A 114,116-nucleotide genomic window follows, 5' to 3' on the forward strand; every position below is an offset into this window, starting at 1 on the left:
AAAAATCAACTTCGTCGGCTCCGTGTCCGTGACGAGCGCAGGGACGACGTCCACTTCGGCTTCCTCGTCCTCGGCTGCTGCGTCATGCTCTTCCGAAGCCTCTATCCTCACATTTGATAGAGGCTCTTATTGAAGGCGACGGTCAGAAGCATGGACTTGGGGCTGACGTCTATCGCGGAGGACGCCATTCACTGGTCTATGGCGTACCGCCCCGGGGATGTAGATGCGGCAATGCAGGGGCTGCCCGAGCGGCTCAGCGCCATTCTCGGCTGGCAACTTCAGCGCAGCCCCGCGACGCGCTTCCAGACAGCCTCCGAGTTGGAGCGTGTCTTGCGCGTCCGACTGGCCGAACTGCCTCCTTTCGGCCCGAATGATGCGGTGAAAGAAGTAGAGCAAGCTCTCTCCGAGGCGGGCGAGAGGATGGAGGAGCTGAACTTTCTCGACGACGAGGGCGGCTTCGTCCCTGCCGATTGGCGTGCCCACCCCGACCAAGTCGAGACGCAGCCCGAAGCGCGCAACGAAGACGAGCTGACGACGGACCCCCGTCCTGGTGCTCGTCGCGCTGAGAAGGCGCCGCCGACCGCCTGACGTCGGCACCTATCTCCACTCACTGTTGCTGATTCACCACCGGCCCGACGCAAGTCGCTGCGCCGACCGGGAGACGTGTGTCTTTCGTGCCTCATTCCGGGGCGCGCATGGGGGACGTGTATGCAAAGGATGCGAGGTTGGATTGTCGCGTTGTTGCTGGTGCTGCCTGGAGTGACTTGGGCGGAAGAGATTGTTGACCCACCGCCGCCCGAAGAAGAGGAGGCCGTGAACCTGCTCCCACCCGAGGGGACGGCGCAGCCTTTGCCCCTTGAGGGCGTAGCGACCGAAGCCGCATCAGTGCCGGACGTCGTTTCGGTCGACCCCTCCACGCGCTGGGCCTCCCTGCTGCGAGTCGAGGCGTCGGCATGGTCTCTGCTGCCCCGTGCGGGAGTGGGGACTGACGAGGGTTTCGTGCAGGTCGAGCCCACCGTCGTCTTCGAGCGCGGCCCGGAGTTTGGCGTCAACCTCGGGGCTCCGGTGCGGTTGCGCCTATGGGGGCCCGATGGGAGCGGTGTCGTTCGGCGCGAGGACTGGGACACTCTCTCGGACTGGGGGCAACTGGTGCGCAGTCTTAAGCTGGGCTCGGACAACGCGCCGTTGGGCATCTGGTTCGGCAAGCTCGACAGCTACAGCCTGTTGTCGGGGCACTTGGTCCGGCGCTACTCCAACCGCACCAATCCCAACTACCACCCGGCAGGAGGCTTCCTCACGGGACGGATGGGGCCCGTCTACACAGAAGCATTCGCGTCGGACGTGCTGGGTGCGCGGTTGATGGGGGCGGAAGTCGAGTTGGACGTGGAGCACCTTCTCTTCGGCAAGCCTGAGCAAAGGCAGCGCTACACGCTGGCGCTCTCCGGGGTGCATGACTGGGGACGTGCTGGTGGAGGTGCGGCCTCGGTGACGCTGGCGCACCTGGACGCCACGGCGGTGGTGCTGGTTCGTCCTGGGTTTGAGGCGCACATCCTCGCGGGCTGGGGTGGAAGGCCCGGGGAGGGTGGCGCCTGGGGCGCTGTGGTGGGGGTGGGCGCGGACGCGGTGACTCCGACGCTGGACATGGTGTTGCGACTGGAGGTGCGGCGCCAGCAGGGCGGCTTCCGACAGGGCTTCTTCGGGCCGGACTACGAACTGGCGCGCTTTCAGGCGGCAGGGCCTGCTGGCGGTCCGCTCGCGGATGCCCCCTTCTCGGCGGGCTACTCCGTCTTTGGTGAGGCGGAAGTGGGCTGGGATGCCGTCAGCTACGGGGGCCTCTACAAGCACTTGAAGCTGTCGCTGGGGGCGGAAGCCTTCTCCTGGGGCCGCTTCGACGTGGATGGGCGCGTGGCGGTGCAGCTCTTCGAGCGCAGCTTGGAAGTGGCGCTGAAGGGGCTCGCCGTCGGAGCTGGGAAGCCGGGGGCTCGCTACCTGGGAGCGGCGGAAGTGCGCTGGCGTTTCCTGGGAGGGAAGTTCTACGCGCTCGGGACGGGCGGCACGCTGCTGTTCCCCACGACCGAAGGAACGTTGCGGCCTGGCGCCTTCGCATCGGTGGGCCTGGGGGTGGACAATGCGCGCTAACGCCCTGCTGCTTGCCGTGGTCCTTCTGGCCACGGGATGCGCCTCCGTGTCGCGCTCTCCCGGGCATGGCGGAACCCTTCGCTTCGCGCCGCGCGGGATGGTGGGGGTGTCCCTCGGAAAGAGCGCGAGTGGAGAGCCTCGCCGTGTCCTGGCCTCCGGTGAGTCGAACGATGTCTCGCGCTTGCGGCATCGTCGGGGCTCGCGCGATGGGGCGGCGCAAGAGGCCATGGGCAACGCTCGCGGCACTTCCGCACGTGAGGTCGCAGGGGCGGACGCCTGGGAGAAGCTTCTGACGGATGCCGGCCTGGAGGACCGGGACGAGCGGCCTATAGCGGGCAGCGCGCTCACGTCCGCACAGGCCGCGCGACTCTTGGAGGCGTTGCTGGGAAGGGACGTGACGCTGGGGCAGTTCCCGGCACGCGTCGCGGTGGGCTTCATGCTGCGCGAGGTACTGGGCGCGGGCGAGGTGTCGCGCGCCGAGCTGGTGCAGCGGGTGGAGCGCTTCAAGCATCTGGCAGTGCTCCGGCCTGACGGGTGCTTAGCCTGGGTGGGCAGTGGCAGGACGCAGCAGCGAGTGGCCCCGGTGGAGTGGCGGAATGGGGGCTTCCGTGCGCACGGCTTCGAGCTGGGACGCTTCTACAATGGGCGCACGGGCGTCTTCCGGTTGCTGGACGACGAGCTGCGGGAGGTCAACGGCTTCGCCATCGCGGACGTCCACGACGATGCCGACGTCATCAGCCGCACGCTGGATGGGGCCGAAGAGGCTTTCGTCGGGTTGGCGCTGGCGGTGGGGAAGTTCTTCTCGACCTCGCCAGCCGACAACCTCGCGGCACTTCGGGAGATGCCAGCCGCCGTGGTGGCGTTGCTGGAGTCGTCGCCCGAGTACCTGGAGCGCTTCCAGTACATGACGAGGGGCGAGCAGATTCAGGCCGTCTCCAAGCTGGTGACGAACCTCATCGCCACATGGGGCACAGCGTCAGCCGCGACGCGCACGCTGCAAGGTGCGACTCTCGCAACGGCGGAAGTGCCGGTGTTGTCGCTTTCCGCCCAGGGCGCGCTCGTCATGGGGCGCGTGGCTGTGCCGGTGGGGCGAGCTGCGGCGGTACTGAGTGGTGGGCCGGGAGCGGCCATTGTCCTTCAGCGAGCAGGGGAGGGTGGCAGTTCAGGTTCGACGCAGCCCACGGATCCCACTGGAGTGAAGTCCTACTCGTCGTTCAAGTCCTTCAAGCGGGCGATGGGGCCAGCAGGGCCCGGGAAGGAGTGGCATCACATCGTCGAGCAGACCGACGGCAACGTGGGGAGGTTCGGCCCGAAGGCGATCCACAACACGGAGAACCTGATTCCGGTTGAGGTGGCCATCCATCAGCAGATAAGCGCCCTCTACTCGTCCATTCGCGCCTACTCGCAGGGCAAGACCGTGCGTGCGTGGCTAAGCTCGCAGTCCCTCGCAAGTCAGCGGGCATTCGGGCTGAAGGTCCTCCGTGACCATGGGGTCATTCCGTGATGCAGGAATCTCTGAGCCGGGCTTCGATTCAGGAGCTGAAGTCGACGTACGAGGAGGCCGCGAGCTTGCACGGTCGGGCGTCGGCTTCGGGTAACCATCGAGCCGCGAACGCCCAGTACAAACGGATCGCTACTGCTTGGCGAGAGCTGAGGGGCAGGGGGGACGAAGGGCGGTCGACACTCATGGAGTTGATTCGGAGTGGCAATCCGGCAGTTCGCGCGTGGGCAGCATCTCACGTCCTGGAGTTTGCTCCCGAGTTGGCGGAAGCCGAGCTGGAGCGCCTCGCGAGCGGCCCCCCTGGCGTTACGAGGCTCGATGCAGAGGTGACGCTCTCCGAGTGGAGGGCTGGCAACTTGCGTTTTGACTGACGGTGAAGGGTACGGTTTCGGCGGGCGGGGCGTGCTTCACCTGAAGAAGCCGGTGGCGTTACCCGGCTCGCCGTAACACCAGCGTAACGCCACGGAGCGGCCAAAAACGAACGGGGTTGGACGGTAGCTACCGTCCAACCCCGCGTTTCTACTTGTCCCCGACGGGATTCGAACCCGTGTTACCGGCTTGAAAGGCCAGCGTCCTGGGCCTCTAGACGACGGGGACGTCGCCACCTACATGAGTCGCGGGGGGATCGAACCCCCGACCCTCGGCTTAAAAGGCCGGTGCTCTACCATCTGAGCTAGCGACTCGCACTATTCTTTTGTTCAAAAAAACTCGCGCGGCCCGCCTGGGCCCGAAGGCAGGCGCTTCCTACCCGAACTCCTTCGCGCTTTCCACTGGCGAGCGCATGTCTCCCATCCTGACGGCGCTTCCACCGCCTCCCGGTGAACGCCTGGGGCCCCGCCACACGCCGCCGTCAGTCATCGGTTGTATACAGCAGGCATGGCCCAGGACCTCCCCCCTGAAGAACACGAAGACACGGAGGCCGAGGACGGCGACGAGAAGGCTCCCTTCCGCCGCTACCTCACCCGCCCGGGCGCCGAGCGGATGCACCGGGAGCTCGTCCGGCTGCTCAACGAGGAGCGCCCCAAGGTGACCGCCGAGGTCTCCGCCGCCGCCGCCCAGGGGGACCGCTCCGAGAACGCCGAGTACATTTACGGAAAGAAGCGCCTGCGCGAAATCGACCGCCGCATCCGCTTCCTACAGAGGCGCCTGGACACCGCCACCATCGTCACGCCTTCTGAACAGAGCGACCGTGCACGCGTTTACTTCGGCGCCACGGTCACCCTGGAGGACGAGGACGGAGCACGCACGAAGTACCAGATTGTCGGGTCCGACGAAATCGACGCCGCCGGAGGTCGCATCAGCGTGGAGTCCCCCATCGGTCGCGCCCTTCTTCGCAAGAGCGTGGGTGACTCCGTCGAGGTGCACCGCCCCCGGGGCGAAATCGAGCTGACCGTCATCGACATCCGCTACGACTAGGAGGCCCCATGCCTCGGACGCTCCCCATCAACCCCCGCTTCCGCCGCATCTATCAGCACCTGAGCGGGGCGGACCTGGCCGCGCTCGACCCCGAGGAACTCTCCCTCGAGGACCTGGGCCTGGGCGACTCCCAGAAGACCCGCGTGGGCCTGCTGTTCGGGACCTACAGCCACCAGGGCCTCGAGCGCGTCCTGCGCACCTACGGCCTGTTCCAGCGCGCAGAGGAGCGGGTGGGGCCCATCGAACTGCGCATCCAGGGAGAGGATCCGTTCCGCCCCCGGGTCGTCTTGTGGAGCCGCCGCTTCTACGCCCCCGTCGCCGACCTGTCCCTGCGCATGGCCACCGGCGCCGAGGTCGGCCTCGGTGACGCGCTCGCCACCGCGCCCCTGCTCTATGTGGACGCGCTGCTGCTCCAGAATCCGGGCCGCTCGTTTGACTGGCACCGCCCGCCGCTGCCAGGGCAGAGCCACCCCGGGCTCGCGCTCTCCGCGCCCCTGTTGGAACTCTTGATGCTCATGGCCCGTCGCATCGGCGCGGAGGCCCTGGCCCTCACTCCCTCCACCTTCGCCGCCGCGAGCGTCTATGACCGGCGCTTCCTCTTCGTGGACGGCGCGGCCCAGGGGCGCTTCCTCGCGTTGCGCGGCGCTGGCGGCAAGCGCCCTCGCTGGCTGCTCGCGTGGGCCGTGGAGCTGGGCTGCATGCGCGACGCGGAAGGGCAGCCGCTCCCCTTCACCCCCATGCCCATGCTGTCGCCGCTCAGTCGCCGGCTGATCCGCTCGTTCGACGCCAAGGCCTGGGCCGAAGCGCGCGAGCAGACGGGGCGACAGGTGGTGACGCTCGACGAGGAGGCGCTCCAGCAGCGCTTCCCCTGGGAGCGCATGCCCCCGGGGCCGCCCCCCGAGCGGCTGGCGGAGCTGCTGGGGTACGACCCGCTCGCCCCCGTGCTCGCGCACTGAGCGCCAAGGCGTGGGGTTTCGAACAACCGGCGTCCCCGACGCCAACCTGGCTGCTTCCGTCGGAGCCGCTGTCTATATTGGAGTGGGCGTCAGGCTCAGTCACGTCGCACGGTCCCCAGCGGTCGCACCCGAACCAATCAGGTCGCGCGAACCCACGATGCGAAAGAACTTCATCCTCGATACCAACGTCCTCCTCCATGATCCGCGCAGCATCTACGGCTTCGAGGACAACAACGTCATCATCCCCATCTACGTCATCGAGGAGATTGATCAGTTCAAGAGAGATCTCTCCGAACTCGGGCGCAACGCCCGCATGGTGGCGCGCTACCTGGACACCTTCCGCGCGGAGGGCTCGCTGAAGGAAGGGGTGCCCATGCCGAGGGGCGGCCTCTTGCGCGTGTGCTTCACGGACCGCGACCTGCCGCTGTCCATGGCGGACAGCAACCTGATGGACAACCGCATCCTCGCGGTGGCCATCGACCTGATGGAGCAGGAGCCTGACACCCAGGCCGTTTTCATCACCAAGGACACCAACCTGCGCATCCGCGCGGACGCGTTGGGCCTCATCGCCGAGGACTACGACACCGAGCGGGTGGAGATCACCGAGCTGTACACGGGCTTCACCGAGCGGCTCGTCCCCAAGGAACTGGTGGACCAGATGTACAGGCCCGGCGCGGAGGTGGAGCTGCCGGACGTGGACACGCTCTTCCCCAATCAGCTGGTGCTGCTCAAGGACGAGACGAACCCGTCACACACCGCCATGGGGCGCCTGCACGGGCTCAAGAACCGGCTGGTGCCGCTGCTCCGTCAGAGCAAGGAAGGCACCTGGGGCATCCGTCCGCGCAACATGGAGCAGGCCTTCTGCCTGGACCTGCTGCTCAACGACGACATCAAGCTCGTCACCATCGTCGGCAAGGCGGGCACGGGCAAGACGCTGCTGGCCATCGCCGCGGGGCTCCAGAAGGTGACGGAGGAGAACCTCTACCAGAAGCTCCTGGTGAGCCGTCCCATCTTCCCCCTGGGGCGGGACATCGGCTATCTGCCCGGCAGCGTCGAGGAGAAGCTCAACCCCTGGATGCAGCCCATCTTCGACAACGTGGAGTTCCTGATGAACCTCAGCCGCGCGGACAAGAAGGCCGGCCGCGGCTATCACGAACTGCTGGACCTGGGGCTGATGGAAATCGAGCCGCTCACGTACATCCGTGGCCGGAGCATCCCCAACCAGTTCATCATCGTGGACGAAGCGCAGAACCTCACGCCTCACGAGGTGAAGACCATCATCACCCGCGTGGGTGACAACACGAAGATCATCCTCACGGGGGATCCGTTCCAGATCGACAACCCCTATGTGGATTCGACCAACAACGGCCTGGTGCACGTGGTCAATCGCTTCAAGAGCGAGAAGATCGCCGCGCACATCACCATGGCCAAGGGCGAGCGCAGTGCCCTGGCCGAGCTCGCCGCCAACCTGCTCTAGGCACCCGCGGGTGCCTGCGCGAAGAGACGTGTCATGACGAACGACGGCCCTGGAGACACCCCTCCGGAAGACGGAGAGAAGAAGCCCCTCATCGAGTACCCCGCGGTCTACACCTTCAAGGTGATGGGCCTGCAGGGGCCCGGCTTCGCCGAGCACGTGAGGGACTTGTTCCGGAAGATGATGGGCTCCGAAATCTCTCCGGACTCCATCCACGAGCAGCCCAGCAGCAAGGGCAAGTACCTGTCCCTCAGCGTGTCGGTGTACCTGCTGTCCGAGGAGCAGCGGCGCTCCATCTACGAACAGCTGAAAAAGGACCCGCGCGTCGTCTACTACCTGTGACGCCGGACGCGCGCGGCCTCCTCTGTCGGGTGGGGGGCCCGCGCCGTCTCTGGAAGTCCGGGCGGGGTTGGGTATATGAGGAGCCCATGAGCCCGGCAGATCCCTTTCCGCTGTACCACCCCGCGGACGCCCGGCGCGCGTTCAGCTCGGACGACGTGACTCGGCGGTTCGCCAAGGTGGCCCAACTGGAGCCGGGCGCCCGGGTGCTGGTGCTCGGGTGTGGCGCGGATGGCAGCGCGGCGCTGCTGCTCGCCCGGGAGATGGGCTGCACCGTGCTGGCCGCGGACATGGACGAGGCCCTGGTCTCCTCCGCCCGCGAGCGGGTGCGCCATCAAGGGCTGACGGACCGCATCGATGTGCGCGGCGTGGCCCTGGATTCGCTCGGACTGCCGGACGGCGCTTTCGACGCCATCCTCGTCCAGGGCCGGGTGCTGTACACCCTGCGCGGGACGCTGTCGTCCCTGCGGCCGCTCCTGGCGAGAAGAGGGCGGCTGGGAATGACCTTCCCCGCGAGGGTGGCGCGAGTCGTCCCCAAGGCCGCCGCCGAGCTCTGGGAGCGCCGTCTGGGCGCCCCCCTGTTGCTGCCGCGCGAGCTGCTCCAGTCGCTGGAGCTGGGCGGATTCGAGCCCGAGTCGGCGGAGACGCTGCACGACGTGGAACTCGACGACTACTACCGAGAGGTGGAGTCCAGCCTGAAGCCCATGTCGGGTTCCCAGGCGTCCGCGCTGCGCGAGGAACTGGCGCTGCACCGCGAGAGCAACGGCAAGGCCACGGTCAGCTACGCCTTCGTGGTGGGACGCCGCAAGGAGCCGGGCGAGAAGCCCCCGGCTTCACGCGACAGGGGCTAGTCGGCCAGGCGGGGGAGGGCGGCAATCTGGCCGCCCCCTTCCAGCCCAGCGGGCTAGTTCAGCGCGCCGTTGAAGTCGACGAGCTCGATGGACTCGGGCGCCACGGACAGCGACACCTGATCCCGATATCCGGCCGCGTCGCCGCCCACCTGGAAGGGCATGGGGCGCGCGAAGCGGATGGTGGCGTCGCGGACGTGGAAGTCGTGCAGGCCCTCGGGGAACCAGCGCCCGTTCCAGAGGCGGGGCAGGTTCGCCAGCACCTGCGTGGGAGTCACCTGGCCCAGCCGCAGTTGCATGAAGCCGCGCCGGCCACACGCGAAGGGGAACATGCGGAAGCCATAGCCGTAGAAGGGCATGGTGCCCGCGGCGGCCATCATCAGCCTGCCCCGGAAGAGCAGCTCGCCAGGGGCCACCGGCTCGCCCATGGGCTGGCCGTCCGCGCCCAGGCGGTACGCCTCGCCGGCCTGCCCGTTGACGACCTCGCACTCCACCCAGGTGGAGTTCGTCAGGTAGTGCGGCACCGTCTTGCAGGCCACCGCGGAGAAGTAGCCACCGCTGCCGGACAGCACGCTCTTGAGGAGACCCTTGCCCAGGTTCTCCTTCACCCAGATGTAGTCGTTGAGCACCTTGCCATCCACGCCCAGCCCCGCGAAGGGCGCGCGCTGCCCATCCACCATCAGGAGGTCCATTGGGCGGAAGCCCGGGACTTCACCGGTGCGGGCGCGCAGCACGTCGTTGAGGATTCCGTCGCCCCGGGTGCCGGAGGCGTTGACGTGGGCGGCGATACCGTTGCCCGTGCCCAGCTTGAGGATGCCGAAGCGGGGCGCCTGCTGACCGGCGAAGCGGCCTCGGGGGCCGACCAACTGGAGGACCTCGTTCACGAAGCCCATGAACGTGCCGTCGCCGCCGCCCGTGAAGACCAGGGGATAGCCGCGCTCCAGCACCGTCTGGGCGATGCGGCGGCCGTCCAACTGCGAGCGGGAGAGGAACAGGTCCTGCTCCGGCACCACGTGCGACAGCGACTTCACCACCCGGGCGTCCACCTTCCGGGCATTGGCGTTGAGGAGCACCGCGACCTTCGGTTCAGCGGATACGTCCGCCGACGGGGAGCGGCGGAGGTCCGGAGAGCGCAGGGGCTGAACCAACATGAGGATGGCTCCAGGGTAGGTGCGGGTGGGGGAACCCGACATCGACGCGTCGCCGCAATGTGCACTTTCATTGCCAACCGGTGACGCGAGGCGTCAGCAGGCGGGCAGGCATGTCATTCCAAGGGGTTGCAGCGTTGGTTGCTGTTCGAAAGGTCGCCCGGTTGCTACCTGGAGGTGACGGCGGTGTAGAGCGCGTTACGCACCCGTGCCGTGAAGGTGGCGATGACGTGACGCGGCAACCAGCCTCGTGCGCACTGCGCTACGCACCCGGGAGCACCACCTTGTGCCAGAGGGCCCGACGCCACCTCCGGTTTGACACAGGGGGGTGGGTGGTTACGTTGGGCGTACATCAGGAGCTTTCGCAGAAAACGCAGTTATTTCCGGAGGATACGAACCGTGGGCAAGATTATTGGGATCGACCTGGGCACCACGAACAGCGTGGTGGCGATCATGGAGGGTCGCGAGCCCAAGGTCATCGTCAACGAGGAAGGCAGCCGCATCACGCCCTCGGTCGTCGCGTTCACCAAGGACGGCGAGCGACTGGTTGGTCAGGTGGCGAAGCGCCAGGCCATCACCAATCCGGAGCGCACCATCTACTCCAGCAAGCGCTTCATGGGCCGGCGGCATGACGAGGTGACCGAGGAGGCGAAGCTCGTCCCTTACAAGGTTGCTCGAGGGCCGAACGGTGACGCGCGCATCGAGTTGGACGGCAAGCAGTACAGCGCGCCGGAGATCAGCGCGCAGATCCTGCTGAAGCTGAAGCGGGCGGCGGAGAACTACCTGGGTGAGAAAGTGACGGAGGCGGTCATCACCGTCCCCGCGTACTTCAACGACGCCCAGCGCCAGGCCACGAAGGACGCGGGTGAAATCGCGGGCCTCACGGTGCGGCGCATCGTGAACGAGCCGACCGCCGCGGCGCTCGCGTACGGCCTGGACAAGAAGAAGGACGAGAAGATCGCCGTCTACGACTTCGGCGGCGGCACGTTCGACATCTCCATCCTGGAGGTGGGTGAGAGCGTGGTCGACGTGCTCGCGACCAACGGCGACACGCACCTGGGCGGTGACAACATCGACCAGCGGATCATGGACTGGCTGATCTCCGAGTTCAAGAAGGACACGGGGCTGGACGTCAGCAAGGACAAGATGGTCCTCCAGCGCCTGAAGGAGGCGGCGGAGAAGGCGAAGATCGAGCTGTCGAGCGCGACGGAGACGGACATCAACCTGCCGTTCCTCACGGCGGATGCGACCGGTCCCAAGCACCTCAACCTGAAGCTCACGCGCGCCAAGTTCGAGGCGATGATCGATGACCTCATCGAGCGCTCGCTGGAGCCGTGCCGCAAGTGCCTGAAGGACTCGGGCGTGGACCTCAAGGACCTCAACGAGGTCGTGCTCGTGGGCGGTACCACGCGCATCCCGAAGGTGCAGGAAGCGGTGAAGCGGCTGTTCGGCAAGGAGCCGAACCGTTCGGTGAACCCGGACGAGGTCGTCGCCGTCGGCGCGGCGGTGCAGGCGGGTGTGCTCTCCGGCGAGGTGAAGGACATCCTCCTGCTGGACGTGACGCCGCTGAGCCTGGGCGTGGAGACGCTGGGTGGCGTGATGACCAAGCTCATCGAGCGCAACACCACCATCCCCACGCGCAAGTCGGAGACGTTCTCCACGGCCGCGGATGGCCAGTCGCAGGTGGAGATCCACGTGCTCCAGGGTGAGCGCGAGATGGCGAACGACAACCGGAGCCTGGGCCGCTTCCACCTGACGGGCCTGCCCCCGGCGCCGCGCGGCGTGCCGCAGATCGAGGTGACGTTCGACCTTGACGCCAACGGCATCCTCAACGTCAACGCCAAGGACAAGGCCACCGGCAAGGAGCAGAAGGTCACCATCACCCACTCGTCCGGTCTCGCGAAGGACGAGGTGGAGAAGATGGTCGCCGACGCCCGCTCGAACGAGGCGGCCGACAAGGAGCGCCGCGAACTGGTGGAGCTGAAGAACCAGGCGGAGGCCCAGTCCTACGCCGCGGAGAAGCTCGTCAAGGAGAACAAGGAGAAGCTCACTCCGGACGTGGCGAAGGCGCTCGAGGACAGCGTGGCGGAGCTCAACAAGGTGCGCGAGGGCCAGGACAAGGACGCCATCAAGTCCGCGCTCGAGAAGCTCCAGGCCGCCAGCTACAAGGCCGCGGAGGAGATGTACAAGGCCACTGGTGGGGCGCCGGGTGGCGAGCCGCCTCCGGGTGCTGCTCCCGGGGCTCAGCCGGGCGCGAAGAAGGACGACGTGGTGGACGCCGAGTTCCGCCAGTCGTGACGCCGGGGCCGTGAGGCCCGGGTGTTGAAGCAGAGGGCCGGTGCTCCCGCTACACGCGGGGGGCCGGCCCTTCTGCGTTGCGGGACTCGGGGCGGACCTTCCGAAAGGATGGATGGCCGTGTGCGTGGCGAGACTTGGGGCGGGTGCAAGGGGTTGAGGGGACTGGGGTGGGGGCTGGTGACGAAGGTGCAACAGGCTGGGGCTCCACGTCTTCTTGAGAGGTGCCTGGCATGTCCCGCGTCTCGTCCCCGCTGTCTCCCGCCTCGTCCTTGCCCATCGAAGGGGAGTCCGCGGCTGCTTCCCTCGACTCCGCTCCAGTCCGCGGCACGCTGTCTCCGACGAAGAGTCCGTCGGCCAGCACGCTGGAGGTCTTTCAGGGCCCGTCCGGAACGGTTGGAGCCTTCTCCGTGCCCGGGCCTCGCTGCGGGCCCAGGATGGGGGAGTCGAATGGCTTCGACTTCGCGGTGGGCGGCTCCTTTCCTCCTCGCCCCACGGGCAACGTGCGGGAGCAGATGAAGCAGGGGGCCTTCACGCTCGCCCAGTCGAAGGCCGCCACCGCGAGCCTGCTGATGAAGGGCGGCAGCGTCGTGGACGCCTATGCACGGGGGCACCTGCGGCTCCTGGAGCCCAGCCCTCCCATCCAGGGCGCGCCCACGTCCCTGACGGACTACACCAGCGCGCTTCCGGGAGTCCCTCCCGAGGCGGCCTGGGGCTACTTCGTGCGCAATCCCGGGCCGGTGTTCGAGTCCGCCGGCATCCGCATCCAGCCATCCACCATCGCGCTGACGGATGGGGCGAAGGTGTTCCTGGAAGAGAAGGGGCCTCCTCCTGTCTGGGCCCCGGTTTCGTTCCGGTTGGAGGCGGAGACGAACACCGTGCACATCACCACCCTGGACGGGCACCCTCTGCGGGGGACGAACCGCTTCGTCTTCGAGGACGACGGGGAGGGTGGAACGCGACTGCGCCAGTACTCGGCCTTCCAGGGCAGCTCACCCGCGACGGCGGTGGGCCTCATGCTGATGGACCCCATCGAACGGCAGCATGACATCTGGCGCGGCGTACATTCGCATCTGCATGACACGCTCGTCTCACGCTGACATAGAACCGAGGGTTGGAGGTGACGCGGATGGTGCTGAGGACGACGCCGCCGGGACATGATGTGATCCTCTACGACGGGCATTGCCGCATCTGCAGCGGCGCGGCCCGCGAGTTCCAGAAGCTGCTGGGAGGGCGGGGGACGCAGCTGCGCTCGTTCCGGGACGAGGGCGTGCTGGTGGGCTTCCCGGGCATCAGCGCGGAGCGGTGCGAGAACGCCATGCAGCTCGTCCAGGCGGATGGGCGGGTGCTGGAAGGCGCGGAGGCCATCGTCCGGGCGCTGGGCAGGCACCCCCTGGGCCGCCTGCTGTACGTCTACTACGTCCCTGGCCTCCGCCAGCTTGTCGACGTCTTCTACCGGGCCTTCGCCCGCTACCGGTTCAAGATTGCCGGGCGGACCTGTTCGGACGGCGGTTGCGAGGTCCACTTCAAATAGACAGAGGCCGGCGGGTAGCATGGGGCCAACCCCGCTGCCCCTGGATTGTTCGTGCAAGCTCATCCGCCGCCGTACCTCCAGGCCGCTCGCGCCTTTCGCCACTTCTTCAGCGAGCTGCGGGACGTCTACCTGGAGCGAGAAACGCTCTTCACGCAGCTCGAGCTGGCGCTGCTGAGCCGGGAGCACGTGCTTGTCGTAGGGCCACCCGGAACGGCCAAGAGCGCCATCGCCAGCGCGGTGCTGGGGCGCATCTTCGACGAGCACACCGGCCTGCCCTCGCTGTTCTCCAAGCAGCTCGCCGAGTCCACCGTGCAGACGGACCTGCTGGGTCCGGTGGACTTCAAGGTGCTGACGGAGACGGGGCGCACGGAGTACCTCACCGACGAGGGCATGCTGGGCTCGCAGCACGCGTTCCTGGATGAAATCTTCGACGGCCGGGACATGCTGTTGCGCTCCATCCTCAACGTGCTCTTCGAACGGGAACTCAAGCACGGTCGGCGGGTGACGGCGGGACGCACCGAGTGCGTCATCATGACGAGCAACCGGTATCTCTCCGAGGTGCTGGCGCGCTCGCCGGAGCTGTTGCTCGCCTTCGCTGACCGGCTGAGCTTCATCAGCTTCGTGCCCAAGTCCTTCGCCCGGAAGGAGAGCCGGGCCGCCATGCTGCAGCGCTTCGCGCAGGGCGCGCGCGCGGACCTGCGGGCTCCTCTTTCACTGCAGCAGATGGACCTGCTGCAGGACGCCGTCTCGCGGGTGAAGGTGCCCAGTGACGTGCTGGAGGGCGTGGAGTTGCTGGCGGATGCCCTGGAGCGGGCCCTGACGGCCCAGGTGTCCAAGCTGCCCGACTACGTGCCCACGAAGTACTTCTCCCAGCGCTCGGCGGTGAAGGCCCTGTGGGCACTCAAGGCGGCGGTGGTGCGGGACCAGATCTACCGGCGGCCGGAGCGACCGCTGGAGGCGTCCGTGGAGGACCTGGACGCGCTGCGCTGGTTCTTCCTGCTGGGCGGTCCCCCCTCGACGGAGACGGAGGCGCTGCTCAAGTCGGTGGTGGACCCCCGTGAGCGGGCGCAGCTCGAAATCGTCCGGTTGGAGCAGCGCACGTTCGACGAGGTCATCGCGAAGGTGCGGCAGGAGCTGGGCGGGGGCCTGGAACGCGAGGCCCAGGTGCTGGGCTCGGCGGAGGAGGCCTCGGCCGTGGATGCCCTCTCACGCAACTGGCAGCCTTCGATGGCGTCCACCTCCGCGCGGGGCCTTTTGACGAAGCTCGTCCCCGGTCCGCGTCATGCGCAGAACCGCGCTCCGTTGCTGGTGTCCGCCCGGGCGCTGGTGGCGGCGATGGACCAGCGGCTCGCGCGCGGCATGGCGGGGCAGGGAGAGGGACGGGGAGGGCTGGCCCTGCTGTCCTCATTCCAGGACGTGCTGGGGCTGTGCCGCGTCATCCCCGAGCTCAAGGTCGGCCTGTCCCCCCTGAGTGAGTCCACGGCCCGATTCCTCGAGGGGGCCCTGGAGATGATTGCCCTGACCGCGGAGAGCGCGGACTTCGAGGAGGGCCTCAAGCTGGAGGGGCTGGTGGGGCTGGCGGACAACCTGGAAGAGGAGCTGTCCAGGTCGGCGGACCTGGTGGGCATCCTGGCGGAAGGTGCTCCGGTGGCGGTGGAGCGGCTGCGCCAGTCGGAGGCCGCCGCGCGAAAGCGGGTGGTGGGGGCGTTGCGGCGCCGGGCGACCGTTGCCTTCCAGGGTGCATCCGCACGCGGACGCAAGGAGCCGCTGGAGACGCTGGCCGCGGACTCGCGCCGACTGTCGCAGCTGGAGCAGTCGCTGGTCGCGCTGGACCCGACGCAGCGAAGCTTCAAGGAGGAGCTGCTGCTGCCCCTGGGCCTCGCCTATGCGCGCGAGGTGCTGGCCTCCACGCCGTTCGAGCGCATCGAACAATACGGGCGCGCGGTGCAGGCCGTGGCGGAGAACCTGCGGCGCGAAGGACTGCCCGTCGACGTGGTGATGGGAGAGTGCCAGAGCATCCTCGACGGTCGGCTGCGCGAGCACGCTCGACTCCTCACGCGCGACGTGCCGAGCCCGCCTCCGCCGGCCGCCTCCGTCCTCAACGGCGACGCGTACGTCTTCTACCGGGGCGAGTTTTCCGCCAAGGCCCCGGATGGCGAGCTGGCGGCGTTGTTGGGCCTGGACGGACAGCTCGCATTCACCCGAGGGGGTTCGGCGTCGGCCTTCTTCTCGGAGAACGCCCGCGCGGCGGTGGCCCAGGCGGAGCTCACGTTCATCCAGACGCGCGTCAAGTACCTGCGCAGCTGGCTGACCCAGCTGCTCACCTCGCTGCCCTCGCCGGAGGCCCTGACGGAGCGGCCCGAGGTGGAGCGCACGGTGGACCGACTGGTTCGCAGCCGATTCCCCCTGCTGGCCTTGAAGGAAGGGGAGCTGGTGCGCCTCAAGGGGGTGCTGTCGCTGCTCGCGGCCATTCCAGGCGAAGTGGGCGAGAGCGCGCAGCGGCTGGAGGCGCAGCTCCGGGGCATCGACGAGGACTTCGGGCGGTACAGCCGTCAGGTGCTGGAGCGGCGGTCCGCCGCATGAGCACGCCCGAGTCGCATAGGGCGCGGAGGGACGGCTGAGCATGCTCTCCCGGCGGCTCACGGACCTGCGACGGCGCCTGGACATGTTCCGTCAGCCCGCGCCTCCGGTAGGCGGCATGCGCCGGTGGACGTTCGGGCGCAAGGTGACGGGGCCCGGCGACCTCGCCCTTCCCGTGCTCGCGGTGCTGGACCGGGAACTCGACAAGGTGGGCATCCACACCTCGGCGGACGCGCAGTTGCTGCGTGAGCTGGGGGCCCGTCGAGGGCTCGCGGGGGCGTTGTCCCAGGGGCTCCAGGCCCGGGCCGGGCAGGCACTTCAAGAGCTCGAGGCGTGTGTGGAGCGCGTGGAGCGCGCCTGGCGGGCGGGAGTGATGCCGCCGGGAACCCTCACGGTGCTCGACAGGGCCTTTGTCCAGCTCGCGAGGGCCGTGAAGGTGGCCGACCTCTTCGCCCGTCCGCCCACCGAGGACGTCGACGACGACGAGGGCTTCATCGCCTTCGAGCGTCCAGCCTCCCCGCGCAGGCAGCGCGCGCCCAGCAGCTCCCGGATGGCCGTGGCCGAGTACTTCGCGCTGCGCGCCCGGGAGAACGTCGTCGACGTCGTGCAGAAGCGCAGGGACCTGGACCTGGCCCACGAGATGTTGCTGCGCCTGGGAGCGGACCACGACCGGGAGCGCGGCCTGCCCCTGCGCCGCGAGGTGGCCGAGGCCCGGGAGCGCACTCGCGCGGTGCCGGCCGTGCGCTCCCTGGAGGAACTCCTGCGGCACGTGCGGCACGCGGCCCGGCATGACCCCCAGGCCGCCTACCGTTCGCTGCGTGGCCTCTACGAGCGGGCGGTGGAGGCGGGGGACCTGGAGCTGGCGGCGGCGGCTCGAGCGGCCCTGGAGCCCCTGTTGCCCTCACCCTCCCAGTTGACGGCCCTGGTGGAGCGCGCCGAGCGGGACGCGCTGGCCCACTGGTTCGGCGAGTCTCCCCCGGAGGAGAAGCCCGAGGTGGCCACTCCACGTCCGGACGAGCTGCTGGCGGACCTGGCCTTCTCGCTGCGACCCGAGCAGCTCGCCACCTTCGAGCTGGCGGCGGGGTGTGCCCGTTACTTCGACGTGGAGGACGCGCTCTCCGAGGAAATCGTCCTGGCGGAGACCCAGGTGGCGAGGCCCGTGCCCCGGCGCGTTCCCTATCCCACCCAGACGATGACCTTCGAGGTGACTGGCGGCCTGCACGAGGTGAACAACTTCGTCCTGACAGACCCGAGGATGTTGCTGAGGGACCTCGCGGCCAACCGGCAGCTCGTGCGGGCCTACCTGGAAGAAGCGCCACCTCCCCAGTCGAAGAAGGTGAAGCGCACCGCCGTGCGCGTCTATGTCTGTGACGCCTCCGGCTCCATGCATGGCGCCCGGGCCCGCTTCCGTGACGCCCTCATCATCGCGGAGCTGAACAACCTGCGCGTCAAGGCGCGCCGTGGGGAGACGTTCGACCCGCTCTACTTCAGCTTCTTCAACGACGTGCCCACCGAGCTGGCCCGCGTGGACACCGCCGCCGAGGCCACCCGGCAGATAGAGCGACTCTTCCGGGACTCGCCCGCCGAGGGGCAGACCGACATCTCGCTCGCGCTGATGTCGGCCTTCGACTCCATCCGCGCCGCGCAGGGCAGGGACCCGTACCTCGCCCGGGCCACCGTCGTCCTCGTCACCGATGGCGAGGACCGCGTGGACCTGGAACTCATCCGCCGGACCCGCGCGCCCATGGGCTCGCTCGACATCGCGCTGAGCTTCATCTCCCTGGGCGAGGAGAACCCGGACCTCCGCTCACTGGTTCGCGAGCAGCGCGCCTCCGGCATCCGCGCCTTCTACCACCACCTCTCCGACGAGGAGATTCAGTGGGCCCGTACCGAGTTCGATACGCCCTGGCGCACGCTGCTGCCTCGGGACGTGCCCGCCACGCCGGATTCGCTGGAGCAGCTCGCGCCTCACCTGGAGGCACTGGAGCGCGTCGCCGGTGGGCGGAGCACCTCGGCCACCGTCGCCGTGGAGGCCTCGTTCGAGGCCCTCTTCCCTGAATCACCGCCGCGCCCCGAGGGCGGACAGGTACCCGGCTCCGACGTCGTGGGCCGCGTGGTGGACATCCTCGGCGCGCTGGTGGAAGCCGCCTCGCTGGCTCCGGCGGACAAGCGCGCAACGGAGAGCGTGGTGCTCCTCCAGCACCTGTTGGCGGTGTATGGGCTGACCCCTGCGCGGTACCTCGCCGCCCTGTCCGTGGGTGGACCGTCGGTGACGGATGCGCTCGCGCGGGTGCGGCTGTTGTGCCGGCCCTTCGGGTAGTCTCCGGCCCACGCCATGTTCTTCGGCCTCTGGAAACGGAAGAAGGAGCCCGCCCGCCCGGCGGACCCGCTCGTCGCCTTCGACGAGCTGCTCGAGAACCTGGACCGGCAGGCCGCCGAGCTGCGCAAGTCCGCGGCCACGCTGCTCGCCCTGAAGGGGGACCTTGCTCGCGCCGTGGAGCGCTACTCCCGCCGCCTGGAGGACCTGGCCTCGCGCCATGCCACCGCCGCGTCGCGAGGGGACTCGAAGGCCGTGGGGGTGCTCGCGAGAGACTCCACCCAAGCCGAGGCCCTGCTGGCCACCACCCGGGAGTCGCTGAAGCGCGCGGACTCGGACGGCAAGCTGCTGCTGGAAGCCGCCGCGGAGCTGGGGGACCGGGTGGAGGAGCTGCGCCGCGAGCGGGAGAGCGCCTCCGCGCGCCTCACCCTGGGCGGCATCGTCACCGACGCGCTGAAGGAGCGTGTGGCCCGCTTCGAGCAAGCGTTGGTGGTGGATGCGGCGCGTGACGAGGTGGAGCGCGCGCACGCGCTGGCGGAGGTCTACCGGGAGGAGCGCCGGGAAAAGGCGGACTGAACCAGCCGTCTCAGGTGCGGCGCGCCGTCTGGTGCAGCTCCAGGACGATGTTGCCGCCCTTGAAGAGGCGCACCGCGCCGGACGTCTGGCTCACCACCAGCGCGATGCAGGCCGTGGAAGAGGTGATTCCCGCGGCGGCCGCGTGCCGGGCGCCCAGGCCGAGCGGAATCTTCACCATCTCGTCCTGCGCGGACAGGTAGCGTCCGGCGGCCAGCACCACGCCGTCCTCGCGGATGACGAAGGCTCCGTCCAGCACGGAGAAGTTCTTGATGGCCTCGCGAATCTTCGGGTCCAACACGTTCCGTTCGGCCTCGGAGAGGCCCTGGAACGGGTTGATGGTCATCTGCCGGCTCTTCTCCAGCACCGTCGTGTGGTCGCCGATGGTGATGATGGTGCCGATGGGATGACCCTCGAAGCCCTCCTGACCAATCTGGAGTGCCAACTGGATGAGCGCGTCCACCACCTGGGAGTTAAACTCCTCGCCCAATTTCACGCCTTCAATCGCGAGCCGATCATCCAGCGAACCACCAATCCGCATCTGCATCAGCGTGTCGGGAGCACGACCCACACGCCCCGTCATGCAGAGCACCAGGTCGCCTTCCTTGAACGCTCCCTGCGAGAGCGCGGAGACGAGGGCCACCTTCACCCGTTCGGTGCGCGAATAGTCGTAGGCGGGGATGACGAGCGCACGGACCTTCCGAAGCAGGTGCTCCTGTGCCAGCTTGTCCAGCGTCACCGCATACACGAGCTTCTTGCGAGCAGGCCGGCCCCGGAGTTCCTCGGGAGGGATGGGCGTGTCACAGATGTAGAGAAAATGATCCACATCGCTCTTGGCGGCCAGCGAGAGGGCCGAGCGCAGGAACTCCCGATCAAACTTCGTGTTCTCGCTCAACCGCCCTCCCGTTCACCCGCAGTCGTGACTGGGTCAGCTTGACACCGACGGCTCTCTGAATAAAGCTTTCGGGCCCGTTTTTTGGGGGACAGGGCCCAAAAACCCTCGCGCACTGGAGCGAAGGCTGTGAACCAGAAAGATCTCAAGCGTTACAAGAAGATGCTCGAGGACAGCAAGACGAGCCTGCTCGAGAGCGCCAAGAAGACCCTGGTGGAGGAGTCGAATTTCGACACGGACGACCTCCCCGATGAGATTGACCTGGCCTCTTCCGAGTACGCGCAGTCAATGGTGTTCCGACTGCGGGACCGAGAGAAGTTCTTGCTGCAGAAGATTGATCGGGCGCTGACCCGGATCGAAGACGGCACGTTCGGCGTCTGCGAGCGTTGTGAAGAGGACATCTCCCCCAAGCGGTTGGAGGCACGTCCGGTGACGACGCTCTGCATCCGCTGCAAGGAGGAGCAGGAGAAGAAAGAGAAGTCCTACGGCTGAGTGCCGTGGGAGCCCAGGGCCGCGCGGGAATCCCCCGTGCGGCCCGGGTGAGTCCGGGGAAGAACGGCGCCGCCTCAGGCGAGGGGCGCTTGGATCTCCACCCGGAGCAGCTGTCGGCCGATGAGGTAGTGGTCGCCGTTGTCCACGAAGGTGGGGCCGGCCAGCCGCATGAAGGTGCCGTTCGACGAGCCGACGTCACGCACGGTCAGCCGGTCCTGGCGGACCTGCAGCACCGCGTGACGCCCGGAGACGAAGCCGTCGGTGGGGAAGGTGAGGTCGCCCTGCTCGCGTCCCAGCAGGTTGTCGCCCTCGCGAAGCGGATACGCCGCGCCCCGGAGTCCCCCCTCCAGCAACTGGATGAGCCGCAGGCGGTAGCCGGGATCCGGCGAGCCCCAGATCTGCGTTCCTCCAGGCCCCTGCGTCGCGGTGGGGATGGGCTCCAGCACCAGCCGCTGACGTCCCAGGCGCACTTCACCGCCGGGTGACAGCTCGCGCTCCTGGCGCAGCCGCACGAAGACGCCGTTGGCGCCGCCCACGTCCTCTACCGCCAGGCGCGAGCCGGAGAAGAAGAAGCGCATCTGGACGGGCATGATGAAGGGGTCGTCCGGGAGCGAGAGTTCCCCCTGCTGGCCGCAGGTGAGGGTGTCTCGCTGCATGCGGACGACGGACTCGGGGCCGCCGTCGGCCCGCACCACGCGGATGGAGACCTGGGGGCGGGAGGACAGGCTGGCCACGGCCATGACCATCGTTCCGGAGCGCAGCGGCGAGCCGCACGCTCGGCAGACGGTGGCGTCCCGGGGGTTTTCGGTATCACAGCGGGGGCAGTATTCCATCGCTTCCATGAGGGCTCCGCGTTTCTACCAGGGGTGACGCGAGGTTGCTCGTCTTGCGAGCGGCTTGCTCAGTACCCGAGCGACGTGGTGAACTCCGTGACCCACCCTTCGGGGAAGTTGACTTGCACTGCCCCTCCTGCGGCGCTGACGCCCAAGAATCCTCCCGTTTCTGCCCGGCCTGCGGTGCGACCCTCGTGCGCACGCCGGATGCTGACGACTACGTCGGCCTGACCATTGCCCAGAAATATCGGGTCGAGGCCCTCATTGGCGAGGGCGGCATGGGGCGGGTGTTCCGAGCCCGGCAGATTTCGCTCGACAAGGTCGTGGTGCTCAAGGTGCTCCGGCACACGTTGCTGTCGGACGAGCGCACCGTGGCGCGCTTCCAGCGCGAGGCCAAGGCCGCCAGCCGACTGAACCACCGCAACTCCATCAGCGTGCTGGACTTCGGCCAGGCCGAGGACGGGGCGCTCTTCATCGCCATGGAGTACGTGGCGGGGCAGGACCTGCACCAGATTCTCAGCCGCGAGTGGCCCCTGGGCGAGGGGCGCGTGGTGCGCATCGTGAGCCAGGTGCTCGGCGCGCTGTCGGACGCGCACGGCGCGGGCGTCATCCACCGGGACCTCAAGCCCGAGAACATCATGGTGGAGCAGCGGCGCAACGAGCCGGACTTCGTCAAGGTGCTCGACTTCGGCATCGCGAAGATCACCGACTCCACCGACGACGGACCGGCGCTCACGCGCGCGGGCTTCGTCTGCGGCACGCCCGAGTACATGTCGCCGGAGCAGGCGCGCGGCGCGACGTTGGACCACCGCTCCGATTTGTACGCGGTGGGTGTCATCCTCTACCAGCTCATGACGGGCCTGCTGCCGTTCGAGTCGGACTCGGCGGTGGGGTTCGCCACCAAGCACCTCACCGAGGAGCCGCCGCCCCCGACGCGGCGCCGGCCCGACGCGCGCATCTCCCCGGCGATGGAGCGGCTCATCCTGCGCACGCTCTCGAAGAGCCCGGATGACCGGCCCGCCAACGCGGAGGCCTTCCGCGCGGAGTTGATGGCGGTGGAGAAGGAGCGTCGTCGCTCGGAGGCGCCTCCTCGGCGGCCCCAGCCCTCGGCGGTGCTCGCGCCTCTGCCGCGCAAGTCGACGGGACGCAACGACGACAGTCGCGATGCCACGGCTCCAGGGTGGGGCAGCGAGGTGACGGTGGAAGCCACCGTCCGCGCGCTTCCGGACGTGCTCTCGCCGCTTCCCTCCAATGCCGACGCGATGCCCGCGACGCGGGAGAAGACGGACTCCATCATTCCCACCCAGCCCGGGGTGGGGGGCGGAGGGCTGGGCTTCTTCTTCAAGTCGCTCACCGTGCTGCTGGTGGTCGGCGCGGGCCTCTTCTTCGCGTACTACTTCTATTACTTGAACGGCGGGGGGAAGCCGGGCGTTGTCTCCCCCTTCTCGCTGCCGCGCAACGCGCCCGTTCCCGGGAACGTGGGGAGCACGGCGGGGGACTCCGAGCAGCCGCTCTACGAGCAGCAGATCCCCGCGGCGAACCGCAACCTGGAGGAATCCAGCCGCCATGCGCAGGCGGGAGATCAGGCGCTGGAGCGCGGCGACCTGGGGCTCGCCAAGTCAAAGTACAAGGACGCCTTCCAGAGCAACCCGGACCCGGAGCTGGCCCTCAAGCTGGGCGAGTTGTACTGGCAGCAGGATCAGCTCGATGAGGCCAGGGGCTGGTGGTCGCGGCATCTGCGCGAGGTGTCGAACTCGAAGGCCCGGCCCCTCATCGAGCAGCGCCTGGGGGGCACCGTGGCCCGCCCGTCGAGTCCGTAGCGAGGCGTCACTCGACTCCCCCGAGACGCTCGCTCTGGCTGGGTGTCTCTCCCTCGAGTACGCGGTGCTCGGTACCCCGGGCCGCTCGCGCGGGAGGACAGGCAGCGTGTCGTCTCGGCGAACACGCGACGCGTGGCCCCCCAAACGGGTGCTCGCAATGGCCGCGCGTCGCCTCCGCGAGCAGGTGCTGCGCGGACCCAGAAGAGGTGCTCGCATGGGCCGCGCGTCGTCTCAGCGAACAGGTGACGCGCCCGCGCCCCGAGACGCTCACAACGACCGCTCGCCGTCTCAGCGAACACACGAGGCGCGGTGCCCCACGACGCTCGCAATGGCCGAGCATCGTCTCAACGAACACGTGACGCGCGGTGCCCCACGAAGCGCGCAATGGCCGAGCATCGTCTCAACGAACACGTGACGCGCGGGTGCCCCGAGACGCTCGTAACGACAGCTCGCTGTCTCAGCGATCACATGCTGCGCGGTGCTCCCGGAGGTGCACGCAATGGACGTGCGTCGTCTCAACGAACACGTGACGCGTGGACACCATCAGTGCTCGCAAGGGCCGTGCGTTGTCTCGACGAGCACATGAATCGCGGTGCCCCGAGGTGCTCGCAATGGCCGCGCGTCGTCTCAGCGAACACATGCTGCGCGGTGCTCCCGGAGGTGCACGCAATGGACGTGCGTCGTCTCAACGAACACGTGACGCGCGGACACCAGAGGTGCACGCAATGGCCGTGCGCCGTCTCAGCAAGCACATGAGGCGCGGTGCCCGGAGGTGCTCGCAATGGCCGTGCGTCGTCTCAGCGAGCACATGAGGCGCGGTGCCCAGAGGTGCTCGCAATGGCCGCGCGTCGTCTCAGCGAGCACATGAGGCGCGGTACCCGAGCCGCTCGCGCTAACCGAGCGTTTCGACCTGGAGCACGTGCTGTCCCAGCCGGACCCGGTCTCCGGGACGCAGGGGGCGCTCCTCGCCCGCGGGGATGCGCACGTAGGTGCCCAGGCCGCCGGACAAGTCCCGCAGGAGCGCTCCGGTCGGCGTGGGGGACAGCTCGCAGTGGCGACCCGCGAGGCCCTCGTCGCCCGGGAAGCTCAGGTCGCAGTGCGCCTGTCCCAGCGTGAGCAGTGGGGCGGCTGTCACCACCGCGCGGCCTCCCCGGCCACCGAAGATGACCTCCTCCACGCCGTACACGGCCTGCCCGAGCGGCACGGGAGCGCCGTAGACGATGGGGCGACCGGCCACCGGCGCGGGCGTCTCCAGTCGGCCCGTGAAGCGGAACAACCGCTGACCCGCGCTGAAGTGGGTGCGCGCGGTGATGGCCTCCGTGCCCGCCACCGTGACGAACACGCCGGAGGCGCTGGACTCGTCCCGCACGAAGAGCGCACCGTCCTTCACCAGGAAGGTGGCGTGCAGCGGCGACACGAAGCCGTCATCCGGGAAGAGGATGGCGCCTCGCTGGCGGCCCACCACACAGCCCGTGACGGGAAGCTTGTAGCGCTGACCCCGCGTCGAACCCGCGATGACCGCCAGTCCGAAGCGCGAGGCCGCAGGAGCGGGGCGGGGGGCCGCGACCGGGGGCGCCGTGGCACCTGTCCGGCCAGGGAGGGCGGAGTCGGGCACCGGGGGCGGCGGACGCGTGTTGGCGGGCCCTGCGGGCGCGGTGCCTCGAGGGGACAGGGAGGGAGGGGTCGCCGGAGGCGCGGTCGGAGCAGGGGGGCGGGTGGCGGCGGGCCGCTCCACCATCAACCCGGCAGCGGCCGTCGGAGGCGGCGTCCGGGCCGAGGGGCGCATTCCCGGAGGGATGGCGCTGGGCGGAGGCGGCGTGACGGGGGGGCTGGCGGGCTCCGCCGGCCGGGGGCCAGGGAAGGAGGCCACGGCCGCGGGCCGGCCCCCCTGGGGCGTCGCGGCGGGTGGGCGCGCCGTCGCCGCGGGCTTCGCGGCGGCAGGCCGAGCGGCCGGGGCATCCCCGAGGGCCTGGCCGCAGAGCACGCAAGAGGCCGAGCGCGGCGGATTGAACCCGTCACAGTTCGGGCAGACCACGGAGAGAGCCGACAACAAGAGCTGTGACATGGGCGAACCAGAATCTACGGGCGCGTAAAACGTCGGGTCAACGAAAGCGAACGCGATGGGTGGGACAAGCCCGGAAGAGAAATGTGACAGGTTCCGTGGGGCAACGTTGCCCCCCCTCCGGCACGAAGTTACGATTCCCCCTGCTTCGATGATCCGCCTGAACGACATCCTCCAACGGGTTTCCTCGTACCACCCGGACCCCGACCTGGACATCATCAAGAAGGCCTACGTCTACTCGGCCAAGGTGCATCAGGGCCAACTGAGGAAGTCAGGCGAGCCCTATCTCGTCCACCCGCTCGAGGTGGCCGGCATCCTCGCGGACCTCAAGCTGGACGAGGCGTCCATCGTCACCGGTCTGCTCCACGACACCATCGAGGACACGCTCGCCACCGCGGAGGAGCTCACGGAGCTGTTCGGCGCGGAGGTGGCCCAGCTGGTGGACGGCGTCACCAAGCTGTCCAAGTTCTCCGCGTCCGCCACGCTCTCCCAGGAGGAGAAGCAGGCGGAGAACTTCCGGAAGATGATCATCGCGATGGCGCAGGACATCCGCGTCATCCTCGTGAAGCTGGCGGACCGCACGCACAACATGCGGACGCTGGACCACATGAACGAGGAGAAGCAGGCGCGCATCGCCCAGGAGACGCTGGACATCTACGCGCCCCTGGCGAACCGGCTCGGTATCTCCTGGATCAAGACGGAGCTGGAGGACCTGAGCTTCCGCTACGTGAAGCCGCAGGAGTTCTTCGGCCTCCAGGAGAAGCTCAACAAGCGCAAGAAGGAGCGGGAGAAGTACATCGAGGACACCTGCGACCTCATCCGCTCCAAGCTCGCGGAGCGCGGACTGAAGGGCGAGGTCTCCGGCCGCTTCAAGCACGTCTACAGCATCTACAAGAAGATCAAGTCGCAGGGCATCGACTTCGATCAGATCCACGACATCATCGCCTTCCGCATCATCTCCCCCGCCGCGCCCGCCTGCTACGAGGCGCTGGGCCTGGTGCACGAGATGTGGAAGCCGGTGCCGGGTCGCTTCAAGGACTTCATCGCGATCCCGAAGCCCAACATGTACCAGTCGCTGCACACCACCGTGATTGGCCCGTTGAGCGAGCGCGTGGAGGTGCAGATTCGCACCGCGGAGATGCACAAGATCGCCGAGGAAGGCATCGCCGCGCACTGGAAGTACAAAGAGGGCAAGGCCGTCATCTCCAAGGATGACGAGAAGTTCGCCTGGCTGCGCCAGCTCATGGAGTGGCAGCAGGACCTGAAGGACCCGAAGGAGTTCCTCGAGACGGTGAAGGTGGACCTCTTCACCGACGAGGTCTTCGTCTTCACGCCCAAGGGCGACGTGCGCTCGCTGCCACGCGGCGCGACGCCGGTGGACTTCGCGTACGCCATCCACTCGGACGTGGGCAATCGGTGCGTGGGCGCGAAGGTGAACGGCAAGATTGTTCCCCTGCGCTACAAGCTGAAGAACGGCGACACGGTGGAGGTGCTCACCAGCCCGCAGCAGCACCCGTCCAAGGACTGGCTCACCTTCGTCAAGACGAGCCGCGCGCAGCAGCGCATCCGCGGCTTCATCAAGCAGCAGCAGCGCGAGAAGAGCCTGCAACTGGGGCGCGAGCTGACGGACCGCGAGTTCAAGCGCTTCCAGCTCAACTTCAACAAACTGCTCAAGTCCGGCGAGGTGAAGAAGGTCGCCGAGGAGCTGGGCTTCCGGATCGAAGACGACCTGCTGGTGGCCATCGGCTACGGCAAGGTGACGCCGCAGCAACTGGTGCAGCGCCTGGTCCCCGAGGAGAAGCGCAACGAAGCGGAGGCCACGCCCCGAGGCGACGGCTCCGGCAACGGCTCGCACGCGGGGGGCTCGTCCATGCTCCCCGGGCTGTCCCGCGTGACGGACCTGGCCAAGCGCCTGGTGGGCCGCAGCAACCGCAGCGGCGTGCAGATTGGCGGCGTGGACGATGTGCTCGTGCGCTTCGGACGGTGTTGCAACCCCGTCCCCGGCGACCCCATCGCCGGCTTCATCACCCGGGGACGGGGAGTCACGGTGCACACGGTGGGCTGCGAGAAGGCGCTGGCGACGGACCCCGAGCGGCGCGTGGACGTGAGCTGGGACGTGCGGGGTGACTTCAAGCGCCCCGTCACCCTGCGCGTGCTGACGGCGGACCGGACGGGTCTGTTGGCCGACATCTCCAACATCTTCTCGAAGAAGGGCGTCAACATCTCCCAGGCCAACTGTCGGGCCACGGGCGATGACCGGGCGGTGAACACCTTCGAGGTCATCATCTCGGACCTGAAGCAGCTCACGGACCTGATGCGCACCATCGAGCGCCTGAGCGGCGTCTACTCCGTGGAGCGAATCTAATCCGCCGCCTTTCGTGCTAGAGCGCCCGAGAAATCCGGCGGCCTGTCTCTCAGGGCCGCCCGAACCCTCGAGGTGCGCTCCATGGCTCGGAAGACTCTTCACTCGGACCAGGCTCCCAAGGCCATTGGCCCGTACTCGCAGGCGGTGCAGGTGGACGCCGGGAAGCTGACCTTCCTCTCCGGACAGATTCCCCTGGACCCCGTCACCATGGAGATGGTGCAGGGGGACGTCGTCGCCCAGGCGGAGCGGGTGATGCTCAACCTCCAGGCGGTGCTGGCGGCGGGCGGGCTGGACTTCAGCCACGTCGTGCGCTGCACCATCTTCCTCACGGACCTGGGTGACTTCGCCAAGGTGAACGAGGTGTACGGCCGCTACTTCACCGGCGCGCCGCCGGCCCGCGCCACCGTGCAGGTGGCCGCGCTGCCCCGCGGCTCCAAGGTGGAGATCGACGCCATCGCCGTCTCCTGAGCGTCCTTCCCCCGTCGTCCAAAGCAAGAGGCCGCCGGACCTTGTCGGTCCGACGGCCTCTGGTGCTTCAGGGCTCGAGAAGCAGCCCGGTGGAGCGGATTACTTCCCGTCCGCCGCGACGGCGCCGGCCTTCTTCAGCTCTTCATCGATGATGCGCTTGAAGCCGTCCAGCGGCTGGGCGCCCACGAGCGTCCGGCCGTTGATGAAGAACGTGGGGGTGCCGGTGGCGCCCAGGCGGGAGCCCTCGGCGGCGTCCGCGTCGATCTGCGCCGCGAACTTGTTCTCGTCCAGGGCGGCCTTGAACTTGGCGACGTTCAGGCCCAGCTCCTGCGCGTACTTGTCCAGGGACGCGCGGTCCAGCGCGCGCTGGTTGGCGAAGAGCTTGTCGTGCATCTCCCAGAACTTGCCCTGCTCGTGCGCGGCCAGCGCGGCGGCCGCGGCGGCCTTGGCGTTGCCGTGCATGGGCAGCGGCTGGTTCTTGAAGGCCACCTTCACCTTGCCCTGGTACTGCTCCTCGATCTGCTTGAGCGTCGGGACGACGCGGCTGCAGAAGGGGCACTCGAAGTCGGAGAAGGCGACGATGGTGACGGGCGCGTTCTTCGGGCCCTTCACCGGGGCGTTGCCCACGTCCACCTTCTGCACGGGCGGCTCGGCGGGGGCGCCCGCGGGAGGCGCGGCCGGAGCCTCGGCGACGTTCTGCGCGTTCAGCTTCGCGTAGAGCTCCTCGGCCTTGGTGCCGGAGGCCAGCAGCTTGTCGGCCTTGGCGATCTCCTCGTCGATGAGGCGCTTGAAGGAGTCGAAGGGCTGTGCGCCCACGAGTTCACGGCCGTTGACGAAGAACGTCGGCGTGCCACTGGCGCCCACGGCGGTGCCGGCGGCGCCGTCGGCCTCGACCTTCGCCTTGTACTTGCCGCTGTCCAGCGCGGCCTTGAACTTGGCGACGTTCAGGCCCAGCTCCTGCGCGTACTTCTCCAGGGAGGCGCGATCCAACGCCTTCTGGTTGGCGAAGAGCTTGTCGTGGAACTCCCAGAAGCGACCCTGCTCGTTGGCGGCCTCGGAGGCCTCGGCGGCCAGCTTCGCGTTGGCGTGGAAGGGCAGCGGCTGGTGACGGAACACCACGCGCACGTCCTTCGGGTAGTCCTTCTTGATCTGCGCGAGCGTGGGGCCCGCGCGGCTGCAGAAGGGGCACTCGAAGTCGGACCACTCGACGATGGTCACCTTGGCGGTGGCGGGACCGAAGGCGGCCGCGTCGGCCGGCACGTCGATCTTCCGCACCGCGGGCGCCTGCTGCTGCGGGGCCGCCTTCGGCGCGGCGCGCTCGGCGCCCTTCTCGATGATCTTCGCGTACACCTGGCTGGCGGGAACGCCACCCTTCACCAGGGCCTCGGCCTTGCCCAGCTCCTCGTCGATGAGGGCCTTGAAGTTGTCGATGGGCTGCGCGCCGGAGAGGAAGCGGCCGTTGATGAAGAAGGCCGGGGTGCCGCTCGCGCCGAGCTGGCTCGCCAGGGCCTGGTCCCGCTGGATGGCCTCGGCCAGCTTGGGGCTGGTCAGGTCGGCCTTCCACTTGTCCAGATCCAGACCAATCTCCTGCGCGAACTGCTGCAGGGACGCGTCATCGAGCTTCTTCTGGTTGGCGAAGAGCTTGCCGTGCATCTCCCAGTACTTGCCTTGCTCACCGGCCGCGAGGGCAGCCAGGGCCGCCGGCTTGGCGCGGGGGTGGAAGGACAGCGGGTTCTGACGCATCACCACGCGCAGCTTCTTGCCGTAGTCCTCTTCCAGCTTCTCCACCGTCACATTGGCGCGGCTGCAGAAGGGGCACTCGTAGTCCGAGAACTCCACAATCGTGACAAGGGCATCGGCGTTACCCCGGGTGGGGGAACCTTCGATGGGAACCTTGAACACGGTGGGGTCCACCGGACGACGCGCGGGGTTGGCCTGACCAGCTTGCGCAGCGGGCTTGGTGGTATCGGTCTTCGAGGACGGGCCGCTGTACACACGGCCGCCAACGAAACCAAGCACCAGGCCGACCAGCAGGGCCACGATGATATTGGGCTTCATGGGTGGGTTCTGCTCCTTCGCCATAGGTCCGACTCCGGCCCCGAGCGTGGATGTGCGAGAAAGATTGAGAGGGCCGGGGTACTTAACAGAGGGATTTCCAGACACGCAAGCCGAGTGGAGACGCACTCCGCTCGGCGAACAGGCCCCTCAGGGGCCCGGAAACTGGGCGGTTCTCGGAAAAATTCCGCATGCTCGGATCTGCGCGGTGCGAGAGAGTCCTTGAATGGACATCGCAGTGCGCGTGGACACCTCTGGGGCATATTGCCCCGTGCCCATCCTGGAGATCGCCAAGGTGATGAGGCGCCTGCCCGTCGGCGCCCTGGTGGAGCTCATCTCCACGGACCGGGGGCTGGAGGCGGATCTGCCCGCCTGGTGTGAAGCGACGGGCCACGAGCTCGTCCGTCTGGAGCGCAGAGGGACGAGCTACGTGGGCTGGGTGCGCAAGGCGGGCTGACGCCCGAGCGCACTCCCTCTCTAGAGCAGCTGGAGGACGCGGTCCTCGAGGCGCCGGCCGCGGCTGACGCCGAGGATGAGCACGCCGCTCTGGAGCAGGTGGGCCACCACGCGGCTGATGACTTCCTCGGGCTTCGCCTGTCCGCCGAAGCGCACGACGAGGATGCCCTCACCGTCCATGCGCGCGTCGGTGACGTCGGGCAGGGCGGTCAGCTCCGGGGGGATGACCATTCCGCTGGCGATCTGCACGCGGAACTCCGCGCCCTGTCCGGTGAGCTCGGACATGGTGCCCGCTTGCGCGAGACTGCCTTTGTCGAGGATGGCGGCCGCGTCGCACAGCTCCTCCAGCTCCTGGAGGTTGTGGCTGGAGACCACCACCGTCTGTCTGCCCTTCATGTCTTTGATGACCTGACGCACCTGCGCGGCGATGCGCGGGTCCAGGCCGGCGGTGGGCTCGTCCAGCAGCACCAGCGGCGGGCGCCCCATCAGCGCCTGCGCCATGGCCGTGCGCTTGGCCATGCCGTGGCTGAGCGCCTGCGTCTGGACCTTCCACGCGTCCATCAGCCCCACCTGCTCCAGCGCTTCACGGGCCTCGTTCTCCGGAGTCGCGAGCCCCGACAGCTTCGCCCAGTACGTCAGGAGCGCGCCCACTTCCCAGCCCGAGGGCAGCACCGCGTCCTGCGGCAGCGCCCCGACGCGGCCCTTGAGGGCCCCGGGCGTGGAGGGGTCCACGTCCATGATCTTGAGCGTGCCCTCGGAGGGGTAGAGGTACCCACACATCATGGAGAAGGTCGTGGTCTTGCCGGCGCCGTTGGGGCCGATGAGGCCATACACCGCGCCCCGGGGCACCGAGAAGCTGACGCCGTTGACGGCGACCTTCGGGCCGAAGCGCTTGGTGATGCCGAACAGTTCGATGGCCAGGTCGCTCACAGGTCCCTCGCGCGCAGGGCCCCGTAGGCGCCCAGAAGAAAGAGGGTCGCGAAGCCCGCGTAGGCCGCGCCGCTGATGCCGAACTCGGTGAACTTCGGGTGCAACAGGTCCCCCGCGTAGTTGGAGGGCGACAGGTAGCGCAGGAAGCGCAGCGTGCCCGTCTCTCCCGAGGCCCGGCCCACCGTGTCCATCAGCCAGAAGACGAACAGGAGGATGAAGTTGAAGACCAGGCTCACCCCGGGCGTGCGGAAGAGGCTGGAGCACAGCGTGGTGAGGGCCACGTACGCCAGCGAGAAGACGATGGCGGCGAACCAGAACTTGAGCAGGTTGATGATCAACGCCGCGGAGCCGAAGTCGGGGTTGGCGATGCGCGCGTAGATGAAGATGGCCAGGTCGATGACGAGCACCAGCCCCACCAGCAGCGCCGCCTGCGTCAGGAACTTGCCCAGCAGCACCGACGAGCGCCGCGCGCGCACCGTCAGGTAGCGCATGGAGCGGGGGGCCACCTCGCCGCTGATCTGATCGAACCCCATCAGCGCCACGTAGGCCGGCAGGAAGAAGAGGGTGACCTTGAAGACGAGCAGCACCTCGATGGGGACCTGCGCGAGCGCCTCCATCATCGAGGTGTCGTTGCTGGTGAGGAAGCCCAGCACGCCCTTGCGCGTCTCCTCCATCAGCCTCGTGGCCGACTCGGCGTCGGCACCGGCGCCCGCCAGCCGCTCGTTCATCGCGGTGCGCAGGTCACTGGTCAGCTTGCCAATCACCAGCAGCACCAGCGCGGAGAACATGCTGTAGAGCCCGAGCAACACCACCGCGCGACCACTGCGCACGGCCCGTTGAAGCTCGGCGCCCCAGATGACCAGGGTTTCTTTCAGTCCGTCCAAAGTGTGGGTGACCCTATCGGACTTGCACACTCCACCGCCAAGTTTCTGACAGGAGCGGCAATCAGGCGGGCAGGGAAGCGTCCGTGGACAGCGAGCCTCCAGCCGCTAGGATTCGCGTGCTGCTCCTGCCCCCTCTCAGCCGCCCCCCTCGCGCCGCACATGACGATTCGCCGCCGCCTCCTGTCCGCCGCCGCGCTGCTTCCCCTCGCTCTGCTCCTGGGGGCCCAAGAACCCGTCCAGGGGGGCGCCTCCGTCGAGGCCCCGGCCGCCAGTGACTCTGGAACGGGGGCGAATGGCGCGAGTCAGGCCGCTGCCTCGACACCCACGGCGGGTCCTTCTGGGCCGGCGAGCGGGTCCGGCGCCGGTGTGGCCATCTCGGGCGCGGGGAATTCGGGAAGCGACCCGGGCGCGCATGCCGGAGGAGGGGGCACCATCGCGTCCCCGTCTCCCGCTGGCGGAGAGGACGGCGGAACGAGCGCCGAGGCCGAGGCGGTGGCGGCCGCCGCGGTGCAGGGTGGGGCCGATGCGGGGTTGACCACGCTGGTGACGGTGCCGGGGCTGCTGCCGCCCGCGCCGGTGCCCTCGCGACTGACGGCGCCTCCCATGGCGAAGCTCCAGACGATGCCTCGCGCCGCGGACCTGATGGCTCGCGCGAAGCTGCAGGGCGAGCGACTGGTGGTGAAGGAGAAGGACGGGCACACGCGCGCGCTCACCGTGGACCCGGTGCTCCAGGCGTCGCTGACGAAGATCCTCCGTGACTACGAGGTGCCATATGGCGCCGCCGTGGTGCTGGAGCCCTCGACGGGGCGGGTGCTGGCGCTCGCGGAACATTCGCAGGCGCAGCCGGAGCTGCGAGGGCTGCCCTACCGCGCGGTGTTCCCCGCCGCGAGCATCTTCAAGATCGTCACCGGCAGCGCGCTGCTGGAGGCCGGCGTCACGCCCACCATGGAGGAGTGCTTCCACGGCGGGAAGCGGCGGCTCACCGAGAAGCACCTGGAGGACAGCGAGCGCGACGGGGCCTGCTACTCGCTGGCGCTCGCGATGGGCAAGAGCGCCAACGTCATCTTCGCCAAGCTGACGCAGAAGCACCTCACTGCGGATGTGCTGCGGCGCATGGCCGCGCGCTTCCGCTTCAACCGTGAGATTGACTTCGTGGTGCCCACGGACGTGTCGCTCGCCGCCGTGCCGGAGGACGGCTTCGCCCTGGCCAACACGGGCGCCGGCTTCGGCGACGTCTACCTCTCGCCCCTGCATGGCGCGCTGCTGGCCTCGGTGGCCGCGAATGACGGACGCTGGGTGGACCCCGTGCTGGTGGAGCCGGAGCAGGGCTCGCTGCTGCCTCCCGAGGGCGAGCGCGTGCTGACTCCCGAGGCGGCCCGCGCGCTGACGGACATGCTCGAGGAGACCGTCACGCACGGCACCGCGCGCGGCATCTTCCGCGAGCGCAACTTCCGCGTGGACAACGCCGTGGGAAAGACGGGCACGCTCGCGGACCGCAATCCGTTCCGGGACTACTCGTGGTTCGTCGGCTTCGCGCCTCGCGACAACCCGCGCGTCGCCGTGGCCGCGCTCATCGTCAATGACCCGAAATGGCGCATCCGTGGCACCTGGCTGGGGCGCGAGGCGCTGCGGCTCGGCCTGGAGCGCGTGCCCGCCCCTGTGGAGCTGACCGCGCCCGCGTCCGCCGCGGGCAAGCACTGAGCGGGTGGTCGACGCGCCACGCGGTGCGCTTCACCAGCGGGGCCGCCGCCGTGGATGCACGTGCGTGCGGCCCGTTTCCTTGACGGAGCAGGCACTGTGCGGGAGGACGACTCGCCGCGCGGTGCGCTTCACCAGCGCAGTGACGACGCCTCCGTGGATGTACTGGCGTGCGGCCCGCCTCCTTGATGGAGCAGGCACCGCGAGGGAGGACGACTCGCCGCGCGGTGCGCTTCACCCGCGTTTGGACGACGCCTCCGTGGATGCACTTGCGTGCGGCCCGCTTCCTTGAGGGAGGCAGTCACCGCTGGGGTGGACGACGCGCCGTGCGGTGAGCTTCACCAGCGCGGGGACGACGTCTCCGTGGATGCACTTGCGTGCGGCCCGCTTCATTGACGGGGCAGGCACCGCGCGGGAGGACGACTCGCCGCGCGGTCAGCGCGCGGTGAGCTTCACCAGTCCCATGTCCACGAAGCCGTGGAAGAACTTCAGCGCTTCGAGTTCTTGCAGCGGAGACACGTGGACGATGGCGGCGATGTCCCGGCGGCCGTCGACGCGTGAGAGCAGGTAGCGCTCGGGCGCGGTGAGCTGGAGCGTCTTCAGATGCGCGGGCGACACCTGGAGCGCTGGCACCTTCGTGGCGTCCATCAGCTCCCGGCGCAGCTCCGCCAGCAGCTTCTCCTGCGCCGCCTTCACCAACGCCGCCGAGCGGGGCGTCGGGGACATCTCGTGCGCCCGTCGCGCCAGCGCCTCGCCGTCACGCACGTTGCCCGCGTCGAGGAAGAGCTGCGCCGCCTGGAGCACCTCGTCCGATGACGACTCCGAGCCGATGACGCCCGTGTCCTCCGGCTTCTCCTCCTCCACCACCGCGGACGTGACGGGCACGGGGGCCTCGTCCGAGACCTTCACCGCGTCCAGCCGGTAGAGCGCGTACAGCCGCTGATAGAGGAAGAAGTCCGTGGCGTGCAGCGCCCTGGCCAGCCCGTCGATGCTCAGGCCGTCCTGGATGAGCTGGACGATGCGCTCGTCCATGCTGCCGGGCTTGCGCTCGGGCAGCTTGCGTTCATCCACCGACAGCCGCACCGCGCCGGAGGGGAACACCGCGCGGATGGCCTCCCACGCCGTCTCCCGGAACTCGCCCTCGCGGTGGATGTCCATCAGGTCCACCTCGATGTCGAGGCCGGCGATCTCCGGGGCCGTGTCCGACGCCTCGAAGGTGAACTCGCCCTCCCGCCAGTGGAAGGCATCCAACATCATCTCCCGGAACTTGTGGCTCAGCGTCGAGCGCGCCGTCGCTTCCGGCACCACCCCGGTCATCACCAGCACCTTGCCCAGGAAGACGCGCGTCTGGGCCTGGGTGCTGAACGCCTTCTCGAGCTGGGCCTCCGTCAGATGCCCCATGGTGATGAGGAATTGACCGAAGTACTCCCGATGCTGATTGGAGCTGGCGCAAATCACCTGGCCATCACGGAGGACCCATTGCTTGCGGACCTCCCCTCGCTCCACCTTCAGCGAGCCAGTGGCTCGACGGTTCCCGAGGTAGACGACGAGGTCCTTGAGGGGCATCGTCGGTAAGTCACCAGTCAGACCGCGCATCGACCGTCCATCCTGCCCGCCATGAGAGTCGAGATCTACTCGAAACCCAAATGCTCCCTCTGCGACAAGGCAGCCGACGTCGTGGACGCCGTCCGCGCTCGCATCCCCTTCGAGCTGAGGCTCATCTCCATCCTGGAGGACCCGGCGCTCTTCGAGCGCTGGCGCTACGACATCCCCGTGATCGTCATCAACGACGTGCCCGCCTTCAAACACCACGTCACCGAGGCCGAGCTGGAGGCCCGGTTGCGTGAGGTCCAAGGTGGCATGTCCATTGCTAAAACCGATGCCCAGGATGGGTAGCCGAGCGCCCTTCCCTTGGAAATCCGGGGGGATGAAGAGAGCAGGGAAGGGCTGGGGACTGTAATTCCGGGCACGTGCCGGGGGAGTGGTGGAGAAAATTCTGGTGGGGAGGCGGACGTGGTGGGCGTGAGACGCAAGCGGGTGGGGAAGGCGGCGCAGCCGCCCACCGTGCTGCTCATCGAGCCGCGGGCGGACGACCTGGAGCGGACCCGGATGCTCCTCGGGGAGGCCGGCTTCCGGGTGGTGCCAGTGACTCGCTTCGACGCGGCGGTGCCGCTGTTCGAGGTCATCCGCCCGGACGCGGTGCTGCTGGCGGTGCAGGCGCCGGACTATGGCGCCGTGCAGGTGGCGAGGAGGCTGCGGCAGATCAGCCGGGGCACCGTGCCGTTGCTCTACATGGTGGACCCCCACGACGTGGGGGCCTACCAGCACTGTCTGGAGAAGGGGCAGTGCGTGGACGTCGTGCCGCGGTCGGGCAGCGGGTCGGAGCTGGCGGTGAAGCTGCACGCGCAGCTGCGACTGAAGGCGGCCGTCCTGCGGGCGGCGTCAGGTGAGGAAGAAGACACGGCGCTGGCGCTGCATGACCCGGTGACGGGGCTTTACAACAAACCGTTCCTGCTCTCGCTCCTGGGCCTGGAGGTGCGCCGGTGCGAGCGGTATGGCGGGAGCTTCTCCGTGATCTCCGCGGAGGTCGGGGGCTGGAGTGCGATGCGCAAGGAGTACGGGCGCGGCATGGCGGAGCGTCTCTTGGTGTACAGCGCGGTGGTGCTGGGACAGACGGTGCGGGAAGCGGACGCGGTGGCCCGGGTGGGTGAGAGCCAGTTCGCGCTGATGTTGCCGGGGACTCCGGCGGAGGCGGTGCCGGTGATGCTGTCGCGGGTGGCCGCGCGCTTCGAGTCGGCGCGTTTCCAGGTGGACGGTCGAGTGGTGCGCACCACGTTGGAACTGGGGGCGGTGAGCTTCCCGGACACGGTGGGCACGCCTCAGCAGCTTTTGAGCGCGGCGCAGCAGGACATGCGGCGCACGCGTGAGTTTCGTCGGATGGCCGGGTCCATGACCCGGCTCTCGGTGTGAGGATGGGCGGAGGTTCGATGCAGAGGGCGAGCGGAGGCGAGGGGATGGATCGGATCGCGGTGCTGGTGGTGGATGACGAGGAGTCGGTTCGCACCTTCCTGTCCGAGTTGCTCGGCAGCGCGGGCTATCAAGTGCGCTGCGCGGGGAGTGGCGCGCAGGCGTTGGAGATGCTCGCGGGGGGCTCGTTCGACGCGGTGTTGCTCGATGTCGTGATGCCCGAAATGAGTGGCCTGGAGGTGCTGCGTCGCTACCGGGGCCAGGGTGGCAATGCCCCCGTGGTCGTGCTCAGCGGCCTGACGGGCGCGGACGACGCCGTGCGCGCCATGAAGATGGGCGCCAGCGACTATCTGTCGAAGCCCCTGGGCAATGACGAGTTGCAGGATGCCCTGGCCCGGGCGCTCGGCACGCGCGTGCCTGATCGCCAGGTGGTGCCTCCGCCCCTGGCGCCGCGTCCGGCGGTGGACACGGCGGCGGAATCCCGGGTGCTCATCTCCTCGTCTCCGTCCATGAGACGGGCGCGGGCGCTGGTGGAGCGCATCGCGAACGAGAACGTCCCGGTGCTGCTCCTGGGCGAGTCCGGCACGGGCAAGGAGGTCATCGCGCGGGAGATCCACGCACGCAGCCAGCGTCGCGGACGGCCGTTCATCAAGGTGAACTGCGCGGCGCTCCCTGGCGAACTCCTGGAGAGCGAGCTGTTCGGACACGAGCGCGGCGCGTTCACGGGAGCCACGGCGGAGAAGCCCGGCAAGTTCGAGCTGGCCGACCAGGGCACCATCTTCCTGGACGAGATTGGCGAGATGGCCATCCGGCTCCAGGCCAAGCTGCTCCAGGTGCTGCAGGACGAGGAGTTCTTCCGCGTCGGTGGCAAGAAGAGCGTCCGCGTGGACAGCCGCGTGGTGGTGGCGACCAACCGCGACCTGGAGAAGGAGATCGCGCTCGGCAACTTCCGCGAGGACCTCTACTACCGCCTCAACGTGGTGGCCATCCGCCTGCCGCCCCTGCGCGAGCGGCGCGAGGACGTGGTGCCGCTGACGGACCACTTCCTCAAGAAGTACGGCCGCCAGTACATCACCGGCGTCTCGGAGCTGCCCACGGAGGTGCTGCAGGCCTTCGCGGACTACGACTGGCCGGGCAACGTGCGCGAACTGGAGAACATGGTGCGCCGGCTGTGCGTGCTCAAGGACCCGACGCTGGTGCTCGACGAGCTCAACGCCGCGGGTCGCTCTCCGGCGAGCGCGCCGTCCCTTCCCACTGCCTTTGGTGGCGACGACAGCGGCTACGGGCACCGCGCGGTGGAGGAGCATCCGCGTGGGCACCAGGGCTCGTCCGTCCAGGTGCTGGAGATGCCCTCGCGCAGCGTGTCCCCGACGACGGCGGCGGCGCACAGCCAGGCCCATGCGGCCGCGGTGATGGAGCCGATGAACTCCGTCATTCCGGCGCCGCGCTACGTCAATCCGTTCGACGTGCCGCAGCCTCCGCCTCCGCCTCCACCGGCGGGAGAGCTGTCGCTGAAGGACATCGGCAAGCGCGCGGCGATGCTGGCCGAGCGCGAGGCCATCCTCGCCATGCTCCAGCGCACCGCGTGGAACAAGCGGCGCGCGGCCGGCAAGCTGCGCATCAGCTACAAGGCGCTGCTCTACAAAATCAAGGAGTGCGGAATCATCGACCCGCGCGCCAGCGCGGAGCTGTGAGCGGTACGCCACGGCTTGCCTTTGCCCCCCGGCTTTCGCTATCGCGGGGGGCATGACTCCTTCCCTGGTCTTCCTGGGCTCCGGTTACACGCTGACGCGACTCGCGGTGGCGCAGGCCCAGGCAGGACGAGACGTCCTCGCGGCCACGCGGGATTCCGCCCGACGCGAGGAACTGGTGCGCGCGGGTGCTCGCGTCTCCTCGCTGGAAGACGCGCTGCTCCAGACGCAGGGCGCGCACGTCGTCGTCTCCGTTCCACCCGAGGCGGGGCTCGACGGCGCCATCGCCAGCGCGCTCGCGGCCCGGCCTCCCGCGCGACTCGTGTACCTGTCCTCCACCGGTGTCTACGGCAGCGCTCGGGGAGCGGTGGACGAGGACACGCCGGTGGACGTCGCCTGGCCCTCGTCACTCGGTCGCCTGGAAGCGGAGTCGCGCTACCTGCCGCTCGGAGCGATGGTGCTGCGCATCGCCGGCATCTACGGCCCCGGGCGCGGTGCCCACTCCCGCCTGCTGTCCGGCAACCTCCGCCTGCCGGAGCGCGGAGGGCGCATCTCCCGCGTCCACGTGGATGACCTGGGCGCGGCCATCCTCGCGGGGCTCGAGCAGGGAACGCCCGGGGCCCTGTACTGCGTGGCGGATGATCGCGCCGCGCCCCTGGAAGAGACCGTCACCTGGCTGGCGCATCGGCTGGCCATGTCGGTGCCTCCGCGTGTGCCCCTGGAGACGCTGCATGAGTCCCTGCGCGGTGACAGGGCCATCTCCAATGCCCGGCTCAAGGAGCTGGGCTGGCTGCCGCGCTACCCGGACTTCACCGTGGGCTTCGCCGCGGTGCTGAAGGAGGAAGGGCGCACGAGCGGGGAGGGCGACATCGTCATCCGCCCGGTGTTTCCCGACGAGGTGGAGGCCTTCCGGGCGATGCGGCTGCGCTCGCTGACGGAGCACCCGGAGGCCTTCGGGTCCTCGTTCGAGGAGGAGTCCCAGTTCGCGCTGGAGGTGTTTCGCGGGCGGCTCGAGTCGACGGATTCGCAGCGGGTGCTGGGGGCCTACGACGGGACGCGGCTGGTGGCAGTGGTGGGCGTGCGCCGGGAGCCCCGTCTCAAGTCCGCGCACAAGGCCTTCGTCTGGGGCATGTACGTGGCCGAGGAGGCTCGCTCACGCGGTGTTGGCCGCCGGCTGCTCGTCGCCATCCTCGCCGAGGGGCGAAAGCTCCCAGGCGTCGAGCAGCTCCTCCTGGCCGTCGTCTCCGGCAACGCCGCTGCCCACGCCCTGTACCGCTCCGTTGGCTTCCAGACATATGGGGTGGAGCCCCGGGCGCTGAAGATCGGCGGCGCCTATGTCGACGAGGAGCTGATGGTCCTCACGCTCTGAGTTGGCCCCAGGCGCACATCCCCGCACCCGGCCTGTCGCTTCAGGTCGAGCCCGTGACGTGTCGTTTGTTTGCGCCACCCGGCGATGGCGGGTGACAGATCCACGACGCCATGGTGTTCCAGGGAACGGAGGACGCGGAGGTGGCCTGGATGGAGGGCCGCGCTGACCGCGCTGGAGGCTTCGTGAGTATGGCCCTGTGCACCCCTGACTGGCTGCTGGAGCGAATCGCCCTGGGTGAACTGCCCTCGGACGCGCTCGCCGCCGCCCGCGCCAAGCTGGAGCAGGAATCCCACGGGGCCGCGCGGCTCGCCCGGCTGGAGTCGGACTCGCGCGAGACGCTGGCCCGTCACCCCCCCGAGTCCGTGAGCCGGGAAGTGGCCCGTCGCCTCCGCACCGCCCAGCTCCAGGCGAACGCCGCTCCGCAGCCGGAGCGCCAGGGCTGGCACGGGTGGTCCCTGAGCATGCCGGTGGCCGCGTCCCTGGTGCTGCTGTTCCTGTCCGCGCAGCAGGACGTGGTGGAGTCGCCTTCGCTGCTGCCCGTGCGCGTCGAGCTGCTCGAGACGGTGGGCATCAAGGGCGATGCCCGGTTGCTGGTGTATCGGCAGGACGCGGGAGCGCCGGAGCTGCTGTCGGACCACACGCCCGCCCGCACCGGAGATCTGCTCCAGCTCAGCTACATTTCCGGGGGCCATCGCCATGGCGTGGTGGTCTCCGTGGACGGACGAGGCGCTGTGACGCTGCATCACCCCACCACCCTGGTGGGGCCCACGAAGCTTCAGTCGGGAGACGCGGTGTCCTTGACGCATTCCTACGAACTCGATGACGCACCGGGTTTCGAGCGCTTCTTCCTCGTCACCTCGGATTCGCCGCTGGACGTGGGGTCCGTGCTGGAGGCCGCGCGCCTGCTGGCCCGTCACCCCACCGAGGCGAGCATCCGGCCGCTCCCGCTTCCGGGTACCCTGGCCCAGACATCCTTCACGTTGGAGAAAGTGCCGTGATGCCGCGGTCGCTCCTGTTCCTGTCCCTGTTGCTTCCCACGCTGGCCATGGCGGCTCCCGCCACGCCCGCGCCCGTCGCCGTCCGTCGCTTCGCGCTGCTGGTGGGCGTCAACGATGGAGGCCCTGGCCGTGCCCGGCTCCGCTACGCCGTCACCGACGCGAGCTCCTTCGGCAACGTGCTGGAGGAGCTGGGCGGAGTGTTGCCTCAAGACCGGCTGATGATGCTGGAAGGAGACCGCGCGGCGCTGGAGCAGGCGCTGGCGCGCTTCAAGGCCATGGTCGGCGCGGCGAAGGCCCCGGGGGCTCGCACCGAGGCGCTCATCTACTACTCGGGCCACTCGGACGAAGAGGGCCTGCTGCTGCACAAGGACCGCTTCGGCTACCGCGAGCTGCGTCAGGCGCTGGAGCAGCTCCCCGCCGACGTGCGCATCGCCATCCTCGACTCGTGCGCCTCCGGCACGCTGGCGCGTCAGAAGGGCGGCGTGCGCCGTCCCGCCTTCCTCGTCGACACGTCCTCCGCCGTGCGCGGCCACGCCATCCTCACGTCCTCCTCCGAGGACGAGGTGTCGCAGGAGTCCGACCGCATCGGCGGCTCGTTCTTCACGCACAACCTGGTGTCCGGCCTGCGCGGCGCCGCCGACTCCACGGGCGACGGGCGCGTCACGCTCCACGAGGCCTACCAGTTCGCCTTCCATGAGACGCTCGCGCGCACCGAGCGCACGCGCGCCGGCGCCCAGCACCCCGCCTATGACATCGAGCTGGCCGGCACGGGCGAGCTGGTGATGACGGACCTGCGCACCACGTCGGCCGTGCTGGTGATGGGCGAGGGCGTCGAGGGACGGCTGTACGTCCGTGACGAGCCCGGGCGTCTGGTGGTGGAGCTCAACAAGCTGGCGGGCCGCGCCACGGAGCTGGGCCTGCAGCCCGGTCGCTACACGGTGATGCGCGAGTCGCGCGGCGCCAGCTCCCAGGCCGCGCTGGTGGTGGGGGAGGGCGGGCGCACGGTGCTCGCCGACACCGCCTTCGTGCCGATGGCGGGCGAGCTGACCGCGATGCGCGGCGGCGCTCCCGTCGCGGGCGCGGGCTCTCAGCCGATGGTGACTCCGGTGGACCGCGCGGGGCACACCTACCGCTTCCTGAACCTGGGGCTTGCTCCGAAGCTCCAGACCAACGACCTCTTCGGCGCGAATGGCGAGGTGGACAACGCCCTCTCCGTGTCGCTGGGCGTGGCGAGCCTGGGACGGCTGGATGGCTTCGCGATGGCGCTGGGGGCGAACTGGAACTCGGACTCCATCCGCGGCGTGCAGACGGCCATCGGTGGCAACGTGGTGCGCGGCGAGGTGGACGGCATGCAGCTCGCCGTGGGCGGCAACTGGGCCAGTGGGCCGGTGGGCGGTATGCAGCTCGCGGTGGGCGTCAACGTCGCGCGGCAGGGCGGAACGCTGGGCCAGCTCGCGGTGGGCGCCAACGTGTCCAGCACGTCGATGTCCGGCACGCAGATGGCGGTGGGTTCCAGCTGGGTGGATGGCGATTTCGAGGGCTACCAGGCCGCGGTGGGCCTGAGCATGGTGCGCGGCAAGATGTCCGGCGTGCAGATGTCGGTGGGCATGAACTGGGCCGATTCGGCGCGCGGCGCGCAGCTGTCGCTCATCAACATGGGCGGTGACGTGGACGGCATGCAGCTGGGCCTCATCAACGTCGCGGGGAAGATGAACGGCGTGCAGTTGGGCCTCATCAACGTGGTGAAGGACCTGGAGTCCGGCGTCCCGGTGGGCCTCTTGAACATCGTGAGCAACGGCCAGTTCCACGTCGAGGCGTACGGCAGCGACGTCAACTACGCCAACGTCGCGCTCAAGGTCGGCAGCCGCTACCTGTACACCACGCTCGTCGTCGGCATGGGCTCCACGGCGAACGCGCGCGGCCCCAGCCACTGGACGACGGGTGTGGGCATCGGCGGCCACGTGCCGCTGACCGAGCGCTTCTTCTTCGACGTGGACGTGGTGACGAACAACATCCACGAGTGGGGTGGTGCGTTCGATGGGAACCGGCTGCTGCACCAGGCCCGGCTGATGGCGGGCTTCCAGTTGGCCTCCCGCTTCGCCATCATCGCCGGCCCTACCTTCAACGTCATGCACACCACGGACGGTGAACCCGTGACGTCGCTCAGCCAGTTCTCCAAGACCTCCGACCGGGACGTCCTGTTCTGGCCTGGAGTCCAGGTAGGTCTGCGTCTCTGATGGACGGTGTCCGGAGTGGAGCGGATGGCTCCCATCAGCCGGACGAAATCGAAGCCCCCCAGAACGCCTTTCCAGCCGGTGCTTACCGGTGAGAGGCTGGCCGAACGGCCGTTGGATGGCCGGGCAATCCTTGCCCTGGGGGCACGATGTCCAAGTTGCTGTTCGCGGCATTCAACGAGGGCGCCAAGCTCTCGATGACCGGCCAACACGAAGCCGCGATCTCCGCCTTCGACAAGGTCCTCGCCGTGGACCCCAAGCACTTCCCGGCCCTCACCGCGCGGGGCTCCTCGCTCGCACGGCTGGGCCGCACCGAAGAAGCCCTGCGCTGCTTCGAGCGCGCCATCGACGTGGACCCGTCCGCCGCGGACCCGCATCGCGACGCCGCCCTCTGTCAGTTGGAGCTGGGGGAGCCGGAGGCCGCCGCGCAGTTGATGGAGCGCGCCATCCAGCTCAACGCGGACCCTGGCTACCGCGAGGCCTCCGCCATCGAGGTCTATGAGCGGGGCAACGCGCTGCTCACCCGGGGCCCTCGGCGCCCGGACAAGGCGCGCTACCGGCAGGCCCGCCACACCTTCGAGCTGGCCCTGGAGCTGTCTCCCGCCTACGTCGAGGCCGCCAAGGCCCTGTCCGACGTGTGGGAGCACCTGGGCGACACCGCCCAGCGAGACCACTACGCCCAGCTCGCCCTGCGCCTGCGGCCCGTGGGGGGCTGAGCGAGCGACGGAACAGGGGGCCGCGCGCCCTGACGCGCGCTCATCCCCGTCCTCGAAGGGATGACGCCCTTCGTGGACGCATTGCCCCGCTCCCGATGTTACCCATCCGCGCGGGCATTCCGCGCTACAATTCCAGATTAATACGAAAACACTGCCCGGAGAATCCAGAAGATGATTGTCATGCTCGAGCCGGACTCCCCCGAGTCCGTGGTGTCCGCCGTCCTCCAAGCCGCCTCTCAGTACAAGGGCGTGACGCCTCGGCCTCACGTCATGGAGGGCGCGGAGTACACCGTGACGGAGGTGTACCTGCTGGGCCCCACAGCGCAGATTCCCACGGAGGTCTTCGAGCAGATTCCGGGCGTGCGGCAGGTGGTGCGCGTCTCGCAGAAGTACCGCGTCATCGGCCGGCACAAGGGCCAGCGGGCGTCCACGGGCTTCGACTACAACGGCGTGACGTTCGACGAGCGCTCGGTGCAGTTGTTCGCCGGCCTGTGCGCGGTGGACACGAAGGAGAACGTGGATTCGATGATGGCGGCGCTCGCGCGCTGCGACATCCGCACCACGCGCATGGGGGCGTACAAGCCGCGCACCAACCCGTACGAGTTCCAGGGGCTGGGTGCCGCGTGCCTTCCGTGGGTGTTCGAGTCCGCGGGCAAGCACGGCATCAAGGTCGTCGCCATGGAGGTGACGCACCCCCGGCACATCGACGAGATTCGCGACGCGCTGGAGCGCTCGGGCAACGCCACGGGCGTCATGCTCCAGGTGGGCACGCGCAACGCGCAGAACTTCGAACTGCTCAAGTCCATTGGCCAGCAGCGCGTCTTCCCCGTGCTCTTCAAGCGCGGCATGGGGATTACGTTGGAGGAGTCCCTCAACGCGTGCGAGTACATCGCGAGCGAGGGCAACCCCAAGATTGTCTTCTGCCTCCGCGGCGTGAAGACGCACCTGGGTGACCCGCACCGCAACATGGTGGACTTCGCCCACGTGCCGGTGGTGCGCCGGCTCACACGCATGCCCGTGTGCGTGGATCCGTCGCACGCCATTGGCCGCGCGGACGCGCCGCCGGACGGCCTGCCGGACATCTTCCACTCCATTGGCCAGGGCCTCATCGCGGGCGCGTCCATGGTGCTGGTGGACTTCCACCCGCACCCGGAAGCGGCCCTGTGCGACGGCCCGCAGGCGCTGCGACTGGAGCAGCTCGCGTCGCTCCAGCGCTACACGCAGATCGTCCGCGAGGCGTACCTGTCCGTCGTGAAGAACGGCGACGGCAGCCAGCTCATCCCGGCGTAGCGGCTCAGGCCACGCCGTAGCTGCCGAGGACCCGTAGGGTGATGCAGGCCGCCTGTGCGGCCTCCACCGCTTCACGCACCCGCGGGTCCTCCAGCGCGCCGTCCACGTCCAGGCACCACACGTACTCCCACGCGCGGCGCTGGGGCCGGGACTCCAGGCGGGACACTTCCAGTCCCCGTCCGGAGAAGGCCCCCAGCACGCGGTACAGCGCGCCGGGCTCGTTCTGGACGGTGAAGGCCAGCGCCGTCTTGCGCCGCTTCCACGCGCGCGGCGGCGCGACGCCCACCGTGACGAAGCGCGTGTGGTTGTCGGGCGAGTCCTCCACGCCTTCTTCCAGCACCGTCAGTCCGTACAGCTCCGCGGAGACGCGGCTGGCGATGGCGGCCGTGCGCGGCGGGGCCTGCTCGGCGACCTTGCGCGCGGCGACGGCGGTGTTGGCCTCCGCCACGGGCTGGATGCCGCGCCGTCGCAGGTAGCCCGCGCACTGCGCCAGTGCCTGGGGATGTGACAGGGCCCGCTCGACGTCCTCCAGCACGAGGCCCGGCGGCGCGACGAGGCAGTGGTGGATGCGCAGCGACAGCTCGCTGGAGATCTGCAGGTCATGCTCCAGCAGCAGGTCCACGTTCTCCACCACGGGCCCGCCCAGCGAACTCTCCACGGGGAGCACGCCTGCCTCCACGCGGCCCTCCGCCACCGCCTCGAAGACGGCGCGGAAGGTGGGGCAGGGGATGGCCTCCACGTCCGGTCCGTAGAGCGCGCGCAGCGCCTCTTCTCCATACGCGCCGTGCTCTCCCTGGAAGCCGACGCGGCGCCTGGACTGCTCAGCCATGGCTCCCCTCGGCGCGGCCATACGTTCCCAGCACGCGCAGGAAGGAGGTCAGCGGCCGGATGTCCTCCAGCGCGGCCGTCAGCGGCGCGGAGGCCGCATGGCCCTCCACGTCCACGTAGAAGCGGTACTGCCACGGGCTGCCCGGAATGGGACGCGACTCCAGCTTGCTCAGATTGACGCCGCGCAGGGTGAGCCGCTGGAGCATCTCCCCCAGCGTGCCCGGCTTGTGCTCCAGCACCATCAGCAGCGACGTCTTGCACGGCACGCCCGGGGCCAGCGGCGTGGCCTCGCGGCCCACCTCCACGAAGCGCGTGTAGTCGAACTCAGGCTGCAGCTCCCGCGCGAGCACCTCCAGGCCGAAGCGCTGCGCGGCCGTCTCGCTGGCGATGGCGGCGACGGTGGCGTCGTTGCGCTCACGCACCTTCTGCGCCGCGCCCCCCGTGTCCGCGTCCGGCACCGCGCGCGCCCACGGCAACTTCTCACGCAGGAACGCCTCGCACTGGGCCAGGGCCTGCGGATGGGAAATCACCTCGCGCAGACCCTCCAGCTTCGCGCCCGGCAGGCCCAGCAGCCGATGGTCCACCTGGCTCACCAGCTCCGCGGTGATGACCACGCCGCCCTCGGCGAGCAGGTCATACGTCTCGTTCATGCTGCCGGCGGTGGTGTTTTCAATCGGCAGCAGCGCCAGGTCCATCTCCCCGCGACGCAGCGCCTCCACCAGGTCGCGCGAGTGGTCGAACCCGGTGAGCAGCACGCCCCCGGCGCGGCCCGTATAACGGCGACGCGCGGCCAGGTGGCTGTACGAGCCTTCGACACCCGGATACCCCACGCGCAGCGGCGTGGTGTCCAGCCGGGTGACGAGCGCCTGCTGGCGCGCGACGGACATGTCGATGACCAACCGCCAGAAGCGCTCCACCTCGTGCGGGTCCAGGCCGTGCTCGGCGGCGCGGGTGCGGATGCGGCGCAGCAGGAGGTCCTCGCGACGCTGGTCCCTGAACGGCGCGGCCGTGGCCAGCTTGGAGCGGGCCACGTCATCGGCCAGGTCCATGCGGCGGCGGAGCGCGTCGAGGATCTCCTCGTCGATGTTCTCGATGGCGGTCCGCAGCGCGTCCAGGTCCAGCGGCGACGTCATCGCGCGGACTCCGCCAGGTTCCGGGACATGAGGTGGTGCGGTCCGATGCCCGGCAGCTCGAACGCGTCTCCATGCTGCACGAAGCCCAGCGACCGATAGAAGCCCGAGGCCGTCGACCGCGCGTTGCACCACAACTGCGTGCCCTTCTGTGTCACGGCGTGCTCCATGCAGGCCTTCAGCAGGGCCGCGCCCAGGCCCTGTCCCTGTCGTCCCTGCTCCACGGCCATGCCCCGCAGGCGCCAGGCGGTGATGGCCTTCAGCGCGTAAGGTGGCGGCTCCCGGTACAGGGAGGCCACTCCGAGCAGGCGGCCTTCCGCATACAGGCCCAGATGGAGGGTGTCCTTGTCGTCATCCCCTGGATAGACGACGGCCTCGGGAGGCTGGTGGGGGCGGAGGACGGCGCGGCGCAGCCCGCGGGTCTCGTCGGCTGGAATCCGGCGGATTTCTGATGAGCTCACGATTCGAGTATGCCGGTTTCCGACCTCGTGCGTCCTCATTCCGTGGAAGCCGACGAGGAGGTCGTTTCACCGTGAAGGGTACCGCCATCCTGGAGGAGCCTGGAAGCCCAGCGCGCGCCGTGGCCGCGTTGGATTTCGACGCGCTCCTGGAGGCGGAGCAGGGCGTGTTGCTGCGGCTGGCTCGGCGGTTGGTGTGGGATGGGGAGGAGGCGAGGGACCTGGTGCAGGCCGCCCTGGCTGATGCCTACGAGAAGCGTCATTTGCTGAGGGACGCGAAGGCCGGGCCCGCCTGGCTGCGCCGCATCCTGGTGTCACGGGCCATGGGGCATCTGCGGCGGCGGCGCGTGTGGAACGTGCTGCGTGAAGCCCTGGACTGGGGGACGCCGCTGGACCTCTCTCCGGAGGAGCGTTTCGTCGGCGCCGAGCGGTGGCGGGCGTTGGGCCGCGCGGTGCGAGCGCTCCCCGCGCAGCAGTCCACGGCCTTCACCCTGCGCTACCTGGAAGGTTTGGAGCTGGACGCCGTCGCGGAGGCGATGGGCATTGGCCGGGGCACCGTCCGCATCCACTTGTATCGCGCACTCAAGAAGCTCAAGGCCGAACAGGCCCTGGAAGGAGACACGCCATGAGATGCCACGACGTGGCCACCGCCCTCCTGGAGTCCTCGCCACCGTGGCCTCCGGAAGCGCGGGTCCACCTGGAGGGCTGTGAGGACTGTCGCACGCTGGCCGCCGTGCATGCCTCGGCGTCCGGGCTGCGCCTGCCCCAGCCGCCGCCCCTGGCCCCCGTGCCTCGCGAGGCCGTGCTGCGGGAAGTGCGTCGCCGCAAGGTGCGCCGTCGCGCCGTCGCCGGGGTCGTCGCCTCCTTCTGTGTCGGTCTGGTGACGTGGCTGTCGGGCCTTGAGGCGCCTTCCTCACCAGGGGCTCCCGCGCTCCACGAGGCGCGGGTTGAATTGCCCGACGAGTCTGGCACCGCGCCGCATCCCGAGCTGGGCCTGCGTCGCGCCGAGGGGGCCGACGACGTCGACCTGGACTCCGTGGCCCGGGCCGTTCGCGCCGAACGCGGCTCGTTGTCGTGGCTCGTCACGGAGGTGCGCGGTTACTCGCGCCGAGACGTGGTGTTCCGCGACGACACCTACAAACCTTTCGGGACGATGGCCGCGTGGCTGCGTCCCCCTGATTCCCGCGCGCTGGAAAACCCGCCGTTCCGAACGGCGGTCCTCCCACTCAATCCACAGGAGTCGTTGCCATGAAGAAGACACCCGTTGCCACGCTGCTCACGGCCGCGCTGGCCCCGCTGCTGCTGTCGCCCATGTCCGCCCTGGCCCAGCCGGAGGATGACTTCGTCCTCCACCGCCAGGGGCCCGCGGGCACCATGATTCACCACGTGGGGCCCGGCGGAGGCGCGCTTCCTCCGGGACAGTTCCCCGCCGCGGCTCACGGCATTCCCCCGCACCTGGTGGAGAAGCTCGGCGTGCCGCGCGAGGTGGCCAAGCAGGTGCAGGAGCTGACGTTCGATGCCAACGAGTCCATCATCCCGCTGGAGGCGGACCTGAAGCGGGCGCAGCTCCAACTGGAGCGCCTGTTGAGCGCGGACTCCACCGACGAGAACGCCGTGCTCAAGCAGGTGGACGAGGTGGGCCGCGCGGAGACGGCGGTGCGCCGCAACCGCCTGGGGTTGATGGTCCGCATCAAGAAGCTCCTCGGCCCCGAGCTGTGGCGCAAGCTGGAGGCGGAGCTGGGCACGGTGCGCATCCAGAAGCGCATCGAGATTCGCAAGGGTCCTCCGGGTGACGGTGAGGCCGGAAGTCCCCCGCCGCCGCGCAAGCCGTAGCGTTCCGGACAGACGCGGGCCCATTCGACCTGCCCCTCCAAGGTGTCGCGGATGGGCCCGCGTATCCTGGGCGTCATGGCCAACCTTCCGGACCATGAGCGTCAGCTGGAGGAGGATGCCGCCCAGCTCCAGCGACTGGGGTATGCGCAGCAGCTCTTGCGCGGCATGGGCGGCTTCTCCAACTTCGCCGTCTCCTTCTCCATCATCTCCATCCTCACCGGAGCGGTGACGCTCTACGGCCACGGGCTGCGCTTCGGCGGGCCCTTCGTCATGGGCGTGGGCTGGCCCCTGGTCGCGGTGATGACGCTGGCGGTGGCGGCGAGCCTCGCGCAGCTCGCGTCGTCGTTCCCCACCGCGGGCGCGCTCTACCACTGGGCCGCGATGCTGGGCGGCCCCCGGGTGGGCTTCTTCACCGCGTGGCTCAACACGCTGGGCCAGTTCGCAATCACCGCGGGCATCGACTACGGCCTGGCCGAGTTCCTCGCGGACATGCTCGGTTGGCCTCGCGAGCGCGCCTCGGTCCTGCCCCTCTACGCGGCCATCCTCCTGTCCCACGCGGTGTTGAACCACGTAGGCGTGCGCGTCGTCGCGTGGCTCAATGACTTCTCCGCCTGGTACCACGTCGCGGGCGTCGCGGTGCTCATCGGCGCGCTCGCGTTGTTCGCTCCGAAGCAGGACGCGGCCTTCCTGCTCACGCGCTTCAGCTCGGAGACGCCGTGGTACGCCTACGGATTCCTCATCGGCCTCTTGCAGGCGCAGTGGACCTTCACCGGCTACGACGCCAGCGCGCACATCTCCGAGGAGACGCGAGACCCCACGCGCAACGCCCCCTGGGGCATCTTCCTGTCCGTGGCCGTCAGCGCCGTGGCGGGCTACCTGCTCCTGGGCGCGGTGACACTGGCCATCCAGGACCTGCCGACGACGGCCGCCGCGGCCAACCCGTTCCTGTACGTGCTGACGCAGGCGCTGGGCCCCTCGCTCGGGGGCGCGCTGGTGTGGGTGGCCATTGGCGCCATGTGGTTCTGTGGACTGTCCTCGGTGACGTCCAACTCGCGCATGCTGTTCGCCTTCGCGCGCGACAACGGGCTGCCCGCGTCGAAGTGGCTGGCCCAGGTGTCGCCGCGCTTCCGGAGTCCCGCCGTGGCGGTCTGGGTGTCCGTGGCGGGCTCGGGACTGGTCGCGCTGTGGGCGGAGGCGTACGCGGCCATGGTGGCGCTGAGCACGCTGGCGCTCTACGCGTCCTACGCCTTGCCCGTCTGGGTGGGCTTGCGCGCCCGCCGCGCCGGCACGTGGTCCCACCGGGGGCCGTGGGACCTGGGCCGCGCGTCGCCGTGGGTCAACGGCGTGGCGCTGACGTGGAGCGCGGTGGTGATGGTGCTGTTCGTGCTGCCGCCCAACCAGCTCGCCGGCTACACGTTCGCCGGCGCGCTGGTGCTGCTGGGGCTCTACTGGGGCTTCTTCCAGCGCCACACCTTCACGGGGCCCCAGGTGACGCTGCTGAGGCCTCCCGCGTCCAGGGCTACTTCGGCAGCGCCGTCTTCCCCATCTTCAGGATGAGCTTGAAGTGCTCGGCGGTGACGGAGGCCACGCTGAGCCGGCTGCGGGTGATGAGCGGGAAGTCCTTCAGCGTGGCGGTGGCCTTGACGGTGGCCAGGTCCACGGCCTGCTTGAAGGGGAGGAGGGCCGCCACCTTCACGGAGGCCCAGTCCTCGTCGGGCGCCGTGGAGTCGGGACCCGCGGAGGTGAGCACCTTCGCAATGCCGACCACGGCCTTGCCTTCATTGGAGTGGTAGTAGAGGCAGAGGTCGCCGGGCTTCATCGCCCGCAGGTTGTTGCGCGCCTCGAAGCTGCGGATGCCCGTCCACTCCGTCTGCTTGTCCTTCTCGAGCTGCGCGTACGCGTAGACCGACGGCTCGCTCTTGATGAGCCAGTACTGGGGGTTCGCCATGGCGGCGCACCATAGAGCAGCACGGCCGCTAGTGCAGCCAACGCGACGGTGCGCCGGGACTCCCGGGCGATGTGCTCGAGTCGTCCACGCTCCCCGTCGTCACCCGCACCTCCAGCAGGGTGCGCTCGACGGACCGGAGCCCCGAGGCCAGGGCGAGCGCCACGCCCTTCGGGTCGTGGAACGTGGACCCACCCCCGGTGTTTCCCCCGGTCAGCGCGGACTCGAGCAGGGCGACCTCCTGCTCCCACAGGTCCGTGAGCAGCGGGTCCAGGCGGGGCAGGACGTCGAGCAGGGCCTCCGAGGACACGTGCAGCTCCTGGAGGATGCGCTCGACCTGCTCCTGTCGGGTCTCCACGAAGGCCGCCACCTTGGTCTCCGGGGTGGGCGCTCGCGCGACTGCCTGCTCTATCCGCGCGAAGGCATCACACCAGACCTGCCTCACCACCACCGCGAACAAGGCCTCCTTGCTCTCGAAGTGGCCGTGGACGCGCCCCGGCTCCAGGCCCGCGCGCCGGGCGATGTCCTCCAGCGAGGAGGCGGAGAAGCCGAGCCGGGCGAAGCTCTCCGTGGCGGCGGCGAGGATGGCGGTGCGGTGCTCGGTGCTCATGGTCTTGTTCGGGGTCTCGAGGGTGAGGACTGCAAACGGCTGTGCGTCGCGGGTGACTTCGATGCCACCCCCAGGGCCGACCTACTTCGAGCCGCTGCTCATGAGCGTGAGGAGGCGGTCCGCGAGCCTGAAGGTGATTTCCTGCTCCAGCGGGTCCATGGTTCCGATGAAGAAGCCCAGGCCCGTCTCGATGCGGTTCGCGATTTCGGCGTAGAGCGCACGGCCCGCCGCCGTGAGCGTGTTGACCACGGTGCGCCGGTCGTCGGGATGCCGGGTTCGTGCGACCAGGCCCCGGTGCTCCAGCCGGTCCACCACGCCGGTGATGCTCTTGTCATTGATGTCCGCGAGCCGCGAAAGCTCACCGGTGTGCAGGGGCCCGTCGTAGCCCAGCCAGAGAATCACGTGGAACTGGGGCGAGCTGAGGTCCTCTTCCTGGCAGAGCTGGCTGATGGGGTCCCGGAGGACGGCCCGTGCCCGGTTGAAGCTCATCAGCTTTTGCAGAAGGCTGGCCCCCAGCTCGCGCTGCGCGGGGGTGCACTTGAGCGGGGAGGGTGTCGCCTTCTTCGCGCCCTTCTTCGTCCGGACCATGCCCGGCGAGAAATACACCACATCACGGATACTCCGCAATGTGGGCTGACCACGCCGTGACGGACGGGGCGACCGGGAGCGCCGAACACCGGGCTGGCGAGGGGCCCCCCCCAGCCGTTACCAACCGCCGCCTATTTCGAGAGGGAACGAATGGACCTGGATCTGAAGAACAAGGTTGCGCTGGTGAGCGGCTCCACGGCGGGCATTGGCCTGTCCATCGTGGAGGCCCTGGCCCGGGAGGGCGCGGAGGTCATCGTCAATGGACGCACGAAGGAGCGCGTGGACGCGGCCATCGCGGAGGTCCGCCGCAAGCAGCCGGACGCGAAGCTGCGCGGAGTTCCGGGAGACCTGGGCACGAGCGAGGGCGCGGCGCTGATGGTCAAGGCCGTTCCCCATGTGGACATCCTGGTCAACAACCTGGGCGTGTTCGAGCCCAAGCCCTTCGAGGCCATCTCCGACGAGGACTGGCTGAACATCTTCGACGTCAACGTGATGAGCGGCGTGCGGCTCAGCCGGCACTACCTCAAGGGCATGCGCGAGAAGAACTGGGGCCGCATCGTCTTCATCTCCAGCGAGTCCGGCGTGCAGATTCCCGTGGAGATGATTCACTACGGCGTCACGAAGACGGCGCAGATTGCCCTGGCGCGCGGAATCGCGGAGGGCCTGTCCGGGACGAACATCACCTCGAACTCCATCCTCCCGGGGCCCACGCGTTCGGAAGGCGTGGAGGAGTTCCTCAAGAGCTTGTCGAAGCAGCAGGGCGTGGACGTGGCCACGGTGGAGCGCGAGTTCTTCAAGAGCGCGCGGCCGTCGTCGCTGCTCCAGCGCTTCGCGCGCACGGACGAGGTCGCCTCGCTGGTGGCCTTCGTGTGCAGCCCTCAGGCGTCGGGCATCAACGGCTCGGCGCTGCGCGTGGATGGCGGAGTGGTGCGCGCCATTCCTTGAGCACGTCCCCCGGACGGGGTTGACGTCTGAAAAACAAAAGGCCCGATGTCCTCGCGGGCATCGGGCCTTCTACTGATATCTCGTGTCGAGGCGTCAGGCCTGGTTCGCCATGCCTCGCGTCGTGTCCTCGGCCGTCTTGCCGCTCAACAGCGCGCTGCTCGCGTAGAGGGCCAGCCCCATCACCCCGAGCGCCGCCGCTTCCGTCTGGGCCGCGAAGGCGACGCCCATCCACGTCATCACTCCGGTTCCCATCGCGAACGCCGCCGCCACCGCCCCCGCTGCCTTCCTCATCCGCTCGCTCCCTGTCTGCCGGGCCCAGGGGCCCGTTGTGGAACCAAAACTCCTCTCCCTCAACAGACTTCAATTCGCGTGCCGCGCACACACGGTGCGGAATGAGAAGCCACGTGCCCCGCAGTGGGAAAATGTCTTCCATCAACAGGAGGGAGACTGTCGAAAACACCGGGCCATCCCCCCGTCCGATGCCAGTAATTCTTCCCGGACCGCGGGAGGTCGAATCGCTGGGCATTTCGTAACCCACGACGATCCATGGGTTTTCCCTCCCAGGGCTGCATGGCACACCCGCTGCTATGGCAACCGCGCCGGGTAGGACGGGACGAGTTCCGCGGGTGCGGGACTCCAAGAGACATCCGCAGCGACGAGGGAGAGGACGATGGGCAAGACGAGCGCGGGGTTCTGGACGGTGTTGGGGGTGATGCTCCTGGGCGGGTGTGCGCACCAGCCTGCGGTGAAGGTGGACAACGCCGAGCAGCCTTACCGCATTGGACGGGAGGATGTGCTGGACGTCGCGGTGTGGCGCGACGCGGAGCTGTCTCGCACGCTGCCGGTTCGCCCCGACGGCTACATCTCCATGCCGATGGTGGGCGAGGTGCTGGCCGCGGGCAAGACGCCGACGGAGCTGGCCGAGGCGTTGAAGAGCAGCTTCCAGCCGTATGTGCAGGAGCCGCGCGTGACTGTGATTGTCCGCGAGGTCAACAGCAGCCGCGTGTTCGTCACCGGCGAAGTCACGCATCCGGGCGCCTATCCGCTGCGCGGCCGCGTGTCGCTCATCCAGGCCATCGCCCTGGCGGGCGGCTTCACCGACTTCGCCAACTCGGATGGCATCGTCGTCATCCGCAGCGACGGCAACGGCGGGCAGATTCCGGTGCGCTACAGCGACCTCATCTCTCCCGACGGGAGCCAGGACGTCATGCTTCGGCCCGGTGACACCATCGTCGTGCCGTGAAGCGTCGTCGGAAGTCGAGTGAGGGGTCCATGGACGGTGGGTGGCGTAGGCGAGGGAGGACGACGGTGAAGGGCGACTGGAAGAAGTGGCTGCTGACGGGCCTCATGCTCACCGCGCCGGCCGTACCGGCGGCGACCGTGTGGGAGCCTCGGCTGAGAATCGCCGCCGAGGAACGCTACGACGACGACCTGCGCCTGGGCGCGGGCGCCACGGGCGGCCAGCTGATGACGAAGCTGTCGCCGCGCCTGGGGGTCGAGGGCAGGGACGAACGGCTGAACCTCAACGGCTACTACGGCGCGGACGTGCTGATGCGGCACGGCTCCGGCAAGGTGACGTTGGACCACCGCGGGGCACTGGAGCTGCGGCACCTGTTGTCGCGGCGGCTCCGGGTGGACACGAACGTGCGCGTCTTCCGCGTCACGGACCCCACCTCGCTGCCTCGCGATGGTCTGGCCCGCTCGACGTCACCCACGTTCTTCACGCAGGCCCGGTTGGGACTCACCGCGCGCGCGTCGGAGCGGGTGGACGTGCGCGTGGGTTACGGAATCGAAGTGGTGCGCATCCTCGAGAGCGGCCAGGAGCCGGGCTATGCCCACACGCCGTCCCTGGAGGTGATGTACCGCACCACGCGCCGGCTGACCCTGGGCGTGGAGTACCGCTACCAGGGCTTCTATTACGACAACTCCCTGTCCCAGGCGCATGGCGTGGCGGGCACGTTGCGCTATCGCCTGACGCGGCCCACCACGCTCATCGTTCGCGGTGGACCGGTGCGCTACCTGGCGCCGGACGGGCAGGAGGGCGGGTGGGTTCCTCGCGTGAATGTGGAGCTGGCGCGCGAGGGTGAGCTGTTCGACCTGGGCTTCGCCGTGGGGCACGACCTGGTCGGCGCCAGCGGTTTCGCCACCGCGCTGTGGGCGGACTACGCGTCGCTGATGCTGGCGCGGCGGTTCGACCACCAGTTCTCGGCGTTTGGAGCGGCCAGCTTCTTCCGCAACGGGCGAGCGCCCTCGCGGGACTGGACGACGTTTGGCAGCACCCCCCTGGTTTCCCAGGGGTACGCGGTAGGTGCAGGGGTGGAGTACCGCTTCAGCCGCCAGGTGGCGGCTCAGGGAGCGGTGGACCGGATTGCCCAGGTGGGCGTGGCGGAGTCGGCGGGCGCTGCGGGAGATCTGACGCGCAACGTTTTCGCTGTCCGTCTCATCGTGACGGCGTGGTGACAACACGTGAGTGGGTTGGTGGAGGAGCGGATCATGGAGCGTGGGATGACGGCGGACCAGCTGTTGGCCTCTCTCTGGCGCCGCAAGGCGTTGGTGGGAGCCATCACAGCAGCGGTATTCGCGGTGGGAGCGGCCATCGTGATGACGCGGCCGAGCATGTACGAAGCGTCGGCGGTGGTCCGCGTGGAGCCGCAGCGGCCAGGGGAGGAAATGGTGCAGCGCACGGTGAGCGAGCTCATCGAGCAAAGGCTGCTCACGGTGCGCCAGGAGCTCATGGCACGCCCCGTGCTCCAGAAGGCCATCGAGGAAATGAACCTCTATCCGGACATCGTGTCCGAGAAGGGCATGGAGACGGCGGTTGCGCAGATGCGCAAGGACCTGCAGGTGCGCGTGGAGGGTGAGACGGCGTTCGAAATCACCTACACCAACCGCGACCCGCAGGTGGCCTCGCAGGTGGCCAACCGGCTGCCGACCATCTTCTCCGAGGAGACGCTGAAGCTGCGCCAGGCGCAGGCGGCGCGTGCCACGGACCTCTTCACCGAGGAAATGGGCAGCATGGGCAAGGCGGTCTCCAACTGGGAGCGAAAGATTTCCCAGTTCAAGGTGGACCACCTGGGCGAGCTGCCCGAGCAGATGGAGATGAACATGCGAGGGCTCGAGCGCGTGTCGCACGAGCTGCAGACGAAGTCGGAGGAGCTGCGCGTGGCGGAAGCGCGCCGCTCGGACCTGGCGCGGGCTCGCAACGCGGTGGACAGCGAGGCCGGTCGCCTGGAGTCGGCGGAGAGCGGGCTGACGCGGGCCCTGGTGAATGCACGGACGACGTGGACGGAGGACCACCCGGAGATCAAGCGCATGCAGTCCGAACTGGACGGGATGACGACGCGCCGCAAGGAGGCCGAAGGCCGCCTGTGGGCGGAGCGTGCCGAGCGCGGCCGGGTGGCATCGCTCATCGAGGCCATCCAGAAGGACATCGTCGACCTGCAGGGCAAGGCGGAGGCGTACCAGGCCCGGCTGAACAACACGCCGAAGTGGGCGCACGAGCTGGGGGTGATGAACCGCGACTACGAAATCGCGCGCACCAAGTACCAGAGCGTGGTGAGCCGCAAGGTGGAGGCGGAGATTGCCCAGGAGCTGGAGGCCAAGAGCTCCAAGAGCCTGTTCAACGTCATCTCCCCCGCGGGTGTGCCGGTGACGGCGGCGAGGCCGGACCGGATGACGGGGCTGGTGATTGCCCTGCTGGTGGCGCTGGGCCTGGGCATCCTCACGGGCGCGGTGCTGGAGATGCGTGACGACAGCCTGCGCGATGGCTCGGAAGTGCGCCAGCGCCTGACGCTGCCGGTGTTGGCGGTGGTGCCGGACATGCAGGGCAAGACGGAGCGGCGCGTGCTGATGCCGTCCCAGGGCGGACGCAACAACGTGTCCTCCCCCACCTCTTTGAACTGACACCCAAAGGAAAGGACGGAAACCGAACATGGACCAGACGATGGAGCGGGCGGGCAACTTCCTCCCGCGGGTGGATGAGAACTCGACGAACCCGAACGCGGTGGACCGGCGGGTGGTGACGCTGACCGCGCCGGCCTCGGCGGCGGCGGAGCAGTACCGCAGCCTGTATTACCGGCTGGAGCGGATGCGGGAGCTGCGCCCCATGAAGGTGGTGGCGCTGACCTCCGCGATGCCCGGCGAGGGCAAGACGGTGACGAGCGTCAACCTGGCGATGGCGGCGGCCCGGGCGAATCCGGACCGGCGCATCCTGCTGGTGGACGCGGACCTGCGGCGCGGCGGTGTGGCGGCCACGCTGGGGGTGCGCAACAAGACGGGCCTGGCGGAGCTGTTGTCCGGCGAGGTGGAGGTGCGGGACGTGGTGCGTCGCTTCGCGGCCACGCGCCTGGCCCTCATCCCCGCCGGCACCGCGCCGGAGGAGCCCTCGCAGGTGCTGGCCAGCCCTCGGATGAAGCAGTTCCTCAAGGCGGTGCGTGAGGGCTTCGACGAGGTGTACATCGACCTGCCGCCGACGCTGCCGTTCGCGGACGCGGCCATCCTGGGTCACCAGGTGGACGGGGTGCTGATGGTCATCCGCGCCAACGTGACGCCGGGCAAGACGGTGCACCAGGCGGTGGAGCAGCTGGCCGGGGCGCCCGTGTTGGGGTGCGTGCTCAACGGCGCGGAGGTGCATGCGACGCCGTACCTGAAGAACTACGAGAAGCAGAAGTAGAGGGCGGTAGCCTCCGCCCCGCGTCCCGGTGACGGGAGTGGGGCGGAGGTGACGAGTCGAGGGGGCGGGTCGTGAGTCGGGCGGGTTGGTTGGAGGGGCACGTGCTCCGGGTTTTTCACCACTATTTTTCTGCCAAGAAGCTGACGTTCTTCCTCGCCGAGAGCTCGGCGATCGCACTGGCCTGCGTGATGGGCGCGGCGGCCTGTGCGGCACTCTTCGCGCCTGCTGGGACACGGCCGCCGCTCACGGCGCTGTGGCCCACGCTGCTGGGCCTGGGCGCGGCCTTCGTGGTCACGTTCCAGTTCACGCTGTACCTGTTGGATTTGTATGACTTGCGCGTCGCCGCGGAGGACCGGGCGCGGGGCTACCGCTTCCTGAAGGCCGCGGGTGTCACGGCGATGGTGACCGGTGGGGTGATGCTGGTGGCCCCGCTGGTGCTGCCCGTCGCGCTGCCTCCTGGCGCGCTGCTCGGTGGAGCCATGGGGGCGCTCGCGGGCACGCTGGTCGTCCGGGTGTCCATTCGCGCGCTGGTGGGGGCGCCGCACGCGGTGCTCATCGTCGGTGATGGCCTCAAGGCCCGCGCGGTGGCGACCGCCATCGAAGCGGGCGGCGAGGGCAGCTACCGCGTCGTCGCGCTGGTGGACCCACGCACCACGGAGGAACCCCTGGAGCAGATGGCGGCCCGCATGGGCGCGGCATATGTCGTGCAGGCTGCTGACGACATGCGCGGGGCCAACTGGGTGGACTCACTGCTGAGCTGTCGGCTGCAAGGCCGCCGCGTTTATGACGCGACGGGCTTCTGCGAGCGGGTGCTGCGGCGGATTCCGGTGCAGTTCCTCCGGGCGAGCGACTTCGCCTTCGCGGACGAGCTGACGGTGTCTCCGTTGCGGCGGGCGCTGAAGCGGGCCTTCGACCTGGCGGTGGCGTCGCTGCTCCTGGCGTTGTCGGCACCCTTCCTGCTTCTGGTGGCGGTGGCCATCAAGCTGGATTCGAAGGGGCCTGTCTTCTACCGACAGGAGCGCACGGGGCTGGGAGGCGTGACGTACTACCTGTGGAAGTTCCGCAGCATGCGGACGGACGCGGAGAAGAACGGCGCGGTGTGGGCTCGTGCGAACGATGACCGTGTCACCCGGGTGGGCAAGTTCATCCGGCGCACGCGAATCGACGAGATTCCCCAGGTGTTCAACGTGTTGATGGGGGAGATGAGCTTCGTGGGTCCGCGTCCGGAGCGGCCCGTGTTTGTCGAGCAACTCAAGCAGCAGATTCCCTTCTACGGACTGCGTGAGGCAGTGAAGCCGGGCCTGACGGGCTGGGCCCAGATTCGCTACCCCTACGGAGCCTCCGTGGAGGATGCGCGCAACAAGCTGGAGTTCGACCTGTACTACGTGAAGAACGGCTCGCTGTTCCTGGACGTGGGCATCATTTTCCACACCGTGAGGCATGTTTTGCTCGGGCGTGGAGCTCGGTAGGCACACCTCTCGTCGGCCTTCCCTCGAGGGAGGGAAGGTCGGGCGGGGACTCGCCAGGGGTGGCGGGTTTGGGCGTCGTGGATGGGGGTTGGGTCATGGTGGGGATGGACATGGATTCGCAGCTCCCGGAGTCGTGGGAGGAGGCCCGTGCTCGCAGGGAGCGTGAGCGTGAACGGGAGACGGACCGCAACGAGCTGATGCAGCCGCACTTGCAGCGGCCCACGCGCATCGTCGCCATTGGCGGCGGCACGGGGCTTCCCATGGTGCTGCGCGGCCTGGCGAAGCGCTCGGCGCCCAAGCCGGGCGACCCGGGCGTGGACATCACCGCCGTGGTGGCGATGAGCGACGACGGGGGCAGCTCTGGCCGCCTGCGCAGGCTGCACGGCGCGCTGCCTCCGGGTGACATCCGAAATTGCCTGGTGGCGCTGGCCGGAGGGCGCAGCGCGCTGAAGGAAGTGTTCCAGTTCCGCTTCGGTGGGGCGCGCGGACTGGCCGGTCACGCGGTGGGCAACCTGCTCATCGCCGCGCTGGCGGAGCTCAAGGGCGACTTCATGGAGGCGGTGCGCATGTCCGGCGAGCTGCTGGGCGCGCGCGGCACGGTGCTGCCGTCCACGCTGGCCTCCGTGCAACTGGTGGCGCAGATGCATGACGACACGGAGGTCGTCGGCGAGCGCAACATCTGCCGGGCGCAGGGGAGGGTGCGCAAGGTGACGCTCAGCCCGCGCTCGCCGCCTCCGGTGGAGGGCCTGCTGGAGGCCATCTACACCGCGGACCTGGTGGCGATTGGCCCGGGCTCGCTGTACTCGAGCCTCTTGCCCAATCTGCTGGTGGACGGCGTGGCCCAGGCGCTGAAGGAGACGCGCGCGCTCAAGGTCATGGTGGCCAACCTGATGACGCAGCCGGGGGAGACGGACGGCATGTCGTGCCTGGACCACGTGCAGGCGGTGCGAGAGCACGTGGGCCCCGTGCTGGACGCGGTGCTGGTGAACGGCACGCTGCCGGCGCCGGACGCCATGCGGCGGTACGGGCGGCGGGGCTCGTTCCCCGTCGACGTGGACACTCGCGAGCTCATCGCCGCGGGGGTGGTGCCGGTGCGGGCCGACCTCCTCAAGGATGGGTCGAGGATCCGACACGACAGCCGCAAGGTCGCCGCCTGCCTGTTGAAGATGGCGCGCAGCGGCTTGTAGCCACGCCTTCCCATCACCACCTTGGGCGCCCGAACATGGAAGCAACCCTGAGCAACCCCGGGCCGCGCGTCGTCGAAGTCGACGACCGTGCGGCCTTCATGGCCCTGGAGTCGGAGTGGAACGCGCTGGTGGAGGCGACGTCCGGCGAGGTGTTCTACCGGCACGAGTTCCTGCGCATCTGGCTGGACAACTTCGCCCCCGGCGCGCGCCTGCGCGTGCTGACGCTGCGGGACGCGGACGGCCAGTTGAGCGCGGCGCTGCCGATGTGGGAGGAGCGCACCACGCTGTACGGCGTGCCCGTGCGTCAGCTCTCCGGCGCGGCCAATGCGCACTCGTGTCGCTTTGACCTGCTGGCCCGCGAGCCGGAGGTCGCCGCGGCCCTGTTCCTCTCGCACCTGCGACGGCGGGGCGGGTGGGACGTGCTGCGTTTGACGGACGTGCCGGATGGGGGCTCGGCGTGGCGACTGCACGCGGCGGCCCGCAGCGCGGACATGCCCGTGGGCGCGTGGGAGTCGCTCCAGTCTCCGTACATTCCGCTGCCCGCCACGCGGGAGAAGTACCAGGCGTCGCTCCAGGCGAAGTTCAAGGCGAACTGCCGGCGTCGGCGTCGCAAGCTGGAGGAGAAGGGCCGCGTCACCTTCGAGCGGGTGGAGGGCGGGCTCGATTTGGAGCGGACGCTGGAGGACGGCTTCCTGCTGGAGCAGAGCGGCTGGAAGGGCGAGCGCGGCACGGCCATGGCGCAGGACGCGGCGACGCGCGGCTTCTACACGGAGCTGGGGCGCGACGCGGCCTACCGCAAGAAGCTGGCGCTGTACTTCCTGCGGCTGGATGGCCGGCCGGTGGCCTTCCACTACGGCCTGGAAGACGGCGGGCGCTACTTCCTCTTGAAGCCTGGCTACGACGAGGCGCTGCGCGAGTGCAGCCCGGGCCAGCTCCTGATGGAGGAAGTGGTGGGGGCCTGCATCGACCGGGGCCTGCGCGCGTTCGATTTCCTGGGGCCGGACATGGTGTGGAAGCGCGACTGGACCGACCAGGTCCGGCGCCACACGTGGCTCTACATCTTCAACGACTCCGCCTTCGGCCGGGCGCTGTGCGCGGCCAAGTTCCGGTGGAGCCCGGCGGTGAAAGAGGTGGTGGCGAAATGGAAGCGATGACTCCCCCGGGCAAGATGTTCGTGCCGTCCCTGCCCACGCTGTGGCCTGGCATGTTGCTGTCCAAGCCCCGGCCCGGAGCACTGCCGCCGTTCTCGTCCCCCAACGTCCGCTACTTCTACTTCGCCCGCAACGCCGTGTGGCTCACGGTGAAGATGCTGGGGTTGGACAAGGGCGAAGTCCTGATGCCGTCGTACCACCATGGCGTGGAGGTGGAGGCGCTGGTGGACGCGGGCGCCACGCCGCGCTTCTACCGGGTGGGCAGCCGGTGGGACGTGGACCTGGAGGACGTGGCGCGGCGCATCGGTCCGAAGACGAAGGCGCTGTACCTGACGCACTACGCGGGCTTCCCGGGCCCGGTGGAAGAGATGCGCAAGCTGGCGGACCAGCACGGGCTGGTGCTGATTGAGGACTGCGCGCTGTCGCTCCTGTCGTCGGATGGCTCGGTGCCGCTCGGGACGACGGGGGACGTGGGCATCTACTGTCTCTACAAGACGCTGCCCGTGCCGAACGGTGGCGCGCTGGTGGTGAACGGGCCGCGCTCCTACAGCCTGCCGGAGCCTCCGTCGCCGCCGTCCGCGTCGACCTTCAGTCACACGGTGTCCGCGCTGCTGCAGAATCTGGAGCTGCGCGGCGGGGTGGCGGGGCGCACGCTGCGGGGCTTCGTCCGCACGCTGGGGCACGGCACGGTGAAGGCGGCGAGCATCGAGCGCGTGGCCACGGGTACGCAGCACTTCGACCGCAAGCATGTGGACCTGGGCATGAGCCCGCTGACGAAGCGGATCGCCCTGGCGCAGGATTTGGAGTCCATCGTCGAGAAACGGCGACGCAACTACTTCTACCTGCTGGGCCGGCTGCGGGACGTGGTGCCGCCGCTGTTCAACCAGTTGCCGCCCGGCGCGTGTCCACTCTTCTTCCCGATGGTGGTGCAGGAGAAGGCGGAGGTGCTCGCGCGGCTGAGGGCGAAGGGCATCGATGCCATCGACTTCTGGAAGCGCTTCCATCCGGCGTGCGACGCGGGGGCGTTCCCCGAGGTGGCGCAGTTGCGGCGCAGCATCGTGGAGATTCCGTGTCACCAGGACCTGTCGCCGGAGGTGATGGCGGACGTGGCGCTGGTGGTGCGCGACGCGGTGCGAGCGGAGAAGCGGTCGAAGAAGCGCGCGGGATGAGTGGGTCTGCGGGGATGGGAGGGGCGGTTCTCCCCTCCGAGGAGGCGGGACGGTGATTCGCGAGGACGAGCTGAGGCAGGGGCCGCGCGCCGCGCAGCGGCTGGACGTGAGCGCCGTGGGCAGTCTGTCCGCGCTGGCGGGAATGCGCGCGGAGTGGGATTCGCTGCTGGATTCGAGCCACGCGGGGCCCTTCAATTCATGGGAGTGGTTGTATCCGTGGTGCCGGCGCATCGAACCGGGGCGGAGGCCCTTGGTCCTGACGGCGCGAGACGCGGCGGGGACGCTGGTGGGGCTGTTGCCGCTGGGGTTGGAGACGCGTCGGGTGACGGGTGCGCGGGTGCGGCGCCTGGGCTTCCTGGGCGAGACGCACGTGGGCAGTGACTACCTGGACGTCGTGGCCCGGCGGGGCGCGGAGCGTGAGGTGGCGGGGGCCTTCGCGCGGATGCTGGTGGCGCTGCGCGAGGAGTGGGACGTGCTGGATTTGACGGACCTGCGCGAGGACTCCGTCACGGTGGACGTGCTGCGCGCGGCCTTCTCCGGACAGGACGTGCGGCTGTCGGAGCGGTACGTGTGTCCGTACGACGTGTTGGACCCGCGCGAGCCGTTCGACGCGTTCCTCAAGCGCACGGGTCGGCGTGACAACTACCTGCGGCGGCGCAAGTGGCTGGAGAAGCAGGACGGCTACCGCATCGAGCGCACCGAGGCGCCGGGTGAGCTGGCCGGGCCGATGACGGACTTCTTCCGGCTGCACTCGGCGCGGTGGGCGGAGGACGGTGGCTCGCAGGGCATCAAGGGCACGGGTGTGGAGTCGTTCCACCGGGACGCGACGCAATTGCTCGCGGAGCGGGGACGGCTGCGGCTGTACACGATGAAGGTGGGCGGCCGGGCCGTGGCTTCGGTGTACGGCATCGTGCACGGGGACCGCTTCGTGTACTTCCAGTCCGGGTATGACCCGGAGTTGCGCAACCGCAGCGTGGGCCTGGTGCTGGTGGGCGAGACGTTCAAGGACGCGATGGAGGCCGGGCTCACCGAGTACGACTTCCTGCGCGGCACCGAGACGTACAAGTCCGACTGGGTGTCGAAGCAGCGGCGCACGGTGTCCGTGCGCGTGCACAGCGGGACGCGCGCGGGGGCCTGGTTCACCCGGGCGGAGGAGCTGGCGCGCAAGGGGCGCAACGCGGCGAAGCAGGTGATGCCGGGCACGTGGGTGGAGAAGGTGCGCCGGTTCCGGCGTCGCCGTGCCGCGGTGGATTGAGGACGTCGCGGTGAGGCCAGGCGACCGGCATCGTGCGTAGGGCGAGGCCGGAGGCGGGCGTCCGATGCGAGCAGAAGAGGGCGGCGGCGTGAATGGCCGCGCGCCCTTTCGCTCGCGGCCTTTCGCTCAGGGCGTGCTGGTTGCGTCGGGCGGCATCGCGGCGACGTACGTGAAGCCCGACTCACTGGGGCTCTGCCAGGCCGCCTTGAAGTCCGCCCACGAGTAGACCTCCTCGCGGTTCTGATAGGGATTGTAGACGCGTACGTACGTCTGTCCCTGGGCGTTCTCGGTGATGTCGACCACGCTCACCCAGTGGGTGATGTCCTGGTCCGAGGTGCGCACCGACTCCAGCATTCCGTTGTCGGCGCCGTCGATGTTGACGAGGACCATCAATGCGCCGCCGTCGTCGAGGATGCGTTGCGCGGCCTCGGGCGTGGGGTTCTGCGCGTGGTTGTTGTTGTACGTGTTGGTGGCGCTGAAGTTGCCGTCCAGGTCCGTCATGGTCGGGTCGTTCTCGGAGCCCGCCTGCTGACCGACGATTCTCCAGCCCTCGCTGGCCAGGAAGGTCTCCAGGTGGGTGGAGTTCGTCAGCATCTCGCCGTTGCTCAGGATGCCTCGGTAATCGGAGCCGAGGTTGGCGAAGCGGGTGAGGCCGTCCACGAGCTCCATCCCCATGACGGAGAGGGCGGACAGCTCTCCGCACAGGTTGCCGTGGGTGTAGTCCTTGCCCTCGCCGTTGAGGATGGCGCCGATGTTCAGGTACTGGGCGATGGGGTCTTGTCCCGCGGAGTGGTTCGCGGCCCACTCGCCGACGCTGCCTTCGCCCCAGGGCCACCCGCGTGAGGTGCCGATGAGAGGCGTCTCCGCCGCCACGCCGGTTTCAGGCAGGGGCCCGAAGTAAAGGGACATCTCTTCCTCGACCAGCGTGGCCCAGTGCTCTTCGGCCGTCGCGCGCTGCTCTTCCGGCGACAGCTCGCTCCAGTCCTCCGTCAGGGGTGGAGGAGACAGGGACGGGTCGCGAATCCACGCGGGGGCCATGTCCTCGACGTGCTGGCTCCAATTCTCACGGATGCCGTTCAGGACGCTCGCCTGGGCCGTGGCATCCAGATGGTGCCAGGCGCCGTGCAGCCATGGCGGAGGGCCGCCTTGTTCGAGCCAGGCGGGGACGGGGAGCGAGGTGCCCGTGTCCGCCACCACCATGTTCGCGATCTCCGGTGGAAGGTTCGCCCGGGCCAGCGCGGCCTCGCGCTCCGGGCCTGGGGGCGCGGAGAGAATCGTGTTCACCGTGCTCCCCGGCACGGAGCCCGCGATGGAGTATTCGGGGTGCTGCTTCAGGTACGTCTCCGACGCGGTCCATTCGCGCGTCGTGGGGTCGTAGATGTTGTTGCCCTGGCGGATGACGACATGGCCCGTGGCGCCCTCGGCGCCGGGGCGGCTGTCCTTCAGGAAGAGGACCTCCGAGCGTGCGCGGATGACGGCGGGCGCCAGCGACAGGAAGTCCGCGACCGCGTCCAGGCAGTTCACCCGGCCGTCCTTCGCGTTCTCGCTCGCGAGCGAGGTGCCGGGCGCGGAGGTTCCATCGGTCGCGAGGTCAGGGCCTCGCGTCTGGGGTTGCGCGGTCTTGAATGAGTCGGGCTTCTTGGCGTCCAGGCTCGCGGCCTGGGCGGCGAGCCTCGTGAGTTCTTCCAACATGCGCCGGGCCGCTTCTTCCGCCGCACGCCGCGCGGCTTCCTCCGCGGCACGACGGGCCTGCTCCGCCGCGACATTCGCGACGGGCGATGCGTCCTTCGAGATACGAGTCGACATGTCTCCCCCTCTTCAGTCACGGTGCTGCACTGCGGTCACGATGTAACACTGTGACAGGGCGCGAATGCAACGGCTCAGCCAGTAACAGCGGGAGAGGGTGCGCACTACGGCTCAGGAAGTGGCGCGACCGCCGACCACCGGAAAGCGCTCATAGGCGCGTAGCAGCGCGTCGAGATGCGAGGGGTTGTCGAGATTGAGCGGCTCGTCGGTGAGCTGCACAACCCAGCCGCCCGTCGCGGTGGGCCGCGCCCGTGAAAGCAGCTCCGCGTCACGGGAAGGGTCCGGGAATCCGATGGTGCATGCGGCAGCCGCCGACCAATAGTTCAGCCAACCCAGGCGATGGGGAATCTCAGGCGAGCCCATGGCACCCGGGGACGCGATCACCGGCAGGCCGCGGGGAGGCGGGTCCAGGTCGTCTGCCCTATTCCTTGTCTGGCGCGCGATGTCCAGGCTTGCCCTGAATGGTGTGACATGTCCCCAATGCGCGCGTGCGCTTTCCGCCACCGCCGCTAGCACATTCGCGGCCGACACAATCCCTGCTGCGTCGTGGGGCAGATCCGCACGGACCTCGAATTGTGCGTGCCCCCCTGGAGAGAGGCCCGCGGGTATCTCCATCCCCGAAATCATCACAGGGGAACTCTCGTCACCGTTGCACAGGAGCGGGAACCCCCCGTCTTTTGCCTCTTCCTTGAGCCATGCGTCGCGTTGCGGCAATGCGATGGGGCACCCGTCTTCCGAGACCTTCCAATCCAGGCGCAAACCAGGGAATGCACGCTCCATCCCCTGAACCACGGTCACAGGACGGTTGTCGTCACCCATGAGCGCAGGTGCATAGACGATGAGGGTCATTTCTCGCTTGGCTGTCATCTCAGCACCAGTCCATGACGACGATAAAGCCCTTGAGGTCCGGGGCCGCTTCTTCTAACGCTTCCTGATGTGCTTCGCTGCGCACACCCACCCGGAAGTCAAACCGGCAGGCCAGCGCGAGGCCACGCTCAAGCCGCATCTCCGCCACCTGATCCTTGATCACCCGACCTTGGAGAAAGGCGCTGTACGTGTCGAAGTTGTCGGTCTTGACCTCCCAGAGCGTGCGCCTGGCCAATTGCAGGGCGTCGAAATTCTTGCCGTTCACGAACACATCCCATCCGGGGAAGCTGTTGTTCGGAACCTTGTCAGCGCATTGGTTGTGCGGGTCATTGCCGCCACGGTGATTCACCCGTCGAGGCTCACACCTGCGGCTGCGCTCTCCCTCTGGGAGATCAGGCGGAAGGGGCGGTAGCCAGTCCTGCGCCGCTGGCTCCGGTTCAAGCCGTGGTTTCGCCAGGGGCTTCGTCTCAGGCGCGTGGCCCGTTTCATCGGGATAGGGGTGTCGTAGCTCATACGCATCCAACGCCCCCTTGATGGCGACGGCGACGACCACCGCGCCCGTGATGATCACCGCTCCAACCAGAATCTCAGGTGCGGCCAGGATGCAGACGCCCACGCCCATGACGACCGCACCAGCGGAGGCGACAGCGCATCTTCCCGTCGGATCCCTGAACCGGATCCGTTCATGGTCGAGAGAATCAAAGCACCGGTCCACCACCATGGGCCAGGGGAGGTCAGCCTCCTGGACGACGCACCTTCCTCCGTCGCTCCATGGAAGCGTCGCCGCTCGCCGGAGGTTCGCGAGCCTTGGGCTCCGAGCGGAAGTCGCCTCTGGGATGGGGGTGGCGGTAGCGCAGGCTGTGAGAACGAGCAGGAGCGCGCTGCATGTGCGGGAACGCATCGCCACGTCCTTTCAATCAAGTCAGGGCCCCACGGGGCAAAGCTTGCCTGCTCTGGCGTGAACACCCCACCGGAATCAGAACAAGCGCTTCTCTTCCAGGGGCTCGCGGAACAGGATGCAGGAGGATGTCTGTCCCCGTCTTTCGTCGGCCCCGTTGTCAGCGCTGCAACCTCCCGCAGCACCTGTGCCTGTGCGCAGAGATTCCCCAGGTTGCGACGCGCACCCGCATCGTCCTGCTCCAGCACATCGTGGAGACATGGAAGAAGAGCAACACCGGACGGGTGGCCGCGCTCGCGCTGTCGAACGCGAAGCTGCTCACCTACGGCGCGCCGGATGAGTCCTTCGACACGTCGGTCCTCTCCGAGCCGGGCACCTGGATGCTCTTCCCAGACGGCCCCGCCGCACCGCCGGATGCCCCCGCGCCCCGACAGCTCGTGGTGCTGGACGGGAGCTGGTCCCAGGCTCGGCGGATGTCTCAACGCATCCCCGTCCTCCGGACGCTTCCAAGACTCGTCCTCCCTCCACCCGAGTCCGGAATGCTCATGCTCCGCGAGCCCACGCATCCGTCCGGGATGTCCACCCTCGACGCGATTGCCCGCGCGGTGGCGATGCTGGAAGGACCCGAGGCCGCGGCGGCGCTGGAGCGACTGGCCGCGCTGCGAGTTCAGCGCATCGCCGAGTGCGGCACGCTCAACTGACTCCGTCGCACAGGGCCCGTCCACTCACGGACCCGTCTCGACAACTGTGTGGACCACGCGGGCTTCCAGAGTGGAAGCCCGGACCCATCACGGAACCGCGGCCACCTCGGAGCGCAGCTGGGCAATCGCGGGCAGGAGCTGCGGAGGCTGCATGTTGCGCGGCACCTCGACGGAGAACCGCTCGAAGTGCTCCAGCGCCTTGAGCTTGTCGTCGCGGCGCAGCGCGAGGCTGCCCAGGAAGATGAGCGCCTCCTGCGCGTCGGGCCACGTGTTGACCAGCTCGGTCAGCTCCGCCTCGGCGCCCTCCATGTCCCCTCGAGTGGCGCGCAGCACGCCCCGGTGCACGCGCAGCTCGACGTGGAACGGGTCCACCGCCAGGCCCTTGGCCGTCACCGTCGCGGCCTCGTCGAACTGCTGACGACGGATCAACTCGTGGCTGAGCATGGACGCGGAGTCCAGGTCGAACGGATTGGCCTCCAGCCGGGCGCGCGCCTCCTCCATCTCCGCGCCTTCCGGCTGCTGCGCGCCCATGCCGCCCTGCTGCGGCGCCTGCCCCTGCCCGGGGGCGCCCGGAGGCATGCGGCCGGTGGCCTCCTGCCCGTCGGTGCGCGCCTGCTGTTCGGAGACGAGCAGGTAGCCCAGTCCTCCGAAGAACAGGACGATGCCGGCGCCCCACAGCGCGCCAGACAACTGCGGATTGCGCGCCGACCATCCGGTGGGCGCGGGCGCCTGCTGCGTCCGGGCGCGCGGCTCCCCACTGGACGCCTTGCGCTTGAGGTGCTCGTCCTTGGCGCGAAAGGCCGCGGCGGCCTCGTGCTCCAGGCGGGACTTCTCCGCGGCGTACTGCTCGGCGGCCAGGTTGTGCTTGTCCGCCTCCAGGGTGCGCAGCTGGTCGATGAGCGACTGCGCGCGCTGGCCCAGGTCGTCGAGCACGCCGTCCTTGGGCTCGGGCGTGGTGAGCGCGCCCTTGCGACGCATGAAGAGCAGCCACGCGGCGGCGGCGATGAAGGCCACGGCGAGGACGATGATACCGGGCAACCAGTTGGTCGGCTGTTGCTGCATGGCTTAGCGCTCCAGCTCCCGGCGCACGGCCTGGAGGTAGGGGTCGGCGTCATCCGCCGCGGAAGGGGTGCCCGGAGTGGGCGCGGAAGCAGTGGCCGGCGTGGCCGCCGTGGCCTGCGGGGGCGGTCCTTGCTGGACCTGTCGCCAGATGACGAACCCGCCCACCATGAGGAGCGCGACGGGGCCCAGCCAGACGAACCAGTTGAAGCCCTCCGCCTTGGGCTCCAGCAGCACCCACTCTCCGTAACGCGACACGAAGAAGTCGACGACTTCCTGGTCGTTCTTCCCCTCGGAGACCAGCTCGCGGACCATGTCGAGCTGCGCGCGCGCCATGGAGGACGGGCTGTCGGAGATGGAGAGGCCCTGGCACACCGCGCAGCGCAACGTCTTGCCGAGCTGCTGGACGCGGACCTCGAGTTCGGGCGCGAGAGGCTCGCTCGCCGCCTGCTGGGGCGCGAACTGGCCGGTGATGAGGCCGAATGCAAGGGTCAGGGAAAGCAGGGCGGCGGTCATCGGAACTCCCGGGAGCCGTCTCTACCTAGCTCTACCGGGCCCGTGTTGGACAGTGAAACCTGAGCGCCGGACGCCCGCCCCGCCGCCCGGGCTGTAGGTGGGCATCCGTCACGGTGTCAGCGCAGGGGCTCGAAGGAAGGTCCGAGCACGGGGTCCACGGTGAGCACGTACGTGTCCCGGGCCGGATAGAGCTCGAGCGGCAGGGCCACCGGATGACGGGGCGTTATCGGGCCTCCATTCTTCGTGGAGGAGGTCACCATCCGCCCATCCACCAGCAGGATGGCCCAGAACAACTCGCCCTTGCTCAGGTCCTCCGGATGGTGCCGGGCGATGGCCGCGCGAGGTACCGCGGGGAGCTCCGCCAAGGCCTTCACCCGAGGGGGCGACTCCAACCTCCCATCCGCCCGGTAGCGCACCTGCGCGAGCATGGCCCGGCGTGGGTGCTTCAGTGACGCGGCGAGCACCGCGACGTTCAGCCTGCCCGCCGGGTCCATCCACAGCCCGGGCTCCGAGCTGGGAAGCGCTCTGAGCCCAGGCAGGCGGGTGCTGGCGACGCGGGTGAGCCCACCTCCGGCACGGCTGCGCACATGGTGCAGGTCCAGTCCTTCGGCCGTGTCCTCGACGAGCACCACGCTGATGGCGTCTCCCAGGGAGTCGGGCTGGATGGTGGCGCGCGAGGCGATGGGTTTTCCTGGCAGCCGCACGCGCCCCACCTCGCGGCCGGGGGTGACCTCCGTCGAATCGAGGGTGGACTGGAAGCGGAGGAGCCGAAGCTCCCTCCCGCCCGCGGCGATGAAGGGAATGAACAGCTCACCGGCGGCTGTCTGGAGGGGCGGACGCACCAGGGACTCGGGGGGCGCCTCCAGGTCCATGCGAAACGGATGCTCGGTGGTTGCGGGCTCCGCCAGGGCCATCACCGAGGCGCCCTTGCGCCAGACCACCCAGTCGACACACGGCGCGCCCTGTGTGTTGTTGGTCCACGGCGCCAGGGCGTCTCTGGAGCCGGGCTCGACAGGGCCGAGGATGGTCGCGGGACTCCACCGCACGCCCCACTCACTGTCGTCCGTCGCGTCCGCATAGACGCCCGCGACGAGCATCGGCCGGCCCTCAATCTCCTGGAACCACGTGGCGAAGACGCTGCTGCGATACCTGGCCGCCACGTCGAAGCCCAAGGACGCGGGACCCGAGGTCGACGCGACGATCTCGAACTCGACGGGCGTCGACTCCACCGAGAGCGCCGGCTGCTCCAGCCGCGCCTCCAGGCGATAGCGTCCGGGACGGGTGACGGGAAGCCACTCGTGCAGCTCCAGCACGGACTCGAGCGCCTGTCCCACGCCGAGCCTCACGCGCGGGGCGGCGTCGGGGGAGACGGCGTGGTCTGGATTGCGAAGGGTGAACTCGCGCGCGTTGGCGCTGCGGCCCTGGGGATACTCCGGGCCCGTGAGCGTGTACGTGAGCGTGTCATCTGCGTTCCGGAAGGGGTCCGCCAGCTCCACCGGAGATGGGCCCTCGTTGCGCACGGTGACGCGCGGGATGCGGTCCTCGATGGCGGTGAAGCGCTCCTGGGGCAGGTTGATCTGGATGCGCACGGAGGGACCTCCAGTCGGCTTGGAAGGACTCGGGGTGGGGCGAGGGGGCGTGCTCGCGAGCGTCAGCGACACGAGGACCGCGTGGCAGGCCAGGAGAATTGGGCTCATGGCCGGGCGTTCCGACTTCCGATGCTGCTCAGCGCCTGTTTGTTCCAGCCCCGGAGTCGTAGCAGGCACATGCCACAGAACCGTCGTTCCACGGAGAAGTCGTAACCCATCAGACAATCGCTCCCGTCCTGGTCATGCTGTTCAGTCCTCGCGCCGGTGGGCACCCGGTGGACCGGGAAGGGGGCATGGGGAAGGAAGAGCTGATGGCCCACCTCGTGGGCGATGGTCTGCACGAGCGAGTTGGCGCCGCCGCTGTAGTTCCTCGCGGTTCCGCATTGCACGACGGCGCAGCGAGCGCGGTCCTTCGAGGGAAACTCCTGGGAGAATCCATTGACGCGACTGCTCCCAGGTTCTGTTTCGAGATTGTAGAGGCCATTGAACTGCAGGAGCACGATGCCCGGCGTGCCGCCGGTGGGCTCGTCGAAGGCCGTGACGAGGATGCTCTTGGCCCAGTCCTTACAGAGACGATGGTACCTGTGTTCCTTGTTGTCCCTACTCGCGACCTTGCCGGAATCGAGCCAGAGAGAAGCGGTGGCGCGCCCACCTCCGCGCAGCCGCTTCACTTCGTCGAGAAAGTTCGGGTAGGTGCGAAAAGTGAGGGCATGCGGGCCCGCAGCGTATTGGTCCACGGAGGGGTCGATGGCGGCGCGGACCTCCGGCGACAGGGCAGCGACGGCTCGGGCGATGCGTGAGTTGTAGGTGGCCGCGTCCATGGCGGTGACACCGCCGCTGCGGTCTTCCAGTCGAAGAAAGGCACGCGCGAAGTGTTGCTGGAGGTCGGCGATGCAGACGCTGGTGACGCTCGGGTGCTTGCGTAGCACGCGGGAGATGTGGACCTCGCGCCAGGACTCGAAGATGCCGGTGCGGGCCTGGATGGAGGCGGGGAGGGGGGCCTCGTCCTCGACGTCCAGCACGACGCCGCCGTCCTTCCGCTTGTCGTAGGCAAGCTGCACTGTCACGCGCCAGGCATCACCCGCGATGCGCGAGGGTTGGAACACCACGCCCGTTCGCCCCGCGAAGGCGCCGCAAGTCCACGGCAGGCTGTACGCCGCCCACTTGCGCTTCGAACACGGCACGACGCGGAAGGGGAACGCTCCGTCCCGGGGCTCGGCCTGAGGGGTGTAACCGGTCTGCCGAGGGAAGACCGCCGCGGAGGGCTGGCCGCGCTTTCCGCCCACGTCGCGGTGCGCGTTGTCTCCCTTGGGGCGTGAGGTCTGGCATTGCCGTGCCAGCGCGTGCTCCAGGTAGGCGCGGGCTACGGGCGGGTGCTGGGTGAGGTCCTCGGCTTCGTCCTCCCAGTCCCAGAGGAAGCGGACCCTTCCGAGCGCGCGGGGCGCGTCGACGCGACGGTTCTGTGAGTCCTTGAGCCAGGCGCGGGCGAAGATGGGGACATCGGGCCCCATGCCCCACGCGCGGCGGTATTGCCGGACGTCCGTGTCGTCGCTCATCTCCTCGATGCGTGTCTTGAAGAGGTTGCTGACGAGTCGAATCTCCGCCCGCTCTCCGTCGGACGGAAGCCGCCCGAGCGCCGTCGCCACGTCGCGGTCCCGTTGTCGCGTGAGCACGCGGGAGTCACCCAGCTCCAGCTCAATCCCATCCACCAGGACATGGAAGAACGTCCAGGCGACTGGGCACTCCGGGAGGCCCGCGCCCTGGAGTGTCAGCTTGAGCTTGTAGGGCGAGTGCTCCACGGTGACGACGCCATCGGGAAAGGCCTCGCACGCGGTGACGGTGCCGCCCCAGGGCAGGCGGTGCTCGCCGCCCGTGAGCTCCTCGGCGGTCAGGTCCCGGGTCCACAGGGGCTTCTTCGCGTGGCGGGTGAACAGCTCCAGGCGACCGACGCGCACGAGGTGGGCGTCATTGGAGAGCCGATAGGTCAGCTCCGCGGGCTCCACTTCGGGCACGAAGTGGAAGTCATCTTCGGGAGCCTCGGTGGTGCGTGTGCGGAGTCCCGGGCGATGGAAGCGGGAGGTCGCGCCGCCGGGGATGGAGAGCCGGAAGTCCGTGACGCCAAAGCTGGCGAGACGAAGCCGGTTGCGATTGCGTCCACTGGGAGGAGTGAGCGCGACATGGGCCGAGAGAGCGAGGCGTGCCATGGCGGGGGCTCACGTGTCGTGACGGCGAATCAGCTCGCGTTGCACGTCCGCGAGCTGACCTGTTTCCGCGAGTCCATGGTGGCGCTGGAAGGCGCGCACCGCGGCGCGAGTGCGGGGCCCGGGAGCGCCGCGCTCGCCTTCGATGAGGAAGCCCAGGTTGTGCAGTCGTTCCTGGGCGGCCGTCATCGCGTCGGCGTCGAAGGTCGCGGGGGATTCGAGGTGCAGCGCCCAGCTCAGCAGGTCGGGTGAGGGCTCCACCGAGGCGTGCGTGTCCATGAAGTCGCTGGCGACGATGGACGGGGGATATCGGGGAGGCTGGCCGGGGCGTGTGGCCACGGGGGGCGGAGGCTCGTCGGGGCCCGGGTCGGGCGGAGGCAGGTGCAACAGCAGCTCACCGGTGGCGAGGCCGGGGACCTCGTGGGAGAGCGAGCCATCGGAGGCTGTCGTGCCGCAGTGCTCGGTGCGTCCCACTCGGAGGACGTACTCACGTCCCGCGTAGGGCTGTTCCCTCGGGTCCAACAGGATGATGTGCAGGCGTCGTTGCTTCAGCGTGAAGGTGCTCGTGTTGCCTGTCCGGATCGGTGCCGTCCTCGGACTGACCATGCCGCGTCCCCCGTGCTTCGACTCGCCCAGGTGCCGTCACCGTGATGCCGTTGACGCCAAAATAAGCGCAGTGCTCCTGAACCCGGAATCGAGTGACAGTGAGGAATCCACAATTCTGTCGGTTGGGTGAAACCCGCCGAACCTGTCAGGTCATGGAGGTGACGCGGTCCTGGCCTGGTGGGTAGGGCGAGTGATCGCTGCTCGACGCGGTCGTGTCCCAAGGGGAGAGGTGCCCGAGCAGGTGGGTCAACCCGCCGCTGATTTGTGAGCGTCGAGAAGGGCCTCCGCGGGTGGCGGGGGGGCTTCTTCCCGTGGGTGCGGGGGCCGTTGCCGCCCGGCTCCGAACACGGCGTAGAGGACCGGCAGCACCACCAGGGTGAGCAGGGTGGAGGAGATGACTCCGCCGATGACGACGGTGGCGAGAGGCCGTTGGACCTCCGCTCCCACGCCCGTGTTGAGCGCCATGGGCAGGAACCCGATGGCGGCCACGGCGGCTGTCATCAGCACCGGTCTCAAGCGTGAGAGGGCCGCTTCGCGGAGGGCTTCGCTCAACGCGTGGCCTTCATCGAGCAGGGCGCGCACGCGTGAGACGAGCACCATGTCTCCCAGCACCGATACGCCGGAGAGGGCGATGAAGCCCACGGCGGCGGAGATGGAGAAGGGCAGGCCCCGAAGCAGGAGCGCGAGCACGCCGCCCACCAGGGCGAAGGGCACGCCCGCGAAGATGCGCACGGCGTCGAGCACGCGCCGATAGGTGAGGTAGAGCAGGAGGAAGATGAGGGCCAGCGCCAGGGGCACCACGATGAGCAGGCGCGCCTGTGCCCGCTCCAGGTGTTCGAACTGTCCGCCGAAGCGGAGGTAGTAGCCCGAGGGCAGCTCCAACTTTTCGTCCAGGGTGCGGCGCACTTCATCGACGAAGCCGCCGAGGTCCCGGTCGCGCACGTTGGCCTGCACGACGATGCGGCGCTTGCCCCACTCGCGCTGGAGCGTGGTGGGCCCGGACACCTCGCGGATGCGGGCCAACCGCCCCAGCGGCACACGCGCTCCCCCGGGCGCCGTCACCGGTACCGTGGCCAGCTTCGCCGGGTCATCGCGGTACTCCTCGGACAGCCGCACGGCCAGGTCGAAGCGTCGCTCGCCCTCGCGCACCTCGCCCACGCTCCGGGTTCCCACCGCCTCCACGATGTCGAGCACCGCGCGGGTGGAGATGCCGTGGCGGGCAACGGCCTCCCGGTCCACCGTCACCTCCAGCACGGGCTGGCCCGTGAGCTGCTCCACGGTGACGTCGGCGGCGCCTGGGATGGCCTTGACGAGGCCCTCCAGCTCACGGGCCTTGGCCTTCAGCACGTCCAGGTCGTCCCCGAAGAGCTTGATGCCCACGTCGCCGCGCACGCCGGCGATCATCTCGTTGACCCGCATCTCAATGGGCTGGAGGAACGCCATGCGCATCCCGGGCAGGTCCGCCAGCTCCGCCTTCATCTCCGCGACCAGTTCATCCTGCGTCGTGGCTCGCTTCCAGGTGTCCCGTGGCTGGAGGGTGATGAAGACGTCGGACAGCTCGATGCCCATCGGGTCCGTGGCCACCTCCGCCGTGCCGGTGCGCGTCCACACGCGCCGCACTTCATCGGGGAAACGGGTGAGGAGCACCTTCTCTATCTGCGTGCCGTAACGGACGGATTCGGTGAGGGACACCTCGGCCAGTCGCACGGTGTTGATGACGAGCGTGCCTTCGGACAGGCGAGGGACGAACTCGCTGCCGAGCTGCGTGGCGGCGATGAGCGCGCCCACGACGAGCAGCCCCGCGCCGACGAGGACTGCCCGGGTGTGACGGAGGGCCCAATCGAGCACGGGCTGGTAGCGGCGCTTGAGGAAGGTGACGAGGCGCGGCTCGCGGTGCTGTCCTCCACCGCGCCTCAAGGCGAAGGATGCCAGGACCGGCATCAACGTCATGGAGAGCAGCGCGCTGCCCAGCAGGGCGAAGATGACGGTGAGCGCCATGGGGCGGAACAGCCTTCCCTCCACGCCCTCCAGCGCGAGGATGGGCAGGTACACCACCAGGATGATGAGTTCACCGAAGAGGGTGGGCCCGCGCACCTCGACGGCGGCGTCGCGCACGACTTCGAGGAGGGACCGGCTCCCTCGGGCCTCGGCGAGCCGCCGCTCCGCGTTCTCCACGAGGATGACGGACGAGTCGACGACGAGCCCGAAGTCGATGGCTCCCAGCGACATGAGGGTGCCGGCGATGCCGAATTGCAGCATCGCGTTGAAGGCAAACAGCAGGGAAAGGGGAATCGCCGCCGCGACGATGAGGCCCGCGCGCCAGTTGCCCAGGAACAGGAAGAGGACGGCGATGACGAGCAGCGCGCCTTCCATCAGGTTGGTGCGCACCGTGCGCAGCACGAGGTCCACCAGCTCGGTGCGCTCGTAGACGGGCTCCACGGAGAGGTCCTGGGGCAGGGCGCGCTTCACCTCTTCGAGTCGCTGTGCCAGCGCCTTCGTCACCGTGTGGGAGTTCTCTCCCACCAGCATGAAGCCCAGGCCCAGGACGGCCTCACCTTCGCCATTCGCCGTGGTGGCTCCCCGGCGGACTTCATGGCCCACCTCCACGCGGGCCACATCTCGGATGCGCACGGGCACGCCGTCATGCGCCGCGACGACGACGTCCTCGACGGCCTTGCCGCTCTCCAGGATGCCCACGCCGAGGACGAGGCTCGCCGCGCCTCCGCGCTCCACCACGCCACCGCCCACGTTCGCGTTGTTCTCCTTCAGCGCCCGGTAGACGTCCTGTAGGGAGAGGTTGAACTGTTGCAAGCGGCGCGGCTCCACCACGACGTGCCACTGCTTCTCCTCACCGCCCCAGGCGTTCACCTCGGCGACGCCGGGCACGCTGCGCAGGCGCGGCGCGATGATGCCGTCATGCAGGGTGCGCAGCTCCTCCAGGCTCTTCGTCCGGCTCTTGACGACGTAGTGGAAGACCTCGCCCAGTCCCGTGGCCACCGGCCCCAGCGAGGGGCGCTCGATGCCCGCTGGGACTTCCACGCGGCCGAGCCGCTCGGCCACCTGTTGCCGTGCGAACCACAGGTCCGTGCCGTCGCTGAACTGGAGCGTCACCTGGGACAGGCCGAACTTGGAGATGGAGCGCAGCTCGCTGACGCGGGGCAGGCCCGCCAGTGATTGCTCGATGGGGATGGTGAGCTGCCGCTCCACCTCCAGAGGCGTGAGGGCCGGGGCCACGGTGTTGACCTGCACCTGCGTGGGTGTCGTGTCCGGGATGGCGTCGATGGGCAGCGCCCGGAAGGACAAGAGCCCCGAGATGATGAGGGCCAGGGTGCCGACGAGGACGGCTCCGCGATGCGTCAGCGACCAGTCGATGACTCGGGTCAGCATGGTGGCTATTCGCCTTCCGCCGTCTCGCAGCAGCCCGCGCCGATGGACTCCTTGAGGATCTCCGTCTTGAGGAGGAAGGCGCCCGTGGTGACGACCTCCTGACCCTCGGAGAGTCCCTTCACCACCTCCACGGCCTCGCGAGTCCCGGCGCCCAGCTCCACCACGACGGGCTCGTAGAGTCCCGCGTCCTTCTTCACGAAGACGAGCGTGCGGCCCTCGGCGCGCTGGATGGCCGCGCGAGGAACGAGCAGGGCCTGATGTTCGGCGGCGACCTGCACGCGGGCTCGAAGAAAGAGGCCCGCCTTGAGGGCGCCCTCGGGGTTGGGCAGCTCCACGCGAGCGCGCACGGTGCGAGTGGTCGGGTCCACGGAGGCCCCTACGCGGGTGAGGGTGGCTTCGCGGGTTTCGCCCGGCATGCTCTCGAACGAGAGGGTGACGGGCTGTCCCGCGCGCACCACGCTGGCGTCCGCCTCGGGCACTTCCAGCAAGGCCCACAGGGTGCTCAGGTCGGCGATTTGAAGGAGCGTCTGTCCCGCGCCCACCTGTCTGCCGGGGACCGCGTCACGGCTCACCACCGTGCCGGCGAATGGAGCTGTCAGCGTGTACGTCCCCTGCTGGCTGTGGGCGGAGGCGCCCGTGGCCGTCAGGGAGGCGCGGGCGGCGTCGCGCTCCGCCTCGGCCGCGACCACGTCCGCCTGGGCCTGTTCAAGGCTCTTGCGCGCGCTGATGCCACTGTCGACGAGTGACTGTTGGCGAGCGAGCGCGGCACGCGAGGCTTCCACGCGCGCCTGGGCCGAGGAGAGCCGACCCTGGTCCGCGCCCACCGCACCGGACGTCACCACCACGAGGGCCTGTCCGGCCTTCACCTCGTCGCCGACGTCGGCTCGGACTTCGACGATGAGCGCTTCGCCGCGAGTCGAGAGCTGGGCCCGGCGGTTGTTGTTGAAGTCGAGCTGACCGACGACCTCCAACGTGCGGGCAAAGGGCCGCTCCTCCACGCGCCGGGTCTGGATGCCCGCCTCTCGCGCGGTCTCCGCCGAGGCGAGGCGAACGCGCGTGCCCGGCTCGGGGAAGGCAGGTGGCTCCGCGCCGGCGGCCTTCACGAGCTCCGGGTGGCAGTACGGACAGACGGACTCCGGGAAGCCGTGCTCCCGGCAGTAGTCACCGGCCTCGATGAACTTCGCGACGAGGGCTGGATGACACTTCGTACACTTCGACTCGGGGACCGCGTGTTCCTTGCACCAGTCCTTCGGCGCGGTGGCCTGCGCGGTGAAGGTGAGGTTTGGGTTGCATTGGAAGCACTGTGACTCGGGCACTCCGTGTTCCGCGCACCAGTCGTCTTGTGCCTTGAAGACGTCGATGAGGTCCGGGTTGCATTGAGTGCACAGCTCCGCGGGCACCTTGTGTTCACACAGGGGGATGGGCTGGGCGGGCCCGGAGGTGCCTCCCGCGACGGCCGACGACGCGGCGCGCTTCTCCGCCTCGGCGGGCTTGGATTCCTTGGAGCAGCTCGCCGCGCTCAGGCAGAGCAGGGCGCACAGCATCACCGGACCGACGCGGGAGGCAGGCATCTACTTCACGCCCTTCTTGGCGAGGTCGGGGTGGCAGAGGGAGCACTGGGATTCGGGCCGCTCGTGCTCCGCGCACCAGTCGCCCTTGGCCTTGAAGACGGCGGCGAGCTTCGGGTTGCAGCGCGTGCACAGGGACTTCTGCACGCCGTGCTCACACTTGGGCTTCTCGGCTTCGGAGGTCTGGGACTTCTCGGGGGCCTTGGGCGCTTCGGCCAGGGCAGGGGAGACGGTGAACAGCGCGACGAGCACGGACAGGGTACGCAGCGAACGCATGAGGAGACTCCAGCCGGGGCAGTCGCCCACGGCGGTGAATTCCCGCGCGACCAGGCGCGGGGACGTTGGACAAGGCTTCAGGCGACGAGGACGCGCATGCACGCGCACGCCCGGTGGGCATGCGGAGGGCACACGTCTCCCGTGAAGGGAGGCGTCAGGCTCTAGGCGGCTGGAAGATGTCGTCGGCCAGCCCGGAGAGGACCGGCTCGTCCACGCGGCCCGGCACGGGCGGCGGAGTGGGCGCGTCCGCGAGGTTCTCCAGGACGGGAACCGGCGCGGGAGTGGCCCTCAGCGGGCAGCAGGGGCAGAGGACGCAGCTGGGAGCGCAGTCGGTGCACTCGTCGTCTTCTTCCTCCGCGCAGTCGGCGTGCGTGTCCGAAGCGAAGGCCAGCGTCTGAAAGACGCCGCCCGTCATCAGGACGAGGAGCACGGCCAGGAATCGCAGGAGGAACCGCATCCACCCACTGGCTTAGCCAGGACGAAGGGTCGGAGTCAATTCGCCGAGCCGGCCGCCCGGCTCTCCGGCGTGACGGTCAACTTCTCCAGGAGGCGTCGCATGGCCCGCGAGTCCCAGTCACGAGGGCCTGGGAAGCGGGCGACCAGTCGGCCATCGACCACGAGGAGGCTGGTCGGGAGCAGTTCCACGCCGAAGGCATGGGCGACCTGCTTGCCCACGTCCAGGCGCAGGCGAAACTCGGGTGGGGGAGGGCCCTCGAAGTACGACTCCACGTCCGCGAGGTCCGTGTCGTGGCTGAGGACGATGACCTGGAGTCCCTCGGGAGGCGATTCGGCCAGGGAACGCAGCTGAGGTGTCTCCCCGCGGCAGGGAGGGCACCACGACGCCCAGAACACCACCAGCAACGCGCGCGAGTCCGGTGCATCCGCGATGATCGGCGCGGGGCCTTCTATCCGGACGTAGCTGGGCGGAGGGTCACTCCGGCAGGCCCAGGTCATGGCGAGCAGGCCGAGCGCCAGGGCGTGCCAGGGGTGATGGATGCGCATCAAGCCCTGAAGGTAGCGCGGGCCCTTGGCCCATGCCATGCCCGCACGCAATCGAAGCGGTCTTCGTTCGTGCAGGGGAAGTGGTTGTGGGCCTGAACCGGTGGAGATGGCGGGTTCTGGCTGTTCTACGTGTCGCGGGAGTCCTGAATGAAGCGCGGTTGGATGGATGTGGGTGTTGTCGCGGGACTGGCGCTGTTGCTCGTGGTGTCACCGGCCACCGCGGCGAGCCGGAAGGACGCGATTGATCGCCTGACGGCGAAGTACACCGAGCTGAAGCAGTTCAATGGTGCGCTGCTGGTCGCCGACGAGAAGGGCATCATCCTCAAGAAGGGGTATGGCCCGGCGAACTTCGAGTGGCAGATCCCGGTAACGCCGGACACGAAGTTCCGCATCGGCTCCATCACCAAGCAGTTCACCGCCGTGCTCATCCTGAAGCTCGTGGAAGAGGGCAAGGTGGGGCTCGAGGACCCCATCACGAAGCACCTGCCGGACTACCGCCAGGACACGGGCGCGCGCGTCACGGTGACGCACCTGCTGAACCACACGTCGGGCATCCCCAGCTACACGTCGCGGCCAGACTTCAGTGCGAAGTTCGCTCGCAATCCGTACAAGGTTCCCGACTTCGTGAAGCAGTTCGCCAGCGGCGACCTGGAGTTCGAGCCGGGGTCGAAGTACTCGTACAACAACTCGGGCTACTTCCTCCTGGGCGCCATCATCGAGAAGGTGACGGGCAAGACCTATGCGCAGGTGTTGCGCGAGCGGATCTTCGAGCCGGTGGGGATGAAGAACACGGGCTTCGACGTGTCGGCGACGGTGCTGGCGAAGCGCGCGAGCGGCTACGAGCGCAACCCGGGCGGCTTCGTGAACGCGGCATACATCGACATGGGCCTGCCTTATGCCGCCGGGTCGATGTACTCGACGGTGGAGGATCTCTACCTGTGGGACCGCGCGCTCTACGGGGACAAGGTGCTGCCGGCGGCGCTGAAGCAGAAGATGTTCACCCCGGGGCTGGACGACTACGGCTTCGGCTGGAACGTGGCCCCGACCCAACTGGATGACGGGAAGACGAAGGTCGCGACCACGAGCCACGGTGGAGGCATCCACGGCTTCAGCTCGTTTCTGATTCGCGTGCCGGAAAAGAAGGAAGTTGTCATCGTTTTGAGCAACGTGGGGCGCGGGGTGAGGGCGCGCAGCGTGGCAGTGGGAGCCCTGAGCATCCTGCACGGCGTCACGCCCCAGACTCCGCTGAAGCCGATGGGCGAAGTGGTGTGGGAGGTGCTCGACAAGGGGACCGCCTCGGACGCCATCGCGCGGTACAAGACGGTCAAGGAGAAGAAGCCCACCGAGTACTTCTTCGGTCCGGGAGAACTCAACACCGTCGGCTATCAGCTGTTGTCGGCCGGGCGCATGCCGGAGGCCATCGAGATCTTCAAGTTCAACGTGGATCAGTTCCCGCAGGATGGGAACGTCCATGACAGCCTGGGCGAAGCGTATCTGGCCAACGGCGACAAGGCCCTGGCCGCGTCGAGCTATCGCCGGTCGCTGGAGTTGGATCCGTCCAACACGAACGCGGAGAAGGTTCTCAAGGAGATCGAGAAGCCCGCGGCGAAGACGCCCTGACGTATCGACTCCCGCGGGGCTTGGGCTCCGCGGGAGTATGTTTCCCGCTCATGAGCGACCCGGTTCTCTACCGCCCCTTCGACATCGTCCAACGCCTGGGGACAGAGAAGGCCGTCATCTACCGTTGCATTGAAGTGCTTCCCGGACGCGGCTTCATGGTCCAGAGCGCTGACAGGGTCTGGTTGCCCGTGGAGCGAGAGATGCTCCGGGGCCACGAGCAGCGCTTCTGGGAATTGCTTTGTGAAGAGGCTCCCGAGGTGAGGAGCAGGCTGTTCGCGACGGTTGAGCAAGCCATCGCTTCATTCGACGCCGACTTCAACGAGGACTGAGCGGGCACCCAGGCGTCGGCTACGGTCACCGCGATTCTCGCCGTCATAGGAATGCCGCCGGGCAGCTCGCCGTTCACTTGCCCCTGTGGTGTGTTTTCCGTGAGGCGAGACGGTTGGCGAGCCAGCCGGCGGGCAGGGCGCGTCGCGCGAGTGACGCCGCGTCCGTCCACGGCCCCTCGGCTCCAGTGGTATGAGCCCGGGATGCGCACCGCGCGCACCGCCTCGTGGTCTCGGTTTCTGGTTGTTCTCTTGCTGCTGGGGTTGAGCGCTGGCGTCGCGTCTGGCGCCCCGGCACTCGAGCTGGTGCAGGTGGGAGGCGCCCGCCCCTTTGAGGCCGAGTACATCACCGAGGTGATGTACGACCGCGTGGGGCTGCTCTGGATTGGCACCCGCGAGGGGCTCTACCTCCACGACGGTCAGCGCTTTCGCAAGTTCCAGTACGAGCTCGGCAACCCCGCATCCCTGGCGAGCAACGCGGTGCGGACCTTGTTCGAAGACCGCCTCGGTCGCCTGTGGGTCGGCACCATGACGGGCGGGCTGAGCCTGGTGGACCGGGCACACTGGTCTTTCAAACACTTCCGCCACGACTCCTCGGACGCCACGAGCCTTCCCCACGACGGCGTGTTCGCGCTCGCGGACGCGGATGACGGCCAACTGTGGGTGGGGACGAGCGCGGGCCTGGCGTTGCTGGACCCATCGACCGGGCGAGCGGTGCGCGTGCCGCTCGTACCGGGAGGCGGCGAGGAGTTCGTGATGGCGCTGCGTCACGACCGCGCCGGCGCGCTCTGGGTGGGCACGCTCAAGGGTGGCTTGTTCCGGCTGGACCCGGGAACCCACGCCTTCGAGCACGTCTCTCCAGACGAGGGAGGCCCCGACGCGAGGGATGTCTTCAGCCTCGCCCCGGACCTGGGCGGAGGAATGTGGGTGGGGACGCGCGCGGGGCTCTATCGGATCGGGCCGGGCGAGCAGGTCCTTCGCCGCGCCAGGCTCACGCCGTCCAGCGTCGTGGACAAGCTGCGTACCGTCACCGAGCTCGAGCCCGATGGGCGAGGGACGCTGTGGGTCGGCTCCTTCGGCTCAGGCCTGTTTCGCGTGGACACCGTGAGCGGAGTGGTGAGCGAGGAGCGGCTTCCTTCGGCGGGGCCCGGCTACGAGCAGCGCATCGACGAGGGCTCGCTCGCCGTGGGCGCGAGCGGAGACCTGTTCATCGGCACGTTTGGAATGGGCCTGTTCCATGCGCCGCTGCGCTCCGACGTCTTCCAGACGCTGCGGGCGAGGGGTGGGGACAGGACCTCCGGGCTGACGAACGAGGACGTGTGGGCGGTGACTCCCGAAGACGAGGGCCACCTGCTGGTGGGCAGCTTCGGCGGGGGCGTGGACCGCGTGGATGTGCGCACCGGTCAGGCCGAGCCTCTGCGCGTGCCCGTTCCCGAGGGTGCGGATGCGCGCGGTGTGCTGAGCCTGCTGCGCACGAGGGAGGGCATGTTGTGGGCGGGCTTCACGCAGGGCTCGTACCGCTTCGAGCCCGGGACAGGCCGGTTGAAGATGTACCGCAGTCGCCTGGACACCGGCGCGGGTGACAATCCTCGCTACGTCACCGCGCTGCTGGAGGACTCGCGCGGACGGGTATGGCTGGGCAGTGGCGGCGACGGGCTGCAGCGCTATCGCCCGGAGACCGACGACTTCCAGGCCTTCCGGCACGGCGCGGATGCACCGCGCTCGCTGTCCGACGACTATGTGACGGCGTTGATGGAGGACCGGCGTGGGCGCTTCTGGGTGGGCACGCGCTCGGGCGGGCTCAATGTCTGCACGGCGGGAGAGGACACGCTCGACTGCACCCGGCTGGGCGCGAGCTCGGTGCCGCGCCTGAGCCACTTCTACGTGAGCACGTTGATGGAAGACCCGACAGGGGCGGTCTGGGTGGGAACGGTGGGCGGTGGGTTGCAGCGCGTCTCCCTCGACGAGGCGGGCGTGCCCGTGGACGTGGCGTTGTGGACCAGCGCCGAGGGGCTCATCGACGACAACGTGATGGCGCTGGCGCGTGCCCCGGATGGCGCGCTCTGGGTGAGCACCCGCGCGGGCCTCTCCCGCCTCGAGGTGCACACCCAGGCGTTCGAGAACTACGCCGCGTCGGATGGACTGCCCACGGGGGTGTTCAACCCAGAGGCGGTGGCCCTGCTGGGAGGACGGCTCTACTGGGGAAGCTCCAAGGGACTCGTGGACCTGGACCCCACGGTGCGTCCGCCGCGAGAGCCGCCGCCGCCCCTGGTGCTCACCTCCATCGAAGGGCTGGAGCGCGACGCCCTGCCAGACAAGCCCGTGTGGGAGCTGTCCCGCCTGGACGTGCCGTGGCATCAGCCGTTCTCGCTCGAGTTCTCGTTGCTCGACTACGGACGCAGCGGCACGGAGTACGCGTACCGCTTCACGTCCGACGAGCCCTGGCTTCCGCTGGGCACTCGGAACCAGATTTCCTTTCACTCGCTCCCGCCGGGGGAGCACTCCCTGCAACTGCGCGCGCGCAGTCCGGGGCGTGAGTGGGTCCGGATGCGCCCCTTCGTCCTGCGCGTCGCCCCGCCCCTCTGGCAGCGCACCGACGTGCGCTTCGGCACGCTCGCGGTGGTCCTCATCCTCTTGGTGGCGGGGCTCGCGTGGCGCACCCGCCTGCTGGGCCGGCGCAACCAGGCGCTTCGCACCTTGCAGGTCGAGCGCGAGCAGGCCCTCGAGGAGGCGCAGACGGGGCGCGACCGGCTTCGTCGCCTGACCATGCGACTGGAGGCGGCGAAGGAAGAGGAGCGCAAGCACCTTGCCCGGGAGCTGCATGACGAGTTCGGTCAGGCGCTCACCGCGGTGAAGCTCAACCTGGGCCTGGTGAGCGCCACGGTCCCCATCACCGGCTCCGCGGCGGTGCGCCTGCCGGACGCCGTCGCGCTCATCGACCGGCTCATCGGTCAGGTGCGCGCGCTGTCGGTGGACCTGCGTCCTCCCCAGCTCGACGAGCTGGGGCTGGTCTCCGCGCTGGAGTGGTACCTGCGCGGGGTGACCCAGCGCAGTGGGGTGGAGCTGGTGTTCACCTCGGCGGCGGCGCCTCCCTCGCTGGGCGCGGGGCGAGACATCGTCGTCTTCCGGGTCATCCAGGAGGCGGTCACCAATGCCTTGCGCCACGCGAAGGCCCGGCGCATCGACGTCAGGCTGGAGTCGGTGGGGCAGCTCATCCGGCTCGAGGTGCGGGACGACGGGAAGGGCTTCGAGGTCGACCAGGTCCTGACGGGCCGTGCACCCGGAAGCTTCGGGGTGTTCGGCATGCAGGAGCGGGTTCGAGACCTCGGAGGACGTTTCGAGGTGACCTCGCGCCCGGGGGAGGGGACGCGGGTGGTGGCGGAAGTGCGACTGGAGGACGACTCCATCGGAGGAACGCATGCGCGTGTTGCTGACGGATGACCACCAGTTGGTGAGGGCGGGGCTGCGCGCGCTGCTCGAAACCTTCGGTGGGGTGACGGTGCTCGCGGAATGCGGCGACGGGCAGGAGGCGCTGGTGTTGACGAACAAGCTCCAGCCGGACGTGCTGCTGCTGGACCTGTCGCTGCCCGGGCTCAATGGCATCGAGGTCGCGCGGCGGGTGCCGAAGCTGAGCCCCTCCACGCGGGTGCTCGTGCTCTCCATGCACACCTCGGCGGAGTACGTGGCGCAGGCGCTGCGCGCGGGCGTGGCGGGCTACCTCGTCAAGGACTCGGCGGTGGAGGAACTCAAGGTGGCGCTGGACTCCGTGTCGCAGGGGCGCACCTACCTGAGCCCCGCCATCTCCCAGACGGTGGTGGCGGGCTTCCTGCGCATCACCGAGGAGACGCCCGCGGCGAATCCGCTGGACCTCCTCACCTCGCGCCAGCGGGAGATCCTCCAGCTCATCGCGGAGGGGAACGGCACGCGTGCCATCGCCGAGCGGCTGGACGTGAGTGTGAAGACAGTGGAGGCGCACCGGACGCAGTTGATGGACCGACTGGACATCCACGACGTCCCCTCGCTCGTCCGCCTCGCGGTGCGCCACGGGCTCGTCCCGGGGGAGCCCGTGGGGCCGTAGGGGATTCCTGAGGGACGGCTAGGGGGCTCCCCGATGGTGGGCTCATCCAAGGGTTATCTAGCGTCGCGCCGTGTCCTCGTCCCTCACGGAGCGTCCCCACCGCATGAGTCTCCATCCCCGTCCCCGTCTCTCCAGCGCAGTGCTGGTGGGACTCCTGAGTGTCGTGCTCACCGCTTGCGGTTCGGACCCGAAGTCGCCAGGCGAGCCAGATGCCGGAGGCGGGATAGATGCCGGAGGCGGGACAGATGCCGGAGGCGGGACAGATGCCGGAGGCGAGACACCTGTCAGCCACGCGGTGGGTGGCACCGTCACGGGCCTGCGTGAGGGCGCGCAGGTGGTGCTGCGCAACGGCGAGGATTCGCTGCGGGTGAGCGCCAATGGGGCCTTCGTGTTCGGCCAGAAGGTGGCGGAAGGGAGCGCCTACTCGGTCGTCATCCAGGAGCAGCCGGTGGGCGCCACGTGCACCACGGGCGAGGCGAGCGGCACCGTGGGGGATGCGGACATCACCCAGGTCCTCGTGAGCTGCGCGGCGAACCTCCACGCGGTGGGAGGCAGCGTGTCCGGTCTGGTCGCAGGCTCCACGCTCGAACTCCAGAACAACGGAGGCCCGGTGCTCACCGTCACGGAGAGCGGAGCCTTCCGTTTCGCGGAGGAGGTCGCGGACCTCACGGACTACGCGGTGACGGTGAAGACGCAGCCCGAGGGCCACGACTGCATCGTGGAGCACGGCGCGGGCACGCTGAGCGGCTCGGCGGTCACCGATGTGGCGGTCAATTGCACGGCGCGGACCTTCGCCCTGGGCGGCTCGCTGTTCGGCCTGACCCCAGGGAACTCGGTTGTGCTGAGGAACAACGGCGAAGACGCCGTCACCGTGTCCTCCAACGGCCTCTTCACCTTCGCTCGCCCGGTGGCCTTCGGGGCGACGTACGCGGTCACCGTCGAGGCGACCTATCCCGTCACGTGCAGCGTGTCGCGGGGCGAGGGCACCATGGCGGCGCAGGCGGTGACCAACGTCGCCGTCACCTGCACCACCACGCGATACCTGGTGGGCGGAACGGTGTCGGGCATCATCAAGGGAGGCGTGCTCAAGCTGCAGAACGGCGCCGAGACGCTCCTGGTCAACACCAACGGCCCCTTCACCTTCGCGCAGCCCGTGGACGACCTCGCGAGCTATGCGGTGAGCCTCGTTTCCTCGCCCATTGGACATACCTGCGAGATGGTGGGGGGAACGGGCACGCTGAGCGGAGCCAATGTCAGCTCGGTGGTCGTCACCTGTGAGCCGAAGCAGTACCACCTGGGTGGGGCGGTGACGGGCCTCTCCAGCGGTCAGTCGGTGGTGGTGAAGAACAACGGGACGGATGCTGTCACCGTCACGACCAACGGCGCTTTTTCCTTCCCGACCGGGGTGCTCTATCGCGGCACCTATGCCGTCACCGCGGAGGCCACCTATCCGCTGAGCTGCGTCGTGCCGAATGGCGCGGGCACGCAGGGCTCGGCGGCCGTCACGAATGTGGCTGTCGCGTGCCGCACCTGGTCCTTCACGGTCGGGGGCACGGTGACAGGATTCGTCGAGGGAATGACGTTCGAATTGTGGCTCAACGAGAGCGAGGTCCTCACCGTCGACTCCAACGGTGCCTTCACGTTCACCCGTCCGGTGGCGGACCTGGGGGCCTACGCCGTCGCGGTGAAGACGCAGCCCCCGGGGCAGTCCTGCTCGGTGCAGCAGGGTACGGGCACGGTGGGAGGCTCGAATGTCACGCAGGTGGCTGTCACGTGCAACCCGGACTCCTTCGTCGTAAGGGGCACGGTGGCCGGGCTCGATGGCTCGCAGTCCGTGGTGCTGCGGAACAACGGAGGGACGGCGCTCACCGTGGCCGTGAATGGTGCCTTCGCCTTCCCGACGCCGGTGGCGTTTGGTAGCGCCTACTCCGTCTCGGCGGAGATCGCGTCCCCGCTGGGGTGCAGCGTGGCGAAGGGCTTTGGCACCATGGGCGCGGGGGATGTGACCGACGTGACGGTGCTCTGCGGAGGGACGTCATACCCTGTCGGAGGAGTCGTGGCGGGGCTGGCGGCGGGCGCCACGCTCGAACTCCAGAACAACGGCGCCGACGTGCTCGCGCTCTCCGCCAACGGTCCGTTCACCTTCACCCGGTCCGTGGTGGACCAGGCCGCGTACGCGGTGATGGTGAAGACGCAGCCGGTGGGGCAGCGTTGCTCCGTCCAGTCCGGGGCTGGCGCGGTGAATGGAGGTCCGGTCTCCGACATCGCGGTCTCCTGTGAGGACGTCCACGCGCTGGGGGTTCACGTCGCGGGGTTGACGGGCACGTTGGGGCTGCGCTCCGGAACAGACACCCTCACCGTCGCCACCGATGGAGAGCACGCCTTCGCGCAAGGGCTGCTCCCCGGTGAGTCGTACTCTGTGCAGGTGAGCCGTCAGCCGCTGGGGCAGACGTGCGAGGTGCTGAGCGGCACGGGCACCATGGGCGATGCGGGCCTCACCGTGGCCGTCTCCTGCGCGCCCAACGTGATGGTGCTTCACGTGGGGGGCGGCGCCTCGGCCCTCAACGCGTCCGCCACCGAGGCCTTCCTCGAGGAGTACCGCCCCACGGGGGGGGCTCCGGTGCGGACCCTCGCGATTCCCGCCATGGGCCTTGCTGGCGCGAACCGGCTGACCGTCTCCGGCAGCGATGACTATCAGGGGTTCCTCTCGCTCTCCGGGGACGGCCGCCTGCTCACCTTCGCGGGGTATGACGCGGAGGTGGGAACCGCGAATGTCTCCGGCACGTCCGCGGCGCAGACGTCCCGCGTGGTGGGTCAGGTGGATGTCGCGGGAGCCTTCACCATCGGCGCTCGCCTGAGCGATGCCTATGACCTCGACTCGGTGCGCTCGGCCACGACGGTGGATGGCTCCGCGTACTGGCTCGCGGGGCGGGGTGGTGGCATCCGCCACGTCCTGGCGGGCGCGAGCCCCAGTGCATCGACCGTCCTCTCCAGCGGGGTGAATGACTGCCGTGTCGTGAATGTCTTCGACGGGCGTGTCTACTTCACGATCGGCATCGCGCCGGTCCCGAACCCGCAGGGCTACCGCCAGGGCGTGCACGCGTTCCCTTCCGCGCTCCCTACGGTGATGGAGACCCCGGTTCAGCTGCCCTCGTTCGCCATCACGATCACGAGCTCCGGCTTCGCGATGCTCGATTTGGACCCCGAGGTGGAGGGAGTGGACACGGCCTACGTCTCCATCAATCTCAACCTCACGGCCTCGCAGGGTGGGACGCCGGACACGGTGCGCCTGGAGAAGTGGACCTTTGACGGAGTGGCCTGGAGCAAGAGGGACACCTTCGTGCCCACCTTCGCCGTCGCGGGGACGACGACCAACCGCATCGCCACCCATGGCGTCTCCGCGACGAAGACTCCCTCGGGCGTGAGGGTCTATGTCACCACCGCCCTGAGCGGCTCGGGTGGCGCGGGCAACATGCTGGCGACCTTCCTGGATGACGGGAGCACGGTGACTCCCTCGGTGACCGTGCTGGCGAAGGCTCCGGCCAACACCGCCTTCCGTGGGGTGAGTGCCAGTCCGCGCCCCTGAGCCGTGCGCTGCGCCACGCGCCCCTAGGGGATTCCTGAGGGACTCCTAGGGGCGCCCCCGATGGTTCGCGGTTCCCTCCTTCTTCACAGTCACCATTCCCCATCCCCGGTCCTCGCGTGTCGGATGCGCGGCGCCGTGCAGAGAGGTCGATTCATGAGAGAGCGTTCCGGTCGTCGTTGGCTCCACCGCGCGTTGCTCGGGCTTGTCTCCGTGGCCGCCATCGCGGCGTGTAGCAGCGACAAGTCTCCCTCCGTGAAGTCCCTGCGGATTGCGCCCACGAGCTTCACGCTCGCCGCGGGCCTGGGTGGTGAGGTGGTGGCGACGGCCACCCTCTCCGATGGCAGCACGCGCGATGTGACACGGGAGACGACGTGGTCCTCGGATGATGCCGCCATCGCGACGGTGTCACAGGACACGAGTGGCGCGCCCCAGGTGCGAGCGCTGACCCAGGGCCAGACGACGCTGCGGGCCCGGTGGGACGCGGTCTCCGCGGAAGCGCCGGTGCAGGTGACCAACGCCACGCCGGTCTCGATGGTGATTGCTCCCTCGTCGCCGTCCCTCGCCGTGGGGCTCTCCCAGCAGCTCACGGCCACGGCCACCCTCACGGATGGCGGCACGCACGTCCTCACCAGCGACGTCCAGTGGAGCTCCTCGGATGCGACGGTGGCCACGGTCTCCGAGAGCGGCCTGGTGCGCGCCCTCGCTCCCGGGCAGGCCACGGTCCGGGCAGTGCTCGGCACGGTGGAGGTCTCCGCCCGGGTGACTGTCACCGACGCTGTCGTCACCGCCATCGCCGTGACGCCCGATGCGGCCTCGCTCGCCCGTGGGAGCACCGTGTCGTTGGTCGCCACCGCCACGCGCTCCGACGGCACGGTGGCGGATGTCTCCACCGAGGCGACCTGGAGCTCCAGCGACACGGCGGTCGTGTCCCTGAGCCAGCGCGTCGCGAGCGGGCAGGGGATGGGCACCGCGCGCATCACGGCGACGTTCCGTGAGGTGAGCGGAAGCGCCCAGCTGACCGTCGCGGAGGCCACCGCGCTCACGCTCTCGCCAGCGGAGGTCACGCTGGTGGAAGGACACGCGCGCCAGCTCCATGCGACGGCCACGCTCGACAACGGCACGAGCCAGGACGTTACCGCCAGCGCCACGTGGAAGAGCAGCCAGCCCACGGTGGCCGTCGTCTCCATGGACGCCTCGACGCGCGGTCAGGTCACGCCGGTGGGTCCGGGTGCTTCGTCTCTCACGGCGACCTTCAACGGACTGAGCGCCAGCGCCCAGGTGAATGTCGCGCGCCTGAGTGTCTCCGCGGTCGTCCCCACCTTCCAGACGCTGGAGGATGGGGTGGTCTCCTTCACGGCTCAGCTCGCCAAGGCGGTGGCCCCCTCCACGAAGCTGCGCTGGCGGGTGACGCTGAGCCGCACGAATCCCCCCATGACTTCGTCCGAGCCGGAGAGCCAGTCTCCTGTCGTGGGGCAGGCCCTGCGCTACGACACGGGGACGGCGGGCGAAGTGGCGGACCGGCCCGAGACCTGGATGGGTGGCTTCGAGACGGACGGAAGTGGTGTCACCTATCTGGGCCCGGAGGAAGGGTTCGAGGTGGGCACGACGCGGCTCCAGACGAGCGAGGGCCAGACCTGGGCCTTCCGCACGCGCTTCGCCATCAAGGGCCGCTACACGCTGCTGCTCGAATTGCTCGATGTCAGCGAGGCGGGCGCTCCCGTGCGCCTCGGCGGAGAGACGGCGCTGAGCGCCACCGTGGGCACCCTGCGCGCGCCGGACGCGTCCGAGTTGCTGCTGTATGCCGCGTCACCGACAGGGGAGGCCACGAGCGAGGAGTCGAGCTTCCCGCAGGCGTACGCCGTGGCTCCGGACGGCACACGGCTTCGTCAGCTCACGCCGGTTCCCGCTCCCTTCGTCTCGCCTCGCGACGTGCACTCCGAGCTGACCCGTTCGCCCGACCGCAAGACGATGGCGTGGGTGGATGGGCGCGACATGTTCGGAGGCATCTTCTTCCGGGGCGTCGTCTACCTCGCGGATGCGGATGGCAGCCATGTGAGGCGCCTCTCGCAGGTGAGCCCCGCGCTGTGCGGAGAACGCTCCGTCGAGTTCTCGCCGGATGGGCAGTGGATCTCCTTCGTGAGGTCCTGTTCGTACGACCCATTCCCGGGCCGTGCCTCCACGGAGTTCCAGTACATCATCCGCCCCGACGGGACCGACGAGCGGCGCATCCTCATCGCGGACGTCAATGACATGCCGTCGCCCACGCCCATCTCGTCCGTGGTCTACGGCACCTTCTCGCGCGACAGCGCCACGCTCTACACCGTCGAGTATCTGGCCAAGGGCACCCGGCTCTGGGCCTACTCCCTCGCGGATGGGAGCGCGCGCAAGGTGCTCGACTTCGCGGTCCGGGGGCAGGAGATGGCGGCCCTTTCGAAGTTCCCGATGGTGCTGCCCAATGGTGACCTGCTCTATCACTACCGGAACCTGGACGTGACCTCGGACACCTGGCTGGAGCGTGTGAAGCCCGATGGTACCGGGCGAGAGATCGTGCGTCCCATCGGGCTCGGCAACCACGGCCAGTATCTCCAGAGCCTCTTCACGCTCTCTCCGGACGGTACGCGCGTGGCCTACGCGCAGGTGGACCCGGAGACAGGGATTGCCACCATCATGGTCTCAAACCTCGATGGCTCGGACGCTGTCTCCATGGGCAATCCACCCGCGTACTTCGTGAGGCGCGTGTCTTGGGTTCGCTAGCCCCGTCCTCGGCCCGTCTCGCGCTTCGCCCGCTCTGGAGATCCCTCTCATGAAGACCCTGCTCAGAACCCTCGCTGGGGTGGTCCTGGCGCTCGCCGGCACGCGGGCGGGTGCCAGTGCTCCGCCGAACCACGATGCACTCCTGGAACAGGCCCCCGCGCGGGACGCGGGTGGCGTGCCACCGGAAGGAACGTTCCCGGATGCCCGGGTGCTGCACACCGACTCCCGGCTCGGGGTACCCACCTTCGTCTGGGCCTCCAAGCCCGTGGCGGGTGCCGCGCGGCCCCTGGCGCTTCGAGCCGACAGCGCCTACGCCCGGATGACTCCGGCCACGGCGGCTCGCGCCCAGCTCGACGCGCTGGCGCCCCTCTATGGGGACCGCTCGCTCTCGCAAGAGGGCGTCTTCGTCGCCAGCACCCGCCGCAGCCCGCTGGGCTCCTCGGTGGTGACGCTGAGACAGGAGGTGGGCGGAGTCGAGGTGTTCCGAGGCGGCGTCAGGCTGCTGCTCGACTCGCGCAATGTGCTGGTGGCCGCCTCGGGTCACCTGGCTCGGGATTCGGGGCAGGGCGCCAAGCGCTCCGCTCGGGGCGACTCGCTGGGGGCCACGCAGGCCGCGGCCGTGGCGTTCGCGGACCTGACGGGCCAGTCGCTCGACGCGAGCCTGCTGCGGACCACGGGGCCCGCCTCAGGGCGCTACACCCGCTATGAGCTGGCCTCCTACGCGCGACCGCTCCCGGTGAGCCTGCGACTTCCCGCGCGCATCAAGCCGGTGCTCTTCGAGTTGCCCGAGGGGCTGATTCCCGCCCACTACGTGGAACTGAACACGGGAGTCCCGGAGGCCTCGACGTCGGACTACTACGCGTACGTCATCGCCGCGGACGACGGCCGAGTGCTCTTCCGCAATGACCTCACGGCGGACGCGGCGTACAGCTATCGGGTCTGGGCGGATGCCACGACGCCCTACACGCCGTTCGCGGGCCCCTCCGGCAACGAGCAGATTCCTCACCCGACGGGGACTCCGAACGGCTACGTGCCGCCCTTCGTCGAGCGAAACCTGGTGACGCTCGACAGCGCGCCCTTCAGTCGCAATGACCCCTGGCTCCCGGTGGACGCCACCGAGACGACCGGCAACAACGTGGATGCCTACGTGGACGCCAGTGCGCCGGATGGGTTCGGTCCTGGGGACGTGCGTGGCCACATCAGCGGGCCGGCGACCTTCGACTATCCCTATAGCTTCGACCTGCTGCCGTATGAGACGCCGCAACAGCTCCAGTCCGCGGTGACGCAATTGTTCTACGTGAACAACTGGTTGCACGACGACTACTACGACGTGGGCTTCGACGAGGCGGCTGGCAACGGCCAGCAGGACAACCTCGGACGGGGCGGGCTGGGCGGAGACCGCATCAAGGCCGAGGCGCAGGACTACAGCGGCGTCAACAACGCGAACATGGCCACGCCCGCCGATGGGGCCAGTCCCCGCATGCAGATGTATGTCTTCACCGGCACGCAACCGCAGCTCACCTTCGAGGTGACGGCTCCCGAGGAAGTCGCGCGGCCGTACACGTTCATCACCGCGCAGTTCAGCCCTCGCTTCTTCGCGGCGAGCGCTCGGGTGGTCCAGGCGCTCGACGCGGCGGATGCGGCGGGCCCCTCGACGACGGATGGCTGTTCGGAGCTGACCAACGCCGCGGAGATCGCGGGGCAGATCGCGCTCGTGGACCGCGGCACCTGCGGCCTTCACCTCAAGGTGCTGCTCGCGCAGGCCGCTGGGGCCACCGGTGTCATCATCGCCAACAGCCCGGGCCAGGCGTTGCCCGCCGGCATGGGGGCCACGGAAGGGCTGGCGCTGCCCGCCATCGGCGCGGTGATGATCCAATCGGGGGATGCGGAGCTTCTGCGCAAGCACCTGTCCACCGGCGTGTGGGTCACCCTGGCCAAGCGGTCCGTGGGCGACCTGGACGGCACCATCGACACGGGCATCGTCGCGCACGAGTGGGGGCACTACATCAGCAACCGCCTCGTTCACGACGGCGCGGGTCTTGGAAACAACCAGGGGCGCAGCATGGGGGAGGGGTGGGCGGACTTCCATGCCCTGCTGATGATGGTGCGGGAGGAAGATGCCCAGGTCGCGTCGAATCCGAACTGGACCGGCGTGTTCCCCACGGGCGAGTACGCGACACGCAACATGGGGCCGGACTCCTCCTACTTCGGCATCCGTCGCGTGCCGTACTCGGTGGACTTCCGGAAGAATCCATTGACGCTCCAGCACATGAGCAATGGCATCCCGCTGCCCTCGGGTGTTGCGTATGCCTTTGGCGCGGATGGCTCCAGCAATGCCGAGTACCACAACGCGGGTGAGGTCTGGGCCAGCATGCTGTGGGAGTGCTACGTCGCGCTGCTGCGCGACACCTCACGGCTGACGTTCGCGGAGGCGCAGCGGAGGATGAAGAGCTATCTCGTCCTGGCGTACACGCTGACTCCGGCTTCGCCCACCTTCCTGGAGGCTCGCGATGCGTTGCTCGCGGCCGCGTATGCGGGAGACCCGGTGGACTTCGAGCGCTTCTCGGCGGCCTTCGCCCGGCGCGGCGCGGGCATCGGCGCGGTGGCTCCGGACCGGGCCTCCGCGTCCCATGCTGGCGTGGTGGAGAGCTATCGCACGGGCCCGGACGTGATGTTCGTCTCGGCGGAGCTCACCGATGAGGGCGCTGGAGACGCCTCCGCGCGGACGTGTGACGCGGATGGGTACCTGGACAACGGTGAGACGGGTGTCCTGCGCATCACCCTGCGTGGCACGGGAAGCGAGCCGCTGCGAGCGACGAGCGTCACCGTCACTGCGGACAGCCCCGGCGTCAAGCTGGCCAACGGAGGCCAGCAGTCCTTCCCTGTCGTGGGCCTCTTCGAAACCGCGACGGTGGACATTCCGGTGTCGCTGACTGGAGCGGCGCCGCGTTCGATCATTCGCTTCGCCATCGCCTATCGCGATGCCAATGGTGTCGTGGCGGGCGACAAGACGGCGACGCTGGTGGCCCGCGTGGAGCAGGATGAGCTGCCAGGCGCGTCCGCGGTGGAATCGGTGGATGCGAGGTACCTGCCGTGGGAGATGACGTCCGCGCTGGGTGATGTGTCCTTCCGGGTGAATGAGAGCTCCACGCTCGAGCGGGCCTTCCTGGGCGAAGCGGTGGGACGGGTCGCGGACTTCGCGCTTGTCTCGCCCGAGCTTCAGGTGGGGCAGGGCGCGCTCTCGTTCTCGTTCCGCCACCGGTACTCCTTCGAGACCTCCGGTGGGGAGTACTTCGACGGAGGTGTCATCGAGCTGTCCGAGGATGGCGGGAAGAGCTGGACGGACATTGGCGAGAGCATCGTCCTGAATGGCTATACGGGTGTGCTCACGCCGTATGAGGGCAACGTGAATCCCTTGGTGGGGCGCCGCGCCTTCCGCGGTGCCAGCTTCGCCTTCTCCCAGAACACGTGGATCACCACGAATGTGAATCTCGGCACCCGCTACGCGGGGAAGACCGTGCACATCCGCTTCCGCATCGGCACGGACGAGGCGGTCGGCGCCGCCGGCTGGTTCATCGATTCCGTTGGCTTCACGGGCCTTACCCAGACGCCGTTCACGGTGCTCACGGACGAGCAGGGCCTGTGCACCTCGGGGCTGGTGCGAGCCGAAGCGGGCGAGGGGCTCGCCGTCGACGAGCACTCCCCGGTGAGTCTGCACGGCAGCGGGAGCAGCGAGCTGCCCGGTGTCCTGGCCTATCGCTGGGAGCAGGTGGCGGGCCCGGTCGTGACGCTCAGCGATGCGCAGACGGCCACCCCGAGCTTCACGGCTCCGGAAGTGATCGCCGATACGACGCTGACGTTCCGGCTGACGGTGTTGAACGAGGGGCTGCAAGACCGGGACACGGTCCAGGTCCTCGTGCGTCAGGTGAACCAGGCGCCCGTGGCCTTCGCGGGAGCCGCCCAGACGGTGGACGAGGGCGGTTCAGTGACGCTCCAGGGCAGCGGCGAGGACCCGGAAGGGGACGTGCTCGTGGGCTATCGGTGGACGCAGGTGTCGGGTCCCGCCGTGACGCTCACGGGGGCGGAGACCTCGACGCCGAGCTTCACGGCTCCGGCGGTGGCGAGGGGCTCGGTGGAGCTCACCTTCCAGCTCAAGGTGGGTGATGGCTTGCTGGAGAGTGAAGGCGCGACGGTGAGCGTGACGGTGCGCCATGTCGCGCTCGCGCCCACGGTGAGCGCGGGAGAGGACCTGTCCACGGAGGCCACGAGCACCGTCACGCTCACCGCCTCCGCCGAGGATCCGGAGCAGGGCACCCTGACCTACGCATGGCGCCAGAGCGAGGGGCCTTCGGTGTCGCTGAAGGACGGGGCGACGGCGGGTGCCAGCTTCACCGCGCCGGAGGTGAGCGCCCCCACGACGCTGACCTTCGTCGTGAAGGTCACCGCCGAGAGTGGCTTGTCCGCGGAGGACACCGTGACGGTGTCCGTGAGCCCGAAGGTGGTGCCACCGAAGGAGTCCGGGTGCTCAGCCACGGGCACACCGGCGATGTTCCCACTGACGCTGTTGTTGCTCGCGCTGCTGGCGCGGCGGCGGCGCGAGGCCCCCTGACGGGGTGATTCAAGCGGGGTGGTGGCTCGGTTGCCACCGCCTCGCTTGGAGGACGGACTCACCGCCCGTGATGACGAGTCGGGATGAAACCGACCTGCTCCGGGCCTTCGAGGCAGGCGAGGGCCGCATCCTGGCGGTTTCCTCGGAGCCCTCTGGTTCCACCAGGCGATGAAGGTGGCACGCGCGGGCATGCATTGACGTCTTGCCCTCGTGACGTCTGGCCGGAAGATGTTCGACGGCTCAGCCCTCGACTCGCGGCTCGACAGGGGCGCGCCATCGCTCGACAGCGAAGCCAGAAGCAGCTTGCTGTCTGCGAATGGTTTCCTGGTGGGAGGCCTCTCCATTCAGCGCGCCACCGAGTTCAAGGACCGTCGGGGCCAGACGTCAGATCGCCTCGCGCGGCTGCCCTCGCGGTGGCAACTGGACTCCCAGAGCCGCCTGACCCAGGGACGTTGATGACCTGAGGTGTTCGCGCGCCGGGAGTCCGAGTCCGGCGCGCGAGGCTCGGCGACGGTCCTTTCGGTGTGTGAGGTCCCTCGGGAGGATGCCGGCGCGGTGCCGGGCCCGTCCGCGAAGGACGTCCTCACCGCCCGCGAGGTTTCAGGTCCTCTTCCTCGTCGTCCGGACCCATGGCATCCGGGTCCGGCTCCGGCTCTTCATCCGGACCCATGGCGTCCGGGTCCGGCTCGTCTTCCATGCGCTCGGTCTCGTCGAGGCCATCGTCGTAAGCGGGTGCGACGGGGGCCGCCGCATGCGCTTGCAACTGCGACTCACGCAGTTGACGGAACGCCTGCACGCCCACCGCACCGAGCCCGATGACGAAGATGATGGGGCCCGGCGACAGTCGGATGTGCAGCAGCGCCCAGAGCAGGCCCACCCCGACGACACCGGCCGGCGCGAAGCGCGTCCACGCGGGCCGGGCGACTTCCGGTCGCAGCGCGAGCAACCCCAGCAAGGACAGCAACAACAGCTCCACCACCACGGACCCGGACAGGTCCCATCCGGACAGCGTGGTGATGCCCGAACCCGCCGTATAGAGCACGTCGTCCGCGGCGCGCTGCGCGGGGATGACGTGCAGCTCCGGGGGGCCCGCGGGCACCGGCGCATCCGCCACCACGGGCAGCGTGCTCACCGTCGCCCACGGCGCGAAGAGCGTCAGCACGCACAGCGCCACGCCTCCCAGCGCCACCACCTCCGGAACGACCAGCAGCTGCTTCACGTCGAAGTAGCGCGCCAGCACGCCTTCCGGGCCCGCAATCACCTTGCGGTACTGGTCATGGACGATGAGCCCCGCGCCCAGCAGCCACAACACAGGCGTGAAGCCCAGCCCCAGCATCCGCACCGCCAGCGCTGTCAGCAGCGCCGCGTACGCCGCGGGCACCTCGGGGCGGTAGAGCACCATGGGAAGGAGCTTCGTGACACCCGTGGCCTCGCCGGCCAGCCGCAGCTCGCGCGCCAGCACCAGGACCGCGCCCACCAGGGCCAGCACCGTGCCCACCACGCCCACGCCGTCAAAGGCGGGGAGGATGGAGAGCGCCAACGCGAAGGCGAGAATCGCGAGCCCCACCACGCTCTGCGAGTGCGCCGGCACGCTCGCCAGCCACCGGGGGCCGTCGAACCTGGGCCCTGTCTGTCCCGGGTCCGTGTCCTCGGCCGTGTCGGCCGGCGCGGCAGCCTTCGCCGCCGCTGGGACGTACGCGGCGCCCAGACTGTGCGCCTCCGCCTCGTCGAGGATATCCGCCGCGTAGGACGGCTCATCCATCGCGCGCTTGGGCCGGAGCGCGGGACGCGAGCCCGTGCCTCCCTGGGGGGCCTCCGGCATCTTCGCGCCGCAGTTCTCGCAGTACCTCAGCCGACTGTTCGAGGCTTCGCCGCACTCCGGGCACCGCATGGGTCACCTTGCTGTGCGGAGGGCGGGGGGAGGCCCTCTCGGTCCAGCGCAAGCCCTGGAATAACACGCCGATTTCACCGGAAGCGAGAGGCCCCCGGTGGAGCGGCTACGGTCGGGCCGCCTCGGCGGCGGGGGGCGCCTCCGCCGTGGCCGTCAGCTCGCGGATGCGCCTGGTCAGCGACTCCGGGTCGATGGGCCCCACGTGTTTGCCCTGGATGATGCCCGCCGGGTTGATGAAGTACGTCTCAGGCACACCCGCCACGCCGTAGCTCACCGCCATGCGCGAGCGAGGATCCACCAGCTGCGGGAAGCTGTACCCCTGGCGCCGCAGGAACGCGCGGGCGTTGTCCTCGGAGTCCTCGAACACGACCCCCAGGAACACCGCCTGCGAGCCGAACTCCCGCTGGCCCCACTCCAGGACCGGGTGCTCGTACTGACACGGCCCACACCAGGACGCCCAGAAGTTGATGACCACCGGGCGGCCCTTCAGGTCCGCCAGGCTCACCTTCTCACCCGTGTCCAGCGAGCGCAGCACGAAGTCCGGTGCCGGCTTGCCCGCGAGCATGAAGGGCACCTCGTGCGGATTGCGCCCGAAGCCCTTGGCCAGCACCACCAGCAGTCCCGCGCAGAGGGCGGCGAAGCCCAGCGTATAGCGCCACCGACGCATCAGGCCGCCCCCCGCTCCGCGTCACCGCCCGGCAGGGGCGAGGCCCCCGCTTCCGAACTGGCCATCGCCACCGCCGCCCGACGGCGCGGCCACAGCGCGATGATCGTGCCCAGCACGAAGAGCGGGATGCACCACCAGATCCACCCCACCAGCGGGAAGACCCAGACGTTGAAGCTCGCGTTGCCCGCCTGCTCGGAGAAGGCCATCAGGGAGATGTACAGGTCCTCACCCGCCGTCTCGCGCACCGCGGGCGTGCCGATGGGGTCCGTGCTCCGCTCGTAGTAGTTCAGGCGGGGCTTCATCTCCTCCACCTTGCCGCCCGGCGTCGTCACCTCCACGCGCGCCGCGACGAAGGTGCGGTGCGGCTCCTCTCCGCTCACCAGCCCCAGGTACTTGAGCTGATAGCCGTCCAGCATCATCGTCTGGTCCTTCTTCAGCGTGCCGGACGTGTGCTTCACGTACGACGACGACGCGGACACCGCGACGATGAGAATCACGATGCCCAGGTGCACCACGTAGCCGCCGAAGCGGCGCTGCGCCTTGGTGGCGCTCGTGAGCACCGCGGTGACGAGGCCCTCTTTGCGCTCCGTCATGCGGACCCGGATGGGCGACACCAGCTCCCGCAGCGTGACGACGGTGACGAAGCCCGCCAGTCCGAAGGTGAGCAGCGGATACACGCCGCGCAGCCCCACCGCGAAGCAGATGGCCGTGACGATGAGGCCCACCGCCGCGGGGATGAGGAACTGCCGCCGGAGCGTGGCCTTGTCCGGCGTACCCCACGGCAGCACCGGTCCCACGCCCATCAGGAAGAGCACCGCGATGCCACCCGGCACCGCCATCTTGTTGAAGTACGGCTCACCCACGCTGACGCGCACGCCGCGCACGGCCTCGGACACCAGCGGGTACAGCGTGCCCAGCAGCACCGTGAACGTGATCGCCACGAACACCAGGTTGTTCATCAGGATGCTGGCCTCGCGTGACGCCAGCGAGCTCAGCCGTCCTTCGGGCACCAGCAGCGGACCGCGCACCGCGAGCAGTCCCACGCACACCACCAGCAGCACGCCCAGGAACACCAGGAACGTGGGGCCGATGTCCGACTGGGTGAAGGAGTGGACCGAGTTGAAGATGCCCGAGCGCGTCATGAACGTGCCCAGAATCGTCAGCACGAAGGACGCGAGCGCGAGCGACAGCGTCCACAGCTTCAGCATCCGCTTGCGCTCCTGCACCATCGTCGAGTGCATGAACGCCGTCGCGGTCAGCCACGGCAGGAAGCTGGCGTTCTCCACCGGATCCCACGCCCAGTAGCCGCCCCAGCCGAGCACGGCATACGCCCACCACGCGCCGAGGATGATGCCAATCGACAGGAACAGCCACGCCACCAGCGTCCAGCGCCGCAGGGGCGCCATCCACGCCTCGCCAATCTCGCCGCGCAGCAGACCCGCCACCGCGACGCCGAACGGCACCGTCATCCCCACGTAGCCCAGGTAGAGGAAGGGCGGGTGGATGACCATCAGGATGTGGTTCTGGAGCAGGGGATTGGGGCCGGGGCCGTCCGCCGGCACGGGCGACACAGCGCCCCAGGGGTTGGCGGGACCGGCGATGAGGAACGCGAAGAACACGCCCACCGCCAGCATGGTGCCCAGCGCCAGTTGCATGTAGCGCGCGTGCTCGCGGCGGTGCATCCACGCGAAGGCCGCGATGTACAGGCCCATGATGAGGCCCCAGAAGAGGATGGACCCCTCCAGCGCGCTCCACAGCGACACCACCGTGTACAACAGCGGCGTGTCCCGGCTGCCCACCTGCGCCACGTACTTCACGCTGAAGTCGTGCGTGACGAGCGCGAAGACCATCATCAGGTTCGCGGCGACCATGCAGCCGGCGAAGCCCCACACCGCGCGCATCACCCAGGGGAAGCCCGCTTCACTGCGGCGCAGCCCGGTGACCAAACCCACCAGCGCGCCGAAGGTCGCGAACGCGAGCCCTCCGAGCACCAGCCCGTATCCAATCGACCCGTTCACCGCGCCTCCGCGCCCGTCCCCGTGCTGGCCGTCGTCGTGCCTTCGGAGAGCGTCTCACGCCACTTGTTCGGGTCCTCGCCCTCCTTGGGGGCGCGGTACTCGTTCGAGTGGTTCACCATCAGCCGGTTGGAGCTGAACACGCCGGACGCGTCGTAGGTGCCCTCCACCACGACGCCAATCTTGTCGCGGAACATCTGCGGCGGCGTCTCCGTGGAGCGCACCAGCACGCTGGGGGTGCCCTCGTTGGCGTCGTTGGCCACCCGGAAGTGCAGGGTGGTGTGCTCGGCGTTCCACTGGATGCTGCCCGGCTGCACCACGCCACCCAGGCGGATGGTGGCCGAGTACGCCTTCTCCCCCTGGGCGAGCATCTCCGAGGGGCTCCAGTAGTAGACGAGGTTCTCTCCGATGTTGCCGAAGGCCACGAAGCCCAGGCCAGCACCCGCGACGAGCAGGGCTCCCAGGGCGAACAGTCGATTGCGAGCGACAGGCGTCATGACGGGCTCACTCCTTCGCGGCCTGGGGCCGGCGCAGCCAGAGAGACAGCGAGTAAAGCACGAGCGCCACCACGGTGATGCCGTAGCAGGCCCAGACATAGCCCCAGCCGCCCTGGATGCGGCCACTGCCCACCTGGCCCGCGGCCTGGGCGAGGACTCCCAGCGTCGTCAAAGTCGTCATGTTCAGGCCACCTTCGGGGTGTCGTGGACGGAGGCCGCGCCGCCCGTGCCAGGCAGGGCTTCCGGGAGGGCCACTTCCGCCCGGCGCTCGGCCAGGGCGATGCGATAGCGGTGCATCAGCATGGCGATGGTCAAGAGCAACAGCCCGATGGCCGACACTCGCAGGCACAGCACCATCTGCGGATCCACCGTCTTGGGGCTCGACTGCACCTGATGCAGGCTGCGCCACCAACGCACGGAGAACCAGACGATGGGAAGGTTGATGGCGCCCAGGATCGCCACCACCGCGCTCCACGTCGCGCGCTTGTCCGGGTCCTCCACGAAGCGCCGCAGGACGAGGTAGCCGGTGTAGGTCACCAGCATGATGGCCTCCGACGTCAGGCGCGGATCCCACGACCAGTAGACGCCCCAGGTCGGACGGCCCCAGATGGCCCCCGTCACCATGCCCAGCGCGCCGAGCACGAGGCCGACCTCCGCCGCCGACTCCGCCGTCGAGTCCAGCTTCCAACTGGCGTTGGAGCGCACCAGGTACGCCACCGCCGCCACGAAGTTCAGGAACATGGCCAGCATGGCCATCCACTGGAGTGGCACGTGCACGTACATGATGCGCTGCACGTCCCCCATCTCCCGGTCCGGCGGTGCCCACGCCAGCCCCAGCCACCATCCGGCGGCCAGCACGCCCAGCCCCACCACCGGCAGGCCCCACTTGATGAGCTTGTTCATCCGTCAGTCCTCGATGATGCGCGGGAACAGCACGAAGCCTACGCCCCAGTAAATGAGATTGAACCCCAGCAAAAGCCCCAGCCATGAGCCCAACTGATTCATGGGGTCTCCCTGAAGCACGAGCGAGGTCGCCTTGGCCAGGGACAGCAGGGCAGGGATGACCAGCGGGAACAATAGCAGAGGCAGGAGCACATCCCGCGCCCGGGCATTGCTGGAAATCGCGGCGTACACGGTACCCGGCGCGCTGAGGGCCAGGCTGCCCAGAAGGAGGACTGTTCCCAGGTCCACGAAGCCGGTGACGACCTTGACCCCGTAGAGGGCCACCATGACGGGGAGCAGCACGACGCCCAGGGCGATCAGCAGGAGCGCGTTGCCCAGGGCCTTGGACAGGTAGATGGCGCGCGCGTCCGCGGGGGCCAGTCGGATGCCGTCCAGGCAGGCGTTCTCGGATTCGACGCGGAAGGACTCGCCCATGGCCAGCACGCTGGCGAAGAGGATGGCGAGCCAGAAGTAGCCGCCCGCGTTCTTCTCCAAGAGGCGCGTGTCCGGCCCCAGCGCGAAGGAGAACATCAGGAGGGTGGCCAGCGCGAAGAAGACGATGGCGTTGAGGCGCGCGCGGGTGCGCCACTCGATGAGCAGGTCCTTGCGCAGGAGCGCCAGCGTGGCGCCGATGAGGCCGATGGGCCTGGGGCGGGGCGTACTCATGCGGCCACCGCTCGGCCGTCCTGCAGGTGCAGGCGCTCCTCGCACAACGTCATGCCCTGCTCGACCAGGTGCGTGGCCAGCACCACCGTGACGCCGCCCGCCTTGAGCTCCGCGATGATGGCCTCCATGTCGCGGATGCCGGAAGGGTCCAGCTCACCGAAGGGCTCGTCCAAGAGCGCGATGCTCGGGGCCTTGAGCAGGAGCCGGGCGATGGCCAGACGCTTGCGCATCCCCGCGCTGAAGCCGCGCACGGGATTGTCCGAGCGCTTCTCCAGGCCCACGCGCGACAAGAGCGCGCTGGCGCCATCCTTGGGCGAGGGGTGACCCAGCAGGCGCGCCAGCACGGTGAGGTTCTGGTGCGCGGTGAGGTCCTCGTAGAGGAAGCTCGCGTGGGACAGGAGCGCCACGTCGCGCCGCACCGAATCCCGGTCCGTCACGGCGTCGCGACCCAGCACCTCCACGCGTCCGGCCGTGGGGCTCAGCGCGGTGGCCAGCATCCGCAAGAGGGTCGTCTTGCCGGAGCCGTTGTGGCCGGTGAGCAGCAGCGAGCGCCCGCTGGGCAGCGCGTACGTCAGACGCGCGAGCGCCCAGCGACGCCCGTAGCGCTTGCTGACGTCGTGCAACGCGAGCGCGGGGGCGGAGGTGGATGGCATCGGGAAGCCGGTTCGTAGCCGGAATCGCAACTGTCATCCAGTGAAACCCGGGCGGCAGGCCGGGCAGGGACGGAGCGGGCCTGAAGGCAGGAAAGTTTTTCCAATGGGTGGGGCCTCGTGTGCCCGCGGGAGCCGTCGATTTTCCACCGCGCGTCGTGTCCACCGGTGACCACGCGTCCCGTCCCGCCGGGCTCCCCCCTCGAAGAGGTGGTTTCGCCCAGGATTCGGGTGTGGCATCCCGCCTGCAATAACCCCCCGCGCGAGTTGGGGAGTTCCGTTGGGGAACGTGGGCCAGAGGAAGCTTTTCCGCGGAGGGGCGTGATGGCGACAGCGAGGGTCTTGCGGAGGGCGGTCAAGGCGGCGGCCGCTGGCGTGCTGCACTACAGTGGGATGCGCAGGGCGATGGCGGCATATCGGAGGGTGCAGTCGGGCGGCCGGCGCATCCTCATCGTGAGCTACCACCGCGTGGTGAGCGACTTCACGGGGGAGCTGCAGCGCTCCATCCCCGGGTTGCTCATCAGCCAGGAGACGTTCCGACGCCACCTCGAGGAGGCCTCGGCGGCCGGCTTCGAGCTGACGTCGATTGGTGACGCGGTGGATGTGATGTCGGGCCGGAGGGTGGCGAAGAAGGACTTGTGCGTCATCACCTTCGACGATGGCTACCGGGACGTGTACCGGTACGCGTACCCCATCCTGAAGCAGATGGGGATTCCGGCCATCACCTACCTGCCGACGGCGTTCATCGGCACGAAGCGGCGGTTCAATCATGACCGCTTGTTCCACCTGCTGCGCCGGGCGCAGGAGCGGCACTACCACCCGGTGTACGCCGCGCTGCCGGAGGCGTCGATGGAGCTGCTCGGCCCCATCCTCTCCGGACAGAAGACGGTGTCGGCCGCGCTCGACGACTTCATTGGCGAGCACCCCACGCGGGTGCTGACGTCCATCATCGATGCGCTGGAGCAGCAGCTGGGGGGCGGGCAGGACCTGGTGCCGGAGCAGGGCGACATCATGAACTGGGACGAGGTGCGCCGCATGGCGCGCGACGGCTTCGAGTTCGGCGCGCACACGCTGGGGCACACGGTGCTGACGCTGGAGCCGCAGGAGGTGGTGGAGCAGGAGATCCTCGAGTCCAAGCGGACGATTGAAGCCGAGGTGGGCATCCAGGTGCGCGACTTCGCGTATTGCAACGGGTGGTACTCGGATGAGGTCATCCGCGTGCTGGCGTCGCACGGCTTCCGCTCGGGGGTCACGACGGAGGACCTGCCCAACCGGATTGGCGGAGATCCCTTCACCCTCAAGCGCAAGGTGCTGTGGGAGAACTTCAGCCTGGGCATGCTGGGGGACTACTCGTCGCCGCTCACTGGCTGCCAGCTGGATGATTGCTTCGGGTTGCTCGGCATGAGTCACCCGGTGCCTGGCAGGAGGACCCACTCGTTCCGGGAGACCCTGCTGGGCAACGTGTTGCTGAAGCCGACGGGGGCTTCCTTGAAGGAGGCTCCGTGAGCGGAGGTGGCTCGTCGGCCGCGTCTGGGAATTCATTCCTCGGACGCGCCGGCCCCCTGGTGTTGGCCCGGTTGTTCACCGCCGGGTTGACGCTGTCCATTCCACTCGTCCTCGCCCGGGTGCTGCACCTGGACGAGTACGGTACTTATTACCAGCTCTTCCTCATCGCCACGACGCTGTATTACGTGCTGCCTTTTGGCGTGGTGCAGAGCCTGTATTACTTCCTTCCGCGCACCAGCGAGAAGCGGCCCTACCTGGGACAGACGCTGCTGTTCATGTCCGGTGCGGGCCTGCTGGGCGCGGTGCTCGTCTATGTCTTGCTGGGCCCGGTGGCGGCGTGGTTCTCCAATCCGGCGTTGCTGGAGTACCGGGGGGCGCTCGCGGCCTATACCGCGTTCCTCCTGGGCAGCTTCCCGCTGGAGGTGTCTCTCACGGCGCAGGGACGCACGCGCGCGTCGGCTTGCGTGTATCTGATTTCAGACGCGGTGCGCGCGGCGGTGATGGTGGTGCCGCCCCTGCTGGGCGCGTCGCTGCACGGGATGATGGTGGCGGTGGCCGTCTTCGCGGCGCTGCGGTTCGTGGCGACGTGGGTCGTCTCGCTCAGGGGTTCCACGGGGCCGCTGGCCAGCGCGTCGCTGTTTCGCGCGCAGCTGGCCTACTCGGCGCCCTTTGGCGCGGCCATGTTGTTGGCCATTCCGCAACAGAACGCGCACCTGTACGCGGTGGCGGGCGCGGTGGCGCCGGCGCTCTACGCGCTGTACAGGGTGGGGTGTTTCCAGCTTCCGGTGGTGGACCTGCTCTACACGCCCACCAGCGAGGTGCTGATGGTGCGCTTGGGGGAGCTGGAGCGCGAGGGCCGCCTGGAAGAGGGCGTGGATGCGTTCCGAGACGCGGCCGGTCGGCTGGCGTATGTCTTTCTTCCGTTCGCGGCGTTCCTCTTCGCGGCGGCGCCGGAGTTCATCGGCGCGCTGTTCGGCGAGACGTTCCTGCCCGCGGTGCCTGTCTTCCGCGTCAGCGTGCTGGGGGTGGTGCTCTCCATCCTCCCCATGGATGGGACGCTGCGGGCGCGGGGGCTGACCCGGGCCATCTTCGTCTCGTACGCGGTGAAGGCGGCGGTGACGGTGCCGCTGGTCATCCTCGGGGTGAAGCACCTGGGGTTGATGGGAGGCATTGGCTCCTGGGCGGTGGCGGAGGTGGTGGGCAAGGCGATGCTGCTCGTCCGGGTTCCGGCGGCGCTGTCCACTCCCCGACGCCAGCTCCAACTGGTGGACATCATTCCCTGGCAGGCACTGGGGCGCTCCGCGCTCGCGGCGGGCGCGGCGGGCGTGGCTGTCTTCCTGTTGAGGGCGGGCGCGCAGGGCGCGTGGATGCAGCTGCCGACGGGCTTCTTCTGGCGCGTGTTGCCGCTGGCGGTGGCCGGGGTGCTGTTCTGCGTGGGCTACGTGGGGGTGCTGTACGCCGCGGGTGTGCGGCCGCTCACGGTGCTCGCGGGGTTGAGGCCTCGTAGGACGGCTTGAGGAAATCAGGGTGGCGCTTGAGGGCCTACTTCCCACTTGGGGGGCCGGTACCTAGGTTCCACCCCGTCGCGCGGTTGGGTCAGGGAGGCGTGGATGGGTGTCGATGCGATGATGTTGTACCGGGTGGCTCGCGGCCTGCGGCTGAAAGGGGTTCCCTTGCTCCCGGCCTTGCTGCGAAAGGCCATCTACTACCTTCACAGCTCCTACGTTCCGGACGAGGCCGACATCGGCGAGGGGACGCAGCTGGGGTACGGCGGAATCGGCGTCGTCATCCACAAGGCGGCGAAGATTGGGCGGCACTGCCTCATCTCCCAGCAGGTGACGATTGGCGGGCGCTCGGGGCTCGAGGGTGCGCCCGTCATCGGTGACTACGTGCGGGTCGGCGCGGGCGCCAAGATTCTCGGCAACATCCAGATTGGCGACTTCGCCGTCATCGGGGCCAATGCCGTGGTGCTCAAGGACGTGGCGCCAGGCACTGTCGTGGCGGGCATTCCTGCGCGGATCATCCGGCAGGACCCTGATCCACTCACCACATATCAGCGGGAGATGGGGTTGTTGCCCCGACGCTCGCCCCTGTCGGCGGTGCCTCCGTCGGCGTCCGTTCCTCGATAGGGCTCCACATGCGTGTGCTCCTGGTTGGCGACCATCCTCCGCCTTTCGGCGGCGTGGCGATTCACGTTCAACAACTTCACCGCTTCCTGCGCAGCCGTGAGGTCGAAGCGAAGGTGCTGGACATCGGGAAGGGCGGCCGGCCGGTTCCGGACGTACTCCCGATGCGAGGCCCCGCGCACTTCGCCCTCAGGCTGACCGGGTTTCTCGCCTCGGGGTGGACGGTTCATGTCCACACCAGCGGGAACAACCCCAAGGCCTGGCTGCTCGCGGCGGCGGTGGGCAGTCCGCCGGGGGCACGCGCCCCCCGCTTCATCACCCTGCACTCGGGGCTGTTGCCCGACTACCTCGCGGCGGCGCCCTCTCGGCGGGCCTTCGCGCGGGTGGCGCTCGCGGGCTACTCGCGCATCATCGCGGTGTCCGCGGCGGTGCGCGACGCGCTCGTGTCGTGTGGCATTCCGGAAGAGAAGCTCCTCGTCCACCCGGCCTTCTGTGCCTCGCAGGTTCAGGCGGGGGCCGTGCCCGTGCGAGTCGAGGCCGCGCGCGCGCGTCGCCGCCCATTGCTGGTGATGGCGCACCATCCGTCGCCGGTCTACGGGCGCAAGCTCGCGTTTCGCGCCTTGCGGCTGCTGACGGAGTCCCACCGGGGCGTGGGCCTGGCGTTGTTCGGTCCTGGCACCGACTCCGAGGACTTCCTCCGCGACGCGCGCGAGCTGGGCGTGGCGGGGCCGCTGGAGCCGTTGGGGGAGCTGGAGCATCCGGCGGCGCTGGGGCTCATCGCCCGGAGCGACGTCTTCCTGCGACCCACCACGCATGACGGTGACTCCATCTCCGTGCGAGAGGCGCTGGCGCTGGGCGTGCCCTGCGTGGCCAGCGACGTGTGTGAGCGGCCCGAGGGGACGCGGCTCTTCCGCGCGGGGGACGCGACGTCGCTTGCCGCGACGGTCCGCGAGGCGGTGGAGGCGGGGCCCCTGCGAGTGGCCTCTCCCGATGTGGGGCCGGTGTTGCTCGACATGTACGAGGCGCTGTCACCCCGGCCTTCGCCGGTCAGACCGGTGCCCGTGACGTGGTGAGCTTCGTTTCATTTTCCACTCGCGGGGAGACCGCGAGGATGTTCGACACAGGAGAGAAGAGAGATGCGGCGCAGTGATGACTTGGATATGTCGCGCCGGGCCCTCCGGGGGCGCGATCTGGTGGTGTTCTCCAACGACTGGGATGGGGACCCGCTGTCGAAGGTCCACATCATGCGGATCCTTTCTCGGGACAACCGCATCCTCTGGGTGAACAGCATTGGCAACCGCGCGCCGAGGGCGAACGCGCACGACGTGAAGCGCATCTTCGGCAAGCTGGAGCGCTTCACGCAGGGCTTGCGTGAGGTGGAGCCCAACCTCCACGTCCTGTCGCCGCTGGCGATTCCGTTCTATGGCAATGAGCTGGTGCGGAGCGCCAACCGCGAGCTGCTGCGGCTGCAGGTTCGCCGGGCGATGAAGCAGCTGGGCTTCCAGCGGCCCATCTCCTGGAGCTTCCTGCCCGCGTCCGCGCCCGTGTCGGGCACGCTGGGCGAGGAGTTCGTCGTCTACCACTGCGTGGACGAGTTCTCCGCCTTCAGCGACACCAACGGCCGCCACATCGCGGAGCTCGAGGACCGGCTGCTGCGCCGCGCGGACATCTGTATCACCTCCGCGGAGCGGCTCCGGGACAACAAGTCCCGCGTCAACCCGCGCACGGTGCTGGTGCGGCACGGCACGGACTTCCGTCACTTCGTGAAGGCGTGCGACGCCACCACACGCATCCCCGAGGACATCGCGCGCCTGCCCAAGCCCATCATCGGCTTCTTCGGGCTGGTGGCGGACTGGGTGGACCAGGAAGCCATCATCGCGACGGCGCGGGCGCACCCGAAGGGCTCGGTGGTCATCATCGGCAAGACGACGCCGGACTGCGACGACTCGAAGCTGCGGGCCGAGCCCAACATCCACATGCTCGGCCGCAAGTCGTACGCGGACCTGCCGGGCTACAGCCGGGCCTTCGACGTGGCGCTGATGCCGTTCAAGATCAGCGAGCTCACGCTGAACGCCAACCCGCTCAAGGTGCGCGAGTACCTGGCCTCCGGCCTGCCGGTGGTGTCCACGGACCTGCCGGAGGTCCGCAAGGTGGGGTTGTGCAAGATCGCCACCTCGACGGAGGACTTCGTGAAGAAGGTGGGCGAGTGCCTCGCGGAAGGCCCCGGGCCCAATCGCGAGCGCGCCGAGAAGATCTTCAACGAGAGCTGGGATGCGCGCGTGGAGGAGATTCGCCACCACGTGGGCACGGCGATGGTGGCGGCCGGCAAGACACTCTGAATCGCGGCACCACGTCCATGCGGCGGTGAGGGGCTCTTCGGGGCCGTCACCGCCGCGCGTGTGTGAAGTGGCTCACGCGCGGATGAGGGACTGTCGTCCCGTCACGGTGCGCTCCAGGTGCGCATAGAGACGGGCCACGCGCGCGTAGTCCGAGGGCCGGATGGTGGGCTGCGTGAGCAGACGGGTGAGCTCCGCCTTCGCCTCCAGGTAGTGGGAGGCGGGGATGCCGCCATTCTCCTCGAGCAGTCGCGCGGCTTCCGCGTCCTCCAGGGCAGGGGAGATGCCCAGGCGTTCCTGCAACCGCTGACGGAGCGCCTTGTCGAGTTCTGGAAGCAGGTCCTTCTCCACCTTCGAGCGGCGCATGAGCCAGCCCATGCTGCGCACGTACTCCAGGGCGGAGCGGTGTTTCTCCACGAGCACGGGCCTGGGGGCGCCAAAGCGCGTGCCACGGGAAAGAACGTACACACCTCCCACGGCCAGCACCTGCGCGACGAAGACCCAGATGCCACGCGACAGGGGCGGAGGGGGCGCGAGCTGGTGGTGGTACTCGTCGATGACGAGCGGCCCGCGCGCGGCGAGCGCGTTCCACAGGCGCGCGTTGTCCAGCAGCTCCAGGCGGCGATTCTCCAGCACGTCCGCGCCAGCGAGGACGTAGACCTCACCCTTGCCGAGCGCGCGTCGCCACACGGCCACCGCGCCACCGAGTCCAGCGAGCGGCACCGCGTCCGGGTGGTCCATGCGCAGCCCCCGGTCCTGTGACATGCGAAGGGCCGTCAGCCCCCGGAACGGGCCCGCGCCCAGCCACACGTCCACCGTGGTGCCGCCCGCATCCGCGAGGTCCGTGGACAGGCCGCGCTCACTCGCGGGCAGGAGCGGCCCCTCGTCGAGCCGCAGCCACGTCTCCAGCGCGGCCTGGTGCATGCCGAACTCGCGCGTCGACAGGTACACCAGCGTGCCGCCTTCCTGGACGAAACGCTCCACGGCGCGCACTTCCTCCTCGGACACGGGGCGGCCCGTGGGCGCCGCCAGCACCAGGGTGCGAGTCCCGGCGGGGAGCGACTCCAGCGAGGTGAGCTGGGTGCTCACGGCGCGTCCCTCCTCGCGCAGGAACAGGTAGAGCGCGCGTGCGCCTTGAGGGCCCGGGTTCTCCACGGAAGCAATGGGTGAGTCGGGGGCCTCCCGGCTCGTGGAGAGGCCCATCGCCAGCGCGAGCGCGATGAGCAGGCCGAAGACCGCCACGGTCCGCGCGTTCTTCATGAGGCACGCTCCCGTGTCCCGGTAGGTCGGTCCTTTTTACCGGGAGGACTCGTGAGGCTCATGCCGCGACCTCCGTGCCCAGCGTCCCGTGCAGTCGCTCCACCGACTCGACGAACCGCGTGGCCTCTGCTTCCGGCACGGGTGTCAGCGAGTAGAAGGCCGCGTCGTACCAGGTCACCAGTCGTTCGACCTCCCGGGTGATGGAGGCGGGGGCTCCTCGCGCGGGAAGCTCCGCCGCCAGTTCGCGGTTGGTCTTCACCCGGTCCGGACGGGCCAGCCGTCGCTGTTCCAACGAGGACAACATGGCCAGCAAGGCCTCGCGAATCGCCTCGCGCGAGTCCTCGGCCAGCGCCGAGCGGGCCCGCTTCAGGTGCTCCGGTGGCGCGTCCAGCACCAGCGGCGCGCCGGGCTCGGCGGCTCCCGGGCGCACGACGTTCCGGCGCAGGCGCAGCGAGCGCAACTTCAGTGCGCCCCACAACACCATCGCTATCGCGAAGCCCAGCATCACCGCGCGCGTCGCCACCGCGAAGCCCTGGGCCTCGCGTGATTCGAACAGGCCCTCCAGCCACGCCTCCAGCTTGCGCAGCAGTTGCTTCACGACGTCGCCGTGGCGCTGTCGGGCCCGGGAGAACTCGGGTCGGTCGAGCACGGCCTTGAGTCGCTCGCGCTCCTCTCCAGAGAGGTCCGTGAGGGCCTCCTCCGACGTGGCCGCGTGCTTCTCCAGCGCACAGGCCTGCTCCAGGAAGTCCGCCACCTGTCGGGCCCGCTCGGGCGCGGTGGCGTCCTCGTCCGCGGGGGGCAGGGGCATGCCGCCCATGCGCCGTCCCAGCTCCTCCACGGCCGAGGAGACCTCCGCGGGGCGGGACCTGGCGGTCTCTTCGAGGGCGCGCGCGGTGGCCTCGCGGTCGTCACACGGCAGCGAGGCCAGCAGCAGCAGCAGGGGCAGGCTTGGCACGAAGGAACTCGCGAGCGGGTGGCGTCAGGCGGCGAGGGGCGGCGACGGCTCGGTGCCCAGTCGCTGCTCCAGGTCCAGGGCTTCCCGGCGCACGCGCAGGTCCAGGTAGAAGAACGAGCAGACGACGAAGTTGACGGGGGAGAAGAAGGACTGCGCCGCCACCTGGAGGATCTCCACGGGCACCAGGAGGAGTTGCGGCGTGCGCGCCATGGTCTCCGCCGAGAAGGGGTTCCCATAGGGCAGCATCACCAGCCACGCGGGGATGCCGAAGAGCAGGTGCACCGAGAAGAGGATGAGGCTCACCACGGTGAAGAGAATCATCCCGCGCACCATCACCCGTCCCAGGAAGCCCGGCTCCACGCGCCCGGACAGCATCGCTCCCGAGCGCGTGAAGGCGCCCCAGGCTCCCAGGTCTTCCATGGCGAGCACGGGAGGCAGCAGCAGGAAGCGCAGGAAGTACCAGAGGATTGCGCCGAGCATGCCCAGGGCCAGCAGCAGTCCGCCCGCCACCAGCAGCACGATGCCCAGCACCTGGGAGTCCATCGCCGTGGCGATACCACCGGCCACCATCAGCAC

Annotated in this window: 95 protein-coding genes and 2 tRNA genes (1 of these 97 running past the window's edge); 56 read left to right on the forward strand and 41 right to left on the reverse strand. The window is 69.0% G+C overall.

The window, feature by feature from the left end:
• Positions 1 to 129 precede the first annotated feature (129 nt).
• The 4 genes from HUA78_RS39700 (at position 130) to HUA78_RS47900 (ending at position 4,011) form a co-directional block, all read left to right on the forward strand.
• Positions 130 to 588 (forward strand): hypothetical protein, encoded by a 459-nt coding sequence (locus tag HUA78_RS39700; RefSeq protein ID WP_174478590.1) that lies wholly within the window; start codon positions 130 to 132, stop codon positions 586 to 588.
• Between the two features lie 120 nt (positions 589 to 708).
• Positions 709 to 2,139, forward strand: coding sequence for a hypothetical protein (locus HUA78_RS39705; protein WP_174478591.1), 1,431 nt, complete (start codon positions 709 to 711; stop codon positions 2,137 to 2,139).
• Positions 2,140 to 2,185: 46 nt separating this feature from the next.
• The gene (locus tag HUA78_RS39710) at positions 2,186 to 3,643 is read left to right on the forward strand and encodes a hypothetical protein (protein ID WP_371745775.1); all 1,458 of its coding nucleotides are present in this window, start codon (positions 2,186 to 2,188) and stop codon (positions 3,641 to 3,643) included.
• Positions 3,643 to 4,011, forward strand: coding sequence for a DUF2019 domain-containing protein (locus HUA78_RS47900; RefSeq protein WP_371745780.1), 369 nt, complete (start codon positions 3,643 to 3,645; stop codon positions 4,009 to 4,011). The genes HUA78_RS39710 and HUA78_RS47900 overlap by 1 nt, the downstream gene beginning before the upstream one ends.
• A 153-nt stretch (positions 4,012 to 4,164) precedes the next feature.
• Here HUA78_RS47900 and HUA78_RS39720 read toward each other — a convergent pair.
• Positions 4,165 to 4,237, reverse strand: a tRNA-Glu gene (locus HUA78_RS39720).
• A gap of 13 nt (positions 4,238 to 4,250) precedes the next feature.
• Positions 4,251 to 4,323 (reverse strand) — tRNA-Lys (locus HUA78_RS39725).
• 193 nt (positions 4,324 to 4,516) lie between these two features.
• Here HUA78_RS39725 and greB point away from each other — a divergent pair.
• The 5 genes from greB to HUA78_RS39750 all read left to right on the forward strand — a co-directional run bounded on the left by greB (position 4,517) and on the right by HUA78_RS39750 (position 8,676).
• The gene (gene greB / locus HUA78_RS39730; protein WP_174458608.1) at positions 4,517 to 5,056 is read left to right on the forward strand and encodes a transcription elongation factor GreB; all 540 of its coding nucleotides are present in this window, start codon (positions 4,517 to 4,519) and stop codon (positions 5,054 to 5,056) included.
• 8 nt (positions 5,057 to 5,064) lie between these two features.
• Complete coding sequence (locus HUA78_RS39735) at positions 5,065 to 6,012, forward strand: deacetylase (protein WP_141648843.1); 948 nt, start codon at positions 5,065 to 5,067, stop codon at positions 6,010 to 6,012.
• 157 nt (positions 6,013 to 6,169) lie between these two features.
• Positions 6,170 to 7,489, forward strand: a complete 1,320-nt coding sequence (locus HUA78_RS39740; RefSeq protein ID WP_141648842.1) for a PhoH family protein — start codon at positions 6,170 to 6,172, stop codon at positions 7,487 to 7,489.
• Positions 7,490 to 7,522: 33 nt separating this feature from the next.
• The gene (locus HUA78_RS39745) at positions 7,523 to 7,828 is read left to right on the forward strand and encodes a YbeD family protein (protein ID WP_141648841.1); all 306 of its coding nucleotides are present in this window, start codon (positions 7,523 to 7,525) and stop codon (positions 7,826 to 7,828) included.
• A gap of 86 nt (positions 7,829 to 7,914) precedes the next feature.
• Complete coding sequence (locus HUA78_RS39750; protein ID WP_174462644.1) at positions 7,915 to 8,676, forward strand: cyclopropane-fatty-acyl-phospholipid synthase family protein; 762 nt, start codon at positions 7,915 to 7,917, stop codon at positions 8,674 to 8,676.
• Between the two features lie 53 nt (positions 8,677 to 8,729).
• Here the strand turns inward: HUA78_RS39750 and HUA78_RS39755 are convergent, their stop codons facing one another.
• On the reverse strand, positions 8,730 to 9,824 hold the full coding sequence (locus HUA78_RS39755) for a diacylglycerol kinase family protein (RefSeq protein ID WP_141648839.1): 1,095 nt from the start codon (positions 9,822 to 9,824) through the stop codon (positions 8,730 to 8,732).
• 396 nt (positions 9,825 to 10,220) lie between these two features.
• On the opposite strand from HUA78_RS39755, the gene dnaK reads away from it, so the two are divergent.
• The 6 genes from dnaK (at position 10,221) to HUA78_RS39785 (ending at position 19,123) form a co-directional block, all read left to right on the forward strand.
• On the forward strand, positions 10,221 to 12,119 hold the full coding sequence (dnaK, locus tag HUA78_RS39760) for a molecular chaperone DnaK (protein WP_174458610.1): 1,899 nt from the start codon (positions 10,221 to 10,223) through the stop codon (positions 12,117 to 12,119).
• A gap of 230 nt (positions 12,120 to 12,349) precedes the next feature.
• Positions 12,350 to 13,216, forward strand: a complete 867-nt coding sequence (locus HUA78_RS39765; RefSeq protein WP_174478593.1) for a hypothetical protein — start codon at positions 12,350 to 12,352, stop codon at positions 13,214 to 13,216.
• A gap of 29 nt (positions 13,217 to 13,245) precedes the next feature.
• A complete protein-coding gene (locus tag HUA78_RS39770) occupies positions 13,246 to 13,650 on the forward strand; it encodes a thiol-disulfide oxidoreductase DCC family protein (protein WP_141648379.1) in 405 nt (134 codons plus the stop codon).
• Between the two features lie 51 nt (positions 13,651 to 13,701).
• Complete coding sequence (locus tag HUA78_RS39775) at positions 13,702 to 16,233, forward strand: MoxR family ATPase (protein WP_174478594.1); 2,532 nt, start codon at positions 13,702 to 13,704, stop codon at positions 16,231 to 16,233.
• Positions 16,234 to 16,273: 40 nt separating this feature from the next.
• The gene (locus HUA78_RS39780; protein WP_174478595.1) at positions 16,274 to 18,550 is read left to right on the forward strand and encodes a vWA domain-containing protein; all 2,277 of its coding nucleotides are present in this window, start codon (positions 16,274 to 16,276) and stop codon (positions 18,548 to 18,550) included.
• 15 nt (positions 18,551 to 18,565) lie between these two features.
• Positions 18,566 to 19,123 carry a hypothetical protein gene (locus HUA78_RS39785; RefSeq protein ID WP_174478596.1) on the forward strand — a complete coding sequence of 186 codons (558 nt, stop codon included), beginning with the start codon at positions 18,566 to 18,568 and terminating at the stop codon, positions 19,121 to 19,123.
• Between the two features lie 10 nt (positions 19,124 to 19,133).
• On the opposite strand, the gene HUA78_RS39790 is transcribed toward HUA78_RS39785, so the two are convergent.
• Positions 19,134 to 20,015, reverse strand: a complete 882-nt coding sequence (locus tag HUA78_RS39790) for a diadenylate cyclase (protein WP_141648375.1) — start codon at positions 20,013 to 20,015, stop codon at positions 19,134 to 19,136.
• 126 nt (positions 20,016 to 20,141) lie between these two features.
• Here HUA78_RS39790 and HUA78_RS39795 point away from each other — a divergent pair, with 126 nt between their 5' ends.
• Positions 20,142 to 20,504, forward strand: coding sequence for a TraR/DksA C4-type zinc finger protein (locus HUA78_RS39795; RefSeq protein ID WP_141648374.1), 363 nt, complete (start codon positions 20,142 to 20,144; stop codon positions 20,502 to 20,504).
• 74 nt (positions 20,505 to 20,578) lie between these two features.
• Here HUA78_RS39795 and HUA78_RS39800 read toward each other — a convergent pair whose 3' ends face one another.
• On the reverse strand, positions 20,579 to 21,346 hold the full coding sequence (locus HUA78_RS39800; protein ID WP_174458615.1) for an FHA domain-containing protein: 768 nt from the start codon (positions 21,344 to 21,346) through the stop codon (positions 20,579 to 20,581).
• Positions 21,347 to 21,459: 113 nt separating this feature from the next.
• On the opposite strand from HUA78_RS39800, the gene HUA78_RS39805 reads away from it, so the two are divergent.
• The gene (locus HUA78_RS39805; RefSeq protein ID WP_141648373.1) at positions 21,460 to 23,157 is read left to right on the forward strand and encodes a serine/threonine-protein kinase; all 1,698 of its coding nucleotides are present in this window, start codon (positions 21,460 to 21,462) and stop codon (positions 23,155 to 23,157) included.
• Positions 23,158 to 24,049: 892 nt separating this feature from the next.
• On the opposite strand, the gene HUA78_RS39810 is transcribed toward HUA78_RS39805, so the two are convergent.
• Positions 24,050 to 25,222: an FHA domain-containing protein gene (locus HUA78_RS39810; protein ID WP_174458616.1), complete on the reverse strand. Its 1,173-nt coding sequence runs from the start codon at positions 25,220 to 25,222 to the stop codon at positions 24,050 to 24,052.
• Between the two features lie 148 nt (positions 25,223 to 25,370).
• On the opposite strand from HUA78_RS39810, the gene HUA78_RS39815 reads away from it, so the two are divergent.
• Together HUA78_RS39815 and HUA78_RS39820 are read left to right on the forward strand one after the other, a co-directional pair.
• Entirely contained in the window at positions 25,371 to 27,584 is a 2,214-nt protein-coding gene (locus HUA78_RS39815) for a bifunctional (p)ppGpp synthetase/guanosine-3',5'-bis(diphosphate) 3'-pyrophosphohydrolase (RefSeq protein WP_174458617.1), read from the forward strand.
• A gap of 81 nt (positions 27,585 to 27,665) precedes the next feature.
• Positions 27,666 to 28,052 carry a RidA family protein gene (locus tag HUA78_RS39820; RefSeq protein ID WP_141645288.1) on the forward strand — a complete coding sequence of 129 codons (387 nt, stop codon included), beginning with the start codon at positions 27,666 to 27,668 and terminating at the stop codon, positions 28,050 to 28,052.
• A gap of 99 nt (positions 28,053 to 28,151) precedes the next feature.
• On the opposite strand, the gene HUA78_RS39825 is transcribed toward HUA78_RS39820, so the two are convergent.
• The gene (locus tag HUA78_RS39825) at positions 28,152 to 30,110 is read right to left on the reverse strand and encodes a thioredoxin domain-containing protein (RefSeq protein ID WP_174478597.1); all 1,959 of its coding nucleotides are present in this window, start codon (positions 30,108 to 30,110) and stop codon (positions 28,152 to 28,154) included.
• A 223-nt stretch (positions 30,111 to 30,333) separates the two neighbouring features.
• Here HUA78_RS39825 and HUA78_RS39830 point away from each other — a divergent pair, with 223 nt between their 5' ends.
• Entirely contained in the window at positions 30,334 to 30,564 is a 231-nt protein-coding gene (locus HUA78_RS39830; RefSeq protein WP_174458620.1) for a sulfurtransferase TusA family protein, read from the forward strand.
• Between the two features lie 20 nt (positions 30,565 to 30,584).
• On the opposite strand, the gene HUA78_RS39835 is transcribed toward HUA78_RS39830, so the two are convergent.
• Positions 30,585 to 31,493 (reverse strand): ABC transporter ATP-binding protein, encoded by a 909-nt coding sequence (locus tag HUA78_RS39835; protein WP_174458621.1) that lies wholly within the window; start codon positions 31,491 to 31,493, stop codon positions 30,585 to 30,587.
• Positions 31,490 to 32,377, reverse strand: a complete 888-nt coding sequence (locus HUA78_RS39840; RefSeq protein WP_217440346.1) for an ABC transporter permease — start codon at positions 32,375 to 32,377, stop codon at positions 31,490 to 31,492. Before HUA78_RS39840 ends, HUA78_RS39835 begins: the two co-directional genes overlap by 4 nt.
• A 159-nt stretch (positions 32,378 to 32,536) precedes the next feature.
• Here HUA78_RS39840 and HUA78_RS39845 point away from each other — a divergent pair, with 159 nt between their 5' ends.
• Positions 32,537 to 34,078, forward strand: a complete 1,542-nt coding sequence (locus HUA78_RS39845; RefSeq protein WP_174478598.1) for a penicillin-binding transpeptidase domain-containing protein — start codon at positions 32,537 to 32,539, stop codon at positions 34,076 to 34,078.
• Between the two features lie 432 nt (positions 34,079 to 34,510).
• On the opposite strand, the gene HUA78_RS39850 is transcribed toward HUA78_RS39845, so the two are convergent.
• Positions 34,511 to 35,671 (reverse strand): DUF4388 domain-containing protein, encoded by a 1,161-nt coding sequence (locus tag HUA78_RS39850; protein WP_174478599.1) that lies wholly within the window; start codon positions 35,669 to 35,671, stop codon positions 34,511 to 34,513.
• Positions 35,672 to 35,692: 21 nt separating this feature from the next.
• Between HUA78_RS39850 and HUA78_RS39855 the strand changes: the two genes are divergently transcribed.
• The 8 genes from HUA78_RS39855 to HUA78_RS39890 all read left to right on the forward strand — a co-directional run bounded on the left by HUA78_RS39855 (position 35,693) and on the right by HUA78_RS39890 (position 45,340).
• Positions 35,693 to 35,971, forward strand: a complete 279-nt coding sequence (locus HUA78_RS39855) for a glutaredoxin family protein (protein ID WP_141645295.1) — start codon at positions 35,693 to 35,695, stop codon at positions 35,969 to 35,971.
• 120 nt (positions 35,972 to 36,091) lie between these two features.
• Positions 36,092 to 37,045 (forward strand): GGDEF domain-containing protein, encoded by a 954-nt coding sequence (locus HUA78_RS39860; protein WP_246137420.1) that lies wholly within the window; start codon positions 36,092 to 36,094, stop codon positions 37,043 to 37,045.
• 44 nt (positions 37,046 to 37,089) lie between these two features.
• Positions 37,090 to 38,736 (forward strand): sigma-54 dependent transcriptional regulator, encoded by a 1,647-nt coding sequence (locus tag HUA78_RS39865; RefSeq protein WP_174478600.1) that lies wholly within the window; start codon positions 37,090 to 37,092, stop codon positions 38,734 to 38,736.
• Between the two features lie 52 nt (positions 38,737 to 38,788).
• A complete protein-coding gene (locus tag HUA78_RS39870) occupies positions 38,789 to 40,102 on the forward strand; it encodes a GNAT family N-acetyltransferase (RefSeq protein ID WP_174478601.1) in 1,314 nt (437 codons plus the stop codon).
• A gap of 188 nt (positions 40,103 to 40,290) precedes the next feature.
• Positions 40,291 to 41,100 carry an ActD protein gene (locus HUA78_RS39875; protein WP_174478630.1) on the forward strand — a complete coding sequence of 270 codons (810 nt, stop codon included), beginning with the start codon at positions 40,291 to 40,293 and terminating at the stop codon, positions 41,098 to 41,100.
• Positions 41,100 to 43,337, forward strand: a complete 2,238-nt coding sequence (locus HUA78_RS39880) for a caspase family protein (protein WP_174478602.1) — start codon at positions 41,100 to 41,102, stop codon at positions 43,335 to 43,337. Before HUA78_RS39875 ends, HUA78_RS39880 begins: the two co-directional genes overlap by 1 nt.
• 146 nt (positions 43,338 to 43,483) lie before the next feature.
• A complete protein-coding gene (locus tag HUA78_RS39885) occupies positions 43,484 to 44,050 on the forward strand; it encodes a tetratricopeptide repeat protein (protein WP_141645299.1) in 567 nt (188 codons plus the stop codon).
• A 171-nt stretch (positions 44,051 to 44,221) separates the two neighbouring features.
• A complete protein-coding gene (locus HUA78_RS39890; RefSeq protein ID WP_141645300.1) occupies positions 44,222 to 45,340 on the forward strand; it encodes a 3-deoxy-7-phosphoheptulonate synthase in 1,119 nt (372 codons plus the stop codon).
• A gap of 4 nt (positions 45,341 to 45,344) precedes the next feature.
• On the opposite strand, the gene pheA is transcribed toward HUA78_RS39890, so the two are convergent.
• The 3 genes from pheA to HUA78_RS39905 are packed head-to-tail and all read right to left on the reverse strand — an operon-like array spanning position 45,345 to position 47,759.
• On the reverse strand, positions 45,345 to 46,169 hold the full coding sequence (gene pheA, locus HUA78_RS39895; RefSeq protein WP_174458628.1) for a prephenate dehydratase: 825 nt from the start codon (positions 46,167 to 46,169) through the stop codon (positions 45,345 to 45,347).
• Positions 46,162 to 47,301, reverse strand: a complete 1,140-nt coding sequence (locus tag HUA78_RS39900; RefSeq protein WP_141645302.1) for a bifunctional chorismate mutase/prephenate dehydratase — start codon at positions 47,299 to 47,301, stop codon at positions 46,162 to 46,164. The genes pheA and HUA78_RS39900 overlap by 8 nt, the downstream gene beginning before the upstream one ends.
• Entirely contained in the window at positions 47,298 to 47,759 is a 462-nt protein-coding gene (locus HUA78_RS39905; RefSeq protein WP_174458629.1) for a GNAT family N-acetyltransferase, read from the reverse strand. The genes HUA78_RS39900 and HUA78_RS39905 overlap by 4 nt, the downstream gene beginning before the upstream one ends.
• Positions 47,760 to 47,830: 71 nt before the next feature.
• Between HUA78_RS39905 and HUA78_RS39910 the strand changes: the two genes are divergently transcribed.
• The 4 genes from HUA78_RS39910 to HUA78_RS39925 are packed head-to-tail and all read left to right on the forward strand — an operon-like array spanning position 47,831 to position 51,146.
• Positions 47,831 to 48,385, forward strand: a complete 555-nt coding sequence (locus tag HUA78_RS39910) for an RNA polymerase sigma factor (RefSeq protein WP_141645304.1) — start codon at positions 47,831 to 47,833, stop codon at positions 48,383 to 48,385.
• On the forward strand, positions 48,382 to 49,008 hold the full coding sequence (locus HUA78_RS39915; RefSeq protein WP_174478603.1) for a hypothetical protein: 627 nt from the start codon (positions 48,382 to 48,384) through the stop codon (positions 49,006 to 49,008). Before HUA78_RS39910 ends, HUA78_RS39915 begins: the two co-directional genes overlap by 4 nt.
• Positions 49,005 to 49,589: a periplasmic heavy metal sensor gene (locus tag HUA78_RS39920; protein ID WP_174478604.1), complete on the forward strand. Its 585-nt coding sequence runs from the start codon at positions 49,005 to 49,007 to the stop codon at positions 49,587 to 49,589. The genes HUA78_RS39915 and HUA78_RS39920 overlap by 4 nt, the downstream gene beginning before the upstream one ends.
• A gap of 51 nt (positions 49,590 to 49,640) precedes the next feature.
• Positions 49,641 to 51,146, forward strand: coding sequence for an amino acid permease (locus HUA78_RS39925; protein WP_254624159.1), 1,506 nt, complete (start codon positions 49,641 to 49,643; stop codon positions 51,144 to 51,146).
• On the opposite strand, the gene HUA78_RS39930 is transcribed toward HUA78_RS39925, so the two are convergent.
• From HUA78_RS39930 to HUA78_RS39940, 3 genes are all read right to left on the reverse strand, one after another.
• Positions 51,109 to 51,537: an EVE domain-containing protein gene (locus HUA78_RS39930; RefSeq protein WP_141645307.1), complete on the reverse strand. Its 429-nt coding sequence runs from the start codon at positions 51,535 to 51,537 to the stop codon at positions 51,109 to 51,111. The two genes, HUA78_RS39925 and HUA78_RS39930, sit on opposite strands and share 38 nt — an antisense overlap.
• 28 nt (positions 51,538 to 51,565) lie before the next feature.
• Positions 51,566 to 52,144: a TetR/AcrR family transcriptional regulator gene (locus tag HUA78_RS39935; RefSeq protein WP_174458631.1), complete on the reverse strand. Its 579-nt coding sequence runs from the start codon at positions 52,142 to 52,144 to the stop codon at positions 51,566 to 51,568.
• Between the two features lie 81 nt (positions 52,145 to 52,225).
• Positions 52,226 to 52,732: a MarR family winged helix-turn-helix transcriptional regulator gene (locus HUA78_RS39940; RefSeq protein WP_141645309.1), complete on the reverse strand. Its 507-nt coding sequence runs from the start codon at positions 52,730 to 52,732 to the stop codon at positions 52,226 to 52,228.
• Positions 52,733 to 52,882: 150 nt separating this feature from the next.
• Here HUA78_RS39940 and HUA78_RS39945 point away from each other — a divergent pair, with 150 nt between their 5' ends.
• Complete coding sequence (locus HUA78_RS39945) at positions 52,883 to 53,677, forward strand: SDR family NAD(P)-dependent oxidoreductase (RefSeq protein WP_141645310.1); 795 nt, start codon at positions 52,883 to 52,885, stop codon at positions 53,675 to 53,677.
• Positions 53,678 to 53,770: 93 nt separating this feature from the next.
• Here the strand turns inward: HUA78_RS39945 and HUA78_RS39950 are convergent, their stop codons facing one another.
• Positions 53,771 to 53,968 carry a hypothetical protein gene (locus tag HUA78_RS39950; RefSeq protein WP_141645311.1) on the reverse strand — a complete coding sequence of 66 codons (198 nt, stop codon included), beginning with the start codon at positions 53,966 to 53,968 and terminating at the stop codon, positions 53,771 to 53,773.
• Positions 53,969 to 54,347: 379 nt separating this feature from the next.
• Here HUA78_RS39950 and HUA78_RS39955 point away from each other — a divergent pair, with 379 nt between their 5' ends.
• From HUA78_RS39955 to HUA78_RS39995, 9 genes are all read left to right on the forward strand, one after another.
• On the forward strand, positions 54,348 to 54,920 hold the full coding sequence (locus tag HUA78_RS39955) for a polysaccharide biosynthesis/export family protein (RefSeq protein WP_174458632.1): 573 nt from the start codon (positions 54,348 to 54,350) through the stop codon (positions 54,918 to 54,920).
• Between the two features lie 65 nt (positions 54,921 to 54,985).
• The gene (locus HUA78_RS39960) at positions 54,986 to 56,137 is read left to right on the forward strand and encodes a hypothetical protein (protein ID WP_174458633.1); all 1,152 of its coding nucleotides are present in this window, start codon (positions 54,986 to 54,988) and stop codon (positions 56,135 to 56,137) included.
• Positions 56,138 to 56,170: 33 nt separating this feature from the next.
• Entirely contained in the window at positions 56,171 to 57,580 is a 1,410-nt protein-coding gene (locus HUA78_RS39965) for a Wzz/FepE/Etk N-terminal domain-containing protein (protein WP_174478605.1), read from the forward strand.
• A 28-nt stretch (positions 57,581 to 57,608) separates the two neighbouring features.
• Positions 57,609 to 58,349 carry a CpsD/CapB family tyrosine-protein kinase gene (locus HUA78_RS39970; RefSeq protein WP_141645315.1) on the forward strand — a complete coding sequence of 247 codons (741 nt, stop codon included), beginning with the start codon at positions 57,609 to 57,611 and terminating at the stop codon, positions 58,347 to 58,349.
• Between the two features lie 101 nt (positions 58,350 to 58,450).
• Positions 58,451 to 59,818 carry a polyisoprenyl-phosphate hexose-1-phosphate transferase ExoE gene (exoE, locus tag HUA78_RS39975; protein WP_174458635.1) on the forward strand — a complete coding sequence of 456 codons (1,368 nt, stop codon included), beginning with the start codon at positions 58,451 to 58,453 and terminating at the stop codon, positions 59,816 to 59,818.
• Positions 59,819 to 59,913: 95 nt separating this feature from the next.
• Complete coding sequence (gene yvcK, locus HUA78_RS39980; RefSeq protein ID WP_141648023.1) at positions 59,914 to 61,005, forward strand: gluconeogenesis factor YvcK family protein; 1,092 nt, start codon at positions 59,914 to 59,916, stop codon at positions 61,003 to 61,005.
• Between the two features lie 35 nt (positions 61,006 to 61,040).
• Positions 61,041 to 62,159 (forward strand): GNAT family N-acetyltransferase, encoded by a 1,119-nt coding sequence (locus HUA78_RS39985; RefSeq protein ID WP_174478606.1) that lies wholly within the window; start codon positions 61,041 to 61,043, stop codon positions 62,157 to 62,159.
• Complete coding sequence (locus tag HUA78_RS39990; RefSeq protein WP_371745776.1) at positions 62,147 to 63,325, forward strand: DegT/DnrJ/EryC1/StrS family aminotransferase; 1,179 nt, start codon at positions 62,147 to 62,149, stop codon at positions 63,323 to 63,325. The genes HUA78_RS39985 and HUA78_RS39990 overlap by 13 nt, the downstream gene beginning before the upstream one ends.
• Before the next feature lie 52 nt (positions 63,326 to 63,377).
• A complete protein-coding gene (locus tag HUA78_RS39995) occupies positions 63,378 to 64,580 on the forward strand; it encodes a GNAT family N-acetyltransferase (RefSeq protein ID WP_174467859.1) in 1,203 nt (400 codons plus the stop codon).
• Between the two features lie 126 nt (positions 64,581 to 64,706).
• Here the strand turns inward: HUA78_RS39995 and HUA78_RS40000 are convergent, their stop codons facing one another.
• The 3 genes from HUA78_RS40000 to HUA78_RS40010 all read right to left on the reverse strand — a co-directional run bounded on the left by HUA78_RS40000 (position 64,707) and on the right by HUA78_RS40010 (position 67,875).
• Entirely contained in the window at positions 64,707 to 66,386 is a 1,680-nt protein-coding gene (locus tag HUA78_RS40000) for a hypothetical protein (RefSeq protein WP_174478607.1), read from the reverse strand.
• A 111-nt stretch (positions 66,387 to 66,497) separates the two neighbouring features.
• Positions 66,498 to 67,253 carry a DUF5953 family protein gene (locus HUA78_RS40005; protein WP_174478608.1) on the reverse strand — a complete coding sequence of 252 codons (756 nt, stop codon included), beginning with the start codon at positions 67,251 to 67,253 and terminating at the stop codon, positions 66,498 to 66,500.
• Position 67,254: 1 nt separating this feature from the next.
• Positions 67,255 to 67,875, reverse strand: a complete 621-nt coding sequence (locus HUA78_RS40010) for a DUF6310 domain-containing protein (protein ID WP_371745777.1) — start codon at positions 67,873 to 67,875, stop codon at positions 67,255 to 67,257.
• Between the two features lie 404 nt (positions 67,876 to 68,279).
• On the opposite strand from HUA78_RS40010, the gene HUA78_RS40015 reads away from it, so the two are divergent.
• Positions 68,280 to 68,852 (forward strand): tRNA-uridine aminocarboxypropyltransferase, encoded by a 573-nt coding sequence (locus tag HUA78_RS40015; RefSeq protein WP_141648028.1) that lies wholly within the window; start codon positions 68,280 to 68,282, stop codon positions 68,850 to 68,852.
• Between the two features lie 87 nt (positions 68,853 to 68,939).
• Here HUA78_RS40015 and HUA78_RS40020 read toward each other — a convergent pair whose 3' ends face one another.
• The 10 genes from HUA78_RS40020 to HUA78_RS40065 all read right to left on the reverse strand — a co-directional run bounded on the left by HUA78_RS40020 (position 68,940) and on the right by HUA78_RS40065 (position 81,095).
• Positions 68,940 to 69,914, reverse strand: coding sequence for a tetratricopeptide repeat protein (locus HUA78_RS40020; protein ID WP_141648029.1), 975 nt, complete (start codon positions 69,912 to 69,914; stop codon positions 68,940 to 68,942).
• A 3-nt stretch (positions 69,915 to 69,917) separates the two neighbouring features.
• A complete protein-coding gene (locus tag HUA78_RS40025) occupies positions 69,918 to 70,427 on the reverse strand; it encodes a cytochrome c-type biogenesis protein (protein ID WP_174462659.1) in 510 nt (169 codons plus the stop codon).
• A gap of 116 nt (positions 70,428 to 70,543) precedes the next feature.
• The gene (locus tag HUA78_RS40030; RefSeq protein ID WP_174478609.1) at positions 70,544 to 72,124 is read right to left on the reverse strand and encodes a hypothetical protein; all 1,581 of its coding nucleotides are present in this window, start codon (positions 72,122 to 72,124) and stop codon (positions 70,544 to 70,546) included.
• Entirely contained in the window at positions 72,121 to 74,220 is a 2,100-nt protein-coding gene (locus HUA78_RS40035) for a hypothetical protein (RefSeq protein WP_174478610.1), read from the reverse strand. The genes HUA78_RS40030 and HUA78_RS40035 overlap by 4 nt, the downstream gene beginning before the upstream one ends.
• A 9-nt stretch (positions 74,221 to 74,229) precedes the next feature.
• Positions 74,230 to 74,823 (reverse strand): peptidoglycan-binding protein, encoded by a 594-nt coding sequence (locus HUA78_RS40040; RefSeq protein ID WP_174458643.1) that lies wholly within the window; start codon positions 74,821 to 74,823, stop codon positions 74,230 to 74,232.
• 246 nt (positions 74,824 to 75,069) lie between these two features.
• Positions 75,070 to 78,210 (reverse strand): efflux RND transporter permease subunit, encoded by a 3,141-nt coding sequence (locus tag HUA78_RS40045; protein ID WP_174478611.1) that lies wholly within the window; start codon positions 78,208 to 78,210, stop codon positions 75,070 to 75,072.
• 5 nt (positions 78,211 to 78,215) lie between these two features.
• Positions 78,216 to 79,781: an efflux RND transporter periplasmic adaptor subunit gene (locus tag HUA78_RS40050; RefSeq protein WP_174478612.1), complete on the reverse strand. Its 1,566-nt coding sequence runs from the start codon at positions 79,779 to 79,781 to the stop codon at positions 78,216 to 78,218.
• Complete coding sequence (locus HUA78_RS40055) at positions 79,782 to 80,054, reverse strand: hypothetical protein (protein WP_174458646.1); 273 nt, start codon at positions 80,052 to 80,054, stop codon at positions 79,782 to 79,784.
• A gap of 154 nt (positions 80,055 to 80,208) precedes the next feature.
• A complete protein-coding gene (locus HUA78_RS40060; RefSeq protein WP_141643313.1) occupies positions 80,209 to 80,511 on the reverse strand; it encodes a hypothetical protein in 303 nt (100 codons plus the stop codon).
• A gap of 35 nt (positions 80,512 to 80,546) precedes the next feature.
• A complete protein-coding gene (locus HUA78_RS40065; RefSeq protein ID WP_306663482.1) occupies positions 80,547 to 81,095 on the reverse strand; it encodes a TlpA disulfide reductase family protein in 549 nt (182 codons plus the stop codon).
• 108 nt (positions 81,096 to 81,203) lie between these two features.
• On the opposite strand from HUA78_RS40065, the gene HUA78_RS40070 reads away from it, so the two are divergent.
• The 7 genes from HUA78_RS40070 (at position 81,204) to HUA78_RS40100 (ending at position 98,029) form a co-directional block, all read left to right on the forward strand.
• Positions 81,204 to 82,676 carry a serine hydrolase gene (locus HUA78_RS40070; protein WP_174468709.1) on the forward strand — a complete coding sequence of 491 codons (1,473 nt, stop codon included), beginning with the start codon at positions 81,204 to 81,206 and terminating at the stop codon, positions 82,674 to 82,676.
• 50 nt (positions 82,677 to 82,726) lie between these two features.
• Positions 82,727 to 83,005, forward strand: a complete 279-nt coding sequence (locus tag HUA78_RS40075) for a hypothetical protein (protein ID WP_174462666.1) — start codon at positions 82,727 to 82,729, stop codon at positions 83,003 to 83,005.
• Between the two features lie 201 nt (positions 83,006 to 83,206).
• Positions 83,207 to 86,443, forward strand: coding sequence for a two-component regulator propeller domain-containing protein (locus HUA78_RS40080; RefSeq protein ID WP_217442776.1), 3,237 nt, complete (start codon positions 83,207 to 83,209; stop codon positions 86,441 to 86,443).
• Positions 86,421 to 87,080 carry a response regulator transcription factor gene (locus HUA78_RS40085; protein WP_141643310.1) on the forward strand — a complete coding sequence of 220 codons (660 nt, stop codon included), beginning with the start codon at positions 86,421 to 86,423 and terminating at the stop codon, positions 87,078 to 87,080. Before HUA78_RS40080 ends, HUA78_RS40085 begins: the two co-directional genes overlap by 23 nt.
• A 70-nt stretch (positions 87,081 to 87,150) precedes the next feature.
• Positions 87,151 to 90,666 (forward strand): hypothetical protein, encoded by a 3,516-nt coding sequence (locus tag HUA78_RS40090; protein WP_371745778.1) that lies wholly within the window; start codon positions 87,151 to 87,153, stop codon positions 90,664 to 90,666.
• 153 nt (positions 90,667 to 90,819) lie between these two features.
• A complete protein-coding gene (locus tag HUA78_RS40095; protein WP_174478614.1) occupies positions 90,820 to 93,420 on the forward strand; it encodes an Ig-like domain-containing protein in 2,601 nt (866 codons plus the stop codon).
• A gap of 49 nt (positions 93,421 to 93,469) precedes the next feature.
• Complete coding sequence (locus HUA78_RS40100; RefSeq protein ID WP_174478615.1) at positions 93,470 to 98,029, forward strand: myxosortase-dependent M36 family metallopeptidase; 4,560 nt, start codon at positions 93,470 to 93,472, stop codon at positions 98,027 to 98,029.
• A gap of 583 nt (positions 98,030 to 98,612) precedes the next feature.
• Here HUA78_RS40100 and HUA78_RS40105 read toward each other — a convergent pair.
• From HUA78_RS40105 to ccmA, 8 genes are all read right to left on the reverse strand, one after another.
• A complete protein-coding gene (locus HUA78_RS40105; RefSeq protein ID WP_174478616.1) occupies positions 98,613 to 99,920 on the reverse strand; it encodes a zinc ribbon domain-containing protein in 1,308 nt (435 codons plus the stop codon).
• Positions 99,921 to 100,026: 106 nt separating this feature from the next.
• Positions 100,027 to 100,587: a redoxin domain-containing protein gene (locus HUA78_RS40110; RefSeq protein WP_174478617.1), complete on the reverse strand. Its 561-nt coding sequence runs from the start codon at positions 100,585 to 100,587 to the stop codon at positions 100,027 to 100,029.
• Complete coding sequence (locus HUA78_RS40115; RefSeq protein WP_141643303.1) at positions 100,587 to 102,605, reverse strand: heme lyase CcmF/NrfE family subunit; 2,019 nt, start codon at positions 102,603 to 102,605, stop codon at positions 100,587 to 100,589. The genes HUA78_RS40110 and HUA78_RS40115 overlap by 1 nt, the downstream gene beginning before the upstream one ends.
• The gene (locus HUA78_RS40120) at positions 102,602 to 103,099 is read right to left on the reverse strand and encodes a cytochrome c maturation protein CcmE (RefSeq protein ID WP_174458653.1); all 498 of its coding nucleotides are present in this window, start codon (positions 103,097 to 103,099) and stop codon (positions 102,602 to 102,604) included. Before HUA78_RS40120 ends, HUA78_RS40115 begins: the two co-directional genes overlap by 4 nt.
• 7 nt (positions 103,100 to 103,106) lie before the next feature.
• Positions 103,107 to 103,280, reverse strand: coding sequence for a heme exporter protein CcmD (locus HUA78_RS40125; RefSeq protein WP_141643301.1), 174 nt, complete (start codon positions 103,278 to 103,280; stop codon positions 103,107 to 103,109).
• 2 nt (positions 103,281 to 103,282) lie between these two features.
• On the reverse strand, positions 103,283 to 104,002 hold the full coding sequence (ccsA, locus tag HUA78_RS40130) for a cytochrome c biogenesis protein CcsA (RefSeq protein ID WP_141643300.1): 720 nt from the start codon (positions 104,000 to 104,002) through the stop codon (positions 103,283 to 103,285).
• A 3-nt stretch (positions 104,003 to 104,005) separates the two neighbouring features.
• Positions 104,006 to 104,707 carry a heme exporter protein CcmB gene (locus HUA78_RS40135; protein ID WP_174462674.1) on the reverse strand — a complete coding sequence of 234 codons (702 nt, stop codon included), beginning with the start codon at positions 104,705 to 104,707 and terminating at the stop codon, positions 104,006 to 104,008.
• Positions 104,704 to 105,360, reverse strand: coding sequence for a heme ABC exporter ATP-binding protein CcmA (ccmA, locus tag HUA78_RS40140; protein ID WP_141643298.1), 657 nt, complete (start codon positions 105,358 to 105,360; stop codon positions 104,704 to 104,706). Before ccmA ends, HUA78_RS40135 begins: the two co-directional genes overlap by 4 nt.
• Before the next feature lie 402 nt (positions 105,361 to 105,762).
• Here ccmA and exoL point away from each other — a divergent pair, with 402 nt between their 5' ends.
• The 5 genes from exoL (at position 105,763) to exoP (ending at position 111,328) form a co-directional block, all read left to right on the forward strand.
• Entirely contained in the window at positions 105,763 to 106,863 is a 1,101-nt protein-coding gene (gene exoL / locus HUA78_RS40145; RefSeq protein WP_306440883.1) for a spore coat polysaccharide deacetylase ExoL, read from the forward strand.
• Positions 106,860 to 108,380 carry a spore coat polysaccharide flippase ExoM gene (exoM, locus tag HUA78_RS40150; protein WP_174458654.1) on the forward strand — a complete coding sequence of 507 codons (1,521 nt, stop codon included), beginning with the start codon at positions 106,860 to 106,862 and terminating at the stop codon, positions 108,378 to 108,380. Before exoL ends, exoM begins: the two co-directional genes overlap by 4 nt.
• A 93-nt stretch (positions 108,381 to 108,473) precedes the next feature.
• A complete protein-coding gene (locus HUA78_RS40155) occupies positions 108,474 to 108,992 on the forward strand; it encodes a serine O-acetyltransferase (RefSeq protein WP_174458655.1) in 519 nt (172 codons plus the stop codon).
• Positions 108,993 to 109,000: 8 nt separating this feature from the next.
• On the forward strand, positions 109,001 to 110,062 hold the full coding sequence (locus tag HUA78_RS40160; RefSeq protein ID WP_174462675.1) for a glycosyltransferase family 4 protein: 1,062 nt from the start codon (positions 109,001 to 109,003) through the stop codon (positions 110,060 to 110,062).
• A 63-nt stretch (positions 110,063 to 110,125) separates the two neighbouring features.
• A complete protein-coding gene (gene exoP, locus HUA78_RS40165) occupies positions 110,126 to 111,328 on the forward strand; it encodes a spore coat polysaccharide biosynthesis glycosyltransferase ExoP (RefSeq protein ID WP_174465964.1) in 1,203 nt (400 codons plus the stop codon).
• A 72-nt stretch (positions 111,329 to 111,400) separates the two neighbouring features.
• On the opposite strand, the gene HUA78_RS40170 is transcribed toward exoP, so the two are convergent.
• The 3 genes in view from HUA78_RS40170 to HUA78_RS40180 are tightly spaced (at most 58 nt apart) and all read right to left on the reverse strand, a layout consistent with a single transcriptional unit that may run on beyond the window.
• Complete coding sequence (locus HUA78_RS40170; protein ID WP_174478618.1) at positions 111,401 to 112,585, reverse strand: DUF4350 domain-containing protein; 1,185 nt, start codon at positions 112,583 to 112,585, stop codon at positions 111,401 to 111,403.
• Positions 112,586 to 112,643: 58 nt separating this feature from the next.
• The gene (locus HUA78_RS40175) at positions 112,644 to 113,540 is read right to left on the reverse strand and encodes a DUF4129 domain-containing protein (RefSeq protein ID WP_174478619.1); all 897 of its coding nucleotides are present in this window, start codon (positions 113,538 to 113,540) and stop codon (positions 112,644 to 112,646) included.
• 24 nt (positions 113,541 to 113,564) lie between these two features.
• Positions 113,565 to 114,116, reverse strand: partial view of a hypothetical protein gene (locus HUA78_RS40180; protein ID WP_141643290.1) — the 3' portion only. 477 nt of this gene lie beyond the right edge of the window; only the last 552 of its 1,029 coding nucleotides appear in the window; its start codon lies beyond the right edge, outside the window; it ends in the stop codon at positions 113,565 to 113,567.

The sequence above is a fragment of the Myxococcus sp. CA033 genome, from assembly GCF_013336625.1.
Classification (GTDB): Bacteria; Myxococcota; Myxococcia; order Myxococcales; family Myxococcaceae; genus Myxococcus; species Myxococcus llanfairpwllgwyngyllgogerychwyrndrobwllllantysiliogogogochensis.

Bases quoted from the DNA above. Each gene is read 5' to 3' on its own strand.
- HUA78_RS39955 (WP_174458632.1), top strand. From the start codon at position 54,348: ATGGGCAAGACGAGCGCGGGGTTCTGGACGGTGTTGGGGGTGATGCTC.
- HUA78_RS40010 (WP_371745777.1), bottom strand. From the start codon at position 67,875: ATGGGCGTGGGCGTCTGCATCCTGGCCGCACCTGAGATTCTGGTTGGA.
- HUA78_RS39810 (WP_174458616.1), bottom strand. From the start codon at position 25,222: ATGTCACAGCTCTTGTTGTCGGCTCTCTCCGTGGTCTGCCCGAACTGT.
- ccsA (WP_141643300.1), bottom strand. From the start codon at position 104,002: ATGAACAAGCTCATCAAGTGGGGCCTGCCGGTGGTGGGGCTGGGCGTG.
- HUA78_RS40005 (WP_174478608.1), bottom strand. From the start codon at position 67,253: ATGACAGCCAAGCGAGAAATGACCCTCATCGTCTATGCACCTGCGCTC.
- HUA78_RS39935 (WP_174458631.1), bottom strand. From the start codon at position 52,144: ATGAGCACCGAGCACCGCACCGCCATCCTCGCCGCCGCCACGGAGAGC.
- HUA78_RS39825 (WP_174478597.1), bottom strand. From the start codon at position 30,110: ATGAAGCCCAATATCATCGTGGCCCTGCTGGTCGGCCTGGTGCTTGGT.
- HUA78_RS40170 (WP_174478618.1), bottom strand. From the start codon at position 112,585: ATGAAGAACGCGCGGACCGTGGCGGTCTTCGGCCTGCTCATCGCGCTC.
- HUA78_RS39925 (WP_254624159.1), top strand. From the start codon at position 49,641: ATGGGCCCGCGTATCCTGGGCGTCATGGCCAACCTTCCGGACCATGAG.
- HUA78_RS39845 (WP_174478598.1), top strand. From the start codon at position 32,537: ATGACGATTCGCCGCCGCCTCCTGTCCGCCGCCGCGCTGCTTCCCCTC.
- HUA78_RS39950 (WP_141645311.1), bottom strand. From the start codon at position 53,968: ATGAGGAAGGCAGCGGGGGCGGTGGCGGCGGCGTTCGCGATGGGAACC.
- HUA78_RS40035 (WP_174478610.1), bottom strand. From the start codon at position 74,220: ATGGCACGCCTCGCTCTCTCGGCCCATGTCGCGCTCACTCCTCCCAGT.
- HUA78_RS39875 (WP_174478630.1), top strand. From the start codon at position 40,291: ATGGCCCTGTGCACCCCTGACTGGCTGCTGGAGCGAATCGCCCTGGGT.
- HUA78_RS39970 (WP_141645315.1), top strand. From the start codon at position 57,609: ATGGACCAGACGATGGAGCGGGCGGGCAACTTCCTCCCGCGGGTGGAT.
- HUA78_RS39770 (WP_141648379.1), top strand. From the start codon at position 13,246: ATGGTGCTGAGGACGACGCCGCCGGGACATGATGTGATCCTCTACGAC.
- HUA78_RS39830 (WP_174458620.1), top strand. From the start codon at position 30,334: ATGGACATCGCAGTGCGCGTGGACACCTCTGGGGCATATTGCCCCGTG.
- HUA78_RS40040 (WP_174458643.1), bottom strand. From the start codon at position 74,823: ATGGTCAGTCCGAGGACGGCACCGATCCGGACAGGCAACACGAGCACC.
- HUA78_RS40110 (WP_174478617.1), bottom strand. From the start codon at position 100,587: ATGCGTCGGTGGCGCTATACGCTGGGCTTCGCCGCCCTCTGCGCGGGA.
- HUA78_RS39865 (WP_174478600.1), top strand. From the start codon at position 37,090: ATGGATCGGATCGCGGTGCTGGTGGTGGATGACGAGGAGTCGGTTCGC.
- HUA78_RS39885 (WP_141645299.1), top strand. From the start codon at position 43,484: ATGTCCAAGTTGCTGTTCGCGGCATTCAACGAGGGCGCCAAGCTCTCG.
- HUA78_RS39920 (WP_174478604.1), top strand. From the start codon at position 49,005: ATGAAGAAGACACCCGTTGCCACGCTGCTCACGGCCGCGCTGGCCCCG.
- HUA78_RS39870 (WP_174478601.1), top strand. From the start codon at position 38,789: ATGACTCCTTCCCTGGTCTTCCTGGGCTCCGGTTACACGCTGACGCGA.
- HUA78_RS39945 (WP_141645310.1), top strand. From the start codon at position 52,883: ATGGACCTGGATCTGAAGAACAAGGTTGCGCTGGTGAGCGGCTCCACG.
- HUA78_RS40095 (WP_174478614.1), top strand. From the start codon at position 90,820: ATGAGAGAGCGTTCCGGTCGTCGTTGGCTCCACCGCGCGTTGCTCGGG.
- HUA78_RS39705 (WP_174478591.1), top strand. From the start codon at position 709: ATGCAAAGGATGCGAGGTTGGATTGTCGCGTTGTTGCTGGTGCTGCCT.
- HUA78_RS39915 (WP_174478603.1), top strand. From the start codon at position 48,382: ATGAGATGCCACGACGTGGCCACCGCCCTCCTGGAGTCCTCGCCACCG.
- HUA78_RS39890 (WP_141645300.1), top strand. From the start codon at position 44,222: ATGATTGTCATGCTCGAGCCGGACTCCCCCGAGTCCGTGGTGTCCGCC.
- HUA78_RS40085 (WP_141643310.1), top strand. From the start codon at position 86,421: ATGCGCGTGTTGCTGACGGATGACCACCAGTTGGTGAGGGCGGGGCTG.
- HUA78_RS39965 (WP_174478605.1), top strand. From the start codon at position 56,171: ATGGAGCGTGGGATGACGGCGGACCAGCTGTTGGCCTCTCTCTGGCGC.
- HUA78_RS39990 (WP_371745776.1), top strand. From the start codon at position 62,147: ATGGAAGCGATGACTCCCCCGGGCAAGATGTTCGTGCCGTCCCTGCCC.
- HUA78_RS40125 (WP_141643301.1), bottom strand. From the start codon at position 103,280: ATGACGACTTTGACGACGCTGGGAGTCCTCGCCCAGGCCGCGGGCCAG.
- HUA78_RS40060 (WP_141643313.1), bottom strand. From the start codon at position 80,511: ATGCGGTTCCTCCTGCGATTCCTGGCCGTGCTCCTCGTCCTGATGACG.
- HUA78_RS40015 (WP_141648028.1), top strand. From the start codon at position 68,280: ATGTCTGTCCCCGTCTTTCGTCGGCCCCGTTGTCAGCGCTGCAACCTC.
- HUA78_RS40065 (WP_306663482.1), bottom strand. From the start codon at position 81,095: ATGGCATGGGCCAAGGGCCCGCGCTACCTTCAGGGCTTGATGCGCATC.
- HUA78_RS39740 (WP_141648842.1), top strand. From the start codon at position 6,170: ATGCGAAAGAACTTCATCCTCGATACCAACGTCCTCCTCCATGATCCG.
- HUA78_RS39780 (WP_174478595.1), top strand. From the start codon at position 16,274: ATGCTCTCCCGGCGGCTCACGGACCTGCGACGGCGCCTGGACATGTTC.
- HUA78_RS39745 (WP_141648841.1), top strand. From the start codon at position 7,523: ATGACGAACGACGGCCCTGGAGACACCCCTCCGGAAGACGGAGAGAAG.
- HUA78_RS40070 (WP_174468709.1), top strand. From the start codon at position 81,204: ATGAAGCGCGGTTGGATGGATGTGGGTGTTGTCGCGGGACTGGCGCTG.
- HUA78_RS40075 (WP_174462666.1), top strand. From the start codon at position 82,727: ATGAGCGACCCGGTTCTCTACCGCCCCTTCGACATCGTCCAACGCCTG.
- HUA78_RS40105 (WP_174478616.1), bottom strand. From the start codon at position 99,920: ATGCGGTGCCCGGAGTGCGGCGAAGCCTCGAACAGTCGGCTGAGGTAC.
- HUA78_RS39765 (WP_174478593.1), top strand. From the start codon at position 12,350: ATGTCCCGCGTCTCGTCCCCGCTGTCTCCCGCCTCGTCCTTGCCCATC.
- HUA78_RS40160 (WP_174462675.1), top strand. From the start codon at position 109,001: ATGCGTGTGCTCCTGGTTGGCGACCATCCTCCGCCTTTCGGCGGCGTG.
- HUA78_RS40155 (WP_174458655.1), top strand. From the start codon at position 108,474: ATGGGTGTCGATGCGATGATGTTGTACCGGGTGGCTCGCGGCCTGCGG.
- pheA (WP_174458628.1), bottom strand. From the start codon at position 46,169: ATGGCTGAGCAGTCCAGGCGCCGCGTCGGCTTCCAGGGAGAGCACGGC.
- HUA78_RS39820 (WP_141645288.1), top strand. From the start codon at position 27,666: ATGGCTCGGAAGACTCTTCACTCGGACCAGGCTCCCAAGGCCATTGGC.
- HUA78_RS39850 (WP_174478599.1), bottom strand. From the start codon at position 35,671: ATGCGCGGTCTGACTGGTGACTTACCGACGATGCCCCTCAAGGACCTC.
- HUA78_RS39880 (WP_174478602.1), top strand. From the start codon at position 41,100: ATGCCGCGGTCGCTCCTGTTCCTGTCCCTGTTGCTTCCCACGCTGGCC.
- ccmA (WP_141643298.1), bottom strand. From the start codon at position 105,360: ATGCCATCCACCTCCGCCCCCGCGCTCGCGTTGCACGACGTCAGCAAG.
- exoP (WP_174465964.1), top strand. From the start codon at position 110,126: ATGCGGCGCAGTGATGACTTGGATATGTCGCGCCGGGCCCTCCGGGGG.
- HUA78_RS39940 (WP_141645309.1), bottom strand. From the start codon at position 52,732: ATGGTCCGGACGAAGAAGGGCGCGAAGAAGGCGACACCCTCCCCGCTC.
- HUA78_RS39930 (WP_141645307.1), bottom strand. From the start codon at position 51,537: ATGGCGAACCCCCAGTACTGGCTCATCAAGAGCGAGCCGTCGGTCTAC.
- HUA78_RS39815 (WP_174458617.1), top strand. From the start codon at position 25,371: ATGATCCGCCTGAACGACATCCTCCAACGGGTTTCCTCGTACCACCCG.
- HUA78_RS39750 (WP_174462644.1), top strand. From the start codon at position 7,915: ATGAGCCCGGCAGATCCCTTTCCGCTGTACCACCCCGCGGACGCCCGG.
- HUA78_RS40100 (WP_174478615.1), top strand. From the start codon at position 93,470: ATGAAGACCCTGCTCAGAACCCTCGCTGGGGTGGTCCTGGCGCTCGCC.
- exoL (WP_306440883.1), top strand. From the start codon at position 105,763: ATGGCGGCATATCGGAGGGTGCAGTCGGGCGGCCGGCGCATCCTCATC.
- greB (WP_174458608.1), top strand. From the start codon at position 4,517: ATGGCCCAGGACCTCCCCCCTGAAGAACACGAAGACACGGAGGCCGAG.
- HUA78_RS40135 (WP_174462674.1), bottom strand. From the start codon at position 104,707: ATGAGTACGCCCCGCCCCAGGCCCATCGGCCTCATCGGCGCCACGCTG.
- HUA78_RS39735 (WP_141648843.1), top strand. From the start codon at position 5,065: ATGCCTCGGACGCTCCCCATCAACCCCCGCTTCCGCCGCATCTATCAG.
- HUA78_RS39900 (WP_141645302.1), bottom strand. From the start codon at position 47,301: ATGACGTCGCCGCTGGACCTGGACGCGCTGCGGACCGCCATCGAGAAC.
- yvcK (WP_141648023.1), top strand. From the start codon at position 59,914: ATGGTGGGGATGGACATGGATTCGCAGCTCCCGGAGTCGTGGGAGGAG.
- HUA78_RS39855 (WP_141645295.1), top strand. From the start codon at position 35,693: ATGAGAGTCGAGATCTACTCGAAACCCAAATGCTCCCTCTGCGACAAG.
- HUA78_RS40080 (WP_217442776.1), top strand. From the start codon at position 83,207: ATGCGCACCGCGCGCACCGCCTCGTGGTCTCGGTTTCTGGTTGTTCTC.
- HUA78_RS40045 (WP_174478611.1), bottom strand. From the start codon at position 78,210: ATGCTGACCCGAGTCATCGACTGGTCGCTGACGCATCGCGGAGCCGTC.
- HUA78_RS40030 (WP_174478609.1), bottom strand. From the start codon at position 72,124: ATGAGCCCAATTCTCCTGGCCTGCCACGCGGTCCTCGTGTCGCTGACG.
- HUA78_RS40025 (WP_174462659.1), bottom strand. From the start codon at position 70,427: ATGACCGCCGCCCTGCTTTCCCTGACCCTTGCATTCGGCCTCATCACC.
- HUA78_RS39785 (WP_174478596.1), top strand. From the start codon at position 18,566: ATGTTCTTCGGCCTCTGGAAACGGAAGAAGGAGCCCGCCCGCCCGGCG.
- HUA78_RS40050 (WP_174478612.1), bottom strand. From the start codon at position 79,781: ATGCCTGCCTCCCGCGTCGGTCCGGTGATGCTGTGCGCCCTGCTCTGC.
- HUA78_RS40000 (WP_174478607.1), bottom strand. From the start codon at position 66,386: ATGTCGACTCGTATCTCGAAGGACGCATCGCCCGTCGCGAATGTCGCG.
- HUA78_RS40120 (WP_174458653.1), bottom strand. From the start codon at position 103,099: ATGACGCCTGTCGCTCGCAATCGACTGTTCGCCCTGGGAGCCCTGCTC.
- HUA78_RS39755 (WP_141648839.1), bottom strand. From the start codon at position 9,824: ATGTTGGTTCAGCCCCTGCGCTCTCCGGACCTCCGCCGCTCCCCGTCG.
- HUA78_RS39985 (WP_174478606.1), top strand. From the start codon at position 61,041: ATGGAAGCAACCCTGAGCAACCCCGGGCCGCGCGTCGTCGAAGTCGAC.
- HUA78_RS39800 (WP_174458615.1), bottom strand. From the start codon at position 21,346: ATGGAAGCGATGGAATACTGCCCCCGCTGTGATACCGAAAACCCCCGG.
- HUA78_RS40020 (WP_141648029.1), bottom strand. From the start codon at position 69,914: ATGCAGCAACAGCCGACCAACTGGTTGCCCGGTATCATCGTCCTCGCC.
- HUA78_RS47900 (WP_371745780.1), top strand. From the start codon at position 3,643: ATGCAGGAATCTCTGAGCCGGGCTTCGATTCAGGAGCTGAAGTCGACG.
- HUA78_RS40055 (WP_174458646.1), bottom strand. From the start codon at position 80,054: ATGCGTTCGCTGCGTACCCTGTCCGTGCTCGTCGCGCTGTTCACCGTC.